Raw genomic sequence first — 115,343 nt, 5'->3', positions numbered from 1 at the left:
TACTGGGGGTCGATGCGTTCTGGACGAAACCAACTGGCCAGTTTTCGAGCGGCATGCTCAAGAAGCTATCCCTTCTTCTGGCACTACTTGGAGCTCCCCAACTAGTGTTACTGGACGAACCCCTAACGACCTTAGACGTAGCTACAGCCGAGAAATTATTCGAGTATATCCGTCAACTCCATACGAACGAGGGAGTGTCGTTTCTGCTGACGTCCCACCAGGATGTCAGCCTAACTGGCTTGCCCATCACCAGTGTTTGGCAGGTAAGCGCCGGGATTATTACACCCACAACTTAATCCTACCATGCTGACCGTTCTCAATCGGGTTTTCATTGGCCCCTTCTACGCCAAAAACGCGGGCACATTTCTGGTAATCATTCTGTTAGCGTTTGGCTTTCTGAGTGCTGTCGAACACAAGGCGTTGATTACAGCCGCCCTTGGCTCACCATTCTTTCTGGCCATTGTGTTCGTTTTGTGGTTCCTGTACCTCCTGAAAACGATTTCATTTATCTGGCAGGAGTTAACGGCTCCAGAACACCTGTTTCTGCAAACATTCTGGCTCATACCAGCACCCAGGCGTTGGGCGTTGTGGCTGACGATTCAAACGGGTTTATTGTTTCCCATTATTGCCTATGCAGGTTGGATGGTGCAGTTAGGTGTTCATTACCAACGCTGGGATTCATTAAGTGCAATTGTTCTCGTAATCCTGATTCTGATTGGTACCGGTGCCGCTCTGGCCGACTATAGACTCCGTCACCCCAGCCCCGATTCGCTCCGGTTACCGCATCTCAACTTTCAGCTCCCGTACGAACTCTTCTTTCCAACTTACTGGCTGCGGCACGAACCACTCTCGCTCGTGCTAACAAAAGCCTTTTCGGGGCTTTTACTGGCTGGCGTTTGCCGACTCTACCCAACCGACGATTACGACCAACGATTGCTCCTCATCGGTTTGTTATTGGCCGTATTAGGCCATTCGCAAGTGGGCGGACAGGTCAGCGCGTTCGAGCAGAAGTATTTGCTTTTTCTGCAAAACCTGCCTCTGTCCTGGCTACAGCGATTCGGTCGGTACGTACTCACCTATGGTCTGATCTGGCTCCCCGAACTCCTGATTTTAGTTCGCAACTGCCCAACCGAAATCCGGCTCGATTACGTCATCTGGCTCTGGCTGACGGGCTGGGGTGCGTTGTTACTCCTGCACAGTCTTGCTTACGGCCGCACGATTGAACCCGACCGCTGGCTGTCGGGCATTTTAGCCACGTTTATTGGTGGCTTGCTGGCGATCATGTTTGGCGTACCCGTTGGCGTGTGGCTGGTATTAGGGTGGCTAGGCGCCGTTGGGGCTTGGTATCGGTCGGTTAGATAGCGCGAACGTCTGCATCGGCGGCCCGGTTCGTTCGCGCTATCTTCCTACTCGCTCTTCAACACCTTGGCGGGATTATTCCGGGCTGCTTTTAACGTTTGGGAGCCAATCATCAAGAAAGCAAGAAGCATTACCAGCCCGATACCGATTACCAATTCACTCAGGCCGATGGGCTGGTGGTAGGCGAAATTGGTTAGAACAACTTTGTCGAAGAAGAAGTAAGTAGCCGGAAGGGCAACTAAGCTAGCGACCAGAAGTAGCCCTAAAAATCCTCTACTCAGCAAAAAAACCAGTCCCCCTTCGGTGGCTCCCAATACTTTACGAATACTGATTTCCTTTAACCGAGTTTCGGTAGTGAATACCACCATCCCAAATAGACCCAGAGAAGCAATGCAGATGGCCAGGAACGCAATGAAGCCGATCACCTTCACCATGACCGAGAACTGGCTATAAGCCTCTTCAATCTGATCATCATAAAATTTAGCCTCCAGCGGGTGAACTTTATCAAGCTTCCGCCATGCCTTGTCGATACTCGCCATGGTAGCAGGCAAATCGGTCGATGCGATCTTGACGTTCAGGTATCCCCAGGGCTCGTCGGCTGAATACCGGAACATGACAGGTTCAATCTTCTTATCCATCGTTCCATAATGAAAATCCTTTAGTACGCCCACGATGGTGAGCTTCTTCCCATCGACAGTCACCACGTTGCCCAGCGCTTTTTCAGGATCTCGTTTGGCAATGTTGAACCGTTTCAGCACCTGTTCATTCACGATGGCTTCGCTTTCTTCTCCTTTCTTCGGGCGTAGGGTAAAGTTTTTACCAGCGACCAGCTTATGGTTATGCACGGGCAAATAATGCTCATCAACCTGGTTGAGCCATACCATTGCCGAGTCGCGGGGATCGGTATATTTCATGTTTGTTCCATGAATACTGCCCAGACTGGTAATCATCATGGATTGAGAAATTTCACGAACAGCCGGAATTTCCGATAGCTCTTTGGCCAATACATCCCCTTTATTCCCCTGCAACCGAATATTTAAAATATTTTCAGTTGTAAAACCTAAGTCGAACAGAACCAGGCCCCGGTATTGATTGTAGCCGATCAGGGTAGTTGCAATAAAAATCAACGAGAGTGTATATTGAATAACAATCAGTGCTTTACGCATACTGATCCGCTGAAATACCTTTACGGTTGACGCATCTTTTATGACTTGGAGTGCGTTGATCCGGGAGAAAAACAGGGCCGGCAAAAAACCGGCAGCAAGACCGACCACCATCGCGAAAACGAGAAAATACAGAATGATTCGGGGTGACAGATCGAGTGTGACCAGATCACCGATGTGGGGATCGAGGGCCAGGAATTGCGTTCGTAAGAACAAAAACAGGCCAAATGAAAACACCAGGGCCATTAGGGCAATGATCACCGATTCGGCCATGAACTGCCCGAGTACATGGCTTTTCATCGCACCGATAATTTTACGGATGCCTACTTCCCGAGAGCGTCGGAGTGAGCGGGCGATGGAGAGATTGGTGTAATTAAAACAGGCAGATAGGATAATAATGAAAGCAAGCCCCCCTAAAATCCAGATAGCAATTGGCCGCATGGTGGGCCCAATCGAATTATCGAGTCGCTTGCTTAATACAACTTCGTTTAACGGCTGAAGCGCCACAGTAAACTTTCTATTTTTTAGCGCAGCATTCTCCTTCGCATTCAGTTTATCGAGCGTCGGTTGTAACGATTCAGGATCACTGGTTGAGGGCAGAACCAGGTAGACATAGTTCTGCCAGACGTTTTCCCAGCCATAAAAATTAGGATCTTTTTTGGCTAGCAACGCATCAGCCGTAGCAAACGAAACAAGGGCATCAAACCGTAAGTGCGACAGCTTGGGAACATCTTTCGCAATGCCCGTAACCGTATAATTCAGCGAATCAAATCGGACGAACTTGCCCAGCGGGTCAACATCACCGAACAGCTTTTTTGCCGTTTTTTCGGTTAACACCAATGAATAAGGCTCTTTGAGAGCCGTAGCCGGATCTCCTTTTAGTAATGGGAATGAAAATACCTTGAAGAATGAATTATCTGCCCAATAGGCATCGAATGGTACAACCGTTTCACCTACATGGGCATCGCCCGAAAACCCATTGCGAAGAATCGTTAGCTCATCTATTCCGGCTACCGTTTTCCGAATTTCCTGCCCAACTTTTACCGAAGTAGACGCTAATTCCACAGCGGGCTCATCCAGGTTCTGATACGACGTAATGACCCGGTATGTTCGGTCTTTTTTTAGTTGAAAGTCATCGTACGAGAGGAAATCGGAGATCAGGGAAATAACGAGCAAACCCACCGACATGCTAACGGCCAGTCCGAAGATGTTGATGAAGGAGAATAATTTGTTGCGCACCAGACTGCGCCGGGAGGTTTTGAGGTAGCTGCCAATCATGATCCAGTGAATAAAAAGGTTGAGGAAATCAGGTTTTCGAATGGTGTATAGTCTGAAAAACTTCAGGGCATCGAGGCAATAAATCCACCGGGCACGTCTAGGCCCTTTGGTTTTCAGGTTGCGCTCAAAATATTCATTCAGATCGCCCTGTAAATCTTCAAGTAAGTCGGGCCGACAATACCACCGAATCAAGCGTTGCGCCCATCGGGGTGGTTGAGCTACCTGTGATTTGTCGCCTGACCGATTGTTCTGGTTATCGAATCGGTTCATATGGAGCCCTCCAGATTAAATCCGGGAATTATACGCCATAGGGACTCCCGTACATCTTTAGCGTTGGTTAACGCCACTTTACCTGCGTGTGTCACTTCGTAATAGCGTTTGCGCTTACCCCCTCGGGTACTGGTCGCTTCCCCCATCCGGCTTTTCACCAACCCCTTCTCTTCCAGTCGATTCAGAACGGCATGCACAACGCCCAGTTTCGCAGCCCGCCCGGTGTGTTTCTCCAGTTCATCGCAAACGGCCACACTATAGGCGTCGTTCACAAGTGCAGCTATCGTTAGCAACACTAATTCTTCAAATTCCCCCAGGTTACTCCCCTTCATGGGATTATGCTTTTGATTTAATTAATTCTCCAAATGTATGTAAAATGGAATTATTAATTCAGCATTTGTATGTAAAATATCTTTGTGACTGTGATTATCCCTAGAAAATGGTGTTAGTCACCTTTTTGCCCAACAACGAGCACTATACAACTTTTCCAATGAAAAATTTGTATCTTCGATGGTATAAATCAAGAAGACGATGGAAACGCAACAGCCAACAACCACTAATCGGGAAGCGTACGAACGGTTCTTAAAGGGTGTCAAGCGCATGGTCGCTGAAAAAGCAGCGAAGAAAAAAGCGTTACCCGAACATTCTCGGAACGACCCGAATTTCTAGAAACGATTACTGAGTTCAGGCAGTATTTACTCAGAATTCGCTCTATTCCTGTATGACCCCGATGGGGTCAAATGTTTATAGTACAGGCTCCATTTGCTATAAATATTTGACCCCATCGGGGTCATACCAGGCAGTAAATAATGTAATCTAGCTTCGCTTAAATTTTCTCAAGTTAGCGCGCCGTAATCTGATCAAGAATAGCATTGGCGCGGGCTCCGGTTTCTCCCGTACTAGGGCATTTTCCTTCGCCCCGAAGTTCGTTCACGATCGACTCAATGAGAGGTTGTTGTATGTTTTCTGGGGCTGGAATGGTGTATTCGACGGTTCCAGCTTCCGTTTCTACCCTGATGAGTTTCATCTCAAAAAAGGAAAAGGAGATTTTCCCTTTTGACCCAATGAACTGCGTTTCTTCGATGCGCTGTTCCTTATTCACTGTGTAGCACCAGGTGCCAGTTCCCAGAACGCCCGATTCGAATTCAAAATTGGCCACAACAATGTCGTCGGCCTGATATAAGCCAGCCTGATTCCGGGCGATTCCACTGGCGGTTTTGATGGGGCCAAGCACATATTCCAGGTAATCGAACTGGTGCGACGCTAGGTCGTGAAAATGCCCGCCCCCCGAAATCTCGGGATCTACGCGCCATCTTGGCTTTGGATTTTCACCCACTTCTTCGTCATAGGGTTGCCAATTCAACTGAACCCGAACATACCGAATGTCGCCAATAACTTTCTCATCGATCAGCTCTTTTATCTTCAGAAAATACGGCAGCGCCCGACGGTAATACGCGACTAACAACGGCATACCGGTTTCCCGGCTCACCTGATTCATGGCTTCGCATTCGGCCGCATTTCGGGCCATCGGTTTTTCTACGTAGACCGGTTTACCAGCGCGCATCGCCCGAATAGCATACTCGGCATGGGTGTCGGGAGGGGTGGCAATATAAACCGCATTGACATTGGGATCATTGATCAGAGCATCGGCATCATCGTACCAGGTAGGCACATTGTGGCGTTTGGCATAATCGGCGGCTTTCTCGGTATCTCTCCGCATAACAGCCACTAAACTCGAATTTGGCACTTTAGTAAAAGCCGGGCCGCTTTTCACTTCGGTCACATTTCCGCAACCAATAATCCCCCATTTCAATTGATCCATAGTCTAACAAGGAGCGCTACTGGCTTGATTGGTTTCTCGTATACGCCCAAAAATAAAAGCAGATTTACGCAGAATCTATTCATCCGCTGCGTAAATCTGCCAGATACACTAAACGTTAAATTAACTCTTCTTCTGCTTACCGGCCAAAGCCTGCTTCTCCGACATCTGGGTGATAGCCGTCACCAGCCGATCAAGGTCTTTTGGTGAATGATACACGTGGGGCGTTACCCGTACACCGTGAATATTCTCCCAATCGATGCCGGTTGTGTGAATCTTGTACTTGTTCAGTAATTGCCCATCCACCTCGCTGGTCTTCATACCGTCGATGGAAAACAGACCAACGGCACCCGCAAATTCAGGTTTGAGCGAGGTGTGGATTTTAACACCGGGTAAGTCCTTAACCCGCTCCATCCAGTAATTTTTAAGGTAATGTGCGCGGGCAAACTTACGGGCAGAGCCGATGCTGTTATGAAAATCAACGGCGGTACCAATGGCCATTTCAGACGCAAAGGAACGCGTACCCAGGCTCTCGAACTTCCGAATATCTGGGCCGTCGGGTTCGTTGTTCGACAGTAAAGCCCACACGTTGCGAATCTTGTTTTGCTTAATGTACAGCATACCACTGCCAAAGGGCGCACAAAGCCACTTATGCAGACTGGTAGCGTAATAATCAGCACCGAGATCGGGAATTTTGAAATCGAAAAGGGCGAATGAGTGGGCACCATCGGCTATTACTTCAATGCCGCGTTTGTGGGCTTCATCGGCTATTTTCCGAACGGGCATTACCTGCCCGATCCAGTTGATCATGTGGGTAATATGCACCACTTTCGTTCGGGGTGTAAATGCCTTGACATATTGTTCTGTCAGGTATTTATCGTCCTCGCTGGGCAACTCTAAATCCAGAAACACGAGCTTGATGCCATCCCGTTTTTCGCGCTGTTTCCAGGCGTTAAGCATGTTGGGATAATCCTGTTTGGTCAGCACTACCTCATCACCCGCTTTTAGATTCAGTCCGAAAATAACCGTATTTAGTCCTTCGGTGGCGTTCCGGTTAATGGCAATTTCGTCGGGCGAACAGCCGCCTAAGTCAGCCAGTTTTTCGCGCAGGGATTCGCGACCCTGATCCAGAATCCGCCACATGTAGTACGATGGCGCTTCGTTACAATATTGGTAAAACCGGATATGCGCATCCTGCACCACTTTGGGCTGCGGACAAACGCCCCCGTTGTTAAGGTTAAGTAACGTAGGCGAAACCGTATATTCCGATTTCACCCACGACCAGAAGTCTTCATCCTGTGCCCATTGGGCCGCTGATTTTAGCCCGGAATCGGCGGTAGAAATAGGGCTGGCAAAGGTTTCAGGCAAAAACTGAGGCAGTGCGAGGGCACCGGTTGCTGCGGCTGCCGTTTGGCGGAAGAAGGTCCTGCGGGTAGACATAACGAGGTATATATCTGAAGATGAACGAGGTACAGTAAACCTACACATTTTTACCCAAAATAGCCCCAGAGAACGCTTATTTGGCATAAAATTCTCCAATAAGTTATGACAGCCAATGATTATATAGGTTTTCCCTCGGTACACAAGACATAAAACTTGTATATTCACAGTGCACGCCTGATCAAACTTTACCGAAAGCGTTCTTGTTGAGGAATAAAAACGCACCGAACTTATGAACACCATCACGATCCCTGAAGACGAGTATCGCCAGATGCAGCAATTAATTGCCGATCTGCAGCGAACCCTTAATCAGTATGCTGTACCAGCCCGAAGTGAATCCTCATCGGTTTCGATCAAACGTGGTTCGGGTCAGGCAGCCATTGGGTTCATCGCCGACGATTTTACGGCCCCTTTGGCTGATTTTGAGGAGTATACCTTGCATGAATATACTTCTTGATACTCACATTCTACTCTGGCACCTGACCGATAACCCTCGCCTGAGCTTAACACAAAGCCAGATTATTGAAGATCCCACCCATATCAAATTTTTCAGTGTGGCCAGACTATAGGAAATGGCTATCAAATCGAGTCTTGGTAAGTTAGACCTTCGGTGTCCGCTCGAAGAACTAGTTCCGACCGAAATTACCGTAATACCCATTCGTCTGGCACATCTGAGTACACTTCAATCGCTGCCGTTTCACCACAAAGACCCGTTCGACTGGCTGCTGATTGCGCAAGAGCAAGTAGAAAACCTTTGGCTGATGACCGACGACGAACATATGCCCAAGTATACGCTTAATCTGCTCTAAGCAGGACAATAAGCGGTTCTTTACGCCTTAGCTCGCTTCCGCTATTTTTTCGTGAGCTTCTTCCAGATCCTCTTCATCGGGCTTGGGAATCTCGACTTCTGCTTCCACAGATTTAGCTACGTATGCTAATGAAATAAACATTGGAAAATGATCCGACCCACAATTGGGCAACCGTCGGATCGCCCGTAGTTGAAAGTGCCCCGAAACAAATACGTGATCCAGGGGCCAGCGAAGAAAGAAATAGCCCGCGTGAAATGTATTAAACAGGCCTCGCCCAACACGAGGATCTAATAATCCACTAATTCGTTGAAACAGTCGGGTGGTGTGCGACCAGGCTACATCATTTAAATCGCCGGCTACAATGACGGGCCCAGACTTTGTTCGCGCTTCTTTACCAACCAGCAAGAGTTCTGCATCCCGCTCAGTAGATCGGTAGTGTTCTGTGGGGCTGGGAGGCATCGGATGAACCCCATAAAAGTGGATTAACTGGCCTGAGGGTAATTCAAGCTGAGCATAAACAGACGGAATATCGTCCTGAATTAGAAAACGGAGTTCATGGTGCCGAATTGGAAAACGAGAGTATAGTAGAAGCCCATAGGTATTTTCTAAAGGATACAGTATTTGGTACGGATGGGTCTCCTGTAAAGGAGCTAGTTCATCCTGCCATTTCTGATTGGCTTCCAGCACAAAAAGTACATCAGGTTTGTATTTGTTGGCCAAGGCCAGCACTTCTGGCATCTTGGTATTTTCCATAAACACGTTTGCCGTTAGCAGCCGTATAGTACTGGACTCAGAAGGCTTACTGCCATCCCGATGTGACAGAGAGAGAACCTGTTTTGGATGGAGCGGGGTAAACGGATAAATTAACCAGCCCTGATAAAAGAGCGTCGCCAGAAGCCCTATAGGCACAATGATCAGATAACCATCCCGATGATGACCCACTAAAAGCCACGCAAGAAGGCCAAGTGCAGCCAGTACAGTAAGTTGTAAATGCGGAAAATCCCACATTCGAATCCACCAGTAATCGAGCCTGATTAAGTTTATAAATGAAGCCGTTAGTATAAAAAGAGAGTAACCAAGCAGAAGAGAATCAAGGGTGAGCATAGGGGTTGCACTAAGAGTAGTTGGGAACCTAACTTAAAAGTGCATGGCGAAGTTTAAGCAACTATACTCTCACTGCTGCTCACTTCCAATGATTCCATACAGCTTGCGCAACCTTAGCAATTACACCTTCTCGCGTAGTCTGATCCGCTTTAGAGTCCGAAACAAACACAGCAATCGCGATATGATGCCCATTGGGTAAGGTTATCAACCCCACGTCGTTGGTGGCGGCCGTTAGTCCATCTATGGTCCAGGATGTACCGGTTTTGTGCGCGACTATGGTTCCTGCTGGTAACAACCCTTTCAGCCGATGAAGGCCCGTTTCTGTTTCCGTCAATAAGCGCAGTAATAGCGTACGACTGGAAGCAGAAAGCCCCTTACCTTCCTGCACAGCACGCAGCAAGATAACAGCTTCGTTGGGTTTGGCCCAGTTGCGGTATTGAACCGCGTTGTCGCTACCAATTTCCTTTTCGGTATTGGCCACGATCATCCCGTTTACACCCAGCTTTTTGAGGTATGTCATTACCACCGGCGGCCCACCCACCAATCGTAACAGCACATCACTGGCCGAACCGTCACTTTCAGATACAGCATAGCGTAGTAATTCCGCAACGCTGACATCCGCACCAGTTGGATATTTGTCCCGGAGTGGGCTATGTTGCCGTTCTGATACATACTCGCTCGGCGTCACATGGACAACTTGCTCCAACGTCAATTTCGTCTGATCGACCTGCTGTAATACAGCCATACCAATCGGCATTTTGTAGACGCTTTGCATCGGGAATTGCTTATCACCGTTCAGGGTTACCGTTTCGCTTGTTTCGAGAACGGTGGCGGTCACCCCTACCCGCCCCTGAGCTGTTCGGGCAATCTGCTCAAGTTGATTACGAAGGCTGTTGATCGACCTCCGCTTCGGTAACGGGTTAGACGTTGACTGGCCCGATAAGTTTATAGTAACGAAAAGAGCAAGTGCAAGCAACGTGAATTTTGTCATGAAACTGGTTGATTGCCCGTGAAATTAGTACAAGCAACTGTAGTTAGTCAGGTGGCTACATTGGTTTTTCTGGCGAGGGTGATAATTCTCGCCAGAAAAACCAAAAGCAACTTTCAGAGTCGCTTTTGGTTCATAATCTAAAAAAATCCGGGTACTTAACCTCCCATTACGGAAACTTCGGAAACTTACTGAAGTCTGGCTTTCGTTTTTCCAGAAAGGCATCTTTTCCTTCTTTCGCTTCTTCGGACAGGTAATAGAGCAGTGTGGCATCACCCGCCAACTGCTGAATACCCGCCTGCCCATCCAGTTCCGCATTGAAGGAGGCTTTGAGCATTCGGAGCGCAATCGGGCTTTTTTCCAGAATTTTATGGCACCAGGCAATTGTTGTTTCTTCCAGTTGCTCGAGAGGAACAACCTTGTTGACCAGTCCCATATCCAGCGCTTCCTGTGCATCGTACTGATCGCACAGGAACCAGATTTCGCGGGCTTTTTTCTGACCCACCACCCGTGCCAGATACGAAGCGCCAAACCCGCCATCGAACGAACCCACTTTAGGCCCAGTTTGCCCGAACCGGGCGTTATCGGCGGCAATGCTCAGGTCACAAACGACATGCAGAACGTGCCCACCACCAATGGCATAACCCGCAACCATAGCGATAACGGGCTTCGGAATACGCCGGATCTGCATTTGCAGATCCAGCACATTCAAGCGGGGCACTTTATCTTCGCCAATATACCCCCCATGCCCACGGATGGACTGATCGCCACCGGAGCAGAACGCTTCACCACCTTCGCCGGTAAGGATAACGACACCAACCCGTTCGTCCTGGCGGGCTAACTCCATCGCTTCCGACATTTCCTTAACCGTCAGCGGAGTAAAGGCGTTTCGTTTGTGAGGACGATTGATACTGATTTTAGCAATTCCGTCGTAATAGCTAAACAGAATTTCCTCGTATTCTTTAATGGTTTCCCAGGGGTAATTGCTTTGCATATGACTTATAGATAATGGATAATGAGTAATGGATAATGGATTATGAATGCTTAGATAGACTCATTGTACATTATGCATTACTCATTATCCATTTTTTCATAATTGGTTTCGTGATACTGTACATCCCAGGTATGATCGGCCATCATACGGACGGTGGCGAGGCAGCGTTCAAACGGAAACTTACGGCCCCATTCGTTTGGACCAATCATTGAGAGCAGATCGGTGCCGTTTTTTCGCTGATAAAAATGATAGGTATGGCCAACCACAGGCTCAAAATTCATTTGAGCCGAGTAAATTCGCTCCGAGATTTCGACACGGTTCCGAATGGCCGTAGCCTGTTCGGCCAGCAACTGCATTTGCTTGTACAGCTGACTAAGCTGCATGTCCGTTTGTTCGCGCATGGCCGCCACCGCCCGTCCAGTAATCTTACCCTTGTCTTCGGGGCGAATAACAGCACTACCGGCTGTGTGTGCATAGTCCAGCAGGCCTGGTGCTTCGGCAACTTTATCCGGCGAAATCGGATTGATGATAACTTTCGCTTCTTCCATAGTTGTTAATTGGGTAACCGCCCTGCAAACGTGTTTGTTCGCTGTCGTTGAATGACAAAAAATAACGCATCTTTACACCGTAAAACGGCACAATGCCACAAAAGTACGCGAAAACCGTTATGGAAACTACCCTTCCTACAATGGATCAGTCAACAATGCATCGGCAGGAGTTTCTGCGGCTAGTCGGCACCAGCATTGGCACCATTCTGCTAACACGCTGTATGGCCGGTTGTTCTGGACAAGGCAATGCGGACCCCACTCCTGATCCAAGCCAGAAAGTCAATTTTACCCTTCGATTGGATGATAAAGCAAACGAAAACCTGCTGGTAAAAGGCGGTTACGTGATCGCGAATGGGGTTATAGTGGCCCAGACGCAAGATGGCCAGTTTGTAGCCGTCTCAGCCGACTGTACCCACGAGGGAACCCAACTCGTCTATAAATCAGCGGATAACATGTTTTACTGTCCGCTTCATCTCTCCCGTTTCGACACGTCTGGCAAAGTAGTTGTTGGTCCCGCCACGCTCCCCCTAACTAAGTATACGACCGAGCCAAATCTTACAGCGGGTACCGTGCGGGTGCATAATTGAATTTTATAATGGATAATGTAAAATGGATAATGAATAATGGGTAATGAATAATGAGTGATAGTCCTCTACCTCATCCATTGTTCATTATCCATTTTACATTATCCATTTCCCATTTCATCATGTTCCTCCCCCCCACCCATTCTGACTCGTGGCCTTTACCGCAAACACCGTATGAAGCGGAGGCTCTGGAATTTTGTCGAGCCTGGTTGAGTGGTCAGCCCGAATTTACGCTTCATACCTCTGGCTCGACCGGAACGCCTAAACCAATTCGGCTCACGCGGGTGCAAATGCAGGCGAGTGCGTATCTGACCGGGCAAACACTTGGTTTACAAGCGGGTGATGCCGCCCTTGTTTGCCTGAACATTCATTATGTAGCGGGTGTCATGATGCTTGTTCGTGGGCTGGAATTGGGCTTACCCATGACCATTATTGAACCAACCAGCAATCCACTGCTTGATTTTTCTACAGAACGGTTTGCATTTACAGCCTTCGTACCCCTGCAGCTTCAGGCTATTTTAGCATCTAGCAGTTCGCCAGATTGGTTAACCAAACTAGCCATACTGAACGGCATGAAGGCCATTTTGGTGGGGGGAGCAGCCACGAGCCCATCTCTGGAAAAAGCGCTACACCTAATAACCGCTCCTGTATATGCCACCTATGGCATGACCGAAACCGTCTCCCACATCGCTCTCCGACGACTCAATGGCCCCAATGCCAGTGACTTGTTTACGGCCCTCAAGGGAGTCGAACTCGGCACTGATGAGCGCGGGTGTCTGCACATCACCTCAGCAGCTACGAACGGGGAGCGGATTCAGACAAACGATGTTGTTGATTTAATTGATCCTACACATTTTCGACTAGTAGGTCGGGCCGACCGGGTTATTAATAGTGGCGGAGTAAAAATACAGCCCGAACAGGTAGAACACGTGATCATGAATCAGCTAGCTAAATTAGACTTAGGTAGCGAAAGCACGAATAGACGCCTTTTTGTAACGGGTTTGCCAGACGAACGGCTGGGGCAACGGGTGGCGGTCGTTTATGAGCGGGGAGCAGGGGGCAGGGAGCAGGGTAATTATAACCTGGATAGCGATACCTGGGTGCTTCTGCAGGAAGCCGTTCGGAAAAAATTAGGCCCCTATGCTGTACCAAAAGAACTCATTGCAGTGGCTCACTTTTCAGAAACACCCACCGGTAAGGTTGATCAAAAAGCGACAGTTGCACAAATACGCTAACTTTGCGACCTGTTAACCGACGTTTTATGTCTTTCAAAAGTCTTCAGATTCGCTTTCAGACCGCCCGGTCCTTACCTGCACCTTATGCGTATTTTTATACCCTGAACCTTGATAAAGTTGCTGGTAACGCTATTCAGGTCAATATCGACATCACCTATCCCGATCGTGATGATATCGACGACGATGAATTAATTGCGGAAGGGTTCACGCGTGATGACGATTATGTATGGTCAGGTCAGCTACCCAAAACCTGGTGGGAGGCCATCGCTAATCTGGTCCGTAAAACGCGTCTGCAACCAATTAACGAAGACGAACTGGACGAAGACGATGATTTCTGGGACATAACGCTTGAGACGGATAACGGAACCAAATCTCAGGGAAAGCCAGCCAAAGCCGATGATTGGCAGTATTTAATGCAGGAACTCATCCAGGCGACTTATGAAGCCGTTGGGCGGGAACGGCCATTTGACTTAGTATATCTGAGTATCGGAGGTCAGCCGGGTGAGCAGGAAATTAGGCTAACCGCTTCCTTTGCCGACCGAACCGTTAAAATAACGACGGTAGAAAACCGACGCGAACAGACCAAAATGCTTCCGTGGTCAACGTTGCAACACGTTATGGGGCAGGTTTATAACAACGACTACGACCCTGATGATGCCCTGCTCAAACGCCCGAAACAGGAAGGCCAATGGCTCAATCTGGGTACGGAAGAATGGTACGACATAAGTGGCCTTAAGAACCTGGTGAAGATGTTCCGGGGACTTTGATGAACTATCTGCTTACTCTCCTACTTTTTGCGGCTACAACTGTACTGGCGCAGACTGCCAGTAAACCCAGAGCCCGTGATTTAGGCATTCCATTCAATGGGACGCCGGGAAAATTTAATGCCATTACGGATGTACCGGGTGTGCTGGTTGGATACAAAACCAGAATTGAAGGGTCAGGCAAATGGGTTCTGGGAAGCGGTCCCATCCGAACCGGCGTAACGGTGGTGATGCCCGTTGGTAAAACTGATAAAAGCTACCCGGCGGGTTATTTCATTTTCAATGGCGACGGTGAAATGACCGGCATTCCGTACATCCATGATTACGGAACGGGTTACGGCCCAATTGGTATCACGAATACCAACAGTGTTGGTGTTGTCAGAGATGCGATTGGTGCCTGGTGCCACCAGAAATTCTCGACCAAAAATCCGCTTGATTTTTCCTTTGGACTACCCATTGTCGGCGAAACCTGGGATGGTGTATTAAACGATATAAATGGCCTCCACATACAGAAGGAGCACGTATTTTCGGCTTTAGAAAGTGCTGGTTCCGGTGCGATTCAGGAAGGTAATGTGGGTGGAGGTACGGGTATGGTTTGCTATGCATTCAAAGGTGGAACCGGTACAGCTTCACGAACCTTTACAATTGGTAATCGAACCTATACCATTGGTGTTTTAGTGCAGGCCAATTTCGGCCGCCGACCCGATTTGTTGGTTGCAGGCATGCCTGTAGGAAAGGAAATTTCGGATCAGATGCCCGTTATCAACGAGAAAGATGGCTCGATCATCGCTATCGTAGGAACGGATGTGCCGCTCGTGTCTTCCCAATTGAACTTAGTCGCCAAACGCGTTACGATGGGGATTGCCCGCACGGGTACGTATGGTACCAACAGCTCGGGCGACATTTTTATGGCCTTTTCGACCAGGCAAGCCGAACAGGACTCCACAACCAAATTAACAACCTACCAATCCGTTGATAAGTCAAGTCTGGACCCGGTGTTTAAGGCAACCGTAGAAGCCACAGAAGAAGCCATCATCAATGCCCTCGTTGCAGCAGAAACAATGGAGGGCATCAATAATCATAAAGTGTATGCTCTCCCCCACGACCGAATGCAGAGCGTTTTGAAGAAATACAATCGACTGCAAAAGGTCGATTAAATGTTGTGGCTTGGGGCACCGGCTACCCGGCCCAACACCACGACATTTAGTTGACCTGCCCCCAAACCTCCGCCGAAACCATCCCGCCTACTTCGGTCTGTCGCTTTTCACAGCGTAAGCCTGCTTCCGAAAGAAGTTTTTGCCAATCGGCCAGGTGCTGAGCCTGGATACCTGCTGTGAGCCGAAAAAAGCGAATCATCACCCATAACAAGGCTTTCTGCCAGTTGGATGGAGGCTTTACAAAATCAGTGGCGAGCCATAACCCACCGGATTTCAAGACGGTACGAAGTTGAGGAATAATAGTAGTCTGTAATGTTTGCGCAGAAAACAGATCCAGCACAAAGGGCGTCAGGATGACATCAAACCGCTCGTCTGGCTTGAGGCTTGACTCATCCCCTACCCGAAACTCAACTGACCCAACCAGCGCTTTCTGAACCATGCGCCGACTGGCACGAGCAACCATCTGTGTCGATGTTTCGAGGTAAACGATTCGTTTAGATTGGCAGCGACGTAATACCTGTTCCAACAACCAGCCCGTTCCTCCACCAACGATCAATACCGAAGCACCCGTCGGAATACGACTCAGGAATACGGCCTGCGCCTGTTGTAGTTTATGACCGAAGACAATGAAAGCAAGGGCATCGTATACCGGAGCAATCCAATTAAAATTTCCTCCTGCGCCAGTGCCCATAGTTAAAAAAGGTTGAGAGACAGAGCTGCATGCAGTTCCGTGTTAACTTCTACTGATCAGCCTGCTCCCCAAATGACAGGAAATCTTTGTACATCGCACACTCCCGAATCATTTCTTTGTGAAAGGCTGTACGCCTGTGGTTTTTAAAGAAGTTAGTATACGCGCTGGCAAATTTAGCCTTACGCAATGCCAGCATAGTCTTCACAAACGTAGAATCCTGTTCGTACACATACCCATTGCGCATCTGCTCGATGGAACGTTGTAAGGAAAATGAATGTGCTTCGCAACGGGCAGCCATGTAGGCAGATCGGTCGGTAATGGCGGGGGTTTTACCTGCTTTCACAGACTGCTCAAAATACCCTTTGGCGTGTGCTGTTGTATAGTAATCCGTATTCATAAGCTGATCGATGCGTTTTTGTTTCGCAACTGGATTGGATGGAAGGTCGTAAACCGGGGGTTCGCCTGCACTCCAGTACGATTTTACCAGCAACCACGCATTACCATACCAGCTCAGGTTCCAGGCTCCACAGCCTAACTGGTAATACAAGTCAGCAGCTTTATCGCCCGAAGCCGCTTTGGCTTGCTGTTCCAGTTCAGCCATACGCTTAGCAAACTGAACAGGTGTATACGGGTTTTCTTTTGCTTCAGCCGGAAAGTTCACACTCCCATCGGCCGTTTTTACCTGAGGCATTTTAATGGCAAATGGATTCTGCTGAAAGTACATCGAGAAGGCCTCATTCGCCCAGGTTTTCGGGTCCACGTTTGCAAATGCATCGGCCGCTTTTGCATACTGGTGCTCCATCATCAACCGACGCCCTAACAACAGGCTCAGGTAATCCCTGGTCAGGCCTGATAAGTTCAGCAATCGTTTGTCAAAATCAGTTTTAGGCTGGCTGGCAAAGGCAATTGTCTGTTCTACAGTAGCAGCCGAAACCGTATCTTCAATCGTATTTGGATCAGTTGTGCTGGCGAAATAGCTATCACTTCCTGTCTGTGTGGTAAGCATTGTCAGCAAATAGGCTTTGGCCTCACTTGGCCCATCAACCGGCTCTGTTTTGGAGCGACTACATCCAGTTAACCAGCCGCTTTTCGGCTCGGTCTTGTTCCGGTAGGTAGTTGCAAACTGCTTACAAACAGACACAAAGGCATTATTCAATCGGAAGTTGCCCGTCGTATCAAATTCTTCCAGATACCCAATCAGTTGATTTTCAGCCTCCGGTGTAATCGTTTCCGTTTGTGCAGCCAGCAGTAACATACGCTGCACGGTGATCTGTTTTTTTAGATTGGCATTGGTCGATGGCACTAGTACAGCTTCATCCAGGTGCGATTGCGCGGCTTTATAGTCTTTCCCGATGTAATCCAGATACGCGGCCGCGGTGTACCAAAATGAAGCATTACCAAGCGCTTGATTCTCCGCTGACTCCAGTGCAAACGACCGCAGTTTATCAAAGTAGGAAGCCGACTCATTCTTTCGATTGATGAACCGCACCGAATCCGGATTCTCGCTCAGACTGTTTCTTACGTACTGCTCATCGGTTGTAAAAAAGTAATACTCATTCCGGTTGATCTCCCGGGCCATGACCAGCTCAATTAGTGGACTTTTCGGAGTTAGTCGCACCATTTCCTTCAGAAACTCCAGCGCATCCTGGCCCGGTTGAATGGCACAGAGGGCGTAAACGGCCGCCCGTTCGTTATCCGTTTTTGCGAATTGCAGTGCCTCCTCCCGAAAGCGGATGCCATACTTACGCAAGCTGGTTTCAGCCGCTTTCCGGCGCGATGGGCACCGGTCGAATACCTGCGCAAATTCATAGATGGCTTGTGCGGTATCGCCCAGTGCCAGCGTAGCCCCCGCCCGACGGCATAAGGCCCAATCACTCATAAACGTATGTTTAGATAGCGGTTTAACCAACTGATCATACAGTTGCTGCGCCTGCTTATACGCTTCGATTTCGCAGGCTAGTTTGACGGCTTGAAAGGCGTATCGCTCCTTCAAAAAAGCATCTGTCGTTGTCCGATAACCCGTTCTGGCATCCTCAAGCAGTTCAGGCAGTTTCGTGCTATCAGCCTGAGTTGGATTTGGCTCCCAGGGATTTCCCTGACCATCATCAGCAGCCCAGGCGAAATCCAGGTACGCTACCGCAGGGGAATTGGTACGTTCCAACTTCGCCTTTAGTGCACTGACGGCCTCAGGCTCTTCGCGGTACAATGCCTTATAGATTTGCGTTTCAGACAGGCTATTTCTCACGTAACTTGCCCATGCCGTTATGTTTTCATCCACTATAATGCTATCGCTATACTGCTCCGCGATTTCGGGATCATTGTAGAACTGCGGGGTAAAAAAATAGCGACTATCCTCTGGTTGACTTGTTGCCGATTCAGGCATAAAAAAGCTCATAAACTCGTTCAGATCGAACGAGGGGCCACAGGCAAAGCCAAGTAAGATAGCCACTAAAAGGGCTGGTCTACGGAAGTTTCGGAGACTGAAGGAGGGTTTGAAGCGTTTCACGCGGATACGAAGATAGAATGGTAGAGTCTAGGTGGTATAAAGCAAATGTAAGCCGTTGGTTGGAAATCTGATTGAGTAAACGGGCTTTTTCCTGAAGTAGCCGATCAGACGGAACCGCTTCGGACCGGAACAAATCACCCCGACGAATAGCAATACCAAATGCCGACGTATCGCGGGTGGCAACAAATCGGGTACTATCCGACTGGGGAGCCAGAAAGTGACTTTTTGCCAGCGTTTGCCGATCAAGGTTAGTTAAAAAGATCAGGAAACGATTGTTGCGATACACGATCGTCCAGCGAAAAAGTGGCATCACCAAATCGAGCGGCAAAGGGTATGTTGATACAAACGACAGGTATTGGTTTGCTACGTCTGGATCGTAAATAGAGTTACGCGTGTCGGCCCGTTTCCAGTCATCCACATTATAGAGCATCAGCATACCACGTGTAACGGGTGGAATACCGGTCTGGTCGGTGTATTTAATCTGGTGCAGCCGAATCGTTGCCGATAGTGGGCAGTTGAGCCGGTTTTTAAGTAGCGTCAATAACCGAAAGTATCGGTCGCGGGTGCTTGTACTCCAGTCACAGTCAACCTGTACTTCACTGAAATCCAATCCACTTTTCTGGCTGATCCTTTTTATGGCCTGGGTAATATGGGTTGCCAGTTCAGGAAGTCCGTTTGGCGACACATTCATCAGGGTTCGGTTCGTAATAAACACGACCGGCACGATGGTGCCAACGGGCTTTTGCTGAAATTGAACAAAGGCTTTAGGTACAGGCTGGCGAGTGCGGGCATCCCAGTCTACATCGAAGAAGTGAACATACAGCTTATTGACAGTCAATCGTTTAAGTTCTCTTACTTCTGGACGGGTTGGATTATAAGTGACTTTCCAATGGTAGAAGGCAGAGGTGATTTGTTTCTCCAAGTCATCCGTATGGCTGCTCGATGATTTACAGGCGATGTTATTCAGGCATAGCAGTATAAAGACAACTACATACAAACGCACGTCATTTAGTTTTCCCATCCGACACAATTTACGCGGGCAAAATAGCCGTTTACCCCTTATACCGGTACAGTTCCGATGGGTTTTCAAGGCTATTTATCCATGTTTCTACTTCTGGTATCGTACCAGTAAAACTACCAGCCTCCCCACTAACCTGGCCCTGATTTAGTGCTACATCCAATGTTAGATCACAGGCTAGTAAACCAGGATATAGCCGCAGGTACATGGTAACCGTTGAGTCATTCACCCATTGAATTCCCGACCCAGACCAGAGATGCTCCAGTTCAAATAAAGTCTTGTTATCGCTAACCCGAACAAGATAGGGCTGATCAATCCAATGGCTCATGCGAATTTCCGTACTGCAAATGCTAACCATGTATTGATGATCAGGAGAATAAAACTCGCCCATGTGAATTCAGTTTGTTTAGTGAAGCAAAAGTAACCCGATGGGTATCCATCAACCAGAACTAGTTAGTAACTGGCGGATGCGCGTAAATAATTGGCCCCAACCGACGAACAAACGCCACTATAAAAAAAGCCCGAATGATGGTGAATCATTCGGGGCATAAGCTCTTGTATACTGGTACCTCATCGACCCAGATTCAATCCATACGCGAAATTGAAGGAGAAGGCTCCACTACCTTCGCCAAAACTGGTAACGAAACTGGTTCCTATATCAACGTAGTTCTGATTTGGCAAGCGAATAGCATAACCAAAAGCTGGTTCGAACCGGAAGGCGGTAGCCGCAATCCGGCTTACGCCAATATCGACCCCCAGGTTCAAACCAGCATGCAGGCCATCGATGATATAAAAACGGGGACCAACCGTTATAGGAATCGAGATACCAGAGGCCGATCCATAATAGTAGCGAAAATCGTCTCTGTAGCGTCCCTTTACCAGAAAGAACTCCATACCCGTTTTGCCCGTGATAGTGAAGTTGGCGCCTAACGGTTGCTGGTAGCGAATGTCGAGACCTGTTGTAAAGCCAGTTGCATTATAACGGCCTACACCAACAGCCATCGGTGTTCCTATAAATAAAATCTGGTTGCGTCCCTGCGCCTGAACCTTGATTTGCGTGCTACTAAAAACCAGCAGCAGACTAACGAAAATGCGTGTGTATGTTTTCATGGCTGGCTTATTTAGTAGCGTTAAACTTCAGTTCCAGCGATTCGCCCGTTTGGGCATCGGTTTCCGATACATTGAAGATGATGTTATTGCCATCCGCATCGGCCACGAGTTCCCCATCCAGGTATAGGCCGTAGGCTTCACTGGTTTTCCGGACCTCGATATTATCAATATCTATAGTTGAGTTTTGCTGACCCGTAATCTTTAGCGTGAGTGTTAGCGAGACAGTCTCCTCCGAAGTTGAGGTTAGTTGTACCGTGCCCGAAATGGTTTGTCCGCTTTGCGTATACGGCATTTTGGGAAGGTTAATGGCATCAGAGCCAGATGCATAGCGGAACGAGGTCAATGTATAGGTGCCCGCCACCGCATCGGCTGGCTTTTTCGGCGCAATGTCGTTTTCACCTTTTTTACAGGCGCTGAACGCCAAAAGGATACAGAAGAAAAGAATGAGCTTTTTCATGGCATTTGATTGTTTTACTTCAGCGATTACCGTCAATCACCGAGGCAAAACTATCGGCTCATCCAAGGGCCTACAATACCACATTTGTATGATTTTTAACGGGCAAGGGAGTAAAAAAAATGAAGAGTGAAGAATAAAGGGCTGGCGCTAGCTATTCTTCACTCTTCATTTTTCACTCTTCACATCCTAATTACCTATTTTCTCCCCAGATACTTATTGACAGCCTCAACTTTGGAGTGGACCTGGAGTTTCTCGTAGATATTAAAGATGTGTTTACGAACCGTAGTAGGGCTCACAAACAGTTCATTTGCTACTTCTTTGTGGCTATGACCTTTTGCTAATCGGTCCAGAATTTCCCGCTCACGGGGAGTCAGTACATCGAGCTCGCTGGGCGTGGAGGTGTTGACATGGAACGAACCGGCTATTTTACGGGCTATGGTGCTGCTCATAGGTGCTCCCCCTTCGTGGAGTTCTGTGATGGCTTCGAGGAGCTTATGGGGTGGGCTACGCTTCAGAATATAGGAATTGGCACCTGCTTTAAGGGCTTCAAACACAGTTTCGTCTTCGTCGTACATGGTACACATCATGAATTGTGTATCAGGGCAACGGGTCTTTAAATGCCGTACACAATCGATACCGTTCATGCCGGGCAAGTCGATGTCCATTAGCACCACATCCACGCAATGGCCTGGCAAATACTCAAGGGCCGCTTCAGCCGTTTCGAAGGTGGCCTGGCACGAGAAACCATCCGCCCCATCGACCAGAATGGCCAGCGACTGCCGGATGGGCTCTTTATCTTCAACGATAGCAACCGTAATGGAGGTTTTCATCCGGCAATATTGAGCGATTTTTTAGTTCTATGCTATACTACGTTTGTAGTATTTTCTCTGCTGGGACAATTGGGTACGGGTAACAGATTTTCACGCAGGTGCCCGTTTCTGAAGGCACAATTTCGCAACGCCCACCCGATTCAGCCATTCGATTCTGCATATTACTTAACCCATTCCGCAAATTCGATTTCGCGTTGGGGGTAAAACCCTGTCCGTTGTCACATACTTCGATCAACAGCTGTTTATCGTCTGGTTGCATTCGGAGGATAACCCGGCTCGCCTGTGCGTGTTTGACTACATTATTCAGGGCTTCCTTTACGGTCAGAAATACATTTCGACGGTCGATACCCCGCATCGTAATTTCACTGGGCGACTCTTCCACCTCAGTTTGTAACATGAGATCAGTATTTTCGATAAATTCACTAGCGTAGGCACGGGTGTACGCGATCAGCCCATTCAGGCTATCATTTTTGGTATTAAGCGACCAGATGATCTCGTTCATCGTTGTGACCATATCAGCCGAAATACTCGAGATCTTTTCCACTTCGGGTGTTGTATTAGGCCCCATGCGGGTTTTCACCACCTCACTTAGCAATCCAATAGCTGTGAGTGATGCCCCCAGATCGTCGTGCATTTCTTTTGAGATACGGAGCCGTTCTTTCTGCTGGCCCTGTAATTCAGATTGTACCAATGCCAACTCGCGTTCACGCTCAGCAGCCAGTAAGGCATTTTCGGCGGATCGTTGACGCTGCTGGTAGTAGAGATATCCAAAAATACCCCCCCCAACAATACTAATAATCAGCAAACCTGCCAGCAACAGCCAGAAGTTCTGTTGCTGACGGGCCAACTCCAGCTGATCAATCTGGCGTTGTTTTTCAGCCAGTTTCTGTCGACCCTCGGCTTGTTTGAGTTGTAGTTCATAGTTTTGAAGGAGTTCTTTCGTTTCCTGATTATTCAGGGAATCGTTGGTTCCAATGTATTTATCGAGCCACTCGGCCGTTGCTTTATACTGGTGAAGCCCCTCGTTCGCAACCGCATACTCCCGGTAAATATTTCTAAATTCGGCTAAACCAACTTCGTTTTTTGTAGCAATCTGATTCGATTTGTTCAGCAGTATTTTAGCCTGAGCAAACTGCTTCATTCGGTTGTGCGTTTGTGCCAGCGACATCAGCATATGCAATTCGTGGCGCGGGTTACCTAACTGCCGACTCATTCGGAGTGCTTCGCCCTGATAATACAAGGCCGAGTCATAGCGTGCCTCCGCACTGTATTGATAGCCTATATTATTGTACAGATTGATCATAAAATCAAGGTCATTCGTCTGCTCGATCCACTGCTTTGCCTTCAGATAATATGCCTGCGATTCCTTTAGTTTATTCTGTTTGCTCAGCAGGTTTGCCATGCTGAAATAGTCGATGGCAATAGACCGTCGATCTTTTTTATCGTTAATATCGAACGACAGCGCCCGTTTATACTGGTCTAATGCCTGGGAATACATTTTTTGCTGTTCATAGATGTAGCCCAGATTTTGATTGATAACCGCTACGTTTTTCAGCTTGCCTATTAGCCGCATATAGTGAGCGGCCTGCTGATAATTGGGGATAGCTTCGCTCAGCTGACCCGAAAACAAAGCGGTATTGGCCAATGCAAAATAGCTTAGTCCCAGGTTCCGTTTCGAGGTATCCTGCTTTGCCTTCTGTAACGCATCCTGCGCAATTTTCCGGGCTTCGTCGTGCCGACCAAGGTTGTTCAGCAAATAAGCCATTAGTCGAACACTTTCGAAATAGCCCTTTGTGTAGTTTATTTTCTTTGAGAATTCGTAGGCTTTCTGATAATTAGTGAGTGCCACTTTACTCTGATTCGTCTCAATAACTTCCCCTTTTTTCAGCAACTCCATCACGTAGCTGGTATCCGTGGGGCTGGGCACCAACTGGCTAAACGTCGGGAGAGTGCACACCGACAGCACGACGATAAAAACCAGCAGCGATTTAATCATCAGTCAAGTTTGGCTTTTCTAACCAAACTATGAATCAGTTCGTATGTTATTGGCAATTCATGAAGAATATAATGCAGTATCTAAAAGACGGCGTTACCATCAGATAGATGACTTACTTCTTAAAGTCTACGGAAGCGATAAAGGTCATCCAGGCTTCTGCCCGGTCACGGTAATGATTAATATCTTTAGGAAGTTGAGTAAACGCAGTTGGGTTTTCAAGTTGAAGTAACTGGATTGGGGCAATTAAAACCGGATTTGGGTCATTCGCGCTCGTGCCATAATTCAAAGCGAGTTTAAACATCACTCGGTTCGGGCGAATGGTGGCGGGAGGTATATTTGGCGATACCTTAATAAGTTTATCAATCTCCGTTGTCTCGCCCGGCGAAATAGGGTCCGTGATGCTTGCTTTACTTAATGTGTAGGTAGATGTTATAAAGGAAGGTTTGTTTATCCGGCGAAAATCGACCGATACATTATAAAACAGTGTTCCTCCAGACGTATTTACTGAACTGCTTAACGCCTTGCTTTGCGGTAATTTAATAGCCTTTTCTGTTTGTGTAATCTTCCCCAGCACCTCCCCATTTTTGCCTATAAACCAAAGCGTCAGGAGGTCAAACTCGCAGGGGTAGGGTTTGGGTTTACCTGTAATCGTTTTACACCCGTTGGTAAGTGGAGCTACGGCCGTTTCAGAAGCAGGAGCCGCTTTCATCGCAAACAAAGCAGGAATCAGGAATAACAACAAGCTGGATTTCATACGGGAAGATGGCTAAAACTAGGATGGAGATGATTCGCTAAAACTAGTACACTTTCTTCCATAAAAATAGTCTCGCCGGTTTAGCAGCGAGACTAGTTAGGTATCGGTAATTAAACTACCCGTTAAAACAAAAACTCATTAAGCGAATGACCAACTGCCTGACAAAAGGATGATTCTTCTCCAGAATCGGGACCATCCAGTTCATACCGATGCCAGATATTCAGTTTATAATCATAGACAAATCCTTCAGGTACATCATAGGTTGTCATCAACTCTTTTAGCTTCTGCGTATCCTTCTTAACACCCTGAGTATGGGTCACCTCAATCAATACCTCGGTCAATTCAGTTTCAGGATTGGCTAACAATAGATCTGGAACAGGGCTTGTTTGGCTCTGATCTATCATTGCTTCAGGGTAGGCAAAAAGCTGTGTCTGCCGATTACGATACAGATTCATTAATCCTGTAACGAGTTGGGCAATTATGGCCTGGTGAATTCGGGGTGCGTTAACGCCCATGTAAACAATATTATCGTTCATGTCCTTTCCCGTTTATGACGTTAAGGTACAAAAATTGGCTATACTTTCAGATTACTGACTTTTATCTCCACCGTTTTCTTCCCCTCTCCTGCCACAGTTACCTCTTTACCATTCAACTTGATGGTGATGGGTTGTGCTGAAGAATTTTGAACCGTTACATCCTGCTGAGTGGTTGTCACCTGCAATAAGGCCCCCCGGAACCGAATCTTGAACGAAAGCGATTGCCAGTTATCAGGACAGTAAGGATCCAAAACAACCTTTTCATTTTCAATACGTAGCCCCCCAAATCCTTTCACAACTGCCAACCAGGTTCCAGCCATCGACGTAATGTGGCAACCATCTTCGGTGTCGTTGTTGTAATCGTCGAGGTCAAGCCGGGCGGTGCGGAGGTACATTTCGTAAGCCTTTTCTTTCATCCCCAGCTTCGACGCCTGAATGGAATGAACGCAGGGCGACAACGATGACTCATGCACTGTCATGGGTTCGTAGAATTCAAAATTTCGCCGGAGTGTATCGGTATCGAACTCATCTTCAAAGAAATAGAGTCCCTGCAATACATCGGCCTGTTTGATAAAACATGACCGCAAAATCCGATCCCATGACCAGTTCTGGTTAATAGGCCGCTGACCTTTCGGGATGTCCGAAACAGGCATCAGGTCTTTATCCAGAAACCCTTCCTGCTGAAGGAAAACCCCCAACTTCTCATCCTGAGGCAGGTACATTCTTTCAATAATCTGCTTAGCGGTAGCCAATTCCCTCTCTTCGCGAAAGTGAATCCGATCGATCAGTTCAGCATATTTATCCCCGTCAAGAGCTTTTACTTTGCCAACAGCCTCTACCGTGTAGCGAAGGGTCCAGGCGGCCAGGTAATTGGTGTACCAGTTGTTGTTAACGTTGTTTTCGTACTCGTTGGGGCCAGTTACGCCCAGCATAACATACTGCTCTTTTGCTTTCGACCAGTTGACCCGCTGACTCCAGAAACGACTAATGGCAATGAGTACTTCCAGACCGTATTCAACCAGATACTGCTCATCACCCGTGTAACGAACGTAATCGTAAATGGCGTAGGCTATGGCCCCATTCCGGTGAATTTCCTCGAAGGTAATTTCCCATTCGTTATGGCACTCTTCGCCGTTCATCGTCACCATCGGGTAAAGCGCAGCACCCGCTCGGAAGCCTAGTTTTTGCGCATTTTCGATGGCTTTACCGAGTTGTTTGTACCGATAAACCAGCAGGTTTTTGGCCACTTTCTGGTCGGCAGTTGACAGGTAGAAGGGCAGGCAGTAGGCTTCTGTATCCCAGTAGGTCGAGCCACCATATTTCTCACCCGTAAAGCCTTTGGGACCAATGTTCAATCGTTCGTCTTCGCCGGTATAGGTTTGATTCAACTGGAAGATATTGAACCGGATACCCTGTTGGGCCGCCACATCCCCGTCGATGATAATGTCGTTGGTTTTCCACTTATCCGCCCAGGCCTGCTTTTGCTCAAACAGCATTTTCTCGAATCCCTTCCGCGTGATCCGCTGGATATATTGATGAGCATCTTTGATGATGGTATCCGAATCGTAATTAAGCGACGATAGGTTGACCGCGTATTTGTAAATAACTGTTTCCTGCCCCTTTCGACAATCGAGGGTCATGCGGTTGGCGACGTACTTTTCGTACTTGATCGGCTGCGACTGAAAATCTACCTTCACGCCATCCTGCTCAATTTCCACACACATACCGGTAGCCACGTGGAAGCCCGTTTTACGGGTACGAAGTTCAATATAGGCTTCGCCATAAGCTGTTTCCTTACGCACTTCATCCCAGAACGTTTCGTCGTAGTTGGCATCCCGGTTACGAATATCGCCATCAATGTAGGGCGTAATGGTGATTTTAGCGTCGAAATTCAGCGGTTTAATGGCATAACGGATTGCCCCCGACTCATCATCGACAATGGAGCAGAACCGTTTGGCATTGATCTGAAGTTCTTTACCGCTTTTGAGAACAGCTACAAAGGATCGTTCAAGATACCCCTCCTGCATGTTCAGCACACGCCGAAAATCACGAACTTCGCATTGATTCAGATCCAGAGATTCGTACTCGATATCAATGTCGATACCAATCCAGTTAGCAGCATTCAACACTTTAGCGAAGTATTCGGGGTAGCCGTTTTTCCACCAGCCCACGCGGGTTTTGTCAGGGTAATAAACGCCGGCCACATAATTACCCTGTAGGGTTTTGCCGGTAAATTTCTCCTCGAAATTTCCTCGCTGCCCTAATCGGCCATTGCCAATAGACATGAGGCTTTCGGTAATCTCATTAAAGTCACGGTAAAACCCTTCTTCAACAATGTTCCAGGGATCTTGAGTAATGTAGTGTTTCATCACAGGTTATTAGTCGTAGTCGCAAAAGTAGCCATTTCCGCTTTTACGCGCATGGCCTGCTTCATGTGTCGTTCGGTGTGGGCCACCAGCATCAGAAAGGCATCACCCAGTCGGATTTTGAGCCAGTTACCAAACAGGGTCATTACCTTATCCTGATTCCAGTCCAGGTAAACAGCTTTATCCAGTAGAGTTCGAAGTAAGGTTTGTAGCTCCACAAACTGGCTCATAACCTCCGTAGGCACCAGGTCGGCGGCTGGCCGTGGGCGAACCATTCCCGGCGCAGGAATTTTCATTTTCACCTGAGGATCAACAGCATACAGCATTGCTTTACCAACCCAATCGCTGTCAAGTACCTGATCGGCTGGATTAGCCTGTAGTAAACCGAGCTTATCCACCTTATGCTGAATGTTTCGAATATAGAATCGTTCAGCCAGGTTCAGGTGCTGCAGGCATTCCAGAATACTCCAGCTGTCAGGTGCGGGTTTCCAGCGCAATTGAGCATCCGTGAGCGGTGAAAACTCGGTTTCTACCGTTGCTAAAACAGCCGAAAGGCGCGTTTGGAGTTCCTGGGCAGTGGTGAGTTTTTGCATGGTTTAGGATTTAACCGCAAAGAACGCAAAGGTTATCGCAAAGAGCGCAAAGCACTAATTTGTCTTAAACTTTGCGCCCTTTGCGGTTAAGAAAATTGTGCTTGTTGAAACAAATCAACGTCTCGCTTTGAGTCGAGGTCGATGGCTCCGGCTTCGAATGGCACTTCGGAGCAGTCGTTACGATGCTTCCCGATGACCCATTTCACACCTTTATCCCCCTGGAGCTGAAGCAGTTCATTTATGTAATCACGATCGAACAGGGCAGGTACGCTGAGTTGCGTATCATAACGGCAGGCAACAATCTTTTTCCCTTCCTCCTTCCGAACATCGAACATATGCAGGAGTAGTCCAAGAGAAACAAGTGGCTGATCGGTATGCAATACCAATACGGCTTCAATATCTTTATGGGTCAAATAAAGTCCTGCCAGCCCTGTCTTCAGGGATGAGGCCTGCCCCGTTGGCCAGCTTGGATTATCGACCAGTGTAATTGGCAAGCCAGCCAGCTCAGGCACAATCCGGGCACGATTGGCACCCAATACCACCACCACTGGCCCTCGTTGCAAGGCCAGCGCATTTTCGGTTACCCGTCGAATCAGCGACTGGCCTTTATAGGTTAATAACTGTTTTGGTTCACCGCCCATACGAGAGGAGTCCCCAGCAGCTAATATGATCGTTCCAATTTTCAAGTGCACTCATTTTTGTTTGTGACAAGATAGCGAAAAAATGAGTGAAGAGTGTAGAACGAAAAGTGAAGAATAAAAAAGGTAGACCGTACTATTCTTCATTTTTCATTCTACACTCTTCACTCATTTTTTCGCTTTTTAAACACCTCTTCAGGATACCCTACTTCCATCAACGACAGCCCTTCGGCAGGAGCTGCCCGGCCGGCACGACGGCGATCCCGGGCCAGAATTATCTGTTCAAATTCGGAACTACTTATCCGCCCCTGCCCTACTGCCAGCAACGTACCGACAATGGCACGAACCATGCCGTGTAAAAACCGATTGGCTTTAATATGAAAAACTAAATCGCCGGTGGGTTTTTCCTCCCAATAAGCCAGTTCAATCTGACAATTGAAGGTCTTCACATCCGTCTTCACCTTGCTGAAACTCTCAAAATCGGCATGATTCAGCAACGTTGCAGCCGCTTCATTCATGGCCTTTACGTCCAGCGGCAAGGTGAACACATAGACTAATCCATCCCGAAATGGGTCTTTTCGTCGGCTAATCTGGTATTGGTAATAACGAGAGGTAGCCGTGAAACGGGCGTGATCGTCTGCTCTCACCGGAAAGCACTCATAAACGGCGATATCGGGTGGAAGCAAACTATTCAGCGACCGAATCAAGTATCCGGTTAAGGGTGCATCGAACTCAAAGTGAGCAAATTGCTGGCCAGCATGAACACCCGAATCGGTTCGACCACTCCCAACGATAGAAATGGGTTGCCGGAGCACGGTTGCTAAAGCTGATTCAAGAACCTCCTGCACACTGATGCCATTCGGCTGTCGCTGCCAGCCGTGATACTTTGTGCCCCGGTAAGCCAGTTGTAGAAAATAACGCATATTGCCAACAAAAGTACGGGTTGTCGGCTTTGCCAGAAACAGTGGAGGCTTTGGTTTCAGGAAAATGATTCCCAAACGCCAAAGCCTCGATTAAAGAGGAAGGAACGAAAAACGATACGGAATCAGCAGGAAAATTAGTCCTGTTTTGATTACCGAATGTCCACGCCGAGTACTGGGATACTTACTTTCAATACAGGTTTTACGCAAACTACCCCCTGCTGCTACATAGCAGAAGAGTTATGACAAACATACAAAAAACATGACCAAAAACCACTAAAATGGCCTTTAATTGACGTTTAAAGACGTTCAACTTCGAATCTCAGTTCATCAACAAGCTGCCGTAGGCGATCCGTATTTGGTGCTGGAGGTGGTAATTGCTGGCTCACGAAAGCGCAGATTTCCCACACTTCCAGCACATCTTTTAACGCTATTTCACGGTTTGGCAAGTCGGCACGGTCGGCAGTGAGTAGTAAAGTGCCTTTAACTTTCACCTGGTTATAGACCCGGCGGCAGCAAATACCAGAACCAGTGGGCGGCTGATGTATAAGCAGGACATATAATTTCCCATCGGCAATATCGAACCAGTTCCGGATAAACTTCCCAACAAGCAACGCCCCAGGAAAGCTAAAGTCGTCGCCAGCCTCAAACGCGCGATAATGGCCTTCGGGCAAGGTTGGTAAGTGCATAGCTGGAAGCCGATGCAGAAAATCGGCCTGCTGATACCGCTGCCCATATTCGGCAAACTGCCGTTGGACAACCACAGGAATGGTAGGCGCAACGGTTTGGGCAGGCGCATTCGAATAGGCAGAAGCTGCCGATCCCTCATATACGTTGTTAAACGTCAGCGATTCCGTTTGCCGGGTAGGTGGTGTTGGACTACTCGGACGAACAGGTTCAGGCCGTGGTTCTGGTTGTGAAGCAAATAGCCGATCAACAGCCTGTTGACCGGACCGATCAGATTGCCTGACATCAGGCTGGGGTTGAAAGGACGATGGCTGGGGACGATCGTTTCCTACGCCGGGACGCACGGGTGACGTGATTACGGGAGGAACTGGTGGATCTTGTGACCGACGTGGCTCTTCCTGCGTTTTGTAGTATTTATTCAACACCGACGATAGCGGCTGTGGTTCGGGTGTCGGGGGCGAAGGCTGCGAAAATATATCGGGGAAGTCGGGGTGCTGAAACGGATCATCATCGTCGGCTAATTTACCATCCGATCGAATGGCGGAACCTGTTTCATTCGTGCGCCGATCATCCCGATGCGCATACACATCCGTTGTTTTTTGCCCTAGTGGAATACTGAGGTTCGGTGTTTCGCGAAGTTTACGCAAATCCTGTCGCGTTAGTAGTTCAACCGTTGTATTGAAAGCTTTGGCAATTAACTGTATATTTTGCTGATTCGGGTTGGCACGACCCTCCTCATAAGCCCCTAACAACGAGCGCTTTATATTTATTTTTCGAGAGAATTGCTCCTGCGTTAAGCCGTTTAGTTTACGTAGGTAGCGGATGTTGTCACTGACGAGCGTCATCCAGTTTGGGGTGGCTAAAGTTTCAGCTAAGATAAACGATTCATGTTTTAAATCCATATCCTCCGCTTTTTTGTATTTTTAGCATAAAAAGTAGGCAGTAACCTTTCGATTTAGGGTGGACCTACGCCAACGTCTCTTGGGCACCAGCCCACCGTAAACCGAACACAGAAAACTCAATGCCATGACCACTGTACCCAGCGAAACCGATTTACACGAAAACATTCAGATCGCCTTTGATCGGCAACGTCGGCATGCACCCCAGATGGCGCTGACAACTGCCGAACAACGGATTGAACGAATCAGGCGGATTCAAACCTGGGTAAACGCTCATGAGACCGATATTCAGCAGGTTATGTACAATGACTTTCGGAAGCCTTCGGCGGAGGTCATGCTGGGTGAGTTAATGGCGCTTCATGCCGAGATAACGCATACGCTACGGCAGTTGAACCGATGGATGAAACCACAGTCGTTGCCTACGCCGATGGCCCTAATTGGCACAAAAAGCCATATCCGTCATGAGCCCAAAGGAAACGTCCTCATTATTTCGCCCTGGAATTACCCGTTTGTCCTTTGTATCAGACCGTTGGTATCCGCTATTGGTGCAGGCAATGTAGTGATGCTGAAACCCTCAGAACTGACGCCACATACCTCCAGCCTGATCAGAAAGATGATTTCTGAACTGTTTCCGCCCGAGGAAGTGATTGTTTGGGAAGGTGATGCTCATGTATCACAAGCCTTGCTGGAACTGCCCTTTAACCATATTTTCTTTACTGGAAGTCCTACTGTCGGGAAGGTTGTAATGACCGCTGCGGCAAAGCATTTGGCGTCTGTTACGCTGGAACTAGGCGGAAAATCGCCAGCCATTGTTGATGAGTCGGCCGATGTAAAACAGGCGGCTGGCCAGTTGGCCTGGGGTAAATGCCTCAACAATGGCCAAACCTGTATTGCGCCTGACTACCTGCTTGTCCATGAGTCTATTAAACAACCCTTCATGCAGGCGTTTCGCGACTCGATAACGGCCATGTATAGCCCCGACGGCAAACTCGTAGAAGCCTCCGAGAGCTACGCCCGCATTGTTAACAAACGGCATTTTGATCGTATTCGCACTCTGGTTGACGATGCGGTTGCCAAAGGGGCTACCGTTACGCTGGGAGGCAAGATGAATCCTGACCAGAATTTCATTGAGCCAACGGTTCTGGAAAACGTAACCAACGATATGGACGTGATGAAAGAGGAGATTTTCGGCCCGGTGCTACCCCTACTTACATATACCAATCTGGACGATGCGCTTCGTATGGTAACCCAGCAGGAAAAACCGCTCGCTCTGTACATTCACAGCCGAAATCGAAAAACGACGCAGTATATTCTGGACAGAACGTCGGCGGGCGACACGGTTGTAAACGATACATTGATCCAATTCGGCAATGTGGAATTACCTTTTGGCGGGGTGAATAACAGTGGATTGGGTAAATCGAACGGTTTCTTTAGCTTCCAGGAATTTTCCAATCAGCGAGGGGTTATGCAACGCGATTTTGGAACGATGAAATTCATTTATCCGCCCTACACCGAGAAGGTGAAAAAGTTGATCAATTTTATAGTAAAGTACCTGTAGGATTCAACACCATCAGCACACAGATCATTTTTTCGTTAAAAATCCGTATCATTGATACTGATGTTTCAACGACGATTCCTGACGGCCCTGCTTCTGTTTAGTACACTTACAGTCTCGGCCCAAACCCTACCGATTCTCGATCAAAACCCTACCAGCCTGCGCTGGTATAGGATTAACACGCCCCATTTTCGCGTTTTATACCCCAGGGGTCTCGATTCCACCGCTCAGCGAACAGCCAGTCGACTGGAAAGCCTGTACGAACCAACCAGTGCTTCGCTCGACAAACAACCCCGACCAATTTCAGTTTTGCTGCAGAATCAGAACACAGTAAGCAACGGCTTTGTAACGCTGTTTCCACGTCGGTCGGAGTTCATTGCCGTAGCCCCACAAGATCCTGCGCTGATGGGTACGTACAATTGGCTCGATTTGTTGGCGGTCCATGAATATCGACATGTTGTACAGTATGAAAAATCGCTACAGGGCTATGGACGTGTACTCCATACCTTGTTGGGCAGTACAGGTCAGTTTCTTCCCACCTTAACGGTCCCCGACTGGTTTGCCGAAGGGGATGCCGTTAGTAACGAAACCCTGCTAAGTAACAGCGGTCGTGGCCGGATTCCCAACTTCGATCTGGGTATGCGCGCCAACCTGCTCGCCGGAAAGCCTTTCGATTACCCCAAAGCGGTGGCTGGTTCGTACCGCGATAATGTACCAAACCATTACGTACTGGGTTATTTTCTGACAACCTATCTCAAACGCACCTACGGCCCGGATGTCTGGAGTCGGGTGCTTGACCGCAACTACCGTCGGTTTCCGTGGCCCTTTGCCTTCTCGGCCAGTATTAAAGAAGAAACCAAGTTGCGAACGGAAGATATGTACCGCAAAACGATGGACGATCTAACCGAAATCTGGCAAAAACAGCAGGAAGGGTTAACGATCACCCCCTCAACAGGTTTCCCCGTTAGCGCCGAAAAACAAAACTCGACCAGGCCGACTCCACGGCGGCCGAGTCCACGGCGGCCGAATCCACGGCGGCCGATCTTTACTAATTATCAGCATCCGCAGTTCCTGAACGACTCGACTGTTGTATGCGTAAAAAGCGGCCTTGGTGATACGCCCCGACTGGTAATTTTATCAAAGAACAAGCCTGAAAAAACGATTCATGTGCAGGGTTTCCCGAATGACCCCGATCTGCTTTCGGCCACGCCCACTAAAGTATGCTGGATTGAATTAGGATTCGACCCACGCTGGGGTCAGCGTGTTTACTCCAACATTCGTCTGCTCGATCTAAGGACCGGAAAGCTTACCCGCCTGACGCACCGCACCCGTTATACCACGGTTGCTCTTTCACCCGACAATACGAAACTGATTGTTGTTGACAATACAGATCGGTACAAAATCAACTTGCTGGTGCTTGACGCGAAGTCCGGCAAGGTAATAAAGCAATTACCCAACCCCGACAATGAGTTTTACCAGCATCCGCGCTGGCAGGATGACAATCGTACCGTTATAACGGTTGTCCTGAAAGATGGGCAGAAAACCATTCAGGCTATTGACACTGACGGCAATACAAAAACTGACCTACTGCCCCGCGCAAATGAGAATATCAGCCACCCACAGCCCTGGGGTAAGTATGTACTATACAACTCACCCCGATCAGGAATCGACAATGTGTTTGCCGTAGATATCAATTCGAAGCAGGTATTCCAGGTCACCTCTCGCCCATTGTCGGCTTATCATGCAACCATATCGCCATCAGGTAAGCGGCTCGCGTTCGAAGATTTTGCCGCAACGGGCTATCGGATTGCTGACATGCCCCTTGCTCCTGCCAACTGGAAACCCATTAGCGCGCCAGCACAGGAGCAACCCATTCGCTACTTTGGTTCATTGCCCCAACAGGAACCGGGTGCCGCCCTGGGGCGTCGTATTTTGGCAGATTCGGCAACAACAGCAACCCGTTACCAGCCGACGCGCTTTCGGCGGCTGGCCCATGCCCTTAATGTGTACAGTTGGGGGCCAACTATAGCCAGCACCGGGCAAGCCCTGACGGTTGGGCTGAGTTCGCAGGATTTGCTGAGTACAACGCAGATTGGCGTGGGTTATACCTATAACCAGACCGAACAGGCTGGCAACCTCTATGCCCTGCTCAGTTATCAGGGACTTTTCCCGATCATTGATGTAAGCTTTCAACGCGGCACACGCAGTACTTCTCTCTTCATCGACCGGATAGAACCCGCCGACAGCCTGCGCTCGGATCGCTGGCAGTACAATCAGTTGACAGCCGGGTTTCGGTTGCCTCTTCAATTCACCAATTCGAAGTACATTCAGGGAATAAATCTGTCAGCTTACTTCAACTACCTTCAGGTAACGGGCTACGACCTCCCTTATCGCTATCCAACGGAGGTCGGCTCTTCAGGGTCGATCAGCGCCTTAACGTATGGATTTAGCTACTCTCACCTGTTACGGCAAAGCAAACGGGATGTTGCTCCCCGTTGGGGTCAATCGCTGTCGGTCAACTACCGCACAACCCCCTTCGGCGGGAAACTCACTGCCGAACAATTAGGGGTTCAAGGCAATTTATTTTTCCCAGGCTTAGCCAAGCACCATTCGCTACGCTTACGGGCAGGCTATCAACTACAGGCACAGGGAACGTACCAGTTTGGCGCACTCGTATTTTATCCGAGAGGACAATCCTATATTGGCTTCGACCAGATCAAAGCAGGCAGCGTTGAATACCGATTTCCGCTGGCTGATACCCACTGGTCGCTGGGGCGATGGCTGTATGTGCAACGGATTAAAGCAGGCGGCTTTTATGATCTTGCCAAAGGGCAGAGTAATGTGGAAGTGCGCGATGTGTTTGGTCGCCTTCGTGGTTACGAAACGCAGTACCGTGATTTTCAGACAACCGGGCTCGACGTCTCCTTTGTCTTCAACACCCTTCGTTTACGCAACTCCTTCGAAGCCGGTTTCCGAACCATTTACAACGTAACCACCCGCCAATGGCTGATTCAACCACTAGTGATTGATATTGGGTTTTAAAAGAGGAGAAAAGGGAGGAGGGGGAGGAAAGGGAAGAGAGGTATTGCTTTCGCATCAATTCCTTCGTCCTTTCCTCCCCCTCCTCCCTTTTCTCCTCTTTTACCCTTTATAAAACACCCATTTCGCCAATTCGCGGAAGGAGGTTTTCTTACCGTACATGAGAATACCCACGCGATAGATTCGGGCGGCTATCCAGGTCGTGCCGATGAACCCAATGACCAGCAACAGCATAGACAGGATAAGCTCCCAGGCCGGTACGCCAAACGGAATCCGAACCATCATGACGACAGGCGAGGTGAACGGAATGATGGATGTCCAGAAGGCCAGCGGTCCATCGGGGTCCCGCACGGCAATCTGTGCAAAAGCAATGGCCGCAATAATGGGCATCATGATCGGAAACATGAACTGCTGGGTCTCCGTCTCGCTATCAACGGCAGCTCCAACCGCGCCAAACAAGGCGCTGTACAAAAGGTATCCACCTAAGAAATAGAACAGAAAACAAGCTATAATCATCGGAAGATTCAGGGTTTCAATAGCCGCCATAACGTCGGCAACCGGGTTTTTAGCCGTCGACATTTTGTGTTGAACATCCTGCCCGCCTGGCATACCATTCATACGAGATGTCATTGCCGATTTGGCGGTTTCTTTCTGTCCCATAACACTAGAACCCAAGGTGATCAGCCCTACGGTCAAAATAATCCAGAGCATAAACTGGGTTAAACCCACCAGTGCCACGCCAATTATTTTACCCAGCATCAGTTGAAATGGTTTCACCGACGAGATGATAACCTCTACGATTCGGCTGGTTTTTTCTTCCATCACCCCACGCATGACCTGCGTTCCGTAAATGAGAACCGAAATGTAGATAAGCAAGGCACAAAACCCACTGATAATGGTGGTTGCAATCCCGTTGCTGCTTTTTTCACCCGCATCGCTTAGGCTTATGGTCTGCGCATCTACGTTCACCTTGGCGTCTTCAATGATCTTCTGGGTAATGCCAGCCTGCTCCAGTTTTAAGGTTTCTATCTCCTTGCCGATAGCCCGTTCAATAGTACTCTGCAATGACAGACTAACGCTTTTTTCGGCAAAAATCTGTACGGTTTTGGGTTGCTCGATAACGTCTTTCGGGATGAAAACCAGTGCATCGTACCCATCCTTCACAAACGTTTTTTTAGACGCTGCCAGCGATTGCTTCGGATAGGAAAAACTTGTTTCATCATCGTTTTTAAACTTATTGACAAAACGACCACTCTCATCGACCACCGCAATTTTTTTCTGGTTGATGGAGCTAACAGCCGCCCAGCCAATGATGGCATAAAAGCCAAAAATCAGTACCGGTCCCAAAATCGTCATAATAATGAACGACTTTTTGCGCACCCGTACCATGTATTCGCGCTTGATAATCAGGAAAATTGTGTTCATATTAGTAATGAGTGAAAGAGCGAATGAAGTGAAGAATGAAGAGTGTAGAATGATGAATAGTTTGATTGCATCAGTTTTTTATTCATCACTCTACACTCTTCATTCTTCATTTCATTTAATCATTGGTTTCGCCAACAGTCTGGATGAAAATATCATTTATACTGGGTATGTTCTCGCCAAAAGACCGTACGGTGACGCGATCGAGCAAGTGCCGAATCAGTTCATTAACAGCGGCATCGGGAGGAATTTTAATATCGGTCCTCAGAAATCCGTCATCCGTTTGGCGGGTAGTCAACACGTCAAATGCCGTTGGGAGATTCTCCAGTACGCCCTGGTATTCCACATGATAGGTATGGGTTTTAAATTGCTCCTTGATAGCTCGCTTGGGGCCGTCGAGCACTTTATGCGACCGGTTGATGAGTGCAATATAATCGCAGAGTTCTTCCACTGATTCCATGCGGTGAGTCGAGAAAATTATTGTTTTCCCTTTATCACGCAGTTCCAGAATTTCATCTTTAATCAGGTTGGCGTTGATGGGGTCGAAACCGGAAAAAGGTTCATCCAGAATAATCAGGTCAGGCTCGTGCATAACAGTGGCCACAAACTGTACTTTCTGCTGCATCCCTTTCGATAAGTCCTGCACCTGTTTATCCCACCAGGTTTTGATATCGAACTTGATAAACCAGGTTTTTAACTTGTCCATTGCCTGCTTTTCGGTCAGCCCTTTAAGCTGAGCCAAGTATAGCAGTTGCTCACCAACCTTCATCTTTTTATAGAGCCCCCGCTCCTCGGGCAGATACCCGATCCGTTTAATGTGGCTTGGATTCAGGCGTTCGCCATCCAGAATGACCTCACCTGAATCGGGAGCTGTAATCTGGTTAATGATTCGAATCAGCGAGGTTTTACCCGCACCATTAGGTCCGAGAAGGCCAAAAATGCTGCCTTTAGGCACAGCTAAACTGACGTCATCCAACGCCCGATGCTCGGCATACTGTTTTACAATGTGGTGGGTTTCGAGAATATTCATTTAGTTTAGGGAAGAACCGTTGGTTGCAATTCGTGGGCTCAAGCTACGAACTTTGCTTGATCAACAGCAATCAAATTACGGATGAACTGCCAATCAGCTATACAGACGGTCATAAAAAAGGCCACAACCGTGTGGGTTGTGGCCTTGTCAAGTACTATCAGATGAAATTAGACCTTTACAACAATAGTTTTAGCCCATTTATCGCCAAACCGTTTCCCTTCATCGCTGAATACCATTAGCGCATCTACGAACCCGAAAAAAGGGATCATCAGCGATACCTGTCGGGTAATAGCAGTTCCATAATCACCAACCAGACTAGCACCCGTATCTTCTTTGATGGCTTTGATACCCATCAGTTTTTTACCAATACTCTGCCCACCCAGAAAGCCTCCTGTTTCAGGCAGTGCATCCTTGGTAAGCATATAGGCAATCGCAATGGCATACCCCACCATTCCGAGACTGTAGGATACCATAATCAAGATCCAACAGGGTATGTAAGCAATAATACCGTCAATGAATGCGGCAACGAAACGCTGTACCGGGGTAGCTTTAACGTGGGTACTAACAGGAGTGTAAGAGGGTTGCACGAGCTTAGGGGTTTAGGTAAAACAACTAAAAAGTAATTACATCCCCAACCTACGAAATCAGCCGGGAATACCCATACAATAGCCCCTAAACTTTTCTCGATTTATCAAGCGGTAACTTCATCAGTTTCAATGGGCTGCCTCCTGAACTCCCCTTCCCACTTGGAAATTACACAGGTGGCTACAGCATTACCCGCAACACTGGTAGCCGAGCGTCCCATATCAAGCACCTGGTCGATTCCCAGCAACAGCGCCAGCCCTTCGATCGGCAAATTGAATAACGACATGGTGCCGGCAATAACAACCAAAGAAGCTCTGGGGACACCCGCAATTCCTTTGGAGGTAATCATTAACGTAAGCATCATGGTAATTTGCTGTTCGAGGCTCAGGGGCACATGATATGCCTGCGCAATGAAGGCCGTAGCAAACGTCATATACAGCATCGACCCATCGAGATTAAACGAATAGCCCAGTGGCAGTACAAACGAAATAATCCGCTCGGAACAGCCAAATCGACGTAACGCTTCAATCGTTTGCGGAAACGATGCCTCTGAACTGGCCGTACTAAAGGATAGAATAACGGCGGAGCGAATTTCTTTCAGCAAAGCGAAATACGGGATTCCTACCACCAAACATATAACCGCCAAAACCACGAAAATGAAGAACAGCAGCCCGCCGAAAAAGCATAAAATCAGATACACATATCCTCCCAGAATACCCAGACCCTGTTGGGCTACAATAGCTGCAATAGCCCCAAGTACACCAAAAGGTGCAAAAGCCATTACATAGCTGGTAATTTTGAACATAATGTGCGAGAGCGCATCCAGCGCTTTTATCATGATTTTGCCCTGTGCCCCTACAGCGCCTACAGCAATACCGAAAAAGATACTGAACACCACAATCTGAAGAATTTCATTCGTCGCCAGTGCCTCAATAAAGCTGGTTGGCACAATGTGCTCAATAAATGTATTGAACGACATTTTCTGTACTGCTACACCAACATCAGTCCCTTTAGCAGGTAACTGGGGAATATTCATCACTTCGCCAGGTCTCATTATGTTGACCACCAGCAAGCCAACAACCAATGAAAGAATAGTAGCAAAATAAAAATACGCAAGGGTTTTTAGTCCAATTCGTCCAACGGTCCCAAAATCGCCAAGTTTAGCGATTCCCACAACCAGTGTAGCGAATACAAGGGGCCCAATAATCATCTTGATAAGCCTCAGGAAAATCTTGGACAGGATATTCAGGTCACTACCCGAAAAACCAGAGCCTGTATCCGGGAAAAAATAACCAATAGCAATACCGAGCACCATGCCCAGAAAAATTCGTGTAGTTAAGTTGGGAAGTTTCATGCAGTGAGATTAAAAGACACTAGTATACAAAGTTAACGTAGTCCATGCAGTTCCGAAAATACGGCTGCATTGGTTACAAAGCCAGAATTATACCGTTTTTTCAAATCGATTAATAAACAGTTAAGCCAAAAACGCCTTTTTTTTGCATGTTTAGCTTCCATGACGTATTATGCGACTAAATCAGTGGACTAAATCAACAAAACCATTGAATCAGAATCAATTGAAGACCCGCCGGTAAATTGGCTTTCGGTATGCAAATTGTAACCAAAGGACCGGATAAAATAGATAATTGGTCAATAAAAATGGGGTTTTAAATGTGATATCGTCGATTATAATGGTTTGTTCACTGCCCGTCTGGAGGTCAACGGAACGGCGAAGACCATGGCGATGTTTCCAATGGGAAAGGAAAAAGGGGAGTTGGGTGCCCTGATCAATAAAATAAATTTCCTCCTGACCTGTTTGCTGATCAACAATCAGACTGATCCAGTCCTGCTGGAAGAACAGAAAATTTAGCTGTAGATGAACCACATCACCCCGTAGGCACCCATCAAAGCGAACGACTTTCACCGGTGGAAACGCTGGCGTAAGCCTTTCGAACAGGGCACGCGTAAAGCCAGCCCAAACAGCAAGCAAGGGTTGGTTAACCCTGGTTTTAAGAACAATATGCATAACAGGTGCAGGAATTGTGGAGCGGAAAGCAAAAGAATACAGTTACCTTTCACGAAATAAGACTCTTTTCGAGTTGCCGAAAGCGACTAAAGGTAGATATTTGTTCGTTCATATTTCGCTTTATCCAAGCCCATCTGGGCATACTCATGATCAGTTTATGCACCGACTTACTCGCCGGTTAGTTTGTTGGCTGATTATTGGACTGCTCGGTTTAGTAAGGCAGGTGAGTGCCGCTGCCCCTGAACCAGAATACCTAACCGTACGAAATGGCTTACCGCAGGGATTCGTTAACTCGATTATTCAGGATCGGGGCGGATTTATCTGGCTGGCAACGCGCGATGGGCTCTGCCGATACGATGGCATTCGGTTTCGCATTTATACCCACGATCCTCAGCAGGCCCAATCATTATCCTTCAGCAGCATTTACGAGATTCAGGAAGATCGTAGGGGCAAACTCTGGATTCGAACCGAAAATAACCAAATTGACTGCTTTGACCCGGTTACAGAGCGATCAACTCGAATTTCTAACTCGCCTGCCTTTAAACAGGCATTAGGTCGCGACCAACTCGTTGGCATAAAGCCCGATCAGGCGGGTAACGTTTGGGTGGCTACCTATACGAATGGCTTTTTCCGACTCAATGCCAATGGAACGGTCTCGCACCGGCACTGGGTTGCGCAGGGGGATACGAATTATCACCTGATCCACTCACTCGTAGTTGACCGAACAAACCGCCCCTGGTTGGCAACCCAGGATGGGCTAGTTCGATATAATCCTGCGTCAGCACAACTCGATCTCTTTCAGGAAGCACAGGGCTTACCCCAAAATGAGGTTTACAGAGTACATGAACGAAAAAACGGCGAATTACTTCTGGGCTTTCCGGGCCAGTTTGCCCGCTTCGATCCCGTAAGTGGCCGTGTTCGACAACTGATTACCCTTCCTGATGAACCCGGCCTACCGTTGTTCGCAACGGACCAGAGGGGAATCGACTACATTAATCAAAACCGCTATACCGATCAGAATGGCCTGGTTCCGTTATGGCCCGATCGGACGCTGGAGTCGCCTAAGCTAGCCCGCTTCTCGGCATTGTCACTATTAATAGACCGCTCAAATGTGCTCTGGATGGGTCTTAACGGTGACGGAGTGATAAAATATGATCTGAATAAACGTCCGTTCCAAACCTGGCCATATACCAGCAATTTCCAGACCGACTGGTTAAGTCAGCAGTGGGATGTTCCAAGAGATGCGATTCCTGCCGACATTCGCCAGCAATCGCCTGCGGGTATTCGATACCAGTTCGACCGGCGTAAAACGCTCTGGATTAGCAGTCAGCAAACCATTCCCTATCGTTTTGATGCCTCCAGTAGGGCATTTGTTCCGGTGCTACCAACTGGCATTGAAACCCGCTGGCTCCCGAACGGCGAGTTCCGTCTAACCACGCTGGCAGCCGGGGCACAAGGTGAGCTCTGGGGCTTACTTGGCCCTACGAATCAGGTGATCGTACGTCATAATCCCGATCTGGCAACCTTTACCGCCTTTCCGCTACCCCTCCCCCCTAACCATCCTTACGAGATTACAGCGATGGTAGTTGATGGGGGGCGGATTTACCTGGCTACCGAAAATCATGGGCTACTCCGGGCCGACCTATCGCAAAAACGACTTATTCACTGGAACAATATAATGGGCAATCCGAAATCCTTACCCGGAAACGCTCTATTATGCCTGGCCCAGGATCCGCTTCAGTATAAGTATCTCTGGATAGGAACATTTGGCGAAGGGCTCTGCCGACTTAATAAAATGACTGGCCAGATTCAGCGGTTTACGGTTGGGCAAGGCTTATCGAATAATGTCATTTACGCAATCAGACCCGATAGTAATGGACACCTATGGCTAAGTACCAATAGAGGCCTTTGCCGCTTTGATGCCCGCTCCAACGAAGTGCGGAATTATATGACCGACGATGGGCTCCCAAGCGAAGAATTTAAGCAGTACTATGATGTAACCCTACCAGATGGCAGGCTCATTTTTGGTGGTATTGGCGGTTACACGGCCTTCGACCCGCGCCAAATCAGCGAGGACCCGATGAAGCCCACTGTGGCGCTCACGGCACTACGTATCAATAACCTGCTGGTAAGCGCAACTACACCAGATTCCCCTATTCAGAAGGACATCAACGAGACAACGGAGATCGTTTTAACAAACCGTCAAAACTTCCTATCCATTGATTTTGCCGCTCTTGAATTTAATCAAACCCATAAAAATCAGTACCGGTATAAATTAATTGGGCTCGATAAAGACTGGGTCTATAGTGGTAATCAGGCCACGGCAACTTACACAAACCTCCCCCCAAACACTTACACATTTGTTGTTAATGCCTCGAATACGTCTGGCGTATGGAGCCCCAACATACATTCATTGCGATTGATTATAGAGCCGCCGATTTGGGCAACGTGGTGGGCCTACACGCTCTATGGACTGCTGCTGATTGGCGCGTTAGTTCTCTATCTCCGAGTCCGAATCCGTCGTATTCAGCAGAAAAGTCAGATGGAGCTTCGCGAGCAGGAGTCGATTCAGTTAAAACACCTGGATGCCGTTAAAACACGGTTCTTTGCCAATATCACCCACGAGTTCCGAACTCCCCTTACCTTAATTCTAACACCGTTAGAACAGGTATTAAATGATACGACTAACTCACCTTATCACAGTCGGCTTACGCTTATTTACCGGAATGCCAACCGGCTCCTGCGACTGATCAATGAGCTGCTCGATCTGGCAAAACTCGATGCAGGAAACCTGACTATTACCCCAACTCCTGCCGATTTGCCCGAGTTTATCCGACGAATTGTGACGGTCTTTACAGAAGAAGCACAACGGAAACACATTCTATTGCAGTTAACTGACCAATTCAAACAGCCCTACTATTGGTTCGACCCGGATAAAATCGAAAAAATTCTAAGTAATCTTTTATCGAATGCGTTAAAATTCACGGAGGAAAACGGCTCCGTGAATGTGTTGATTCACGTTGAACCTATTGATCCAACCGTAGCCAGTTCCGCGAAAACGGATTTAGTTCGCTTAACGGTTCATAATACTGGATCGAAGATTCCTGACCAGAAATTACCCCGTATTTTCGACCGATTTTATCAGGCAGATCCTCTCGAAGGAGCTATGGGTGGATCAGGTATTGGCCTGGCTTTGGTAAAAGAGTTAGTTGAGATGATGCAGGGTACGGTTAAGGTAACGAGTCTGCCGGATAAGGGCACTAGCTTCACAGTTGAGCTACCCTGCCGTCAGGCACGTGCTGAACTTGTTGTACAAACTCCTCCCAATGAGCCCTCATCAACAACGGCCCCTGGGCAAGCTCCGGTTAGTCCAGACTCTACAGATGATAAACTACATCGGATATTATTGGTAGAAGATAACGACGAACTAGCCGAATACATAGCCTCCACGCTGAATACCGAATGGCGGGTTAAGCGGGTCAGTAATGGCCAGTTAGGGGTTACAACCGCCATTGCTGAAGGTCCTGATTTAATCATAAGCGATGTGCTGATGCCCGAAATGGATGGCTATGAACTCTGCCGACAACTGAAGGCCAATCCGGTTACAAGCCATATCCCTATCATTTTACTCACGGCTAAAGTATCTGTAGAAAGCCGATTGGAAGGATTAACCGCCGGTGCAGATGATTATTTAGCAAAACCTTTTCAGGTTGATGAGTTACGCGGGCGGGTTAGAAACCGGCTGGATCAGCAATCGCGCACCCGTCAGCATTTCCGGTCGCAGTTGTTACGGGAAGGCAACCTGCCTACAACTAGCCTGGACCCTCAGGATGAGTTCATGAATCGGGTCTATAGCATCCTGGAAGAACGGCTGGATGACTCCACATTCGGTGTTGAACCACTGGCTACAGCCATTGGCATGAGCCGTATGCATCTGAACCGGAAAGTTAAAGCAATGACTGGCCTATCGCCGAATGAACTAATCCGAATTGTACGACTGAAACGGGCAGCGGAGTTGTTACTAACGGGCGTATCTGTATCGGAAGTGGCCGACCGGGTAGGCTTCGATACACCTGCTTATTTCTCCAAAGTTTTTAAAGATCAGTACCACCTGACCCCCTCTGAATACGTCGATCAAAACCGGCACGAAATTGCCTGACGTCACGCTCATTCTAGAGATACGTTGCTTTTTTCGCACTTTAGGCACCTCCTGGCCTTCTTTGAGTAGCATTTGTTCCCTTATTAACAAGTGATCATACCTGATGTTACAAATTTTATAGTCCTTGTTACGAAAGAGCAAGACAAGGGAAGTCATTGGGTTTAGTATTGCGTAAGTATTCTTTCATCATTACTCTGAAAAGTAATACACGCCTATGTCAATGTCTGTCTTTTCTTTATCCAATCGATCCATGCCAACGGATTGGCCTCCGCTAAAACTCTACCTTCGTGAAACGGGTCGCCAGTTTTTTTCTGTATCGGACTTAGTGTATCTACAGGCAGTTGCTAACTATAGCTGGTTAAACTGGGCAGATGGTCGCCGAATGTTAATGCCCCGAACGCTGAAATATTATTCGCCCCAGCTTCCTACCGAATTGTTTATCCGGCTTCATCGAAACTGTGTTGTTAACCGTCAGTTTGTGGAGCGCCTGGAGCGTACAGAAACCGGCGGATTAGTTCACTTAAGTACGGGTGATGTACTCCCTGTGTCACGTCGGCGCTGGAGTCTGGTTCGGCGTCAACTGGCAAGCCATCGGTCTTACCTAAGTTAATTAGTTATTACCTCTTATAAAGAGACCTTTCTCTTGAATTTTCTGGCTCACAGTAGCTGGTACAATTCAGGAGAAAGGTCTTTTTTGTTTGCCTTTTCTGGCGCAGGTCGATTTAGTGTTCCAGTTGCTATAAACAGTTGACCCCATCGGGGTCAAGTCCATTGAGTGAAGCTACTTCGTACATAGCTTGTCAAAGATAATTGTCCACAGAGGCACAGAGAACACAGAGAAATAAGCGTCTGATTACCTCTGTGTTCTCTATGCCTCCGTGTTCAATAAAAATAATTTGAATCAATTTGTAATGTTTCCCCGGCCCAATCGTCTATGTGATTGATATGGATTTACAACTGTTCAAACAACGCATACTTCCGGTTCAGGGCCGCCTATTTCGGCTGGCTCAGTTGTTTCTTCGTAACCGCGAAGAAGCAGAGGATGCCTTACAGGATGTGTTGCTCCGGCTTTGGACAAATCGGCAACAGTTAGATGCCTATCATAGTGTAGAGGCTCTGGCGGTTCAGATGACAAAAAACCTGTGTCTGGATCGACTAAAGTCACACGCTAAACAAAAGACGACCGATGACACAGCTTTGCTGGGACTGGCAGGAGAAGAAATCTCGCCTTACCGACAAGTAGAATTAGCCGATAGTGCCGAGTTGATCCGGCTGTTAATAGATGAGCTGCCCGATCAGCAAAAGCTCGTCTTGCATCTGCGGGATGTAGAAGAATATTCCTTTGAGGAAATCGAACAGGTTACCGGCCTGAGTGTCAATAATATTCGAGTGATTTTGTCACGGGCCCGTCAGCGCCTGCGCGAAAATTACCTAAAAGCCAACGACTATGAATCAGGACATTGAAAAGCTACTGGAGAAATACTACGAGGGGGAGACTAGCCTGCAGGAAGAAAAACAGCTGCGGCAGTTTTTTCAGCAGGAAGCTGTACCGGCTCATTTGCAAAGTCATGCTGCTCAGTTTAGCTATTTCGCAAACGCCCGAAATTCGCACCCTTCGCTTGCCTTTACAACTCAGCTAGCCACGAAATTAAGTGCGCCGGAGCCGGGTCGGGTTATAAGTCTGACAAGCTGGAGCCTTCGATTAGCCGCCAGTGTGGCCTTGCTTATCTTTGGATTCAGCGCTGGCTTGTTTTATGCGCAACGCCGGTTCAGCTCAACGGATTTGGCCGCATCTGCAACCGATGCACCCTCAGCTATGGCAATGAAAAAGGTGCTTAGGTTTGAGCAACTAACAAAGACATCGGCTAGTGAACGTATTCAGGCGGTCAATCAAAGTTACGACCTCAAGCAGGCCGATCAGGAGATTACGCAACTACTCATCAATACGCTGAACTTCGATGCGAATGTGAACGTACGGCTGGCGGCATGTCAGGCACTGATTCGCTTCGAAAACGAGCCCGATGTGCGAGAAGCACTGATTCAGTCACTCAAAATCCAGACAGATCCCAATATTCAGATTACCCTGATCGACGCGCTGGTAGCCATTAAAGAGAAACGGGCCGTCAACGAAATTCAGCGATTAGTTCAGGATCAGAAAGTGCTGGATGTGGTGCGCCAGAAAGCCGAAGAAGGCATTAACCAGTTAACCCACGAAGCAACTACACCCTCCTAAAAACTTGATAACAAAATGATTCTATTAATTCCAGGCTTCCATAGAATCAATAGAATTTAAAGCCCTCCAATCAGTAAACAAACACAAGTCAATTACCTTAAACAACCGCCCTGGCGGACTAGTATGAAAAAGCTCCTAATGTTGAGTGCAGGATTCCTATGCCTTTTAATGAACGCGCAGGCTCAGGAATACAAAACCAAATTGACGAATTCCAAAGACCACAAAGTGACACTTGAGATCGACGCGGGCGACATCAAGATTGAAGGACACAACAGCGATGACGTCATTATTGTAGCATCGTCAGGCTACGAAGCACCGCCCGAACGCGCAAAAGGGCTGAAACCTCTCTACTACCAGGCGGTTGATAACTCAGGCATTGGCTTGGCGGTAACCCCTGAAAATGGCGGGTTGAAAATTGAAAAAGCCACTCGGAAAGCAATTAAATACACTATTAAGCTGCCCCGTAAAGTGGCCATTCTGTATCAGCAAACCAACTGGCAGAGTGCTGGCGTTGCCATCAGCAACATGGATGGCGATCTGGAAGTACGCACCAACAATGGGTCGATCGACCTTATAAATGTAACGGGTCCTATCGTAGCCAACACCACAAACGGCGAAGTAAAAGTTGTGTATTCAAGTCTGAGCCAGGAAAAGCCGACGGCCATCTCAACCATTAACGGCCCTATCGACATTACCATGCCTGCCAATTCTAAAGCCAATCTCAAACTCCGGTCGATTCAGGGCGAAATGTACACCGATTTCGACCTTGGTATGAAAGCCTCCAAAGAAGGTATGCCAAGAGTTGGAGGAGGTAATAACATCGACGGTAGCACCAACGGTGGCGGGGTTGAGGTCCAGCTCAAGACTATCAACAGCAATATCTACGTACGTAAGCAAAAGTAAGCCACCTTTATTTCCTCTACTCGTATGAAAAATCCCTTAATCCTGTTTTTACTTGGGCTGCTGAGTTTGCTGGTTCAGCCAATCTTCGGGCAAAAAATCATTGAAAAAACCTTGCCCGTAACCGCTGACCAAACGGTAAACCTCAATCTGAAATTTGCCGATAGCATCAAAGTCCGCTACTGGGACAAGCCAACGGTAACCGTTCGCATTGAGGTAACCATTAACGGAGGCAGGCTTAACGATGCGCTGCTGGTAACTACCGGATCTACTTCTCAGGAGGTCAGTATTAAAACGGATTTCGACAAGGAGATGATCAAGCAGGGTAAGGCAGAAGACTGCCCCGACCAGCGTCACTCCTGGAGTTCTGATCAGGATGGTAAACGGTATTACGTATGTAGTACGCTCAACTATGAGGTATTTGTACCGCGCCAAGCCCAGTTGAAGCTAGAAACCATCAATGGCAATATCGATATTCAGGGCGCAACGGGACCCGTATTTGCCAAAACCATCAGTGGGTTCGTAGATATGAGCTGGCCCAAATCCAAAGGAGCAAACGTGGCCATGAAAACCATTACCGGAGAAGTCTATTCGGATATGGACATCAGCTTCAAAAACAAGAAGGAAAAAAATCCAATTGTGGGCTACCAGTTAGAGGGAAGCGTTAACGGTGGCGGGCCAAAAGTGCAGCTGGAGTCGATCAGCAACAATATTTATCTACGTAGAAAAGATTGAGTTCGTCATTATTAGTGAGATTATGATAGTATAAGGCTACTGCCGTTCACCAACTGGTGGAAACATTCTCGAGCAGGCTGGGTTCAAACAGGTACACATTCGTAGCCGTTTAACCCAGCCTGTTTTGTATGCAGCCCAGTTCCAGTTTAGCCCATAAAACACAAGACGCCCATGAGCGACTGAATGAGGTATATGACATGCAGGAAATACATGGGTATTCAGATCCGATGCATGAGCTAATTGGCACTATTTTGTCGCACCGCACGACGCATGCGAATGAAGTATTGGCTTATCGCACAATGCGGGAACGATTTCCAAGCTGGGAACAGGTTCGGGATGCCCCCCTCCCCGACCTGATTAACGCCATACAGTCAGCGAATTACCCCGAAATCAAAGCGCCTTATATACAAAATCTGCTGACACATCTTTTTCGGGAAACGGGCGCGGCCAACGTTGATTTTCTGGGTGATTTGTCAACAGAAGAAGCCATGACCTGGCTAACGAGTCTTCCTGGAATTGGATTAAAGACCGCAACGATTCTGCTTCTCTTCAAATTCCACAAACCTGTACTGCCCGTTGATACGCATGTTCATCGGGTTACGCAACGGCTAGGATTAATTGGCCCCAAGGTGAGTGCTGAAAAAGCGCATGCGATTTTACTGGCCTACCTGCCACAGGATCCACTGGTATTGTTTAATTTTCACAAGCATTTTTACTGGCATGGCCAGCGGGTATGCACCTGGTATTATCCAAAATGCAGCGACTGTGTTTTACAGTCGATATGCGATTTTTATCAATCAGGGGGAACTGCGTTACTGAGTAGCACGCCCATTCGGAAGCAGAAGTTAGCCAATCCATGACCACCTCGTTATCTACCACAAGGGCCTGTCCATACGCATGGACAGGCCCTTGTGGAACTGGTTAACGCAGGAACCTTAGCGTTTGCTACCGTATTTCCGGTCGTAAAACTCTTTCGATTGTTCGACCCAGTTGTCGCGCTCAATGCGGCCGGGGAAGAATTCGATGATTTCATTGACCTTGTCAATATCTTCTTTCGTAAAATTAGCGACCTGCCGAAATGTGTAGATGCCCAGACTATGGAGTTTACGTTCCAGAAATGGCCCAATGCCTACAATATCCTTTAGGTCGTCTGCCTCAGAGGCTGCAGCCCGCCCAATTCGATCGAAATTTATCTCACTCGCACGCGATGCAATCCGATTCAATACGGCAGCCTCTGAATTACCAGTTGTTACCGTAGCCTCAAGAGGCATTGGCGAACCAACTGGGGATAACTCCGGAGACGGTACAACCACAGGCGGCACCACAACCACCGGCACATCAACCGAGGCACTACCGACTAGTGGCGCTTCCACTACATCAATTGGATCGGGCGTATCATCGAAACTAATGGCGGGTAGTAACGGATCAGCATGGACAAAGGCAGGTGGTGTTTCTACAACAGGTACCGAACGAACTGGCGGTACTACAGTTGCCTTCCCAGCTACTTTTGACCGGCGGCATTCTTCCAGCTCACTCTCTTTATCCGCTATCGATGCCCGTAGCGAACGGATACGGCCCGCGGGTATCAATCGGCCCAACAACCAACCAATAAAGGCGGCAAGTGAGAGTAAAAGTAGTATTTCGGTGATGGCCACCGGACGACTAAAGGGATCTAATCCAAACATGACGGGATTGAAGTTTAAAGGGGGTTATAGCTTTGAGGTTTACAGTATTCGGTTTACGGCCCAATGAAACTAGAAATGCGGTAGCCACCGTAAACTGAAAACCGTAAACTGATCATTCATTACTTTTTTGCCAGTTCAGTTGCCTGACCAACCCAATTGTCTCGCTCGATACGTCCCGGAAAGAACTCGATAATATCGTTAACTTTCTCAATGTCCTCCTGATTGAAATTGGCAATCTGCCGGAACGTATAGATACCGATGGCATGTAATTTCTTTTCCAGAAATGGCCCAACGCCAACAATGATTTTCAAATCATCGGCATTAGCAGCCGAGGCCAGACCAATCCGGGCAAAGTTGACTTCATTAGCCCGGGCGCGAATCCGATTCAGCACGATCGTTTCGCCATCTGCTACTGGACCGGCAGCAACTGGAGCCCGCAGGCAGTCATCAACGGCACGCTCGGTGCTGGCCAGTTCACCTTCCAGTTCCCGGATGGTTCGCTGCCGGGAAATATAGCCAATTATAAACCCCAGCACGGCCGACACGATCAGCATAATTCCTAGCTGCAGTTGGGCATCGGGCAGGTTTAATGGATTCATAGTAAACATAATTCTTGCCTGTTTATGGTTATTCGTTTCTGGTTTGATGATTCTATTGCCAAGTTTTAGCAGATCTACTGGGCGGAACATGTACCATCAAACCGGAACCAAGTTTAGTTTTATTGAACGACTACCGTTACACGCCGATTGGCCTTACGGCCCGATATTGTACTGTTATCAGCCTTAGGCTCCGTTTCGCCTTTAGCCTTCACATTAATCTGATCCGAGTCGATACCGGCTTTTCGTAATTTCGACTTCACATCATTGGCCCGATCGAGGGATAAGCGCCTATTCACTTCATCAGGACCGGAATTGTCGGTATGGCCAGTTAGCAGGAGCTTTTTGTCTTTGTGAGCAGCCAGGTATTTAGTGGCCTCCTCGAAGAATTTTTTTGTTTCTCCCGTTTTAATGTAGTTAGCCTCACCCAGTGGGAAGTAGAGATCGATAGGCTTAAATACAGACGTAAATTTTTCGGCTTCAGCTAACGCTTTCTCTGTCGTTGGCTCCGTAATCTTGATTGGTTCGGCTGGTTTTTCAGCAGGCTTTTCCGTCACGGCGGGTTCATCAGCAGGTTTTACTTCGTTAGCCTCTCCCCCAAAACCAAAATAAAGTCCACCCCTAAGTGAGTCACCTTTGGCTGTAAATGGCAGATTGCGTTCCTCCCCTTTGGTTGTAATTGACCCAGCAGGAATACCCTGTTGTACTAAATATTGCTTGATTCCTTCAGCCCGAGCCAGACCCAGATTTGGGAAACTGGTTGTGTTGGTTTCGCCCGGTGCGTAGTAACCTGTCAGTTCGAGCGTTCGGCCGGGATTCTCTTTCAGGTAGGTAATAAGCGTTTCCAGCGACCCTCCCAGGCTATTCATATTAGCATTGGCTCCCGATTTAGCAAAGTCAAAATTGCCGGGAAGATCCAACCGAAAGCGTGTACCATCGGCAATCGTAAAGGCATCGGCGCCAGGGGGCGTCGTCTCTATGGTTGTTTCGGTTGAGGCTGCCGAGGGATTGATATCGTCACCGCATAGCTGCTTAATTTTGCAGACATGCCACCAGGTCGAGCCGATCATCCACAGAACGAGAAGGACGATCCAGGGAGCTTTGTTTGTTAGCATAATAAAGGTAGGGGGTTTACAGACACCGAATTTTCGGATTCCTGATTGAGACGGAATTGAACGAAAAGGTTGCTCAAAAATACATGCAAGTGCTATAAATGCAAGACTATCAACGTTTTTGACAGTATTTACAGCAAACTTCAGTTCTAAACAGATTTAAGCTGTCCACTCAGGGTTTCAAGTTGGCGCTTAATTTATCAACTTTAGGGCTTTAAACTGCATCAACCTGATTCTTGAATTCTTAAAATGCTAATTGATCTTCGTAGCGATACGGTTACACAACCTACGCCCGCCATGCGCGAGGCTATGTTTACAGCGCCCCTTGGGGATGATGTGCTTGGCGATGACCCAACAGTAAATGCCCTGGAAGCCAAAGCAGCTTCGCTCTTTGGTATGGAAGCCGCTCTCTTCTGTGCATCGGGCACCATGACCAACCAACTCGCCATTCGTACCCACACACGGCCCGGTGATGATGTTATCTGCGATTACCTGTCGCACGTGTATCAGTACGAAGGTGGAGGCATTTCAGTGAATTCATTAGCCTCCACCAGTCTGGCGCATGGCGAACGGGGCAAGCTCACTCCTGAGCTGATCCGTGAGCATATCTATAGCCCTACCGATTCACACAAACCGCTTTCCCGACTGGTTGTCCTGGAAAACACGGTCAATAAAGGGGGCGGCTGTTATTATACCATCCCCGAAATTGCCGCGATCAAACAACTCTGCACCGAACAGGGTTTGATTCTGCATTTAGATGGTGCCCGACTTTTCAATGCACTTGTCGAAACCGGTGAACCTACCACAGCCTACGGACAGTTATTTGACTCTATCAGTATTTGCCTGTCGAAAGGTCTGGGTTGTCCGGTGGGGTCGCTCCTGCTCGGAAAAGCAGATGTCATTAAACAGGCTCGCCGTTTCCGTAAACTAATGGGCGGAGGCTGGCGGCAGGCAGGTTTTCTGGCCGCAGCGGGCATCTACGCACTCGATCACCACATTGACCGATTGAAACTGGATCATTCGCGCGCCCGTAAAATTGGGGCCATTCTCGAACAACTCCCCGAAGTACTGGAAATCCTGCCCATTGATACCAATATCGTCATTTTCAGACTTCCAGAAACCATCTTAGCCGCCGATTACGTTCAACAATTAGAGACAAAAGGTATCCGTGGTATCCCCTTTGGTAAACATTTGGTGCGCTTTGTAACGCATCTGGATTTCACCGATAAACATCTTGAGCATTTAGCGACGGTATTAACGCCTTCAACAATTGGGAACACCATCTAATCCAATAAAAAAGCCCCTGCCTATCTTACCGTGGGGTTATTTTTTTTATTTCTGGTGTCTCCATGAAAAGTAGGGTCGCGTTTACGGGTGTCGGAGCGGCTTTCCTTTATCTTTATTACAGACAGTCCAAGAAAGTAAAAGAGCAGTAATGCATATACAAACCAGAACATTACAGAAATCGGACTACCACGACCTCAAAGAAACAATGATTGAGGTATATAGTGGTATTGGCGGGGATTATTGGCCTAAAAGCTCAATTAACAAACTACTCACTATTTTTCCAGAGGGTCAGTTTTGTGTAGAAGTAGATGGCAAGGCAGTAGCCATTGCGCTGGCGATCCGGGTAAAATATGGCGATTTCGGAGATAACCACACCTACTTCCAGATTACGGGTGGCTATACCTTCAAAACTCATAATGATGAAGGCGATTACCTGTACGGTATCGAGGTTTTCGTGCATCCTGACTACCGGGATTTGCGCTTGGGTCGGCGGTTATACGATGCCCGTAAGGAACTCTGCGAGCAGTTGAATCTCAAAGGGATTCTGGCCGGAGGACGCATTCCCAACTATAATAAATTTTCGGACGAGCTGACCCCCCGCGAGTACATTGCCAAAGTGAAACAGAAGGAGATCTATGATCCTACCCTAACGTTTCAGCTTTCCAATGATTTCCACGTAAGAAAGGTGTTGCGGGGGTATCTGCCCGGCGATTCGGAGTCGAAAGAGTATGCAACCTTGTTAGAGTGGATCAACATTTACTATGTGATCGAAAAAGACAAACGGCCGCATACCGATTCCATTATTCGGCTGGGTGTGATTCAGTGGCAAATGCGTTTGTTCAAAAACCTGAACGCTTTTCTGGAACAGGTTGAATTTTTCGTCAATGCCGTCAGCGATTACCGGGCCGATTTTATGGTGTTGCCCGAGTTTTTCAATACTCCGCTCATGGCCGATTTCAACGACCTTCCCGAGCCGGTAGCCATTCGAAAACTAGCCGACTTTACGGTGCCCGTTCGCGAAAAACTTTGCGAGCTGGCCATTTCGTACAATGTCAACATTGTGGGAGGCAGTATGCCACTGGTTGACGACGATGGTAAGCTGTACAACGTAGCCTACCTCTGTCGGCGTGATGGTTCATTTGAAGAATACCGGAAGATTCACATCACGCCCAACGAAGTGAAGCATTATGGTATGGTGGGTGGCTACGAGATTCGGGCGTTCGACACCGACTGTGGAAAAATCGGGATGCTGATCTGTTACGATGTGGAATTCCCTGAGCTGGGCCGCATATTAGCTCAGCAGGGCATGCAAATCCTGTTCATCCCATTTCTAACCGATACCCAGAATGGCTATTCACGGGTACGGCATTGTGCACAGGCGAGGGCTATCGAAAACGAATGTTACGTAGCAATTTCGGGCTGTGTGGGAAACCTGCCGCGTGTACAGAATATGGACATCAACTACGCCCAGTCGGCGGTGTTTACCCCCTCCGATTTCCAGTTTCCAACCAACGCCGTGAAAGCCGAAGCGACTGCCAACACCGAAATGGTACTCATTGCCGACGTTGACCTGAGCTTGTTGAAAGAGTTACACGAACATGGTTCCGTGCAGGTGTTGAAAGACCGCCGGACGGATTTATACGAAGTCACGTTGAAGAAAGCAGCTAAAAAAGCACTAATCAAACAAAAGAAAGCATCGGCCGACAACGACCCGGAACAGGTTGCTCCGGTGATCGTTGTGGCCGATTAGCGTTTCGCCTTCACCAGTTAAAATGCCGTAGTGTTGAGACTACGGCATTTTTTATTTAGTAGGGCAGGCGGAAGCCCGTGTTACTAATTCCAACCCTTTTTCCGTCAATGGTGTCTAGTCATGCATACACACGCCCGGCTATGTTTATCAACCGTTTTGTCGTTATACTTTTCCTGATCGGGGTTTGCAGTTGCCAGCACCAATCAACCCAACCAGCTCCTATTGTACTTAAGGATGCCCCGTGCGATTGTCCGTTTATAAGCGATCAACCAAGCTATACCGTTAACCAGACGCCTGATTCACTAACTCAGTATTACCTGGCCATCTGGAAACGTAAGTTTATTCAGCGCAACGGTCTCGACGACGCCCGTTTTAATGCGGCCATTAAGTACGTCAGCGGGACACTCTTCAATTGGCAGTTAGGGGTTTCCTTTCGGGTCGATTTTATGTATCAACTGGATTGGTTAAGCATCCGTCATCATGAACAGTTTATGGTCTATTATGATCCGGGAACTACCAAAGACTTTGCCATTAGTTTACCCCGTGGCGTCTACCTAACCGAAGCGCAAATTCCTTCGCGTGGACTCTGGGATGATTACCAGCCTATTCAGATTGGCGCCAAGCTGGCGTTTGGTTCCTGTGCAGCAGCCTGCCAGGCCTTGAAAACTAAAACTGGCTTCCCGGTACTTAAACCGAATGGCGTTTCATTTTACCCCTCACTTCAGCTTCCCGCCCTCCCCACTGGCGAACCCTATTTATTTAGTGCGGGAACGATTGATTCAACGATGAACAGATGTGTTTCTGGTCGAATTAATCTGGTAACCGGGTCAGCACAGGCAGAAGAAGGCCCCTGCCGGATTGAATAGCCCTATTAGTTTACCGAAGTAGCTCTGCCACAAGTATACCAAGGTAAGTACCAATGGCATTACCAAGCGTTCCCACCAATACTGCCGGAAGCTGTAAATCAGGCCGATTGAGGCTACGCGCCAATGCCAGCGCGGATGTAGCCCCGCCAATGTTTGCCTGGGAAGCAATACCCAATATATCCCAATCCAGCCGAAAGAACGCGCCGATACCAAATACAATACTAGCGTGAATGAGTACAAGCAACAGAATCATCCCGAACAATACAATGGCCAGTTTTCCATCGTGGAGCAGAGCAGCAATATCACAATACGCGCCAATCACGGCCAGAAAAATATAAATCCCAAAAAGGCCAATTAGCCGACTTCCACGCAGTTTATTGACGACTCGAAACTGAGCTAACACCAGAGCAAACGTAGTCAGGACCAGCACGAACGGAATGACAGGTACTACATCAGCAATTTGTTTAGAAAGAAAAATAGAACCAAACCCCAATGCCAGTAAGATAGCCAGATCATTCGGCGTCATTGTTTCTGAATCCGAGAATGGATCATCATCCACCAATGTTTCCGAATGGGAAGCTTTGCTTGTATCTAGTTGATGGGCCAACTGCTGACGCGGGTAACGTCGTTGAAAAAAACGCGGAAGAGCCAGTGTTGCAATCATCCAGAGTGCCGTCATGATATTATCGGCAGCGGTAGCGGCTACGAACAAATTCCCGGCTTTCGATACGCCGTAATGAAGGGCTACGGCATGGAAATTAATGCCTCCTCCAATGTACGTTCCGGTAAACATTCCCGCCAGTGCAAAGAATAGTTTCCCAACGGTTTGTGGTGCCGCAAAGGCCCAAACACTCACAAAAACGCCGATAATCGTGCCCGCGGAACCGACCAGAAACATCGTTAGCATCGGCAATCCAGCCTGACGAAGGTCTTTCAGGTTTACACTCAACAGTAACAGGAATAATGAAAACGGGGCTATGTAGCTAAAAATGCTTTCGTAAACTGGCGTTTCGGTCGTTGGTATGAGACCCAGATTGGCCTCGATAGCCGTCAGAATAATCACCAGCAAAGCCGTTCCAATATGACGGAAACCGGGCTTTTTATTCAGCCATTCGCAGATGATAATAGTTAAACAAAGAACGAAGAGAATGAAAATAGAGTCAGTCACAGGATGAAGTGATTAAGACTGTAAACTAATCAATCTTCAGCTAAATCTGTGGTATGTTTCTACTTTTACCCCTATTTAATTCTTTCTTCCTACAAAACAGCCAAACGCTACTAAACAAACATATTCGTTTAGTAGCGTTTGGCTATTGATAAACTATTACCTGGTCTATAGCAGGCGATCAGGGCACAACAACACCATGTGCATTCACGGGCTTACTCAGCGTCCAGTTGTCATTTTCTAGTTGAGTTAAGAAACAGCGGGTTCGGTACACTGTGCCGCGAAGGATAATTTTCTTATTCGTGGCCAGCCATTCGTCTCTTGTTTTTACGTACGCTGTTACCCAGGCCTTTTCGTTTCCTCCTCGGGAAGGAGGTCGCTCCGGGAAGCGCTCTCGTAAAAAAGTAGGCACACCCCCAGAGTGAATAAAACTATCGTAGATAACTAATAGGCTAAGCGGCAAGGTAAAGTCAAAGCCCGTAAAAAAGTTCAGCGCTGGCATGTAATAAAGGATGTCGAAAAATTCATCCTGCGTTGACCGCATAATGGCATCCTCTCTGGCCGATTTTCGTAACAGGTCTTTAAATGTAGCATCATCGACCAGAGGCACAGTTCCTATTTTAGTACGATAAGGAACAAAATCATCCGCAAACTTGCCATCACGGTTGATATATAGTTCGATCAATGTTTTCAGATTGCCCTGCTCCGTTGTCTGGCTACGTCCGTACGTAATTTGGCGGGTATTATCTTTCCCATCTTTAAAGATTACCAGCGCATCGTATTTACCTTCGGCGGTGCCCGTTTCAAATACGTTGACGATCTGCTCAATTTTAGATTTTATAGCAACTGTAATCATGGTGTTAGAAACTAAATGATGTGGTTAAAATCTATTTTTTTCGTTTGCTTAGTTACTCAGTATGGATCACACCAGGCTTTCAATAGAGAATACATCGAGCTTCGATTTCCGGAAATTACGCACTCGTTTTAGTACAGCATTTCCATTGTTAGACCCGCCCTCGTTGGTATTCCCCTCAATGGTTTCAAAAATATCATCATCTACTGCCGAAATAATGCCGGCATGTATCCAGTCATGAGGTGCCTGTTGCAGAAGGAAAATATCGCCTGGTTTCACTAAAGAAGGGTCATTTCGAATCTGTGTGTACCGAGAAAGAATTCCCTTTTGCAAACCCGTCATACCAACCGTATCACAGCTATAGGTCAGCGGCATAAGCTTCTTGAAATTTTTTCCCTGTACAGAAGCGGCCTGATCAAGGATAGCCTGTACAAACCCCATACACCAGAACCATTCCGAGCCTTCGTTCCCATCCATATACGCCCGTACCCATGGACCCGAATTTGGCTGCTGATCAATAATCAACTCAAAGGGGCGGTTAACAAGATGGTTTTCGGCAATAGTTAGGATCAGCTCCCGCAATCCAGTACCCTGACTGGTGCCTAAAAAAGCTGCCCGCATTGGGGCCGATAACAAGTCGAATGTGGTCTGGTCCACTAGACCGGTTTCGGCAACACCCTTTGCTTTCTGGAAATTCTTAACAGCCTGTTCTGTTGCTTTCCCAAAATCGCCATCAATCCCTGTAGCGGTAGCCGAACCTGGATGTGACATGGAGAAAAGCGTAAGCCAGGACTGAATTTTTCGAACTTCTTTTCTGGAGTTGCTGGCTCCATTCCGTTGTTGGGTACTACTAATCGTTAATTCGTTTTGAAAGGAGGTCTTTTGCATGGTCGTGGTTTCGATAAGCGGACAAGAATAAGTAAATCAATTGCTTGATTAATCTTACAAAAGCGATCCATATCAACCGTAAATTTTTGAGTAAACGGTATAGGAAAATAGGATTAGGAGAAATGCACATTAATTTACTATCGCGTTCACTATCAGCCAATAACACGAACAGCTCCCAATTGGGAGCTGTTCGAAAATCCTGTCTGTAAAGGAAATTTTAACTGTATAGGCCATTAACCAGCTATTGCGCTGATCAACGCTGATAACGACCTGGAATTAGGAACGTTTCAGCAACAAAACCGATCAAGACACCCAGGCTATAGCAGAGCATATCGCTCCAAACGAATGTAAAACCCAGCACCAGTCCGCCCAGTCGTGTAGCCCGCAGGCTATCAATCCAGGGGGCGTGATACAACTGGCTACTCTCAATGCTGAATGAGAAGATGAGTGTTGCCAGAGCAATGGCTTTGGTGGGCCATCGGGTAAACAGGAAGGCGAAGCCAAAGAATACCATTAATGCCCACAGCACATCGCCTACATAGGTTTTTACAAATGGGATATCCCCCATGAAACGCCTGGAGGCCAAACCGATGAGCAAAACGATCAGAGTCAGTAATCCGTAGGTAGTTCGGTTTCGATGGAAAGAGGACATTTCATAGACTTCTTATTTGTACAGCATCTTCGCTATTTCCAGCGGCCTGTCGGTCGACATAATATCGGCTCCGTTGTCGGCGAATGTTTTATAGACCTGATCACCTTTGGCCGCGGCCTGTTTATCGAGGTTACCAAGGGTACCCAGGATACAGGCAATGCCTTTCTGATGTAGAAATTTATACAAGTCGGCATCGGGTTCTTTGACGCCCACGAAAGCCACCATCCGGTTATCGGGGATGCCTAATTCACGCAGTCGGTCATATTCAGCCTGGTTTCGGATCGTTACCGAAATCATCAGATTTGGATCGAGTTTAGTTAGTTTGGCCGCATCCTGCGCGTTATAGGTAATCACGGCAGCATAGTCGCCCATGCCCGTTTTGTGAATCATGTCCACCACTTTTGCGAAGGATACATTCCGTTTGACATCGAGGGTAAACGTAACTTTGTTCTTGCCCCAACGCAGTACATCTTCGAGCGTCGGAATTTTATAGGGTGTTACGTTGCCCATATTATCCTCCAACCGATACGGGCTTAGTTCCGCGTATGTTTTGTCAATTAGTTTCCCTGTACCGGTGGTTGTGCGGTCGAGGGTGGCGTCGTGCATCATCACCATGACGCTGTCCTTGGTCAGGTCGATATCGCATTCAATAATGACTGGACGATTTGGCTTCCCTATGGTTTTTGCCATGTAGGCAAACGATTCGATACAGTTTTCAGGATAACCCTTCAGATCGCCCCCACCCCGGTGCACCGAAATCTTTACCTCCTGATTGGGTTTATAACTGAAGAATTCGTAGCCCTTACCAGATGAGATGTTGGTATAAGTCTTTGGGGAACAGGTAATCAGGCCGAAACTAAGGCCTAGAATGATAAATTGTTTTGTGGTCATTCTTGTTGCTGATGATATGATCAGGGCGTGTTCTGGAACCGTTCTGATAAAGTGGATTGTTGAAAGATAGACCGCAGATTGTTATGATTTTTATGATCATTCTGATTTAAGGAAAAATCATAATCAATCATAAAGATCATAACAATATGTGTTCGATAATATGCCGTAAAAATAAGGCAACTAGTTAGAACAACGTCGTATGATTCCCTTTTCAGTTCTGGATTTATCGCCCATTGTGGAAGGCAATACAGCCTCCCAGGCGTTACAAAATACGCTCAGTCTGGCCCAACATGCTGAGCAACTGGGTTATAACCGTTATTGGCTGGCCGAGCACCACAACATGCCGGGTATCGCCAGTGCCGCTACGTCGGTCGTGATTGGTTATGTGGCTGGTGGTACAAAAACTATTCGGGTAGGTTCGGGTGGTATCATGCTGCCCAATCACTCCCCCTTAGTCATTGCCGAACAATTTGGCACGTTAGAATCGCTCTATCCAGGTCGGATTGACCTAGGACTAGGTCGGGCGCCAGGTTCCGATCAGCCAACAGCGCGGGCACTCCGACGCGATGCCACTGGGCCAGATACATTCCCACAGGATGTACTTGAGTTACAGCGTTATTTTCAGCCCGATGATTCCAACCAATTTGTTCAGGCCGTGCCTGGGAATGGTCTGGATGTACCCATATGGATACTAGGCTCTAGCTTGTTTGGCGCACAATTAGCGGCTATTCTTGGGCTTCCTTACGCCTTCGCGTCGCACTTTGCACCCAATGACTTGATGCGGGCTCTGCATGTGTACAGAACGCAGTTTAAACCGTCGGTCCATTTAAAGGAACCGTATGCCATGGTAGCCGCAAATGTAATTGCGGCCGACACCGACCAGGAAGCCGAGCATTTGTTCACCTCTGTGCAACAGCAGTTTCTGTATATCCGCCGGGGAAAAGCCAGAAAAATGCAGCCACCGGTCGACGATCTTTCGGCAATCTGGCCCGACTACGAACTGGCGGGAATTGATTCCTTTTTTCGTTGCTCAGCCATAGGTTCACCAAGAACCATTCAGCGGCAGTTAGCGAATATTATTGAGCAAACACAGGCCAATGAACTGATATTCACGGCTCCTATTTTCGATCATGAAGCCCGAAAGCACTCACTTACGCTCACGGCGCAGGTGCGCGATGCGCTGGCAGCCCAGAAGGAGGAAGTGATTGGGGTTTAGTTTTTTTGTCATTCCGACTTCAGGAGGAATCTCAAGCTTGACTTATAGAGAGGCTTGAGATTCCTCCTGAAGTCGGAATGACAAAAACAAAATTTATATCACCACATTCACAATTCGTTTCGGCACCACCACCACTTTTTTGGGTGATTTGCCTTCCAGCCACTTCTGCACGATTTCGTCGGCCAGCACTTCGCGCTCGATTTCGGTTGGAGCCCGGTCGATGGCGAAACTGATGGTTGTGCGAACCTTGCCGTTGATCTGAATCGGGTATTCGAAGGCGTCCTCAACCAGATAAGCTGGATTGAATACAGGAAACTCCGCCTGCGAGATTGTGCCGGGCTCATTGCCTAACGCTGCCCAGAGCTCCTCCGTAATGTGGGGCGCGTAAGGCGACAAGATCAGTACCAAATCCTGCAAAATTGCCCGTTTGTGGCAATTCAGCGTAGCCAGTTCATTCACACAGATCATAAACTGACTCACCGATGTATTGAACGAGAACGCTTCAATATCATTTCCGGCCTTCTGAATCGTCTTGTGTAAAATCTTCAGTTCAGCCGGTGTTGCGGGTTCGTCTGTTACAATCCAATTGCTACTTCCGTCTGCATTGTCCTTATAAAACAACCGCCAGAATTTACGAATGAAGCGATACACGCCGTCGATACCGTTGGTATTCCAGGGCTTAGCCTGTTCCAGCGGCCCGAGGAACATTTCGTAAAGCCGCAAGACATCAGCGCCATATTTCTCGACAATCGTATCGGGATTAACGACATTCCATTTAGACTTTGACATTTTATCAATCTGCCAACTTGTAATGAAACTGCCGTCTGGTTCCCTATAGGCATCATCAACATTTACCTCAAACATTCTCAAATGATACCTTGCGGCTTCAAGGTCAAGAATATCATTATCAACATAATCAACTGGTACAAGGAAGTGAGACCATTTTATTTCCTTCTTACCATCTTCAATCACATAATTCTCCTCTGCAATTGCATTTTCATATTCACCTCTTGGTAGCACGTCATTCATCCTGTTCCACAGGTCAAGAGATATGATCTTGTTCGATTTATTTAAGCGAATTACTAAACTACTCCGCCCCTGAATCATGCCCTGGTTGATGAGCTTTTTGAACGGCTCTTCCTGCGGCACGTAGCCCCGGTCTTTCATGAACTTGTTCCAGAAACGACTGTACAGCAAGTGGCCCGTGGCGTGTTCGGTACCACCGATGTACAGATCCACATTCTGCCAGTAGTTAATGGCTTCTTTGCTGGCAAATTCGTTGTCGTTGTTTGGGTCCATGTAGCGGTACCAGTACCACGACGAACCCGCCCAACCGGGCATGGTGCTTAATTCGTAGTCGTAACTTGTCAAGTCCCCTTTAGGGGATTTAGGGGTGTACTTCCATCCCTCAGCGCGTCCTAGTGGGGGCTCACCGGTTTCGGTAGGCAGGTATTTATCAACGGCGGGCAATTCCAACGGTAGGTCGCTTTCGTCAATTAAGTATGGAAGTCCGTCCTTGAAATAGACCGGCACCGGTTCACCCCAGTAGCGTTGGCGGCTGAAAACCGCGTCGCGCATCCGGTAGTTGATTTTGCCTTTACCCAAACCTCGTTCTTCAAGCCACGCAATCAGGGTTGCCGTAGCCTCTTTGTAGGTCATGCCATTGATGATACCCGAGTTAATATAATGACCTTCTTTGGTGTTGTCGGCCTGTTGATCAACATCTTTCTGGGCATCCAGAATCGGGATGATGGGCAGATTGAAGTGCCTGGCAAAGTTCCAGTCACGCTGATCGCCCGAGGGAACGGCCATAACCGCACCCGTACCGTAACCCGCCAAGACGTAGTCGGCCAGGAAGATGGGGACTTGCTCGCCGTTGAACGGATTGGTGCAGTAACTACCCGTAAATACGCCCGAAACAACTTTCGTTTCAGCCATCCGGTCGCGCTCCGACCGTAGTTTGGCCGCGTTTACATACGCATCAACGGCTTCCTGCTGCTCAGGCGTCGTCAACTCAGCCGCCAGTTCATGCTCAGGCGCCAGTACCATAAACGTAACACCGTAAATGGTATCAACACGGGTAGTGAAGACTTCGATGAAGGAGGAAGGGGAAGAAAGGGACGAGGGGGAGGAAGGGGATGTTGTCCCTTGTCCATTTTCCCTTTTCTCCCCAAGAGGAAATTTCACACTGGCACCAACCGACTTTCCAATCCAGTTTCGCTGTTGTTCTTTCAGCGATTCAGTCCAGTCAATCGTGTCTAAGCCGGTCAACAAACGGTCGGCGTAGGCAGTGATCCGCATCATCCATTGGCGCATCAGTTTTTGTTCGACAGGATAGCCGCCCCGCTCCGAAACGCCGTCTTTTACTTCGTCGTTGGCCAGAACGGTACCCAGCGCCGGACACCAGTTTACTACCGCATCGGCCAGATACGTCAGGCGATATTTCAGGGTTATTTCATAGGACTCCCGCGTAGACATGGCGTTCCACTCGGCAGCGGTGAATGTGGGCGTGTCATCGGCACATACGGCGTTGACATCCGTCGTACCGTTCATCGCGAACTTATTCGTCAGCGTTTCAATGGGTTCGGCCCGGTCGGTATCTTTGTTATACCACGAACGGAATAACTCCATGAAGATCCACTGCGTCCATTTGTAATAGGATGGATCGGACGTGCGGACTTCGCGGCTCCAGTCGTAGCTGAACCCAATATTTTTCAGTTGCTCAATGTAGCGTTCCCGGTTTTGCTCCGTTGTGATGGCCGGGTGTTGGCCCGTCTGTATCGCGTACTGTTCGGCCGGAAGACCGAAGGAGTCGAAGCCCATTGGGTGCAACACATTAAACCCTTTCAGCCGCTTGTAACGCGACACGATATCGGAGGCAATGTAACCCAGTGGGTGGCCAACGTGCAGCCCCGCTCCCGATGGATACGGAAACATGTCAAGAACGTAGTACTTTGGCTTAGTCGTCTGTTCTGCGGGTTTGTAGGTGTGGTGATCGTCCCAAAACTGCTGCCATTTCTGTTCAGTTTCGCGGTGGTTGTAGTCAGCCATGAGTAATGAAAAATTGATAATGGAAAATGTATAATGGAAACGAAAGTGGAGTCATTATCCTGGTCAATTTTAGGAGATCCATCGGCTAATTGCCCGGAGAATAGTATTCATTTTACATTATACAGTAGTCATTGAGTGGTTCAGGTTGCAAAAATAGCCGATTACAAAGACTTTTGCCTATCGGTCAGTCGATGAATGTATAAACACCTAATGAATCAAGCCTCCACACCTGCTCCTTTACTCAAAACAAATCAAGGTAGAAGCGCAAGCGACAGGTCGTACTGGTTTTGGACCATTGGCTTAGTCCTTCTGACATCGGTGCTGAGCATCTGGATAATAGGCGATTTTCATCATCCTCTCTCCGATGGCAATGACACCGACCAGTTCGAATATGTGGGCTATTTTTTCCAGAAGAATCTCACGTTCTGGCCGTTTCCGCACCTTAATCTGATCAACACGCAAACCTTTTATCCCTACGGCACCAATCAGGTATTTCTGGACTGGGGTTTCGAGCGCGACTACTGGTATACAGTCTGTTATCGTATTTGGGGCGGCCCCGGCCCGTATCTCCAATATTATTATGTGTACAGTCTGGTCGTTGCAGCCGCTGGAACGTTCATGTTGGTAAGCCCTCGCTTTGGCATCGGCAAATCGGTTATTCTTGGTCTGGTTGTCTCGATTTTTAATTTTTATGCGATCTACAAGTTCCCTGTCCACATGAACGTTTGTGTAGGACACTGGACAACCCTTTGTATAGTAGCCACATATCGACTTTTATATGATCTGACGACAGCCAGATCGATCTCGCTCATCTATATACTGGCCTGGATATGGCTTCATGTTCAGGTATTGAGTCAGGAACTGGCCTACGTGGCGGGTTTTGCGTTAACATTTACCACACTGGCCTTTCCGGTCCTACTCGTCATTCTGTATCAGCGCTTCCGTACGAAATCCTGGTTTATGCTGATCCTTAGTTACCTACAGGAACAATGGAGGCAGTATAAAGTGGGCATTGTAGGCTGCTTACTAATCATAGGATTTAGCTTATTTCTGTATCTGCCCCTAACCCTTCAAATTGCCTTTACAGCCTGGCAATTCGACTTTAGCACTGTCCCTGAATTACGCGCCTGGTCGCACCCACTGCGCTTATTGATCCCCCATCTGCCTGGCTTTCATACCTATGATGTTGACTATAACCGGCTCTTCCATGACACGTTTGAGAGTTACGGGCAAGGGAGTCCTGGGCTGTATCTGACGGTAATGGCAGGTATTGGTTGGTGGCAATTCCGCCGATGTATAGCTGTTTGGCTGCCTATTGTATTGATGGTAGGCCTATGCCTGCTCTACCACCCCGTTTTGTTACCAACGCTGAAGTTATTTCCCTGGTTTAGTTTCAACCGGCATGGCGGGCGGGCCAGCCTGATCTATCCGGTACTTTTAGGCCTACTAGCCCTGCCAATTCAATGGCCCCGCCGACTACCCGCGCAACTTATCGGGGTTCTATTACTTGGCCTGATGGGTATGGAGTGGTACACGGGCTATGTTCAACGTATAGTCTATCCGGCAAACGTAGCCTCCGATAGTCTTTTACGCTATTGCGCCCTGGTGCGACAACAACCGGGTACAGCTGTCCTCGATTGGCCATTCTGCACAGTTGGGGGTGATGGAGTGGGCATGAACGAAGGACTTTGTCCTTATTATGCTCAGCAAAACGCGGTCTTTACCTTCCGGCGATTCTATGATAAAAGCGGAGTCGGGCAATATTTCGGGCGACTACATCCCGGCCAGATACAACCGTTTCTGCGCGATGGGTGGCCCCGCCTGCTAACACCGGGGCGGCTATTTACAGCACAGGACTGGCAGTTTCTGGATGCATTTCTACGCCAGAACAACTTCGCGGGTATCAACCTATATCCTGATTTACTGACACCCGAACAGGTCGCCCAGTTTTACCAGCATTATGGCCAGCCCATTGCCGAAACAACGTTTCCGGCTGCAGGTCGAGTGGCTTTTATCGCACTAAAAAGGTAGACTATTTGTTCGTATTGACGAGCGTGCAACGCCCCTGCGGCTTTTGGCGTATACTTTCTTGAACCGACGCATGGCATGACTTTTTACGATTGATATTTATCCAACTATCCAATTCGTACGTACCCATGCAACGTTTTTTATCGTTCGCGACGTTTACCAACGTCGCCCTACTTGGCTTTAGCCTTTTTGGTTGCCAAACCGATAGTAGTGTAGAGCCTACAAGTGTTGACTGTCTGGTTAAGGCCTCGTCTACCAACGGGACGGCCATTGCCGGTTCTTACATTGTTACCTATCGACCCGCGCTATCAACTTCTTCGTCGCCCAACGCCCGCCTTGCCAGCACCGACGCCCAGGTGGAGCAGTTTCTTACCGATGCCCAGGTCACTAATGCACAAGCCGAAGTCCTGGCAACCGGAGATCAAACCAGTTTTCTGGCTCAGTTAACCGAACGCGAGTCCGAAAAGCTAAAGCAGGACCCGTCGGTTTTGCTCATTGAGCCTGATCAGATTATGTCGATGTGTAATTGTGTCGACGTTACAACGACAACCACGTTGCCCTGGAATATTAGTCAAACTGGCTACGGTCGGGGCGATTTACAGACGACAAAAACAGCCTGGATCATCGATACGGGCATAGATCTCGATCACCCCGATCTGAATGTAGACGTCACCCGAAGTAAATCATTCGTTAGTGGTACGACCTCGGCCGACGACGAAAATGGACACGGCACGCACGTAGCGGGTATTATTGGGGCCAAAAACAACAGCATCGGCGTAACCGGCATTGCCTCGGGGGCAACGCTGGTTTCGTTAAGGGTTCTGGATGATGAAGGCGAAGGTCGGCTGTCGGGAATTATTCAGGCTATCAATTACGTCCGACAGAATGGAAAAGCGGGCGATGTGGTCAATTTGAGTCTGGGTGGCGAAAGTACGTCAACAACCCTCGATCAGGCAATCACCCAAGCGGCCAACGCGGGCATTTTATTCGCCATTGCGGCAGGCAACGACAGCAAAAACGCCGATAATTACTCGCCCTCACACGTCAATCACGCCAATGTGTTTACGGTTTCAGCGATGGACAGCAAAAACCAGTTCGCATCATTTTCCAACTTTGGTAGTAGTGTCGATGTCTGTGCGTATGGCGTTCGTATTACATCGACTTACATGGGTGGAAAGTATGCCACCTTGAGCGGTACTTCTATGGCAGCTCCGCATGTAGCCGGTTTATTGTTTATCCGTGGAAACACCTTCCCAACACACGGAACGGTTACCGGCGATACCGACGGAACGCCTGATCCAATGGCAGGTGAGTAAAAGGTTCAGCGCAGTAGATTCTTCTGATTCCTTGCATCTTTCCTGATCCCTAACGTATCTTTGTGGCACGTTCAGGCCAGTCTATACGTTGCTGACCTGAATCCGATTGAAAACATGCGGCACGCTGACGTGCCGTTTTTCATAAATAAAATACTCCATTAACTCGATAGGCATTATACTGTATGAGTCAACAGATAGCCTCTACCGCCAATTCGGCAGACACTTCACTAAGTCTGGCAGAGCCAGGAATCGACCTTAATGGACTGACGATCAGCCTTCAGGGAGACAACGCTGCGAAACAGGCCGATGCGATACGAACCGCATTCCCAACGGCTACTGTGCAAACGGGCTTATCCCGGCCGCTCCTCCGACGCAGGAATCGCACAGAAATAGCCATTTATGTTTTTTCTGCCCTCGCGCTGATGGTTGTTGGGCATCTGTTATTCAGCTATTTCACGCTGGATCGCCTGACGGTTATGGCTAGTTCCATTGACCTAACGCCCCAGATTTTCTACTTCATTCTGGCGGGCTTCGTTGCCCAGATGATCGACGGTGCGCTGGGGATGGCCTATGGCGTAACGGCTACTACGTTCTTGACAAGTGTGGGCATCAGTCCCTTATTCGCAACCGCCAGCGTGCACAGTTCCGAAATTTTCACCTCGGGGGTATCGGGTTACATGCACCTTAAGTTTGGCAATGTTAACAGCCGGTTGTTTAAAATTGTCCTGATTCCTGGCGTTATAGGCGCTGCGTTAGGTGCCTTTCTGATTACAAAATTGGCCGACATGGAAGTTGTGGCTAACTATTTATCACCAGCCATTTCGATTTACACGGCCATTCTGGGTATTTTGATTCTTCGAAAAGCATTAGCAAAGCCGACCAAGAAAAAACCCGTTCGTCAAATTGGCCTCTTAGCTTGGTTCGGAGGTTTTGTCGATGCCATTGGCGGAGGTGGCTGGGGCCCCATTGTGAATTCTACGCTTATTGCTTCGGGCCGTCATCCACGTTACACCATTGGCTCAGTTAACCTGGCCGAGTTCTTTGTCTCGTTTGCCAGCTCCGTTGTGTTTGCCCTCTATGCCGGATTGGATAATTATGGCATGGTGATCCTGGGTCTGATTCTGGGTGGCATGATTGCCGCACCTATTGCTGCCCGGTTGGCACAAAAACTACCCGTCAAGACCATGATGATTTTGGTCGGAATTGTCGTTATTCTCGTAAGTTTGCGGAAGATTATCAAGTTCTTTTAGTGTCTGGGCCAAGTTCCTGCTTGGCCCGTGAAAATTGACAGGCCAGGCAGGAGCTTGGCCCAGACAGCATGCAAAAACAAACCAAAGCCATCCGTACCCAGGCGCAGCAATCGCAAAACCGCGAACACTCTGTTCCCCTGTATCTGACATCCAGTTTTACCTTCGAAAATGCTGAGCAGGGAAAAGCCTTGTTCGAAGAAACAGAAGAGGGTAATATTTATTCACGCTTCTCGAACCCCAACGTAACGGAGTTCGTCGAGAAGGTCTGCATGTTGGAAAATGCCGAAGACGGCATCGCAACAGGAACGGGCATGGCTGCCGTATTTGCCAGCATGGCTGCGTTGCTAAAATCGGGCGATCACCTGGTTGCCTGCCGGGCCTTGTTTGGCTCAGCACACCAGATTATTACGCAGATTCTGAGCAAATGGGGCATTACGCATACCTATGTCGATGCAACCGCCACCGAAGCCGAATGGGAAGCCGCTATGCAGCCCAACACGCGCATGGTCTATCTGGAAACACCTTCCAACCCTGGTTTGGAACTGGTTGATCTGAAAATGCTGGCTCGTCTGAAAGCGAAATATGGCTTCATCCTGAACGTAGACAATTGTTTCGCTACACCGATCTTACAAACTCCAATCGACTTTGGAGCTGATTTATCGGTGCATTCGGCCACGAAGTATATGGATGGACAGGGTCGGGTATTGGGCGGTATCGTAGTCGGTCGTGCCGATTTGATCCAGCCAATCCGGTTCTTTGCCCGTCATACCGGCCCATCGTTGTCGCCGTTCAACGCCTGGATCTTATCGAAAAGCCTGGAAACTCTGGACCTCCGCATGGAGCGCCATTGTCGCAATGCCTTGCAATTGGCCGAAGCGCTGGATGGGCACGCAGACGTTGAGCGTGTATTGTATCCGTTCCTTCCCTCTCATCCACAATATGATCTGGCTAAACGGCAGATGAGTGCGGGCGGTGCCATCGTCACCATTGAACTGGAAGGCGGTTTCGAACGCGTAAAAGCCTTCTTCGATGCACTGACAATTCCTACCCTTTCCTCAAATCTGGGCGATTCCCGTACTATCGTGACCAACCCAAACACAACGACCCATGCCAAATTGAAACCTGATGAGAAAGCCGCATTAGGTATTACGCCAGGCCTGATTCGGATTTCGGTTGGACTGGAAGCCATCGAGGATTTGATTGAGGATTTCACGCAGGCCGTCGAGAAATCAGCAGAAGCCATTAAAGAAAAGGTAGCCTAAGTAACAGCGTTTCACCCAGGCTCATCAATCAGGTAATTGACGAGTCAAACGAGGTCGTTTTGTGTAAGTGGATCTTCGAGTTCACTGGTTTGTTGGGGCAACGCATTTCGCATTCAGAAGTTCTGCTCAGCCCTGGTGCAATGAACTGATTCGGCCCGAGAAGTTTTAGTACAATAAAGCACTAAAGATGTCATGAAAACACTGACGCTCAATGTTCCCGACACATTAGACCCAACCGAAGCTCGTTGGGAAATGGCCCGTGCGCTCTATGAAAAAGGCAGTTTAACCCTGGAACAGGCTGCTTCTGTGGCTGAACTGGCCCCGACGTATTTTAAAAGGCGTCTGGAAGACATAAAGTCAGGGCATTTTTCAGCAACAAACGCTCAATTCGAACGAGGCAATCATCTGTTTAATAAACCATTTGACCAGAATCGATTTAATGCATTGACAAACCAGATGAATATTCAAGAACCACTGGATGAACTTTTAGCAATGCTTACTAAATGACCTATCTGCTGGATACGAATATTCTTTTGTCTTATTTGAATAGATCGACTCTTTCTACCTATATTAATAAGCAGTATCAGCCTTTAAGTAGTGAGAATAAAGTTTGTATATCCGTTGTTACTGTAGGTGAATTAAAGTCTATTTCTATCCAAAGCAACTGGGGAGAAAGGCGCAAAAAGGAGTTAGTCGAATTACTTGATATTTTCACAGTCGTCGATATTAACATCGCTCCTTTACTTGAACTTTATGCCGAAATTGATGCATATAGCCAAAATAAATTAAAGCACCATCCGCTGAATATTTCAGCTCGGAACATGGGCAAAAACGACTTATGGATAGCTGCCACAGCGCCTTATATGGAAGCTACACTCATAACAACTGATAAAGACTTCGATCATCTGCACGGTCAGTATTTAGAAGTCGTCTGGCTTGATCCGAGTACGTATAAATAATACCCCAATGTTCCTACGCCCCGCCTTTTACAGTATCTTACTCTTACTGGCTCACCTGGCCAGTGCACAGAGCCCTAAAAAACCACTTCGGGTGGGTATAGCGGGGATGGCTCATGATCATGTACATGGCATTCTGAATAAAGCGTTCCGGCAAACGGGGCAAACAGACATCGAAATTGTAGGCATCGCCGAACCGAATCGTGCCCTGGCCGAACGACTCGCCAGGCAGCATGGGTTTAGCATGAGCTTAGTTTATCCAACTGTTGCTGAAATGCTCGACAAAACCAAACCCGAAGCCGTAACAGACTTTGGTCCGATTGTCGATCATAAAAAAACGGTAGCTATTTGTGCGCCCCGCGGTATTCATGTCATGGTCGAAAAACCACTGGCTACGACTTTTGCCGATGCAAAACAGATGGCTGCGCTGGCAAAAAAGCATACCATTCAACTCCTGACGAATTACGAAACCACCTGGTATGGCAGCAATCATAAAGCCTATGCGATTACCAATACCGACAAGTCAATTGGTGATGTACGGAAGATTGTTGTGCATGACGGGCACGAAGGGCCCAAAGAAATTGGCGTAAGCAATGAATTCCTGAGTTGGCTCACCGATCCGGTTACCAATGGAGCCGGGGCCTTATTCGATTTTGGCTGCTATGGAGCCAATCTCTCAACCTGGCTTATGCATAATGAGCGGCCGGTTTCGGTAATGGCCGTAACCCAGCAAATCAAGCCTGACATTTATCCAAAAGTGGACGACGAAGGAACAATCATTCTAACGTATCCGAAAACGCAGACCATCATTCAGGGATCGTGGAACTGGCCATTTGGTCGTAAGGATATGGAAGTGTACGGTCAAACGGGGTATGTATTTACGGTAGATGGTTCGCGTATGCGCATACGCCTTAAGGGTGATAAAAGTGAAAAAGCGGCTGAAGCAGCTCAAACCGAGGCTCCTGCTACTGACCCATTTGCCTACTTTGCCAGACTGCTACATGGCGAAACTAAACCCGATGAATTAACGTCATTAGAAAATAATATCATCGTCATGGAGATTCTGGACGCTGCCCGGCAGTCGGCCAAAACCGGCAAGGCGGTAAACTTAAAATAGTCATTTGCTATGCGTCATCCAATGGTCATTCGCTACACGTCATTTGACAATCAATGACTAATGATGACAACTTAATGACAATAAATGACCACCAAAATATGATTGCCGAACCAACTTACACTCTCGAAAGCCTGACCGAACAACTGAACGGTCTGAGTAATGTCGAAGCGCTTCGGACGCTAGCTGAATTATTTCCCGGTGAGGTCGTTTTTTCGACCAGCCTGGGCTACGAAGATCAGGTTATCACCGACTTAATCCTGGCGAATAATATACCAATCAAGATTTTTACACTCGATACGGGTCGGATGTTTTCCGAAACCTATTCGGTCTGGAAAAAAACCAACGATCGGTACGGCGCCAAAATTGAAGCGTATTTCCCTGATGCGCAGGCCGTTGAAAAACTGATGACCACCAAAGGTCCATACAGTTTCTACGATTCCGTGGAGAATCGGAAAGAATGCTGCGGAATCCGAAAAGTAGAACCACTCAATCGGGCATTGAAAGGTCAGAAAATCTGGATCACGGGCATCCGCGCTGAGCAGTCGGCCAATCGCCAGAGCATGCCCCAGCTTGAGCGGGATGACGCTCACGATCTCTTTAAATTTCACCCCTTAATGGACTGGACATTCGAAGAGGTAAAACAGTATATAAAAGACAATCATGTACCCTACAACCCACTCCACGACCGGGGCTTTGTAAGCATTGGTTGCCAGCCCTGCACGCGTGCCATTCAGGAAGGCGAAGATTTCCGGGCCGGGCGCTGGTGGTGGGAAGACAACTCCAAGAAGGAGTGCGGTTTGCATAGCCACGAGGAAGCCTTTAAAGCGTAAATTAGTAGTCATTTACTTCGTGTCATTATTGGTCATTCAGTAATCATTTTTTGTTTTAAAGCTCTATAATAAAATGACTATTGAATGCCAATGAATGGCTGCCAAATGACGATAATAATATGGGACTAAACGATTTGCAGATTTACCAGTTGGCGATGACCCTAGGAGAGCAAGTTTGGTTCATTGTAAATAAGTGGGATTCCTTTGCAAAAGATACTGTTGGAAAACAGGTAGTCCGATCGGCCGACTCCGTAGCTGCCAATATCAGCGAAGGCTTTGGGCGCTATCACTATAAAGAAAATATTAACTTTTGTTACATCGCTCGTGGTTCATTACTTGAAACTCGAACCTGGTTAGATAAAGCAAGAAGGCGGTCGTTAGTTGGTGACGATCAATATAATCAGTTTGACAAAGACATTAATACGTTAGGTGTCAAGCTAAACAATTACCTAAAAACACTAGGTAAAAAAGCTAGCGATTCGGGTTATAAAGCGGAAGAACCCGGCATTTTTTACGAAAATAGTCAGATGAGTATTGATTGGGACAAAGTTTTCCAAACACATAACGACGAAAAATGACCGTCAATGACCATCTAATGACCACTAAATGACTATGAATTATTTAGATCAGCTCGAATCCGAAGCCATCCACATCATGCGGGAGGTTGCCGGTCAATTTGAGCGGCCTGCGCTCCTTTTTTCGGGCGGCAAAGATTCCATTACGCTCGTGCATCTGGCGCTGAAAGCGTTTCGGCCGGGTAAATTTCCGTTTCCCCTCGTGCATATCGACACGGGCCACAACTTTCAGGAAGCGCTTGATTACCGCGATAATCTGGCTGAGCGGATTGGCGAAAAACTCATTGTTCGCTATGTTGAAGATACAATTCGCGAGAAGAAACTGAAGGAGCCAACGGGCCGGAATGCGACCCGGAATGGCCTGCAAACATTCACGTTGCTGGATACGATCGAAGAGTTTGAATTCGATGCCTGTATTGGGGGTGCCCGTCGGGATGAAGAAAAAGCGCGGGCCAAAGAACGCGTATTTTCAGTGCGGGATGAATTCGGTTCCTGGGACCCAAAACGCCAGCGTCCTGAGCTTTGGAATCTCTATAATGGTCGGATTCACAAAGGCGAAAACGTTCGCGTATTCCCCATTTCGAACTGGACCGAACTCGACGTCTGGAATTACATCCGTCGTGAGAAAATAGCACTGCCCAGCATCTATTTTGCCCACGACCGTGAACTACTCATTCGTGATGGCAAGCTGATGGCCACTGCTGGGGGCGTTATCAAACCCGAAGCCGACGATCAGTTGGTAACACGCCGGGTACGGTTCCGTACCGTTGGTGACATTTCCTGCACAGCTGCCTCAGAATCGACCGCCGAAACCCTCGACGCCGTCATTGACGAAATTCAAGCGACACGCATCTCTGAACGGGGCGAGACCCGCATGGACGACCAGCTTAGCGAAGCTGCTATGGAAGACCGCAAGAAGGGCGGGTATTTTTGAGTAATGAATAATGTAAAATGAACAATGAATAATGATTGGATATAATACTATCCATTTTACCGCACGGGCGGCCCCAATCATTCATTATACATTCACTAAATGGATCTCCTTAGATTTATAACAGCCGGTTCGGTTGACGACGGCAAAAGCACGCTCATTGGGCGGCTTCTTTACGATTCCAAATCCATCCTGGCTGATCAGCTCGAAGCCATTGAACGGGCTAGTAAAAGCCGTGACGATGGTGAAATTGATTTGGCCTTATTGACTGATGGTCTCCGTTCCGAACGTGAACAGGGTATCACCATCGACGTAGCCTATCGCTATTTCCAGACGCCAGCTCGTAAGTTCATCATTGTGGATGCGCCCGGCCATATTCAATATACCCGTAATATGGTAACAGGTGCGTCGAACTGTCAATTGGCTATTGTTCTGGTTGATGCACGGCATGGTGTGGCCGAACAAACCCGTCGGCATTCGTTGATTGCGTCGCTTTTGGGAATTCCTCACATTGTGGTGGCCGTTAACAAAATGGACTTGGTTGGCTATTCGCAGGATGTGTTCACGGATATCTGCATTAATTACGCGGACTTAGCCAAAAACCTGAATGTCAAGCATGTAACATACATTCCGATGAGCGCGCTCAATGGCGATAACGTTGTTGATCGGTCGGAATCAATGCCGTGGTATGATGGACAGACTTTACTGGAACATTTGGAAACAGTCGTGATCGACGATGATGTCAATCTAACCCAGGCTCGTTTTCCAGTGCAGTATGTTATTCGGCCGCAAACTGCTGAATTACACGACTATCGGGGGTACGCAGGTAAAATTACCAGTGGCCAGTTCCGTAAGGGCGATGCTATAACGGTATTCCCATCGGGCGAAACCTCGACTATCGACGCCATTGAAATCGCCGAAACGCATCTGGAGGAAGCCACAACGCCCATGTCGGTTGTGCTGCACTTAGCTACGGATGTAGACATTAGCCGGGGCGACCTGATTGTTCGCTCGGACAGCCAGCCGCTTAGCAGTCAAACAGTTGAAGCGATGCTTTGCTGGATGGATTCCAAGGAGTTCAAAGTGGGTAGTAAGTACGTATTACAGATTGGCACCTTCCGCACCCGTTGCTCAGTTCGTGAGATATCGTATCAACTGAACGTAAATACCTACGAACAGATTGAGGGAGTAGAACAATTGCGGCTAAATGATCTGGCCAAAGTCGTTCTACGGACTGCACAGCCAATCAGTTTCGATCCTTATACAACCAATCGTGCGTCGGGTGGTGCGATCCTTATCGACGAAACATCCAACGTAACGGTAGGTGCGTTGATGCTGGTAGGAGAAGCGTAAAGCCGTTTTCCCTCCGTTCTGGCCTAAATTTAATGTAGCCAGAACGGAGGTTAGTTCAAATGCGTTAACTTAAGCAGAGTTTTTCCGCTAACTATTCCAATTGTTATGTACACTGCAATAAATGGAATTTACGAAGACGGCCAGTTTACGCTGACAGAATCCCCGCCGAAGGTTAAGAAATCCAAGGTAGTTATTTTGTTTCTGGAAGATCAGGAAACAGGTTCACCTACAAAACCGCAAAAAGGAGTTAAACTAGGAAGTCTGGAGGGGCAATATCAGATTCCGGAGAACTTTAATGAACCTCTCGATGATCTTAACGAGTACATGTAATGGAGTATTTAGCCGACACGCAGGTTTTGATTTGGAGTATTATTAGTCCCAGCAAAATAAGATCATCGGTTAGAACAATTCTGGAAGAAAATACTATCTGGATAAGTCAGATTAGCCTGTTTGAAATTGCTATCAAGCAGAAAATTGGCAAGCTTCCTGAGTTTATGCTACCTACTGATGCGCTTATAAATCAATTATATCAGGACGGGTTTCAATTGTTATTCCTTAAAAACGTTCACATTACAGCGTACAATTCCATCCCTTTGTTAGCCGACCATCGTGACCCTTTTGATCGACTTATTCTAGCAACTGCTTTTGCCGAGAACCTGACGGTCATTTCTGCCGATGAACGATTCCATCATTATCTTCCTCAGATTCGATTAATTGGAGCCTAATAAGCTTTTACAACACATAGAAATGCCCCAGGGATTGCTCCCTGGGGCATTTCTATGTGTATGAATTGACTTTTACATTTTCTCTAAAACCCGTTCCATCGAAACCTCTTGCCCAATTTTGGCTTTCAGTTCACTGACCGGAATGCGAATTTGCTCGGTTGTGTCGCGGTAACGAATTGTCACGGTATCGTCTTCCAGCGTTTGGTAATCGACCGCAATACAGAAGGGTGTACCAATTAAATCCTGCCGGGTGTAGCGCTTACCAATAGCATCCCGCTCTTCATACACCACCCGGAACTCCGAACGGAGGCTCTTCACGATTTCCTCTGCTTTTTCGGGCAAACCATCTTTACGAACCAGTGGGAACACAGCGGCTTTCACAGGAGCCAGGGCGGGGTGCAGTTTCAAGTATGTGCGCTCTTTCTGTTGATCGCCCTCACCTACTGTTTCTTTCGTAAAGGCATTGCAGAATACGGCCAGAAACAAACGGTCGGCCCCTACAGATGTTTCAACTACATAAGGAATGTAGTTACCGTACGGCTTACCCGTTGCTTCGTCGATGTCGTTGTCGAAGTACTGCTGTTTTTTACGGCTCAGTTCCTGATGGGCTTTCAGATCGAAATCGGTGCGGGAGTGAATACCTTCCATTTCGCGAAAGCCAAACGGAAATTGATACTCGATATCCACAGCGGCATTGGCGTAGTGAGCCAGTTTCTCGTGGATGTGGAATTTGAGTTTTTCGGCGGGTAAACCAACCGCCTGATGGAACTTCATCCGGGCATCACGCCAGGTTTCGTACCACTTCATTTCGGTGCCGGGGCGAACAAAAAACTGCATTTCCATCTGCTCAAACTCGCGCATCCGGAACGTAAACTGACGGGCAACGATCTCGTTCCGGAATGCTTTCCCGATCTGAGCAATTCCAAACGGAATCTTCATCCGGCCCGTTTTCTGCACATTCAGGAAGTTAACGAAAATCCCCTGTGCCGTTTCGGGACGCAGGTAAATCAGGCTAGCGTCTTCAGCTAACGAACCAACTTGCGTCGAAAACATCAGGTTAAACTGACGCACTTCGGTCCAGTTATCCGTACCGGAAACAGGATCTTTAATGCCTTCGGCAATGATTAAATTCCGTACCCCTTCGAGATCGTTTTCGCCGAGCAAACGACCCATTTCCTGCAACAGGGCGGTACTTTTAGCTTCGTTGCCCGCGTTGGCATAGTCTTCGGCTTTCAATTCCAGGAGTTGGTCGGCACGGTAGCGTTTCTTGGAATCCTTGTTGTCGATCATCGGATCGTTGAACGAATCCACGTGACCCGACGCTTTCCACGTCAGTGGGTGCATGAAGATCGACGCATCAATGCCCACAACATTGTCGTGGAGTTGCGTCATGGCCTTCCACCACAGCGTTTTGAGGTTATTTTTGAGTTCAACGCCATTCTGCCCATAGTCATACACAGCCTGTAGGCCATCGTAGATTTCGGAGGATGGGAATACGAAGCCATATTCTTTGGCGTGGGCGATAATGTCTTGTAAAGTAGTAGCCGGGGAAATTTTCTGCTCTGTCATAATCAGTTACTGATACCGCAAAGATAGCGTTTACGCCGAAAATCCCCGAAAATGGCTAACTTTCGGCGATAGGTTTATAGTATAATCAGCAACAAGCATGCACCAATTCACGCGTATTACATTAGACCCAGAGGTTATGGGAGGCAAGCCTTGCATCCGCGGGATGCGGGTTACAGTCGGAACTATCTTGGGTCTTGTTTCGGTCGGGTATTCGACAGCGAAAATTTTAGAAGCCTACCCATACTTAGAAGCCGATGATATACGCGAGGCACTGGCGTTTGCGGCTTAATCATCATCTTTGACAAGCGCACTAATTACGATTGACAAAAATCCCTTCTCGCCCGTATATTACCGATTACATAATTGACTTTGCAGACAAAAACCCATGCTGATTGACTCACTCTCGCTCAAAAACTTCAAGTGCTTCGAAGAACTCGACGTAAAATTCGCGCCGATTACGTTGCTAACAGGTGCGAATAGCAGTGGCAAGAGTTCATTGATCAATGCGATTTTGGCGGTGTTACAGACGGAACAGTTTCCATTTTATCTCTCACCCAATGGGAAGTATGTGAATATGGGAAGCTTTGAGGAGATGGTTCAGTGGGGATCAACAAAAAAAAATATCAATATCAATCTAAACACTACTTGGGATTATGACAACAACGGATTTAATCCTTTTATAGGTGGAGAAGACAAAAGATATACCAAGACAGAGTGGAAAATTAACCCAAACAATTCATTACCAACGCTTGACCATATTTCCCTAAGTGACTTAGTAGGTAATTCTGTCGAAATTCATGATTTAGGAAAAGAAAGTTATAGTTTACAAACATCGCTTTTAACAATCCCCAAGGACGGTATTTATAATACTGAGAATTATAAATATGAATCTTTAGAAGAACTTAGATATGGGTATAATTGGAAAGGAGACATTAATGAGCTTCTAAACAATGAATACTATCAAAAATTTGTGGGTGCCAGCTTTAATTATATTGGCGCTTTTAGAGAAGCTCCTTTAAGAACATATTACCAAAAACCAAAACCAGGCAGGGTATCCACTGAAGGGTCTGGCTACATTGACCAGATCGTGGAATGGGAAGAAGCTAATTCTCAAGAGTTCGATATGTTGGTTGAATCACTTCAAGATTTAGAGCTTCTAAACGCTCTTCAAACTAGTAAATTGAAAGGGGGGCGTTTTGATCTGAATGTTAAGATTAATAAAAATGCCAGCTTTGCTTCATTAACCGATGTTGGTTTCGGAGTAAGTCAATTTTTACCAATCATTGTGGCTGATTTACAATTATCCCAATACTCGTGCCTTGCTATTTCCCAACCTGAAATCCATCTTCACCCTAAAATTCAAGCGCAATTCGGTAATTATTTAGCCAATAAAATAAATCAAACGAAAAAGCAGTACATCGTAGAAACACACAGTGAATATCTACTCAATCGCATTCGTCTTTTATTAGTTACCGGCGAATTGAAACCGGAAGATGTATGTGTACTTTACTTTGAAAATGACGGAATAAAAAGTACCGTACATGACGTAGAGTTTACTACAAAAGGAGCTGTAAAAGGCGCACCGCAGGGCTTTTTCGATACTTATGAAATGGACGTAATGGATATTGCAATGCACGCCATCGGATGATAAAAGATTTATTTGTTGATAATAACGTCGCTAAGAATTTCAAAAATCCTGCCGACCCACAGTACGAAAAACTCATCCAGTGGCTCTATAGTGAAGGGCACTTAGTGCTTTCACAAAAACTACTAAAAGAATACCACGATAGCAATCGAGGTAATTACGGGCAAAGTATTCTGAGTATCATTGCTCGTCTAACAAAAGACGAACGCATTGTCATGATCTCCAATGAACAGTTGAAAGCCCTAAGCTTTCCTAAAAAGCTTGAGCAGAAATGTCTGCGTTTGGATAAAGATTACTGGCACCTAAAAGCCATTTTACTTTCTAACAGGAAGATAGCTATTATCATCGACCAGCGGTTTCGGGATGCGGTTAACATTCACCCAAAATTTGATGGCGTTCAAACTATTGCTGTCGCGCGCCCAGAGGAGGTTGACTATGAGAATTACACGGTATAAGACCTTCATCAATCTCCCTCAGTAAAGAAACTTCAACCCCTTCTCCCATTCTGCCCATTTTTTCCGTACCTTTGCGGGAAATTTGTCTGGCACACAATGGCATCGTTTAATCCAGTTAAGATTTTTTCGGGGAGTCAGTCTACTTACTTAGCTGAAAAAATTGCACATTATTACGGAAAAGACTTAGGCGGGTATACTTGCCGACGGTTTAGCGATGGTGAAATGTCGCCTAGTTTTGAGGAGTCCGTACGGGGTTGTGATGTGTTTTTGATTCAGTCCACTCCCCCACCCGCCGATAATCTGCTGGAACTGTTGCTGATGGTCGATGCCGCCCGTCGAGCATCAGCCCACTACGTTACGGTTGTCATTCCTTATTTCGGGTACGCCCGGCAGGACCGGAAAGACAAACCCCGCGTGTCGATTGCCGCTAAATTAGTAGCGAACATGCTGGCCGCTTCGAAAGCTGATCGTCTGATGACGCTTGACTTGCACGCCGGACAAATTCAGGGCTTTTTCGACTTTCCAGTCGACCACCTGGAAGGTACGTCGGTTTTCGTACCCTATATCAAAAGCCTGAATTTAGATAATCTGGTAATTGCCTCACCGGATGTAGGGGGTGCCAACCGAGCCCGCGTGTTCGCGAAACACTTCAATGCCGATATCGTGCTGTGTGATAAGCACCGTAAACGAGCCAATGAAATTGCCTCTATGCAAGTCATTGGCGATGTTGAAGGCGCCAACGTCGTGCTGGTCGATGATTTGATTGACACGGGGGGCACCATGGCGAAAGCGGCCCAAATTATTATGGACAAAGGCGCTCAATCCGTACGCGCCGTTTGTACGCACCCAATCATGTCGGGTAAAGCGCACGAAAACATTGCGAATTCTGTGTTGGATGAGTTGGTAGTATCTGACACCCTGCCTTTAAAGCAGACCAACGAAAAAATCAGAGTATTGTCGGTGGCGGAGTTATTTGCCAAAGCCATTGGCCGTATTCGAGACCATGAATCTATTAGTTCACTGTTTATAAAATATTGACTGATTGAGTGATTGAGTGATTGAATAGCTGACGCAAGACTATTCAATCACTCAATCAGTCAATCATTTATTCACTAAATAATTTTTGTCATGAAAAAAATCGAGATTGTAGGGTATCAACGAGCGAATCTCGGCCGCACGGAATCACAAGCGATTCGGGCCGAGGGCAATGTTCCGTGTGTGTTATACGGTGGTAATGAGCAGGTGCATTTTTATGCGCCAGCGATTCTATTCCGCGACTTAGTTTACACGCCCAATATTTTTGAAGTAGCGCTTAATATTGAAGGCGCTGAGTACCGGGCTATTCTTCAGGAAACCCAATTCCATCCAGTTAGTGACGTGCTTATGCACGCCGACTTCCTGCTGGTGACGGATAAAAAGCCTGTTAAAATTGCTGTTCCTGTTCGGTTGATTGGTACAGCTCCAGGCGTACAAAAAGGTGGTAAACTGGTAACGCGCGTTCGGAAACTGCGCGTGAAAGGTAATGTCGAAAACATTCCTGATTTCATTGATGTAGATGTATCGGGCCTTGAACTGGGCAAATCTGTTCGGGTTGGTCAGATCTCGGTAAAAAACGTTGAAGTGCTTGAGCAGGCGTCAAACCCAGTAGCTAGCATCGAAATTCCACGTGCACTTCGTGGAACAGTTTCTGCCAAATAGATCCGGCATATTGCCAACTATTTACACTAATAGATTCACAAAAAATGCCCTACCAGATTCTGGTAGGGCATTTTCGTTAATAAGCTTTTTTATGGTCTCGAAACAAAGGGGTGTATTAGGAAATTATATTTAGTTCAGCTATAAGATGATCTGATGCCGACTAAAAGTAACCAGTCAAAGTAAAAAGCGAATTCTGGTAATAGTAGAGGTTTCGATGGAAACCATTTTACCCAAGTAGTAGTGCTTTTACTACACCGCGTTTGACTAGTAGCACCAAGCTCTGCGTTGATTTAGGAAGAGCAATCGAACTGACCAATTCCCTAAATAAGTAGTGTATTAGAAACCACTTTGATTGTTTAGGGTGTAATCGCCAGATACATTCAGATAAAGCTCGTCAACAGCTCTTTGTATGACGGGAGAAACCCCAACCTAAACTTAAAAAGCGGTCAAATAGCGATCACCGCTTAGCCTTAAAAACCAAGCATTCAGCCACTTAGGAAAAAGCTTGTAATGTATCTTGAACAAATAATTAGTTGAAAAGTGGCTTAAGATCAGCACATACCCTCCCCATTGAAGAGAGAAATAGGCTTTGGCACAAATTAATTCTCGATTCTGCAACTGGAAAGCGCCCTCATTTTCACATTGATAATCGCTAAACAGATATCACTGCTAGCGCTGCCAGTGCTTCTGTTGATCCCCAAACAGGCTCTTAAATGCGGTTAATCACCTATACGTTATACGCTTGTCTGGGCTATAACTACCGTTAACTCATTTCGCTAAATTAATATAGGAAATCATTTAATACATATGTTATTTTACACTATTCAATAAATAATATACAAATTAAATTGAACTACTTCACTTTAAGCATTAAACTGTTTTAGTTTAGTGACCTTGCATTTTTATAGGCATTATAAAAAAAGGTGTATTTATAGTGCCGATTTAGAGTGGATTTAACCTAAAACTTAACTTAATAATTCTAAACTATGGCAGAAACAATGTACTTTACTATAGCTGGTGAAATGCCAGAAATAGCACAACCCTCAGACAGTACATGCTGGGCAGCAGTTGGAACGATGATGGTTTCTTGGCGAGATCAAGTATCATATTCGATTGAAACTGCAATAGATAACCTTGGTTGTGATTTTCGATATTTATTTGACAATAATTTATCATTAATGCCAGATAGAAATGAAGATTTTGCAACCGCAACCGGCATGAAATTTAATTGGCCTAGGTGTGAAACACCAGAGAGCATCTTACAATTATTGCAGAATTATGGGCCATTACTAGTCATTGATGATGAAACCCCTGATTCAATAAATTTTCTCAGACATGCGCGTATAATTATAGGTATAGATGGCGAAAGTACGCCATCAAAAATCTATCTATCTATTATTAACCCAGACGGTGGCTTTACGCAAGATGAATTATTTGAAACATTTACAGCCAAATACGAATCGTTGGCTGGTGATAGTCGGTATAAAGTGCAAATGATGCACTATTGATATCTAAATTTTATAAACCCCTAACTAATTACAATTATGGCACTTTTTGATACAGAAAACCTAATGAAAGGAACATTAGGTAAATTAAATGAAATAATTACAGGTGGAGATGAAAACACGCAAGCGAATATCAATAATTTCATTTCATGGTGTACGCCAGGAATTCCATTCACAAGCGAAGATTTTAATTTTCTAACAAAAGGCTTGTCAGGATCAACTGGTGAAGAAACAAGAAGTTTAATTAAAAATGCTGCCCTTTTTTCGATGTTCATAGACTTAGTACCAGATCCAACTGCTATTTATAAAACAGATCAAGGTCAGACTCTTGACAGAAATAGTCAAGAAAGGTTATCCAAAATATATGAAAACATACTACAATTCGCCAAAATATCAAACCTTGAACCGACTGAATCAGAAAGAATAAAGATAGAAAAATTCAGAAACCTTCTGTCTAAAACGATAGAGGTTCCGGATTTAGTAGATGATACAAAGAAAAGCTATCGTATTGAGTATGGGCCGGTTAAACAACTCTATAATCAATACGAAAAAGCCTATAACGACGCATTATATCTGTACAATAATGCTAGAATATCGGCATTGACTGCTGCAAATTCAGAAGCAGTCTTAAATTTCATGTTAAATGGTCCAATTCTATTAGCTAATGTAAATAGTGCAAACGATGAGTGGGAGGCTAATGGATATAAATCAACAGTAAATGATATGGAAACATATATTTCCCAAGTTACTAATCGAAGTATGTCTATTTGGTTTTCTCATTTAAAAGATATCTTTAATATAGCTTCAAATAATTTAGATCCAACAACAGGTCAGAAATTTTGCCCTAGTTTTTTATACCCTTCTAGTTTTGTTAATAACCCAGATTGGCCCGCTTTTAATTTCCATGAATCTGAATGTGAAACGCATTCGAGCAAAAGCTCAAATGCCTGGGGTGGTAGCGCTAGTCTTAATTTAGGATTGTGGAGATTTGGGGCAAATGCGGGTGTTCAAAACGAGAAAGAAAACCAATCTTTTCAATCATCAACCTATAAAATGTCTTTTAAAATTGCCATGGTTAAAATCCTTAGGCCCTGGTTTGGCTCAGAATTATTTTCATGCGGAGGATGGAACTTAGAGCCTGGAACTTGGCAGTTTGGTAGTTGTCAATTGTCAGATGGAGGTAATCCTCCAATTGGCAACTTTATCGCCTATTCGACGCACGCTATTTTCGTAAAAGATTTGGTTGTAGAATTTGACAAGTCTTCGTGGGAAAGTAGTTCATTAAAAAAATCTATTAATGCTGGTGGTAATGTAGGATGGGGGCCTTTTAACTTAGGGGGTTCTTACAAGAAAAATGAAGAGACTCATGATTTTAAAGCCCAAGACACAGGCTCAGGATTTAGCTGTGAAGGCATGCAATTAATTGGGTTTATAAATAGAAAAGTTGGAAAAACCCCTAACCCCTCTCCTAATGCTAAGTTTGATAACTAGTACAATAAACACTACTAAAATTCAGCTCAAATGGAAGAAATTGACAGAACCTTAATCGCTTGTATTTTAGAAACCATTTACCAATCAGATGACACTTTTTTAAGTCATCTGATTGGGCCAACTCCATTTGAAGTATATGACAAAAAGCACATTGCCGATTTAATAAACCCCGCAGCAACTATTGGTACTTTGAATAGAACCTCTGATTTTTCAAGATTAATCCACCAAATACCAACGCGCAAAATATTTGAGATTCATGATAGTTTGATGTGGGAAAATTATAGCTTACTATTCAATAAAGCAATATTAGCTAAAGACAAAGAAGGTGGAAAAAAGGTAGGGGAATGTATGCCTGATAATCTAAAAAAGAAGTATGAGGAATTTTATAAACCTATACGAAATGAACTATATGACCAATTGACAGCCTACAATAAAGCATATAGCGAGAACAAAGATGACAAAATCTGGAAACAAGAGTTCATGCCAAAACTGATTTCAGCTATAGAAGAAACTCAAAGAAAATGGATTAATGAAGGGTTTAAGATCGAAATAGAAGAATTTATTGACACACAAATAGCTGACAATATATTATCATACAGCTCTTTGTGGTCTAAATGGAAAGGCAAATTTAGTGAATTCTTATCGTTAAATGCCGATTTAAAAAGTGCAGGTTCTTGCTTTGCTACTTTCTATGTTGATTTTGATGAGCTCAATCAGGAGGAGAAGTGGCAAAAAAAATCATTTACACATGATTCAATCACTTCAGTCCTATTAAAGAACCCTTTTGATGAGATGATGGAAGACCTAACAAATTATGCCAAGGACGTTGAACTCTTTGAGATCAGTTATATTAGGCTTAATATTGAACGAATATGGCTTATTCCGCAAGTTTTTGAATCTAGATTCTGGAAAATGAGCCCTAACTTTAGCGACGAAATTGTATCTGGCGAAAAGTTTACGGGCACAATCCCTACTTACATAAAAGATGTAATTTTCATCAAAAGATTTTCGAAACAGATTAGAAAATCCTTTATTGAAGATGCTTTAGAAGGTCTTGGAAAACCCTTGGATTGGGTTTTCAACAAATTCTCAAAAAAACAATCAACTAACAAGGTAGATGAAAACTTTTATTTAGCAGCTATGAATTGTAAGTTAATAACTAAATGCCCTAATCCTGATCCTAATTTAAACTGGACTTGATTAAACCCAAAATTAGAATTTATTAATGTAAATAATTCATGCATCCATTTAATTGAATACACTTACATGTCAAGACAAGCACGTTTGGGGGTTTTAATGTTAGGAATAATAATAGCCATTATGAGTACTTTGGTATATTTTTACCTTATACCTAAACCAAAATTAATTATTAAAGCACCAACGGCTGATACCTGTTTCACTGATCAACCAATCATAATTTTCTGGGATTATAGAGGGTATAAAGGGAAAGTTGATTTATTTTTTATTGATGACTCAACTAATGAAGTTTTAAAAAAAATGGGCAGTAAAGAGAATAACTCTCAGGGTGATACACAATTTGAGTGGAAAGCTTCAGACTTTAAAAGTCTTGAAAACAAAACAGGAAAAATAAAGATAATTGGCGGTGTCACTGAAATATCAGAAAATAAATTCTTAATATTTACAAAAAAAATTCAAAAACCAATTACAAAAGAAGCATTATACCTCTTATCTACCTTTGAGAATGATGGCAAAAAATTCAAAATTACAGCATTTGATGAATCCGCTATTCAACCAATTTCGGGTGGCATTGTGTATTTAAATGAAACACCTATTGGTATTGTTGGGGAATCCATTAATACAACTAGTATTAATGTAAGGGCTACGTCAAAAAATCAGAAGACTTGCGATGGAAAAAAAGAAGATGGCAATGACTGCCAGAGAATTGAGTCTTTTACAACATTTATTGGAAATGAGATTAATGTAAGAGTTAAAGGCTATAAAATATCCAAAACAATACCTATTGAGACTTTCTTAAACTCTCCTTTAAATGACGATTGTAAATGTTCAACTGTTGAAAATAAATATAATTTAAAAATTGCTCTAAAGAATATCACAAATTACCATTTAGAAGTGCTTAACAGTGCTCCAGTCCCAGAAATAGTTCAAGAAAAAATAGACAGGAAAGTTCCTGAAAAAGTTTTAAGGATGAATAATAATTTTGAAGTAAATAAGTTTAATAGAGAAATAATTAAGTCAGGTAGGGTTATGCCTCATATTGTCGAATAACTGCCCTGACAGGCTATGCCTATAACCTGGCTACACTAGTTGCGTTCTAAATGGTGGCTTCAAGTGGGCTACCTTAACAATTACCTTTTTTCTTTACAAGGTTAATCTAAAATCAGAGTTTCATACCCCGCAGCCGCAGGCTATTACTTACAACTGATACCGAACTCAATGCCATAGCGGCTCCGGCTATCATCGGATTTAATAAGAATCCAAACGAAGGATACAGTAGGCCAGCAGCAATAGGAATACCGATAATATTGTAGATAAAAGCCCAGAACAAATTCTGCCGAATAACCCGGACGGTTTGTTTCGACAATTGCAGGGCTTTAGGTATACTGTTCAAATCGGATGTAATCAGCGTCATACGGGCTACGTCCATCGCAATGTCTGAACCTTTACCCATGGCAATACTTACATCGGCCTGAGCCATTGCCTGCGAGTCGTTAATGCCATCACCAACCATGGCGACTATCTTTCCTGTAGTTTGTAACTCGTTCACAAAACTGGCTTTATCGGCAGGCATCATGTTGGCATTATAGTGGTCCACTCCTACCTGCTTCGCTATAGAAGCGGCCGTTTGGGCATTATCGCCCGTCAACATATATACGTCAATACCCCGACTTTGTAAGGTATCAATCGCCTTCTTCGAACCAGGCTTAATAGGATCGGCTATTGCAATTGTGGCTAACACTTCTGCTTGCTTCTCATCAACGCTACGCTTTGCAAAAAACACAACCGTTTTAACCTGGCTCTGTAGTTTAGAAGCCTGTTGAATTTGTGTTTCAGACAATTCAATTTGGTTCTCTTCCAGCAGACTCTGATTACCAACAAAATACGTTTCACTTTGGTAGTGGGCCTTCACACCTCGCCCCGTTACACTTTCAAAAGAATCTACTAGTACTGATTTCGTATCGGTCAGCTTCAGTGTGACAGCCTCCGCGAGTGGATGCTCCGACAGTGATTCCAACGTATATAATACGCGCTGAAGCACAGGAAGTTCATCTTCAGAAGCTGTCCAATATAAATCGGTTACGACGGGTTTACCCTCAGTAATGGTACCCGTTTTATCTAAGATAAGGGCATTTACCCGATGGGCGACTTCGAGGCTCTCGGCATCTTTAATCAGGATATTATGTTCAGCTCCCTTGCCAATACCCACCATAATAGCGGTTGGTGTTGCCAATCCCAATGCACAGGGACAGGCGATGACCAGTACCGTTACAGAGGTCAGCAGGGCCGTTGTAAACGGATCGGCTTCAGGAGCCAGGTACTGTCCAAATACCATCCAGACCACAAATGTCAAGAGCGCAATGCCAAGAACTACCGGAACGAAGATGCCTGCAATCCGATCAACCAGCTGTTGCACGGGGGCCTTGCTCCCTTGGGCATCCTGCACCATGCGAATGATTTGCGCCAGGAGCGTGTCGGCACCTACTTTTTCGGCCCGAAACCGGAAACTCCCTTTCTGGTTAATCGTTCCGGCAAAAACGGTTGTACCTGCCAGTTTTTCAACCGGCAGAGGCTCTCCGCTTATCATACTTTCATCGACATACGACTGCCCCAACTCAACCCGACCATCAACCGGAATTTTCTCACCAGGGCGAACGACCAGTAGCTGACCAACCTGCACTGACGAAATTGGCACCTCCCGTTCGGTATCACCCTCAACTAAACGAACCGTTTTGGGTTGCAAACCCATCAGTTTTTTGATGGCTGAAGAAGTCGTTGATTTAGCCCGTTCCTCAAGTACTTTTCCCAACAAAATAAAGGCAACCACTACCGAGGCCGCTTCAAAATACACATGCGGGTGCTGGCCACGGTGATGCCAGAATTCAGGATAAACCGTATTGAATGCACTGAACAAAAACGCAATACCCGTGCTGAGCGCCACTAACGTGTCCATGTTTGCGCGTGCATGAAGAGCCTGCTTCCAGGCATTGACAAAAAATGAACGTCCTAAGCCAAACACTACGGCTGCCGACAGGAACATTATCAGGTAATTGGCGTAAGAAGTCCACTTCACACCGTTGGGCTGATCCATGAAAAACATACCGATCACAACAATTGGCAGCGACAGAACCAAAGCCCAGATTGTCCGTTGCTTTAGCTGTTTATAGTGTCGTTGCTGAGCTTCTGCCTGCACCAGCTGTGGATCGGCCTGGGTCGGGTCTTCCGACTCGATAACGATATCATATCCAATAGCACGAACCGCGTTTTGCAGGTCAACCACGGTAACGGCCTTTGGATCGAACTGTACCCAGGCAGATTGATTGGCGTAGTTTACCCCCGCATCGCTAACCCCTGGCGTACTTTTCAGAATTGATTCGACGCTGACCGCACAGGCGGCACAGCTCATTTCCAGTACCGGAAAGGTTTTCCGAATTTCAGCGTTCCTGACTATGTCGTTTCCTGGGCTTGTCTTAATTGGGTTGGTTGTCATGGTTATAGCTGGCTGTTAGTTCAGCGGCTCTGCTTTATAGCCCGCTTTTTCAATTGCCTGCTTAACAACTGCGGCATTGCTGGCCTCGGCAGTCAGTATTTTATCAGGAGCTTGCGTATCAACCTGCCAGTGTCCTTCGCCAACCGCTTCGTTTAAAAAGGGAGTAACCGCAGCGATGCAGCCGCCACATTTAATATTGGTTTTGAATTTTAAGGTTTCCATTCGTTTAATTGTTCTGAGTTCGTTTTTAGGATAACAGAATTTACCCAACAAAGGTCACATTTATGCCCGTTGGAATGATTATACAATTGCGGGTGGGTCGTATAAAATTAATCCTATTCATGGCCCCATGTTTTAACCCACTTTTAACAACAGATTAAGCCTAATTTAAGTCGCAAAAAGGACTTTTGCCGCTGTACCATTATCTGCGCAGTTCCGCCACCGGCATGAATAAGTTCATAAAGAGTATCTTGTCTTTCTCGCTTAAGAACAAGTTTTTCATTTTTTTCCTGACAGCACTATCTGTTGTAGCGGGTGTCATAAGTTATCAGAATACACCCATAGAAGCCTTTCCTGATGTTACCAATACACAAATTACGCTCATCACCCAATGGCCAGGTCGATCGGCGGAGGAAGTTGAAAAATTTGTCACTATTCCCATTGAGATTGGCCTGAACTCCGTTCAAAAACGAACCGATATTCGTTCGACGTCCCTGTTTGGCCTGTCAGTTATAAAAGTTCTGTTTGATGATGGTGTAGATGATGCTTTTGCCCGCCAGCAGGTTAATAACCTGCTAAGTGGAGTCGAACTACCCGAAGGCATACGACCCGATGTACAGCCTCCTTATGGGCCGACTGGTGAGATTTTCCGATATACGCTTCAATCTCCAACCCGTACAGCCCGCGAACTGAAAACCATTCAGGATTGGGTGATTGACCGCCAGTTGAAAAGTGTACCGGGCGTAGCTGATGTTGTTAGTTTCGGGGGCGAAGTCAAAACCTATGAGATTTCGGTAGATCCTCGCCGATTGATGGACTATAATATCACTCCACTTCAGTTGTACCAGGCGGTAGCCAACTCCAATGTGAACGTAGGGGGTGATGTTATTGAGAAAAACTCTGAGGCTTATGTAGTTCGCGGCATTGGCTTACTACGAAATCAACAGGATATTCAGAATATTACGATCAGGAACATTAAGGGCACTCCCATTATGGTGCGCAACGTAGCGCAGGTTTCCGAATCGGCCTTACCCCGACTTGGACAAGCTGGTCGGGATCGAAAAGATGATGTTGTCGAGTGTATCGTCGTGATGCGTAAGGGAGAAAATCCCAGCGAAGTAATTGAACGGGTAAAAGACAAAATCAACGATCTGAACAACAACATCTTACCGTCTGATGTTCAGATCAACACGTTCTACAACCGCGAAACGCTCATTAATTTCGCAACGCATACGGTCACGCACAACCTGATCGAAGGCATTATTTTCGTAACGGTCATTGTCTTTATTTTTATGGCCGACTGGCGTACCACGGTCACCGTATCTATTGTTATCCCGCTAGCCTTACTGTTTGCCTTTATCTGTCTGCGACTTAAGGGCATGTCGGCTAACCTGCTATCAATGGGTGCTATTGACTTCGGTATCATTGTCGATGGCGCGGTGGTGATGGTGGAGGGAATTTTCGTGACACTCGATGAGATGGCTCATAAAGAAGGGATGGCGAAATTCAATAAGCTGGCCAAATTGGGAATTCTTCGAAAAACGGGAACGGAAATGGGCAAGGCTATTTTCTTCTCCAAACTAATTATCATCACTTGTTTGGTCCCTATATTCTCGTTCCAGAAAGTAGAAGGTAAAATGTTTTCACCCTTAGCCTGGACATTGGGGTTTGCGCTGCTTGGCGCGTTAATTTTCACATTGACACTTGTACCCGTGTTGGCCAGTATTCTGCTCAAGAAGAATGTCCGCGAGAAACACAATCCGTTCGTTAACGTCGTGACCAAATACGCTACCCAGGCATTTGGCTTTACGTTCGCTCACAAAAAAATGAGCTTGCTCGTTACGGCAATTATTGTGGCTGTTGGATTATCAGGATTTAGCTTATTGGGCACGGAGTTTTTACCCGAATTGAACGAAGGGTCAATCTATGTACGGGCCACGATGCCCATGAGTATTTCGTTACCTGAATCGGTAAAGCAAACCGTACAAATGCGTCATATTTTCGATCAGTTTCCCGAAGTGAAAGGGGTTATTTCTCAGACAGGGCGACCGAATGATGGCACTGACCCGACTGGCTTCTACAATATCGAATTCCTGGTGGACATTTACCCACAGGACGATTGGAAAAGTAAACTCACCAAGGAGGAGTTAATTGATAAGATGCAGGAAAAACTAGCCGTTTTTCCTGGCGTGAACTTCAACTTTTCACAACCCATTATGGATAACGTTGAAGAGGCTGTTTCAGGGGTAAAAGGCTCTATTGCCGTTAAAATATACGGCCCTGATCAAACGGTTCTGGAGACTAAAGCGGGGGAGATTCAGAAGCAATTAGCCACCGTACAGGGTATTGAAGACTTGGGTGTTATTCGTACTACGGGCCAACCCGAAATGAGGATCGAATTAGATGAACGAAAACTAGCTTTATACGGCGTCAATAAAGCAGATGCAGAAGCCGTAATTGAAATGGCCATTGGTGGTAAAGCCGCCACGCAGATTTATGAAGGCGAACGGAAGTTCGATCTACGAATTCGTTACGACCAACCCTTTCGATCTAACGAACAACAAATCAGCCAGTTAATGGTTCCAACAGAAACTGGAAGCATGATTCCGATTAAGGAAATCGCGAATGTGTACACCCAAATGGGCCCAGTACTGATTTTCCGTGAAGCCAGCCAGCGTTATGGAGCCGTAAAGTTCTCCGTTCGGGGCCGTGATATGGGGAGTGCTGTTGCCGAAGCCCAACAGAAGGTGCTCGAACACGTAAAACTGCCATCTGGCTATACGGTTAAGTGGGCAGGTGATTTTGAGAACCAGCAGCGGGCTACGGCTCGTTTAGCCCAGGTAGTACCCATTAGTTTACTGGCTATTTTCTTTATTCTGTTTGTCTTGTTTGGCAACGTTAAAGATGCGGGTCTTGTGCTGTTCAACGTACCATTCGCTATTATTGGTGGCATTGCGGCCTTGTTGATTACCCATGTTAACTTCAGCATCTCGGCAGGTATCGGATTCATCGCCCTGTTTGGAATTTGTATTCAAAATGGTGTAATTTTGATCTCGGTTTTTAAGAAGAACCTGCGTAACAGTTTACTGCTCAACGACGCTATCCGGGAAGGGGTTATCTCGCGTATTCGACCTGTAGTGATGACAGCCATGATGGCAGGCATTGGTCTAATTCCAGCAGCCGTTTCGCACGGTATAGGCTCCGAAACGGCCAAGCCATTAGCCATCGTTGTTATTGGTGGATTAATCACGGCGACCTTGCTAACCTTGTTCATTTTCCCGCTAATTTTCTATGCCTTTTACCGGCAGAAATTAGATGATAATTAAGATTTAGCCGTTTTTATATACGTTAGGTAATTTTAGCCGATGATTTTCGTTTTTAATGAAATAAATTTTAACATTTGCAGTATACTCCAGCCCAAATAAAAATTGCTTTTTTGTGCTGTGTGAAAGAAATTGCGTAGTTTCGCATAACAATCCTTTACAAAGGGAAGGTTGAACATCAAGATCCGGCGGCCGCCCGGTTGTCGATCTTGAAATGGTGTGGATAGAAGCGGAAAGCCGCCCCGATTTTCGGAGCGGCTTTTTTGTTTTATTTTTTTGGCCCTCACCAAGTTAGCAACTTGCTTTAACGCTCTTTTAATGCTGTTTTCAATCCCTTTTAATGCCATCGGTCGACCTTGAGCCATCAAGTAGTTGAGCCCATTTGGTACAACGTCCAGAAGGCTTAACTGAGATTAAAAACTTTTAATTTATTCTGCCGTTTTTAAATCAGACAAGAGCTATGTATGTTGCCGATATGAAAATTCTGGTGGTGGAGGACGAGCCCAAATTAGCCTCGTTTGTACGGAAAGGGCTGGAAGAACAATCCTGCGAAGTAGATGTGGCTTTCGACGGTCAAGTTGGGCGAACAATGGCTCTTAATAATCTCTATGATGTGATTATTATGGACATAAACCTGCCTAAGATGAACGGTTTCGATGTGGTACAGGCTATTCGACAGGAGAAGAACCGAACCCCTGTACTTATGCTGACGGCCATGGGCTCCGTTGATGATAAGCTAACTGGTTTTGAAGCGGGTGCCGATGATTATTTAGTTAAACCGTTCGAATTTCGGGAGCTGATGGCTCGGCTACGCGCCCTTACCAAACGAAGTAGCGAAGCCGGTATGCAGGCTAACGTATTAAAAGTAGCCGACCTTGAACTGGATCTTAATGAAAAAATAGCTCGTCGAAGCGATAAACGAATCGAGCTGACAGCCAAAGAATTTGGTTTACTTGAATACCTTATGCGCAACCGGGGCCGCGTTGTGTCACGCGTCGACATTGCGGAGAAGGTTTGGGATATTCACTTCGATACGGGAACCAATGTAATTGATGTATACGTAAATTTCCTTCGAAAAAAAATTGACAAAGATTTCCCCAAAAAACTCATTCACACCGTGATTGGGATGGGGTATATGTTAAAAGAGGAGTAAAGGGAGAATGGAGGAAAGGGAAAAGGAAAAGGGGATATGCAGTTGATCTTCTCTTTTTCCTTTCCTCCATTCTCCCTCTCCTCCCTTTACTCCTTTTTCTATGAATATCCGTACTCGCTTAACACTGCTGTTTGTGTTGCTGGTCGCTTCGATCATGCTGCTCTTTACGGTTTCCGTTTATTACCTGTATGACCAGTTCAGGCAGCAGGAGTTTGAACAGCGACTCGAAGAAAAAGCATTTACAACAGTACGGCTTCGAGAAGATGTAGGCGAAGTCCCCCAGGCCGACCTGCCCATTCTAGTTAATGAACAGGTTACGGTTTATAATGCCAAGGGTATCGTTTTATACAATCAGGGTAATCAACGGCCGCATTTCCCGGTTACACCAAACTTTCTCAGTAAAATCACCCTTCATCAGCCCCAATACAGTCGCCTGGGCGATTTGGAAGCCGTTGGCGTTCGACACCTCAACTCGCGGGGAGAATCGCTGATAATTGTGGCGTCTGGTAATGACCGGTATGGGTTAAGTAAGCTCGATAGGCTCCGAGAGATTCTGTTTTCTGGCTGGCTATTGAGCCTCGTCATCGTTGGCATTGCAGGGTATTTGTTTGCCACAGATGCGCTTAGGCCCGTAGCCGAATTGATTGGTCAGGTAAATGCCATATCCGCCAAGAACATCCACGAGCGGTTACGTGTGGGACGGCAACGGGACGAACTGGCCGATTTAGCGCGCACATTTAATGATCTTCTAAGTCGGCTGGAAGAAGCATTTGTATTGCAAAAGAGCTTCGTTTCCCACGCTTCCCATGAGTTACGTACTCCGTTGACCGTTATGATGGGCCAGATTGAAGTTACCCGCTTGCTGGCTCGCTCAACGGATGAGTATGAATCTGCCTTCGACGCTCTTCTGGACGAAGTAAAAAGTATGATCCGGCTCGTCAATGGTCTTCTTGAGCTGGCTCGAGCCAGTTCCGACGCTGTCATGCTCAACCATCAACCCCTACGAATTGATGAGTTATTATGGCAGGCCCAGAGCCAGATTACGCACACCAAGCCAGAGTATCAGATTGACATTGATTTTGATAATTTGCCCAATCAGGAAGAAGAGCTGGTGATCAATGGTGAGGAATCACTCCTTCAGACGGCGTTTCAGAATCTGATGGAGAATGGTTGTAAATATTCACCAGACGAGAGTGTATCAGTCAGAATTTCGTTTGAGAGTGGGTATGTGCAACTCACCTTTACAGATCAGGGCTATGGGATTCCGGAATCTGATTTACCACATATTTTCGAACCCTTCTACCGTTCCGAAACAACCATGACGGTTAAGGGCCACGGTATTGGCCTGGCCCTCACCAAGCGTATCATCGAACTGCACAAAGGCAATATTAAAGTTGAATCCGTTGTAGGAAAAGGGACTAAGTTCTGGATAACCTTACCTATCCCCTACCGTTCGGAGAAGGTAGCCGAAACCGCGTACCCTCTTGACGAACAGGTTAAAATTGAACCAGCTAATTGATAGTTCTTCCAGGCTTCTGTAAACGGGATCAAGTCCCTGATTCCGTTTGAGCCAATTTCAAACTGATCCATTTTGTTGGTAGGTAACTGCTTACTGCCCTTTGATTTCAATAAGACCGATAGGCCATTTGGTACATCGACTTCTGGTAAGGGCCAAGAAAAATCCGGGCGTAAATTCGCATGATAGCCAGACCATCAATAATGAAACTTAGCGAGGTAAAGAAAGCCAGAACTGCCTGGTTCTCATGGATGTGGGTAAATATCAAATCCTAGCTACTCAGTGCTGGGCATAAGGGGATTTAAATAGGAAAAAGCGAGACTGAGTTGTTGGTTTGTTGTGTGAAGAACTTACCTAAACTCTATGCCTCGCTTTGGACAAAAGTAAGCAACTTGACCCACTTCTGCGTCTAGTGTTGGTCAAAAAGCTAGTTATTGTGGCTTGTGGCATACTCTTAAAGGAGACTGTCAATCTCAATAAAATTAAGAATCATGTTGGCTGTTTGGCGGGTAACGTCCAAACCCTATGGCTCCGATGGCCCGGCTGATTCTCATTACCGCCGATTAACTCGTTGCTTTGCCGAATCAGTGGATAAAAGGCATCTGTGGAAGTGGCTGATGATTTGGCTTATCAATTATATACGCCGATGGGATGGCCGCTCAATGAGCTTATAGCTAACGCTGGACGGGAGCACTTGGGCCTTTGGACAGATGCAAATTCAACTACTGGTGTTGAGCCTGTTCTGTCGGGGCGTGAGTTTGCCACTTTGTTGGGTTGATCTGGGCAAAAAACCGGGCCGCTGGAGCGGGTCATTCCAGCCAACAGGAACGCAAATGCCTATTGCAAATGGCAGCCAAACTCTACCCTTTGCACGGCATGTGTTTGTTGGCAGACCGGGAGTATATTGGGCAGGACTGGTTCGCTTTTTTGGAAACAATAGAGTTCAGGTTTATTATTCGCCTACCCAAAGACGATTACAAAGCCGCTATTAGTCAGGCAGGTAAGAGTGATGGCAGTCTGCTCAAACGGGCCTTGCGAGGGCGGGTGGTGAGTCATTCGTTTCTGTTGGGTGAGCGGGTCTATATGTTCCTGGCGGTTTGCCGTCAAGATGGACCACAAGCCCCAGACCCGCTCGTGTTACTGCTGACCAACGCGAGCTGGAGATGTCTAGTACTAAGCCTTTTTTCTACATTAAGTAATTATCTATCTGTTTGGCAGCTTTTTTGCGTCTTTTTTCATCATTTTAGCATCATGTTTCAAGTCTTTGGCAGCATCCGCTTTCATGTGATCGCCTTCCATTTTAGCTTCCTTCTTTGCCACTTTAGCATCGTGTTTCATTTCTTTCATTTCCATTTTAACTTCCTTCTTTGGCTTATCCTGAGCAAATGAAGCACTAGAGAATAAGTAAGCAGCAGCGACAACCATTAGATTTTTCATAATAATTGATAGTTAAGTGAAACTCTGTGTAGTTACTACTGTGAACTAACTTCCTTCTAAAAAGTTAGGATACAGTTAAAAAATAGCCAACCTGGCATCTAACTACTTATAATAAAATGGAATTTAGCCCCATCATTGACGGTCTTATCTCGTAATTCACTCTCGTTTCTACGTACGGAAAAAGCCTCCTGAGTGCAAGAGGCTTTTTATATACAAGGAACAGTCTAGATGCTAACTTGATTGCTTTTTCATCATTTTGGCATTCTTTTTCATGCTTTTAGCCGAGTCAGCCATCATGTCGTTACCTGACTTTTTAGCGTCATGCTTCATCGCTTTGGCATCATGCTTCATTTTCTTCTGATCCTTTTTCATGTCATCCTGTGCGAAAGCAACACTTGACATCAGCAGCACCGCAACGGCAGCAATCATTAGTTTTTTCATTAGTCTATCTGGTTTTAGTGGTTTAACTGTGCTTTTAGAACCACTCCATTTCCAGAATGTTATTAAAGTTTTATTAAAACACACCTTCCAGTTGCTCCTTAATTGGTGGCTAATTATTGGTTTTGGGAATTCTTTTTTTACCCTTTACTGAAGTAGCCCCCGTCCGGACACTACTGGACGCATCTAGTTTAGTTGGTCCATTTGTCGGGTTTTGCGACGCCTGAGCCTGGTCATTTGTCAGGCCAGTTCCGGCTCCGGTAGAAGCACCATTAGTTCCATCATGTGTATTAGCCGCCGATGGATTTGAGCGTGCAGCATCAGTTGGTGAAACAGTACCAGAAGCTGACTTTGCCCGCGAAGAGCGTTTGGGCTGCTTTTCTTGTGCTACGGCAGTTCCGCCAAGTAACAAAGCCAAAGCAAGGGTTGCGAGTGAGTGTGTCATGCGTATCGTTCGTTTTTTAACGTGAGTAATACACCTACTAACCCACTCACTCGCAATGAGTTTTTTTGAAATGAAGAATTTATGTAAGCGGACGCTCTAGACAGCCACTTTAAATTCAGAGGTGAGGTGAAACTGAATGTCAGGATTGTTCTGCTGGTTCATACGGAGCATCCAGTCCGATTCGGCCAGAAATACAGGGTTCTGGTCTTTGTCGTAGGCAATCTGGTTTCCTTTCAACCGAATGAACTCAGCGAGTTTCACTGGATTTTCGGCCGTTATCCAACAAGCCTTAGTATAGTTCAGCGGCACCCAACGGCATTTGGCACCATATTCATTTTCAAGCCGGTACTGAATTACCTCAAACTGAAGCTCGCCCACCGTACCAACGATTTTCCGATTACCCAGCTCGAGTGTAAATAATTGCGCCACCCCCTCATCGGTCAACTGTTGAATACCCTTGTCAAGCTGTTTCGATTTCATTGGATCGAGGTTGACAAGCTCCTTGAAGATTTCGGGTGAGAAGCTCGGAATACCCTGGAACTGCAAGTCCTCTCCTTCCGTTAGCGTATCCCCAATTTTGAACGTACCGGTATCATATAAGCCAACCACATCACCCGGAAAACCTTCTTCAACAACGCTCTTACTATCGGCCATAAAGCTGAATGGGCTAGCAAAACGTACGTTCTTATCCAGACGGGTATGGTGATAAAACTTATTCCGTTCGAACACCCCTGAGCAAATCCGCAGGAAGGCAATCCGGTCGCGGTGGCGGGGATCAAGGTTCGCGTGAATTTTAAAAACAAAGCCGCTAAAACTTTTCTCATCAGGAAATACTTCCCGCTTATCAGTTGGGCGGGCAATGGGTTCTGGCGAGATGTCGCAGAATCCTTCAAGCAACTCCTTTACACCAAAATTATTCACCGCCGAGCCGAAAAATACGGGAGCTAATTTCCCATCTAAATAGGCTTGCCGATCAAACGAATCGTATACGCCATCAATCAGTTCAACATCTTCGCGAAGTTGAGCGGCATCACGAGCGCCTACTTTTTGATCGAGCAGATCATCGGCCAGGTCAATGGCCAGTACATCTTCTTCGACTTTGGTTTTATTAACCTTAAAGAAATATAACTTTTTCTCGATGAGGCTATATACTCCCTTAAAGTCTGAACCCATGTTAACAGGCCAGGTCATTGGTCGTACCCGGATGTTCAATTTCTCTTCCAGCTCATCGAGCAAGTCGAATGGATTACGCCCTTCGCGGTCAAGTTTGTTGATGAAAATAATAACCGGCGAATCGCGCATGCGGCACACTTCCATCAGTCGCTCAGTCTGTTCCTCTACCCCCTTCACACAGTCGATAACCAGAATTACGCTATCAACGGCTGTAAGCGTCCGGTAGGTATCTTCCGCAAAATCCTTGTGACCGGGTGTATCGAGGATATTAATCTTCAGATTGTCGTACTCGAATGTCATAACCGAGGTAGCTACGGAAATTCCCCGTTGCTTCTCGATTTCCATAAAATCGGACGTTGCCGATTTCTTAATCTTATTCGATTTAACAGCCCCGGCCGTTTGAATAGCTCCACCAAACAGGAGGAGTTTTTCAGTCAGCGTTGTTTTCCCGGCATCCGGGTGACTTATGATGGCGAACGTTCGCCGACGAGCGGTTTCAGCCTGTATACTGGTTTGCATTATTCTTAGAATCAGACAACAAAGTTACACAAAAGGGAGGAAGGAGTAAAGGGACGAGGGGGAGAAAGGCGAATACCTTTTCTCTCCCTCGTCCCTTTACTCCTTCCTCCTTATAAAAATGCCCACAACAGCAGTGCCCAGCCTGCAATCATACCCAGGCCACCCAATGGCGTAATCGCGCCAAGCCAGGTAACACCGGTGAAACATAAAATATATAGTGAGCCAGAGAAAACAATCACGCCACCTAACATCGAATAACCCGACCAGTTAAGCAATTTAACAGTTGTGGCATTACTCCCAACGGTGTGCATTAATAAGCCCACCAGCAACAGAGCCAGCGCATGATAAAACTGGTACTTAACGGCTGTTTCAAATGTGGCAGTCCGCCCTGATGATTCGAGCATGGCCCGTAATGCATGTGCCCCAAACGCGCCTATGGCAACGCCCAATAATCCCAGAACTGCCCCTGCCTGAATAAAGAATTTCATATCTAATTTTTGTCATGCTGACGAAGGAAGCATCTTCGGTAGCTGGTATATATATGGCCTCAGCCGAAGATGCTTCCTTCGTCAGCATGACAAAAAATTAAGATCGGCTTCCAAAAATAGCGCTCCCTACCCGAACCATCGTGCTGCCTTCTTCAAGGGCAATGTGATAATCACCACTCATTCCCATAGACAGTTCCTGAAACTGAATCTGAGGATGCCGAAGTTGAGCTAGTTTATCAAAGAGTTGTTTCAACCCCCGAAACTCCTGCCGAACCTGCGCTTCATCATCCGTATTGGTAGCCAGCCCCATTAAACCAATAAGACGTATATTATGCATATCGTTCAATTCCGGTGCATTGAGCACTAGTTCAGCCTCTGCTGGCGAAAGCCCGAACTTGGTTTCTTCATCGGCAATATAAATCTGCAATAGGCAATCAATGACTCGATTGTGCTTGGCAGCCTGTTTGTTGATCTCCTGCAACAACTTCAAACTATCCACCGAATGGATCAGGGCTACAAAAGGGGCAATGTATTTGACCTTGTTACTCTGCAAATGCCCAATTAAATGCCACTGCACATCATCGGGCAGTTGTGGCTGTTTATCAGCCATTTCCTGCACTTTATTCTCGCCAAATCGCCGACACCCTGCGTTATAAGCCTCACGTAGAAGCTCGACGGGTTTTGTTTTGGTTACGGCAATTAATTTTGCCTTTCCATTTAATGAACGCTCAATCTGGCGAATCGTTTCAGCAATCATCCTTTCCAATATAGTGGTCTTAAGCAACCGTTTAGTATTATTGTGCAAAGATAGGTTTGAGAACTAAGCGGAAACCCGTAGTTTTTGGCCAAAAATCATGGGAAACATCACGAACGCACAATATTCTATTTGCTACGTTGTTTTGCTAACGACTCAATGATTAACCCATTATCGTAATTTATGACACCAATGGAACCTCGACCTCAATCCAATAACAACAGTCGCAGCTACTTATTGGCTGCCTTATTAATACTGGCAGCGCTTAATGTACTCCTTCTATATTTCTATTATCAGGAACGGCAGGACAATAAAACAAAAGACGCAACAATTGCAGCCAAAACGGAAGAGGTACTGATTGCCAAAACAAAGCTCGACTCTATTTCGGCACAGCTTGATGCCAAAATCGCCGAAATTCAACAGTTAGGAGGAAATATCGACTCACTGATGAAAGTGAAAGCTCAGTTGGAAGTTGACAAGCGAGAATTGAAGAATGTCGGCTCGTTCGATAGTAAGAAATATGACCAGAAGATTCGGAATTATCAGGTACTGTTGGCCCAGAAAGATCAGGAAATTGCCCGCCTAAAAGAAGAAAATGGGGTTCTGGCGCAACAAAATGAATCTCTCAATCAGGAAAACAGTGGTCTAAAGGCCGAGCGGCAAACACTCAGCGATTCAGTAGTGGCGGTTTCCACCAAAAATAAGGAACTCGAGGAGAAAGTCACCATAGCCGCTGCGCTTCGAGCTGAAGCCGTGACGGTCAACTCGGTCAACGCCAAAGGCAAAGAAAGCGATGGTGGCGTTTACAAAGCAAAAAAACTGGATAAGATCCATGTGTCTGTCTTGCTCGCCCCTAATGGCCTGGCTAAGCAGGATGAAAAAGTACTCTACATGCGGATTCTGGACCCCAATGGAGCGGTTGTGTCTGATATGGCTACCGGATCAGGCGAGTTTACCTATAATGGCCAGGGCATGATTTACACCGCCATGCAGCGCTTTAACTTCGATAATACCCGCCAGCGGGTCGATTACTTTTATGGACGGGGTGGCCAACGATTCAATGAAGGCAAGTATGCCATTGAAATCTACTGCGAAGGTTTCCGGATTGGAGAAGGCGAGTTTACGATAAAGTAAGAAAAGAAGGATAAAAGGAGGAAAGGGAGGAAGGACGAGAGGGTAAAGACAAGGGGTTGAAAGTTTTTTACCTTTTCTCCTTCGTCCCTTTTCTCCTTTCTCCTTTTTTCGTACCTTTGCGCCCTAATTTCAAACCAATTCAAAAAAAATGTTTCTCAATAACTACGAAACGGTGTTCATTTTAACTCCCGTTTTATCTGATATTCAGATGAAGGACACCGTTGACAAGTTCCGTAAAGTGCTAACCGATAATGGTGCGGAGCTTGTTCACGAAGACAACATGGGCCTGCGTAAACTGGCTTATCCGATTCAGCACAAGAACACGGGTTACTACCAACTCTTCGAGTTTAAGGCCCCCGGCACGATCATCGAGAAGCTCAACACTGAGTATCTCCGTGACGAGCGGATCATCCGTCACCTGACGGTTTCGCTTGACAAGCACGCTGTTGCCTACAACGACCGTAAGCGCAATGGCTTAGTGGGTAAGAAAAAACAAACCGAAAACGCCGGGGAGGCCAAGTAATCATGAGCTTACAAAACGAATCTGTCTCGAAAACCGAGAACCGCAAGAAATACGACCGCTTCAAGAAAGCCGGTATCAAATACATCGACTATAAGGACGGCAACTTCCTGTTGAAACTGCTGAACGAACAGGGTAAAATTCTGCCCCGTCGGCTAACCGGAACGACCCTTAAAAACCAGCGCAAAGTGGCCCAGGCCGTCAAACGCGCTCGTCATTTAGCCATCCTGCCTTACGTAGGCGATTCACTGAAATAAGTTAATCAGTCATTAAGTCAATAAGTCAATAAGTGGCTGACCCATCAATCACTTACTGGCTTACTAACTTATCGACTTACCGACTCTCACAAATGAATATCATTTTAAAAACAGATATTGCCGGCCTGGGCTATAAGAACGACACCGTTGCGGTGAAGCCCGGTTACGGTCGCAATTACCTGATTCCTCAGGGATTTGCAGTAATGGCTACCGATTCTAACAAGAAGATCGTTGCCGAAAACATTCGTCAGGCAGCTCACAAAGCTGAAAAACTGAAAAACGATGCGCAGGCTATTGCAGATGGTATCGGCGATATGACGCTCACGATTCCAGCAAAAGCAGGTGATAGCGGCAAAATCTTTGGCCGTGTGACCAACACACAGGTTGCTGATGCGCTCCGTGCAAAAGGATTCGACATCGACCGGAAGAAAATTACGGTAGAAGATGTGAAGGTTCTTGGCACCTACGAAGCGTCAATTGACCTGCATAAAGATGTGAAGCATAAAGTGAAATTTGAAGTCGTTTCGGCTGAATAAGCTACCCGATTTCAGACCAAATCGACCAGTTCGTTTAGTAACGAAGCTGGTCGATTTTTTTTGTTAAAGTTTACCTTATCAACACAATATAAAAGCCTCCTTTTTCGAACGTATAGGGAGTACATTTACCCCTACTAATCAATCAGTTAACTGCCTTATTTTTTCTTCAAAAACGGACCTAAAAAGCCCGTTTTTTTGTTAGTAAACTATGCAGTTTCATACAGAATTTTCGCCCGAAGCACTCCCCTACCGCATAGGTTTAAACAGCCAGATTGTGACGATTGGCTCTTGTTTTGCCGAGGTTATGGGGCAGCGATTAATCGACAATAAACTAACGGTGCTGAACAACCCGTTCGGTACCCTATTCAACCCAATTTCTATTGCGAAACTGCTAACGATGGCGCTGCGCGGTAACACACCCGACGAGGATCTTTACTGTGAACGGGACGGGATTTGGTTTCACTACGATTTTCATTCATCGCTCTGGGCCACCACCCAGAACGAACTTCGGGATAAATTAGCTGCTTGCTTAGGCCAAACTGCTGACGCTATACGAAAGGCGGATTACCTGTTCCTTACCCTTGGTTCGGCAATGGTATACCGACATATCCAAACCGGTAAGGTTGTCGCGAACTGCCACAAATTGCCAGGGTCCCTATTTGAGAAATATCTATACCAGATCGATCACATCCGTGATGATCTGACGCGGTTATTGAAAACCCTGCATAAGGTTAATGCGAAGTTAAAAGTGGTGCTCACCGTAAGTCCTGTTCGGCACACACGCGATACGTTACCGCTCAACAGTGCCAGTAAGTCTATCCTCCGTGTAGTAACCCATGAATTGGCCGTCTGGAATGACTGGATTACCTATTTCCCGGCTTTTGAGTTCATGATGGATGACCTACGCGACTATCGCTTTTACGAAGCCGACCTGATTCACCCGAACAAGCAGGCACATGACTATATTTTCGGGAAGTTTGCCGAAAGTGCATTTGATCCTGAGCTTCGCAGTTTCGTAACGAAATGGGCGCAAATCAGTAGATCGCTGGCACATCGCCCACTTTATACTGATAATAGCCTGGCTCATCGGCAATTTTTGGTCAACTTAGTAGCCGAATTAGAAACACTATCACCTTGTATCGACGTTTCGACGGAACTGGCGGAGGTACATCGTCGTTTAGAAAAATGCATGATGTACAATGAATAATGGATAATTGGGGCTACCCATTCCGAACAATGTAGCGTGGTTTGAGTAACAGCCATCCTACAGGAGCCATTTTACATTTTACATTATTCATTATTCATTTTCCATCTCCCGAATGTCTGATTACCGATTATCTAAAGAAGCCGTTCTGCGGGCGCTGAGTACCGTTGAAGAACCCGATTTAAAGCGTGACCTGGTTACGCTTAATATGGTGAAAGATATCACGCTAGGTATTGACTCCGTTCGCTTTACTGTCGTGCTTACAACACCCGCCTGTCCCTTGAAAGAGGTCATTCGCAAACGTTGCGAAGATGCTATTCATACGCAGATTGGCGCCAGTATTCAGGTTACCGTTGATATGACCTCGGACGTGACCTCCACACGAGCCAATGCCCCTACCCTGCCAGGTGTGAAAAATATTATTGCTGTTTCGTCGGGTAAAGGTGGTGTTGGTAAATCTACCGTTACCGCCAATCTGGCCATTGCACTCCATAAATCGGGAGCCAAAGTGGGTATTATCGATGCTGACATTTACGGCCCATCCATGCCTACTATGTTTGGCGCAGAGAACATCCAACCGCGTATCTTCCAGGTAGATGGACAAACCCGAATGGAGCCGGTTCAGCAATTTGGGATTAAAATGCTGTCGATGGGCTTGTTAGTAGCACCCGGTCAGGCGATTATCTGGCGTGGCACAATGGCCGGTCGAGCGTTGCAGCAGTTTTTTTCGGATGCAGATTGGGGCGAATTAGATTACCTACTTATTGACTTACCTCCAGGAACGGGTGATATTCATCTTACTTTGGTGCAGACGGTTCCCGTAACAGGAGCCATCATTGTAACTACACCTCAGAAAGTGGCCCTGGCCGATGCAACAAAGGGTTTATCAATGTTCCGTCAGCCACAGATTAATGTGCCTGTTCTGGGTGTTATCGAAAATATGTCCTACTTTACCCCTGCCGAACTTCCTGACCATAAGTATTATATTTTTGGCAAAGGCGGTGGGCAGCTTCTGGCCGATCAGTTTGATGTGCCAATGCTGGGTCAAATACCCCTCATCCAGAGCATTCGTGAAGCGGGCGACGACGGCAGGCCAGCCATAAGCATAGGCGAACCCATTGCGAGCGAAGCCTTCAAATCAGTAGCTGAAGCACTGGCACAGCAGGTTGCTATTCGCAACGCAACCATTGACCGTACTGAGCGCGTACAGGTTGCATAAACAACGTAGAAAGTATAAATTTACCGTAAATCAATTATTCAATGGAAACGGTAGTTACCAACGACCAACTAATTACAAAAATCGAACGGGCACTCGACAGTATGCGACCCTACTTGGCTGCCGATGGTGGTAATGTTAAGGTACTGGAAGTGACTGAGGATAAAACTGTACGGCTCGAATTGATGGGGTCTTGTGGCTCATGTCCTATGTCGGCCATGACGTTTAAAGGAGGCCTGGAAGAAGCCATCCTGAAAGCGGTGCCCGAGATTAATAAAGTAGAAGCGATCAATATTACGCCTGCGTTTTAAGCGAATCGGGTATGTTACCTGATGTTATATCAATAAGTCCAAAGGTGATGGGGGGAACACCCGTGTTTAAGGGAACACGGGTGCCGGTTCAATCCTTATTTGATCATTTGGAACTTGGCATTTCAGTGGATGACTTTTAGATGATTTTCCAACTGTATCCAAAGAACAGATTGTTGCCACGCTAAAAATAGCCGAGCCCCTTGCCATCAGGAGCAACCATTGTAAAGGTTAAGTAAACCTTGCCTGTACTTCTCAAACATTAGAACGCCGATTCAGGCGTTTTTTTGTTTCTTTGCAGTCTTAATATCCCTCAATTCAGTGAAAATAGGCATTTTCTTCGGTGGTCCGGCGCGGGAGCGCGAGGTGTCGTTTGCGGGTGGCCGCACGGCGTTAGCAAATTTGGATAAAGGCTTGTTTGAGCCGGTGCTGGTATTTGTCGATGGGCGTGGGCGATTTAGGCTCGTTACTCCCGACTTTCTACAGTCGCCTTCACTGCGCGAAGCCTTGCCTCAGGATGAGTCCGGTTTCTCGGTCTATGATGAGTCGCTTGCTGCGGATGTCCTCAATGCAACTTTACCCGAATTACGGCCTGAGCAGTTCCGCGATCATTTCGATCTGGCGTTCCTGGCCATGCACGGCCCTGATTGCGAAGACGGTGCCATTCAGGGGTTGTTAGAATGGCATAAAATGCCCTACACGGGGCCTGGTCTTGTCGGATCGGCGGTGGGTATCAATAAAATTCTGCAAAACGAACTGATTGCGCTGGCGAACGGTCAACAGAAAAAAACGGCTACCATCAGCCGCGATGCTTACGAACAGAGTGACAAAGCCCAGTTTTTCAAATCACTCACAGAGCACCTTGGTTTACCGATCGTTATAAAAGCTCCGCATCAGGGCTCCTCTATTGGCGTTGCCATCGTGCGCGAAGCGGACCTTACGCAATTTTGTCGGTCGGTTGAGCAGTGCTTCTTCACAATGAGCATTCAGCCTGACGGCTGGAGCAAGCTAAGTGAATGGGCTGATTTATCACCATCAGACAAGCACGAACTAGCGCAGAAAATGGTCAGCCTGGATTCAGGAATTAGTTTTCCTGTCGTGATTGAACAAACGGGTGAAGTCATTAAGCATCCAAAAGACTTTGTTACCAAACTGGACGCGTTAACAAAACAAGGTGCTGCCCCTATTACGCTGGCATCGCTGAACGCTGAAGATGAAGTACTATTTGAGGAATTTATTAGTGGCCAGGAATTTTCGTGTGGGGTTATTCAGGACGACGACCAGATTGCAATTGCTTTGCCTCCAACCGAAATTTATAACGTAACGAGTTTTGATTTCGAATCGAAGTATAAACTCAATACAACCAAAAAGCGAATTCCAGTCGGCACAACCCTAGAGAACAATCGTAAAATACAATTAGCCGTTGCAGATGTATTCTCTCGGCTTGGCATCAATGTATATGCTCGTATTGACGGCTTCCTGACACCCGCGGGAGATGTTTTACTCCACGACCCAAATACAATTCCGGGCATGTCACCTTCTTCACTGATTTTCAAGCAAATGGCTGAAATTGGTTTGAATCTGGCTAATTCACTTACGTATCTTATTCGCCAGTCACTACGGGAACGCATTCGCACGGGCAAGGATACCTTTCATCTTAAATACCTGCTAGCAGAATTAGATGGCCAATTAGCCAACCGCAAAGCGAATCCATTACCTGAGCGTGTCATCTCGTTCGGAAATAGTGATGAAGAGTTTGTAGCCGCCAAACAGCAGTATAATGAACTGGCCGCTTCTGGTACGGTTCGTCCCTCATTGATGTATATAAAAAGTAAACTGGAATCTCACGAAATTCCGGTAAATCTGCTTTTTAAAGACACTATTGATGAATTGGAAACCGCACTCAGCCAGCCACGCCATCCATTGTTGGTTGAAACAGACGAGCGTGCCCGACACATCACGGAGAGATATGTGTAAGTTGTGAAATAGTGGAGTGAGTGGAGTATGTGCAGTGAGTAAACGTAGTAAGATGCTCTACCAACTTTCTCTCACTACATATACTCCACTATTTCACTAATCACAAAAGCACCGGTTGACCGGTTCGCACAGACTCATCGCAGGCGAAGGCAATTTGCAGGCTATTAACGGCGTCCTGCATGTGGTCTGTCAGGTCAAGGTTTTCCAGAATAGCTTTCTGGAAATAGCGTTGCTCCCGGTTACACAGTTCCTGATGATCAGGTTCATCCTGCATATCGATCCATGTATCCGATTCAACAAACTGATCGTTTGCATCCAGAGCGGCTTTATGCACCCGTAATGATTCCGTTTTTGTGTGCGAATCCACGTTATCCGATTTTCCGGTCCCTCCTGCGTTTTTCGCGACAATGGATACGCATCCATCCGGTCCAATTACGTCTTTCACAAAGAAGGCCGTTTCGCTCATCATCGGCCCCCAACCGGCTTCGTACCAACCCACCGACCCGTCTTCAAACCGGATCTGTAGCTGACCGTAATTATAATTTCCAGCGGGAATATCGTTGGTGAGCCGCGCACCAATTGCGTTGACTTGTAAAGGTTTGGAGCGAGTCATCTGGCACATGACATCAATGTAATGGACGCCACAATCAACAATCGGACTCAGGCTTTTCATTAGATTCCGGTGAACGGTCCACATTGTACCGTGACTTTGCTGATTGAGATTCATCCGCATCACCAGCGGTTTACCTAAGCTCTGAGCCACTTCAACAAACTTTTCCCAGGAGGGGTGGTGCCGTAAAATATACCCTACCGCTAATTTTTTCCCAGCTTTCTGGGCCGCAGCCATAACTCGCTTTGCACCCTCAACCGTATCGGCAATGGGTTTTTCCATAAACACATGGCACCCCTGTTCAAAAGCCATAACGGCAAATGCTTCGTGCGTGTCGGGGTAGGTTGAAATACAAACAGCATCGGGTTGTGTTGCCTTTAATGCTGTTGCATAATCATCGTACAGGGTGTATCCACCACCCAGACGTTCATTTAAAACGACTTTACTGTTACCAGTAGAGACAATGCCACAAATGTCGAATCCGCCGATAGTTTTATAAGCGATGGCGTGGGAAGCGCCCATATTGCCGCATCCGACAACAAGTACCCGAATGGGTTGAGTAGGTATTGACATAATTGTTTTTAGAATCTTACGACTAATTTTCACAAATCAGGCGGAGCAAAAATACTCCGCCTGAGTCAAAGGTCTATCAATTATCAGCGAATTCAGGTTAGCGGTTGGTTATAGGTGCGGCACAATCATACTGTCGGTAGTCTGTTTCCGCTCAATGGCTAGAGTTTTTCACCAAACCTCTAGCCAACAAAATAACGAAACTGGTTTGTGAGAATCTGTCTTGGTGCCGGTTTAGGACAGTAAATAATCACTGTCAGTAAAGAAGATTCTTACGGATATTTACTAACGATGTTATTTTCTAATCCTGATGTAGTTCAGTCGTCATAGGAAATCGCAATAATTTCCATTGTATTCTCACCTTGAAGTGTCTTGAGTACAATCCGTTCACCTACATGTTTACCTAACAGTAGTCGTGCTACTGGAGCAGTAAACGCAATTCGACCATTCGTTGCATCGGCTTCATCAACACCTACAATGGTCAGCTTTCGTTCTATCTGGGTGTTTTTTACCTGATAAGTACGAAAGGTAACAGTGGCCCCAAACCGAATTACTGAGTCCTGCGCTTGATCATGTTTAGCTACAACTTTGGCCGTAGCAATGCGCTGGTTGATTGCCCCAAGACGACCATTCAGTAACGCTAATTCTCGGGTACGTTCTGTTTCATCCCGTTCACTGGTTTGCACCTGTGCGTGTTCTCGTTCCAGATCATCCCGTTCAGCTAGTAGTAGTGCAATACCACGTGGTGTAACATAATTGGTTGACCCTACTGGTAAGGGTGCGCGCGCGGGAATAACGACTGGATCGTCTGCAGATTCGTTTTTAAGAAAAGCCCTGCTCATATCATTGACCTTTTTATGTCAACTACAACAGTCCAGGTTTACCGTTGTTCAGAATTCGGTCAAAGCGAATTCAACACTAGTAAACACCGTGGATAACTATAGCTCCTAAACCAGACTCATCTTCCCTTCAGAATTGAGTTTTGACCAAAACGCATCATTATCCTTTCTTTAATTAGCCTATGATTCCAGCACCTTATACTGAGTACGCAACTGATTCAAGCCGCACGAATAACTTATGTCCGTAAGTGAACGAAGATTGTCCAGTTACGGACATTGCCAAAATAGGCACACGAACACAATTCACTGAATATCAATACTATAATTAGTTGGCACGTCCTTTGGACTACTTTGTACGAACAGTAAACAACCACTTTTTAAAACACTAAACACAATACAGCCATGATTACACTAATGAGCAAAGTAGCAGCTACCCTTCTAATGAGTGCCTCTACGTTAACCAATCCTACTACGCCTAAGGCCCTGTCTTTTGATGCCAGTGCATTTGTAACATCTACCAATCAAATTCGGGTAGCGGTAAAGAAAAATGCAGAATCCACTGTTGTGCTTACACTTAGCAACAAAAGTCATGAAGTTCTATTCAGGAAGAATATCAGCAAAAAAGAGTTAACCTATGCGGTTAAACTAGATGTCAATGATTTGGCTGATGGGACGTATGAAATTGAATTAAGTTCACGCGAAGGTAGCATTATTAAAGAGGTAACGTTACAGACCGCGCCAATCAAGAAAAGCGAACGTATTGTTGCTATGCAGTAAACCATCTTTTCCAGTCATAACAAAGCCCAGGTTTTTAAATCTGGGCTTTGTTATGACTGGAAAAGTAACTGACTTACGCTACCTGCACATTCACTTCATAATAGTCAATTGTAGGTGGCCCCGCGAAATAATCTCCCATTTTTTTAAGGATACCTTGCAGAAAACCACTCGTTTCAGCGGCCTGTCGATGTGCTTCTGATTCCCAGATTGTTACCATCAATCCTTGATTAGTAGATGGGTTAGTCAGCATACGGCTATTTTTAAAACCCTCAAGTTCTTTTAGCGCTGGTCCTACTGACGTTCTGAAATAGTCAACTGCTTCAGATATACTGTCAGGCTTTAATGGAAATTGAATGACACGTGCATACATATGGGTTAGTGGTTAAACATTAACAATAAGCATATTAAACTTAAAGCTCTGTCATTTAAACGCCGAAATCCAAAGGTAATCCGGGACAATACTATACGCTACTCTGGCACAAAATGGACGAAAATTACGAGACGCCTTTGAATTCTTCCTGCTCAATAAATGGCTGGCTCCGTAACCGTTTGCCTGTAGCTTTGTAAATAGCATTAGCAACAGCTGCACCCGCTGGTGGTAAAGACGGCTCGCCTAAACCGGTAGGTTCTAGTTCATTCTGAACGAAATGCACCTCTATTTCGGGTATTTCATTCAGTCGAATAAGTCGATATTCGTTGAAATTCTTCTGTTGCGGAACCCCATCTTTGAATGTCATGCTGCCGTACATGGCGTGGCCAATACCATCAACAATGCACCCACGAACTTGCTGCTGAGAGCCGCTTTGATTGATAACGACACCGCAATCGGCCGCGGAATAGACTTTCTGTACTACAGGTTTACCTTTCTGCATAACGACTTCACCTACCTGTGCAACATAAGATCGGTGTGAGAAGTAAACACTAAAGCCCTGTGCTAGCAGTTTCCCGTCAGCGCCTTTCTTTTTACCCCATCCCGATTTTTCAGCAGCTAATTCGATAACGCCTTTCATTCGATCAATATCGTATTTAATAGCGCCAACCGGTTTCTGTTTAGCTTTGTCCAGTAGCTCCAGCCGGAATTGTACAGGATCTTTACCAGCCGCCTGCGCCACTTCATCAATAAATGCCTGCTCAGCAAATGCGAGGAAGTTAGTAATGGGCGCGCGCCAAGGACCCGTTGTGATGGGTGACTTGTGGTCAACACTGTCTATTAATAGATTGTCAACTGCTCCTGAGGGGAAGTTATCCTCCCGCGTTGCGTTGCCAGCATTGATACTTGCACCGCGCAGTTTGTAGCCAATCATATTCCCTTGCGCATCCAGGGCGGCTTCGAAGCGATAACGAACAGCCGGACGATAGCTACCACCAGTCATATCATCCTCGCGAGACCAGATCAACTTAACCGGAGCATTGACCAATTTTGATACCTGCACAGCTTCGATCACATAGTCGGCCTTGAGCCGTCGACCAAATCCTCCTCCCATACGAGTAAGCTGAACAGAAACTTTGTCAGGAGAAATACCGAGTAGTTTAGCCGTCTCATTTCGCGCCAATTCAGGGGTTTGCGTAGGTCCAACCAATTCGACACCGTCAGGTCTTACATGCGCAAAGAAGTTCATGGGCTCCAACGGATTATGCGGCAGGAACGGGCATTGATATTCGGCTTTAACAACTTTTGCTGCATTCTTAAAAGCCGTGTCAACATCGCCATCTTTCCGTCGAACAGTTGCATTTGAACCGTCGAGCATCTCTTTGAATACCTTGTTATGGTCGGCCGTACTTTCCAGCGCATCGGCTTTCTCCCAGTCAATTTTCAGCGCATCTTTCGCCTTTTTTACCTGCCAGGTCGATTTCCCAACAACAGCCACGTTATTATCGAATGTTACCACATCGATAATACCTGGCATAGCTTTGGCTGCTGACGCATTCAGAGACTTCAACTTATAGCCAAAAGCAGGGCGTTGTATCATGGCAAACAACATACCATCCCGGTAAAAATCGAGTCCAAACAACGGCTTGCCCGTGATGATTTTCGGGTTATCAACGTTCTTTACTGTCGTGCCAATCAGCTTAAAATCTTTAATCTCTTTAAGCTTAACATCAGCAGGAACAGGCAGTTGAGCAGCTTCTGTAGCCAGTTCGCCGTAACCTAACTGACGATTACTAGTCTTGTGCCAAACAATTCCTTTGGCAGTTGTGCATTCAGAAACGGGTACGCTCCAGCGTTTGGCAGCCGCTTCGAGCAACATCTGACGAGCGGTCGCTCCAGCAACACGAAGACGTTTCCATGAATGCGGGATGGACCCACTTCCTCCGGCAACCTGCCGTTCAAATTTCTTCGTATCGAGGGGAGCTTGCTCCACAACTACCTTTGTCCAGTCTGCGTCTAATTCTTCAGCTACTATAATTGGAAAGGCCGTTTTAATACCTTGTCCAACCTCAGGATTTGGCGACAGAATGGTTATTATTCCTTGTGGACTTATGGATAGATAACTATTAAAGTCTGCACCCGCAGGAGCGATTGCTGCTATAGTATCGGGTGATGTTAATGCTTCAGCATCAGTCCAGTTAAAATTTAATACTAGTCCACCTCCGGTAAGAGCAGCTATTTTCAGAAAATTCCTTCGGTTCGTATTGGCTAACGTCTGCATGGCTATTTCGTTTTTGACGTTTTAGAAGGAGTAGACGGAGTTGTGGTCATTTCAGAAGCTACTTTTACGGCCTCACGAATCCGGTGATACGTTCCGCACCGGCAGAGGTTAGCCGTCATGGTATCGTCGATTTCAGATTGAGAAGGCTTTGGGTTTCGCTTGAGTAATGCAGCAGCCGTCATAATCTGACCAGCCTGGCAATAACCGCATTGAGGCACGTCTATTTTGTCCCAGGCAAGTTGAACAGGGTGGGTTCCATTCGCGGATAAACCCTCAATTGTTGTTACCTTAGATTTTCCAACTGCCGATACAGGCAAAACGCAGGAACGAGTGGCTTCACCATTCAGATGCACGGTGCAGGCACCACACTGTGCAATGCCACAGCCATATTTGGTACCAACTAATCCGAGATTATCACGCAGAACCCACAAAAGGGGGGTGTCTGATTCTACATCGGCCTGATAAGCCCGACCGTTAATTTGCAGTTTGAAGATAGCCATTGGTTTATTAAGTTGACTAAGAGTAGCTAAGATAAAGAAAAGGGGTAATTGTTCATGTCTACTCATTTAAAAGTGAGCAAACGCAAAAAGGCCTGTCCATTTGGACAGGCCTTTTACTTATTTCATTCAGGTGGCACCTTCCTACTCTCCCGCTTGTGACAGCAGTACCATCGGCAGTAC

At 46.7% G+C, this 115,343-nt stretch carries 110 protein-coding genes (1 of these 110 running past the window's edge); 58 read left to right on the top strand and 52 right to left on the bottom strand.

Going from position 1 to position 115,343, the window contains the following annotated elements; all coding sequences use genetic code 11:
* Both ACYVGO_RS19395 and ACYVGO_RS19390 read left to right on the top strand, forming a co-directional pair.
* Positions 1-296, top strand: partial view of an ABC transporter ATP-binding protein gene (locus ACYVGO_RS19395; RefSeq protein ID WP_460970730.1) — the 3' end only. It extends 340 nt beyond the left edge of the window; 296 of the gene's 636 nt are visible here — the last part of the coding sequence; the start codon falls outside the window, past its left edge; its stop codon occupies positions 294-296.
* Positions 297-303: 7 nt separating this feature from the next.
* Positions 304-1,362: a hypothetical protein gene (locus ACYVGO_RS19390; RefSeq protein WP_460970646.1), complete on the top strand. Its 1,059-nt coding sequence runs from the start codon at positions 304-306 to the stop codon at positions 1,360-1,362.
* 44 nt (positions 1,363-1,406) lie between these two features.
* Here the strand turns inward: ACYVGO_RS19390 and ACYVGO_RS19385 are convergent, their stop codons facing one another.
* Both ACYVGO_RS19385 and ACYVGO_RS19380 read right to left on the bottom strand, forming a co-directional pair.
* Positions 1,407-4,070 carry an ABC transporter permease gene (locus tag ACYVGO_RS19385; protein ID WP_460970645.1) on the bottom strand — a complete coding sequence of 888 codons (2,664 nt, stop codon included), beginning with the start codon at positions 4,068-4,070 and terminating at the stop codon, positions 1,407-1,409.
* Positions 4,067-4,402, bottom strand: coding sequence for a PadR family transcriptional regulator (locus ACYVGO_RS19380; protein WP_142773385.1), 336 nt, complete (start codon positions 4,400-4,402; stop codon positions 4,067-4,069). The genes ACYVGO_RS19385 and ACYVGO_RS19380 overlap by 4 nt, the downstream gene beginning before the upstream one ends.
* A 199-nt stretch (positions 4,403-4,601) precedes the next feature.
* Here ACYVGO_RS19380 and ACYVGO_RS19375 point away from each other — a divergent pair, with 199 nt between their 5' ends.
* Positions 4,602-4,739 (top strand): hypothetical protein, encoded by a 138-nt coding sequence (locus ACYVGO_RS19375; protein ID WP_460970644.1) that lies wholly within the window; start codon positions 4,602-4,604, stop codon positions 4,737-4,739.
* Between the two features lie 172 nt (positions 4,740-4,911).
* Here ACYVGO_RS19375 and ACYVGO_RS19370 read toward each other — a convergent pair whose 3' ends face one another.
* Together ACYVGO_RS19370 and ACYVGO_RS19365 are read right to left on the bottom strand one after the other, a co-directional pair.
* Complete coding sequence (locus ACYVGO_RS19370; protein WP_460970643.1) at positions 4,912-5,892, bottom strand: Gfo/Idh/MocA family protein; 981 nt, start codon at positions 5,890-5,892, stop codon at positions 4,912-4,914.
* Between the two features lie 120 nt (positions 5,893-6,012).
* Complete coding sequence (locus tag ACYVGO_RS19365; RefSeq protein ID WP_460970642.1) at positions 6,013-7,329, bottom strand: aminotransferase class V-fold PLP-dependent enzyme; 1,317 nt, start codon at positions 7,327-7,329, stop codon at positions 6,013-6,015.
* A gap of 232 nt (positions 7,330-7,561) precedes the next feature.
* Between ACYVGO_RS19365 and ACYVGO_RS19360 the strand changes: the two genes are divergently transcribed.
* On the top strand, positions 7,562-7,786 hold the full coding sequence (locus tag ACYVGO_RS19360; protein WP_460970641.1) for a hypothetical protein: 225 nt from the start codon (positions 7,562-7,564) through the stop codon (positions 7,784-7,786).
* Positions 7,787-7,901: 115 nt separating this feature from the next.
* Positions 7,902-8,138, top strand: coding sequence for a type II toxin-antitoxin system VapC family toxin (locus ACYVGO_RS19355; RefSeq protein WP_460970640.1), 237 nt, complete (start codon positions 7,902-7,904; stop codon positions 8,136-8,138).
* Positions 8,139-8,165: 27 nt separating this feature from the next.
* Here ACYVGO_RS19355 and ACYVGO_RS19350 read toward each other — a convergent pair whose 3' ends face one another.
* From ACYVGO_RS19350 to ACYVGO_RS19335, 4 genes are all read right to left on the bottom strand, one after another.
* Positions 8,166-9,242, bottom strand: coding sequence for an endonuclease/exonuclease/phosphatase family protein (locus tag ACYVGO_RS19350; RefSeq protein WP_460970639.1), 1,077 nt, complete (start codon positions 9,240-9,242; stop codon positions 8,166-8,168).
* 79 nt (positions 9,243-9,321) lie between these two features.
* The gene (gene bla / locus ACYVGO_RS19345) at positions 9,322-10,233 is read right to left on the bottom strand and encodes a class A beta-lactamase, subclass A2 (protein WP_460970638.1); all 912 of its coding nucleotides are present in this window, start codon (positions 10,231-10,233) and stop codon (positions 9,322-9,324) included.
* A gap of 166 nt (positions 10,234-10,399) precedes the next feature.
* Positions 10,400-11,224, bottom strand: a complete 825-nt coding sequence (gene menB / locus ACYVGO_RS19340) for a 1,4-dihydroxy-2-naphthoyl-CoA synthase (protein WP_460970637.1) — start codon at positions 11,222-11,224, stop codon at positions 10,400-10,402.
* 77 nt (positions 11,225-11,301) lie between these two features.
* Positions 11,302-11,772 (bottom strand): DUF2452 domain-containing protein, encoded by a 471-nt coding sequence (locus tag ACYVGO_RS19335; protein ID WP_460970636.1) that lies wholly within the window; start codon positions 11,770-11,772, stop codon positions 11,302-11,304.
* Positions 11,773-11,891: 119 nt separating this feature from the next.
* Between ACYVGO_RS19335 and ACYVGO_RS19330 the strand changes: the two genes are divergently transcribed.
* The 4 genes from ACYVGO_RS19330 to ACYVGO_RS19315 all read left to right on the top strand — a co-directional run bounded on the left by ACYVGO_RS19330 (position 11,892) and on the right by ACYVGO_RS19315 (position 15,512).
* Positions 11,892-12,359 (top strand): QcrA and Rieske domain-containing protein, encoded by a 468-nt coding sequence (locus ACYVGO_RS19330; protein ID WP_460970635.1) that lies wholly within the window; start codon positions 11,892-11,894, stop codon positions 12,357-12,359.
* A 119-nt stretch (positions 12,360-12,478) separates the two neighbouring features.
* Complete coding sequence (locus tag ACYVGO_RS19325; RefSeq protein WP_460970634.1) at positions 12,479-13,591, top strand: AMP-binding protein; 1,113 nt, start codon at positions 12,479-12,481, stop codon at positions 13,589-13,591.
* Positions 13,592-13,617: 26 nt separating this feature from the next.
* A complete protein-coding gene (locus ACYVGO_RS19320; protein ID WP_142773396.1) occupies positions 13,618-14,358 on the top strand; it encodes a hypothetical protein in 741 nt (246 codons plus the stop codon).
* A complete protein-coding gene (locus tag ACYVGO_RS19315) occupies positions 14,358-15,512 on the top strand; it encodes a DmpA family aminopeptidase (RefSeq protein ID WP_460970633.1) in 1,155 nt (384 codons plus the stop codon). Before ACYVGO_RS19320 ends, ACYVGO_RS19315 begins: the two co-directional genes overlap by 1 nt.
* A 46-nt stretch (positions 15,513-15,558) precedes the next feature.
* Here ACYVGO_RS19315 and ACYVGO_RS19310 read toward each other — a convergent pair whose 3' ends face one another.
* The 15 genes from ACYVGO_RS19310 to ACYVGO_RS19240 all read right to left on the bottom strand — a co-directional run bounded on the left by ACYVGO_RS19310 (position 15,559) and on the right by ACYVGO_RS19240 (position 31,516).
* Entirely contained in the window at positions 15,559-16,203 is a 645-nt protein-coding gene (locus ACYVGO_RS19310; RefSeq protein ID WP_460970632.1) for a class I SAM-dependent methyltransferase, read from the bottom strand.
* 49 nt (positions 16,204-16,252) lie between these two features.
* Positions 16,253-18,709, bottom strand: a complete 2,457-nt coding sequence (locus ACYVGO_RS19305) for a hypothetical protein (protein ID WP_460970631.1) — start codon at positions 18,707-18,709, stop codon at positions 16,253-16,255.
* Complete coding sequence (locus tag ACYVGO_RS19300) at positions 18,666-19,730, bottom strand: hypothetical protein (RefSeq protein ID WP_460970630.1); 1,065 nt, start codon at positions 19,728-19,730, stop codon at positions 18,666-18,668. Before ACYVGO_RS19300 ends, ACYVGO_RS19305 begins: the two co-directional genes overlap by 44 nt.
* A 31-nt stretch (positions 19,731-19,761) precedes the next feature.
* Complete coding sequence (locus ACYVGO_RS19295; protein WP_142773401.1) at positions 19,762-20,118, bottom strand: hypothetical protein; 357 nt, start codon at positions 20,116-20,118, stop codon at positions 19,762-19,764.
* A gap of 179 nt (positions 20,119-20,297) precedes the next feature.
* Entirely contained in the window at positions 20,298-20,837 is a 540-nt protein-coding gene (locus ACYVGO_RS19290) for a hypothetical protein (RefSeq protein WP_142773402.1), read from the bottom strand.
* Between the two features lie 7 nt (positions 20,838-20,844).
* Positions 20,845-21,294, bottom strand: a complete 450-nt coding sequence (locus ACYVGO_RS19285; protein WP_460970629.1) for a carbohydrate-binding protein — start codon at positions 21,292-21,294, stop codon at positions 20,845-20,847.
* A 194-nt stretch (positions 21,295-21,488) separates the two neighbouring features.
* Positions 21,489-22,124, bottom strand: coding sequence for a response regulator (locus ACYVGO_RS19280; protein WP_142773404.1), 636 nt, complete (start codon positions 22,122-22,124; stop codon positions 21,489-21,491).
* Positions 22,125-22,161: 37 nt separating this feature from the next.
* Positions 22,162-24,120, bottom strand: coding sequence for a tetratricopeptide repeat-containing sensor histidine kinase (locus ACYVGO_RS19275; RefSeq protein ID WP_460970628.1), 1,959 nt, complete (start codon positions 24,118-24,120; stop codon positions 22,162-22,164).
* 112 nt (positions 24,121-24,232) lie between these two features.
* Entirely contained in the window at positions 24,233-24,874 is a 642-nt protein-coding gene (locus ACYVGO_RS19270; RefSeq protein WP_460970627.1) for a hypothetical protein, read from the bottom strand.
* Positions 24,875-24,996: 122 nt separating this feature from the next.
* The gene (locus tag ACYVGO_RS19265) at positions 24,997-25,410 is read right to left on the bottom strand and encodes a Uma2 family endonuclease (RefSeq protein WP_142773407.1); all 414 of its coding nucleotides are present in this window, start codon (positions 25,408-25,410) and stop codon (positions 24,997-24,999) included.
* 38 nt (positions 25,411-25,448) lie between these two features.
* Positions 25,449-27,779 carry a glycoside hydrolase family 65 protein gene (locus ACYVGO_RS19260; RefSeq protein WP_460970626.1) on the bottom strand — a complete coding sequence of 777 codons (2,331 nt, stop codon included), beginning with the start codon at positions 27,777-27,779 and terminating at the stop codon, positions 25,449-25,451.
* Positions 27,779-28,369, bottom strand: coding sequence for a DinB family protein (locus ACYVGO_RS19255; protein WP_460970625.1), 591 nt, complete (start codon positions 28,367-28,369; stop codon positions 27,779-27,781). The genes ACYVGO_RS19260 and ACYVGO_RS19255 overlap by 1 nt, the downstream gene beginning before the upstream one ends.
* Before the next feature lie 86 nt (positions 28,370-28,455).
* Complete coding sequence (locus ACYVGO_RS19250) at positions 28,456-29,055, bottom strand: nucleotidyltransferase family protein (protein ID WP_460970729.1); 600 nt, start codon at positions 29,053-29,055, stop codon at positions 28,456-28,458.
* A gap of 116 nt (positions 29,056-29,171) precedes the next feature.
* Positions 29,172-29,930 carry a tRNA pseudouridine(38-40) synthase TruA gene (gene truA, locus ACYVGO_RS19245; RefSeq protein ID WP_460970728.1) on the bottom strand — a complete coding sequence of 253 codons (759 nt, stop codon included), beginning with the start codon at positions 29,928-29,930 and terminating at the stop codon, positions 29,172-29,174.
* A gap of 296 nt (positions 29,931-30,226) precedes the next feature.
* On the bottom strand, positions 30,227-31,516 hold the full coding sequence (locus ACYVGO_RS19240; RefSeq protein ID WP_460970624.1) for a helix-turn-helix domain-containing protein: 1,290 nt from the start codon (positions 31,514-31,516) through the stop codon (positions 30,227-30,229).
* A 124-nt stretch (positions 31,517-31,640) separates the two neighbouring features.
* Between ACYVGO_RS19240 and ACYVGO_RS19235 the strand changes: the two genes are divergently transcribed.
* Positions 31,641-33,071, top strand: coding sequence for an aldehyde dehydrogenase family protein (locus tag ACYVGO_RS19235; RefSeq protein ID WP_460970623.1), 1,431 nt, complete (start codon positions 31,641-31,643; stop codon positions 33,069-33,071).
* 60 nt (positions 33,072-33,131) lie between these two features.
* Complete coding sequence (locus ACYVGO_RS19230) at positions 33,132-36,110, top strand: TolB family protein (RefSeq protein ID WP_460970622.1); 2,979 nt, start codon at positions 33,132-33,134, stop codon at positions 36,108-36,110.
* A 99-nt stretch (positions 36,111-36,209) separates the two neighbouring features.
* On the opposite strand, the gene ACYVGO_RS19225 is transcribed toward ACYVGO_RS19230, so the two are convergent.
* From ACYVGO_RS19225 to ACYVGO_RS19205, 5 genes are all read right to left on the bottom strand, one after another.
* Positions 36,210-37,532, bottom strand: coding sequence for an ABC transporter permease (locus tag ACYVGO_RS19225; protein ID WP_460970621.1), 1,323 nt, complete (start codon positions 37,530-37,532; stop codon positions 36,210-36,212).
* 115 nt (positions 37,533-37,647) lie between these two features.
* Complete coding sequence (locus tag ACYVGO_RS19220) at positions 37,648-38,559, bottom strand: ABC transporter ATP-binding protein (protein ID WP_142773415.1); 912 nt, start codon at positions 38,557-38,559, stop codon at positions 37,648-37,650.
* Positions 38,560-38,726: 167 nt separating this feature from the next.
* Positions 38,727-39,146: an RDD family protein gene (locus ACYVGO_RS19215; RefSeq protein ID WP_142773416.1), complete on the bottom strand. Its 420-nt coding sequence runs from the start codon at positions 39,144-39,146 to the stop codon at positions 38,727-38,729.
* A 104-nt stretch (positions 39,147-39,250) separates the two neighbouring features.
* A complete protein-coding gene (locus tag ACYVGO_RS19210; RefSeq protein WP_460970620.1) occupies positions 39,251-40,498 on the bottom strand; it encodes a dicarboxylate/amino acid:cation symporter in 1,248 nt (415 codons plus the stop codon).
* A 216-nt stretch (positions 40,499-40,714) separates the two neighbouring features.
* Positions 40,715-41,167, bottom strand: coding sequence for an SRPBCC family protein (locus tag ACYVGO_RS19205; RefSeq protein WP_460970619.1), 453 nt, complete (start codon positions 41,165-41,167; stop codon positions 40,715-40,717).
* 157 nt (positions 41,168-41,324) lie between these two features.
* Between ACYVGO_RS19205 and ACYVGO_RS19200 the strand changes: the two genes are divergently transcribed.
* From ACYVGO_RS19200 to ACYVGO_RS19170, 7 genes are all read left to right on the top strand, one after another.
* Positions 41,325-45,326: a hybrid sensor histidine kinase/response regulator gene (locus ACYVGO_RS19200; RefSeq protein ID WP_460970618.1), complete on the top strand. Its 4,002-nt coding sequence runs from the start codon at positions 41,325-41,327 to the stop codon at positions 45,324-45,326.
* Positions 45,327-45,546: 220 nt separating this feature from the next.
* Positions 45,547-45,936 carry a LytR/AlgR family response regulator transcription factor gene (locus ACYVGO_RS19195; RefSeq protein WP_142773420.1) on the top strand — a complete coding sequence of 130 codons (390 nt, stop codon included), beginning with the start codon at positions 45,547-45,549 and terminating at the stop codon, positions 45,934-45,936.
* A 335-nt stretch (positions 45,937-46,271) separates the two neighbouring features.
* Positions 46,272-46,790, top strand: a complete 519-nt coding sequence (locus tag ACYVGO_RS19190; protein WP_460970617.1) for an RNA polymerase sigma factor — start codon at positions 46,272-46,274, stop codon at positions 46,788-46,790.
* A complete protein-coding gene (locus ACYVGO_RS19185) occupies positions 46,774-47,559 on the top strand; it encodes a HEAT repeat domain-containing protein (RefSeq protein WP_460970616.1) in 786 nt (261 codons plus the stop codon). The genes ACYVGO_RS19190 and ACYVGO_RS19185 overlap by 17 nt, the downstream gene beginning before the upstream one ends.
* A 123-nt stretch (positions 47,560-47,682) precedes the next feature.
* Entirely contained in the window at positions 47,683-48,462 is a 780-nt protein-coding gene (locus tag ACYVGO_RS19180) for a DUF4097 family beta strand repeat-containing protein (protein ID WP_142773423.1), read from the top strand.
* A 24-nt stretch (positions 48,463-48,486) separates the two neighbouring features.
* Entirely contained in the window at positions 48,487-49,194 is a 708-nt protein-coding gene (locus ACYVGO_RS19175; RefSeq protein WP_142773424.1) for a DUF4097 family beta strand repeat-containing protein, read from the top strand.
* Between the two features lie 128 nt (positions 49,195-49,322).
* Complete coding sequence (locus ACYVGO_RS19170) at positions 49,323-50,054, top strand: endonuclease III domain-containing protein (protein ID WP_460970615.1); 732 nt, start codon at positions 49,323-49,325, stop codon at positions 50,052-50,054.
* A 75-nt stretch (positions 50,055-50,129) separates the two neighbouring features.
* Here ACYVGO_RS19170 and ACYVGO_RS19165 read toward each other — a convergent pair whose 3' ends face one another.
* From ACYVGO_RS19165 to ACYVGO_RS19155, 3 genes are all read right to left on the bottom strand, one after another.
* On the bottom strand, positions 50,130-50,879 hold the full coding sequence (locus ACYVGO_RS19165; protein ID WP_460970614.1) for a hypothetical protein: 750 nt from the start codon (positions 50,877-50,879) through the stop codon (positions 50,130-50,132).
* A 119-nt stretch (positions 50,880-50,998) separates the two neighbouring features.
* Positions 50,999-51,487 carry a hypothetical protein gene (locus ACYVGO_RS19160; protein WP_460970613.1) on the bottom strand — a complete coding sequence of 163 codons (489 nt, stop codon included), beginning with the start codon at positions 51,485-51,487 and terminating at the stop codon, positions 50,999-51,001.
* Between the two features lie 110 nt (positions 51,488-51,597).
* The gene (locus ACYVGO_RS19155; RefSeq protein WP_142773428.1) at positions 51,598-52,590 is read right to left on the bottom strand and encodes an OmpA family protein; all 993 of its coding nucleotides are present in this window, start codon (positions 52,588-52,590) and stop codon (positions 51,598-51,600) included.
* A gap of 246 nt (positions 52,591-52,836) precedes the next feature.
* Here ACYVGO_RS19155 and ACYVGO_RS19150 point away from each other — a divergent pair, with 246 nt between their 5' ends.
* The 3 genes from ACYVGO_RS19150 (at position 52,837) to ACYVGO_RS19140 (ending at position 56,490) form a co-directional block, all read left to right on the top strand.
* On the top strand, positions 52,837-53,874 hold the full coding sequence (locus ACYVGO_RS19150) for a threonine aldolase family protein (protein ID WP_142773429.1): 1,038 nt from the start codon (positions 52,837-52,839) through the stop codon (positions 53,872-53,874).
* Positions 53,875-54,022: 148 nt separating this feature from the next.
* Entirely contained in the window at positions 54,023-55,624 is a 1,602-nt protein-coding gene (locus ACYVGO_RS19145; RefSeq protein ID WP_142773430.1) for a carbon-nitrogen hydrolase family protein, read from the top strand.
* Between the two features lie 140 nt (positions 55,625-55,764).
* The gene (locus ACYVGO_RS19140; RefSeq protein ID WP_460970612.1) at positions 55,765-56,490 is read left to right on the top strand and encodes a hypothetical protein; all 726 of its coding nucleotides are present in this window, start codon (positions 55,765-55,767) and stop codon (positions 56,488-56,490) included.
* A 10-nt stretch (positions 56,491-56,500) separates the two neighbouring features.
* On the opposite strand, the gene ACYVGO_RS19135 is transcribed toward ACYVGO_RS19140, so the two are convergent.
* The 5 genes from ACYVGO_RS19135 to ACYVGO_RS19115 form a co-directional block, all read right to left on the bottom strand.
* Entirely contained in the window at positions 56,501-57,658 is a 1,158-nt protein-coding gene (locus ACYVGO_RS19135; protein ID WP_142773432.1) for a DUF819 family protein, read from the bottom strand.
* Positions 57,659-57,836: 178 nt separating this feature from the next.
* Entirely contained in the window at positions 57,837-58,511 is a 675-nt protein-coding gene (locus tag ACYVGO_RS19130; RefSeq protein ID WP_142773433.1) for a chitosanase, read from the bottom strand.
* Positions 58,512-58,577: 66 nt separating this feature from the next.
* Entirely contained in the window at positions 58,578-59,396 is an 819-nt protein-coding gene (locus ACYVGO_RS19125) for a peptidoglycan-binding domain-containing protein (RefSeq protein ID WP_460970611.1), read from the bottom strand.
* Between the two features lie 253 nt (positions 59,397-59,649).
* The gene (locus tag ACYVGO_RS19120; protein WP_460970610.1) at positions 59,650-60,048 is read right to left on the bottom strand and encodes a ribosomal maturation YjgA family protein; all 399 of its coding nucleotides are present in this window, start codon (positions 60,046-60,048) and stop codon (positions 59,650-59,652) included.
* Between the two features lie 12 nt (positions 60,049-60,060).
* The gene (locus tag ACYVGO_RS19115; RefSeq protein WP_460970609.1) at positions 60,061-60,939 is read right to left on the bottom strand and encodes a glycerophosphodiester phosphodiesterase family protein; all 879 of its coding nucleotides are present in this window, start codon (positions 60,937-60,939) and stop codon (positions 60,061-60,063) included.
* Positions 60,940-61,138: 199 nt separating this feature from the next.
* Here ACYVGO_RS19115 and ACYVGO_RS19110 point away from each other — a divergent pair, with 199 nt between their 5' ends.
* Complete coding sequence (locus ACYVGO_RS19110; RefSeq protein ID WP_460970608.1) at positions 61,139-62,155, top strand: LLM class flavin-dependent oxidoreductase; 1,017 nt, start codon at positions 61,139-61,141, stop codon at positions 62,153-62,155.
* Between the two features lie 93 nt (positions 62,156-62,248).
* On the opposite strand, the gene ACYVGO_RS19105 is transcribed toward ACYVGO_RS19110, so the two are convergent.
* Positions 62,249-65,206, bottom strand: coding sequence for a leucine--tRNA ligase (locus ACYVGO_RS19105; protein WP_460970607.1), 2,958 nt, complete (start codon positions 65,204-65,206; stop codon positions 62,249-62,251).
* Positions 65,207-65,416: 210 nt separating this feature from the next.
* On the opposite strand from ACYVGO_RS19105, the gene ACYVGO_RS19100 reads away from it, so the two are divergent.
* The 13 genes from ACYVGO_RS19100 (at position 65,417) to ACYVGO_RS19040 (ending at position 77,549) form a co-directional block, all read left to right on the top strand.
* Positions 65,417-67,237: a hypothetical protein gene (locus tag ACYVGO_RS19100; protein WP_460970606.1), complete on the top strand. Its 1,821-nt coding sequence runs from the start codon at positions 65,417-65,419 to the stop codon at positions 67,235-67,237.
* Positions 67,238-67,362: 125 nt separating this feature from the next.
* Complete coding sequence (locus tag ACYVGO_RS19095; RefSeq protein WP_460970605.1) at positions 67,363-68,550, top strand: S8 family peptidase; 1,188 nt, start codon at positions 67,363-67,365, stop codon at positions 68,548-68,550.
* 182 nt (positions 68,551-68,732) lie between these two features.
* A complete protein-coding gene (locus ACYVGO_RS19090; RefSeq protein WP_460970604.1) occupies positions 68,733-69,800 on the top strand; it encodes a sulfite exporter TauE/SafE family protein in 1,068 nt (355 codons plus the stop codon).
* A gap of 68 nt (positions 69,801-69,868) precedes the next feature.
* Entirely contained in the window at positions 69,869-71,062 is a 1,194-nt protein-coding gene (locus tag ACYVGO_RS19085; RefSeq protein ID WP_142773444.1) for a trans-sulfuration enzyme family protein, read from the top strand.
* 192 nt (positions 71,063-71,254) lie between these two features.
* Positions 71,255-71,569, top strand: a complete 315-nt coding sequence (locus ACYVGO_RS19080) for a hypothetical protein (protein WP_460970603.1) — start codon at positions 71,255-71,257, stop codon at positions 71,567-71,569.
* Positions 71,566-72,021, top strand: coding sequence for a PIN domain-containing protein (locus tag ACYVGO_RS19075; protein WP_460970602.1), 456 nt, complete (start codon positions 71,566-71,568; stop codon positions 72,019-72,021). The genes ACYVGO_RS19080 and ACYVGO_RS19075 overlap by 4 nt, the downstream gene beginning before the upstream one ends.
* Positions 72,022-72,028: 7 nt before the next feature.
* Complete coding sequence (locus tag ACYVGO_RS19070; protein WP_460970601.1) at positions 72,029-73,135, top strand: Gfo/Idh/MocA family protein; 1,107 nt, start codon at positions 72,029-72,031, stop codon at positions 73,133-73,135.
* Positions 73,136-73,233: 98 nt separating this feature from the next.
* Positions 73,234-73,965, top strand: a complete 732-nt coding sequence (locus tag ACYVGO_RS19065; RefSeq protein ID WP_460970727.1) for a phosphoadenylyl-sulfate reductase — start codon at positions 73,234-73,236, stop codon at positions 73,963-73,965.
* 80 nt (positions 73,966-74,045) lie between these two features.
* The gene (locus ACYVGO_RS19060; RefSeq protein WP_460970600.1) at positions 74,046-74,543 is read left to right on the top strand and encodes a four helix bundle protein; all 498 of its coding nucleotides are present in this window, start codon (positions 74,046-74,048) and stop codon (positions 74,541-74,543) included.
* 34 nt (positions 74,544-74,577) lie between these two features.
* Entirely contained in the window at positions 74,578-75,474 is an 897-nt protein-coding gene (gene cysD, locus ACYVGO_RS19055) for a sulfate adenylyltransferase subunit CysD (protein ID WP_168207817.1), read from the top strand.
* Positions 75,475-75,573: 99 nt separating this feature from the next.
* Positions 75,574-76,824: a sulfate adenylyltransferase subunit 1 gene (locus ACYVGO_RS19050; protein ID WP_460970599.1), complete on the top strand. Its 1,251-nt coding sequence runs from the start codon at positions 75,574-75,576 to the stop codon at positions 76,822-76,824.
* A gap of 105 nt (positions 76,825-76,929) precedes the next feature.
* Complete coding sequence (locus tag ACYVGO_RS19045) at positions 76,930-77,154, top strand: hypothetical protein (protein ID WP_460970598.1); 225 nt, start codon at positions 76,930-76,932, stop codon at positions 77,152-77,154.
* On the top strand, positions 77,154-77,549 hold the full coding sequence (locus tag ACYVGO_RS19040; protein ID WP_460970597.1) for a type II toxin-antitoxin system VapC family toxin: 396 nt from the start codon (positions 77,154-77,156) through the stop codon (positions 77,547-77,549). Before ACYVGO_RS19045 ends, ACYVGO_RS19040 begins: the two co-directional genes overlap by 1 nt.
* Before the next feature lie 72 nt (positions 77,550-77,621).
* Here ACYVGO_RS19040 and ACYVGO_RS19035 read toward each other — a convergent pair whose 3' ends face one another.
* Entirely contained in the window at positions 77,622-79,118 is a 1,497-nt protein-coding gene (locus tag ACYVGO_RS19035) for a glycine--tRNA ligase (protein ID WP_460970596.1), read from the bottom strand.
* A gap of 97 nt (positions 79,119-79,215) precedes the next feature.
* Here ACYVGO_RS19035 and ACYVGO_RS19030 point away from each other — a divergent pair, with 97 nt between their 5' ends.
* The 9 genes from ACYVGO_RS19030 to ACYVGO_RS18990 all read left to right on the top strand — a co-directional run bounded on the left by ACYVGO_RS19030 (position 79,216) and on the right by ACYVGO_RS18990 (position 88,159).
* Complete coding sequence (locus ACYVGO_RS19030; protein ID WP_460970595.1) at positions 79,216-79,407, top strand: DUF433 domain-containing protein; 192 nt, start codon at positions 79,216-79,218, stop codon at positions 79,405-79,407.
* 96 nt (positions 79,408-79,503) lie between these two features.
* Positions 79,504-80,766, top strand: coding sequence for an AAA family ATPase (locus ACYVGO_RS19025; protein WP_460970594.1), 1,263 nt, complete (start codon positions 79,504-79,506; stop codon positions 80,764-80,766).
* Complete coding sequence (locus ACYVGO_RS19020; protein WP_460970593.1) at positions 80,763-81,218, top strand: hypothetical protein; 456 nt, start codon at positions 80,763-80,765, stop codon at positions 81,216-81,218. Before ACYVGO_RS19025 ends, ACYVGO_RS19020 begins: the two co-directional genes overlap by 4 nt.
* Before the next feature lie 96 nt (positions 81,219-81,314).
* Positions 81,315-82,256 carry a ribose-phosphate pyrophosphokinase gene (locus ACYVGO_RS19015; RefSeq protein WP_142773451.1) on the top strand — a complete coding sequence of 314 codons (942 nt, stop codon included), beginning with the start codon at positions 81,315-81,317 and terminating at the stop codon, positions 82,254-82,256.
* A 90-nt stretch (positions 82,257-82,346) separates the two neighbouring features.
* Positions 82,347-82,916 carry a 50S ribosomal protein L25/general stress protein Ctc gene (locus tag ACYVGO_RS19010; RefSeq protein ID WP_460970592.1) on the top strand — a complete coding sequence of 190 codons (570 nt, stop codon included), beginning with the start codon at positions 82,347-82,349 and terminating at the stop codon, positions 82,914-82,916.
* Between the two features lie 986 nt (positions 82,917-83,902).
* The gene (locus ACYVGO_RS19005; RefSeq protein ID WP_460970591.1) at positions 83,903-84,424 is read left to right on the top strand and encodes a papain-like cysteine protease family protein; all 522 of its coding nucleotides are present in this window, start codon (positions 83,903-83,905) and stop codon (positions 84,422-84,424) included.
* A 36-nt stretch (positions 84,425-84,460) separates the two neighbouring features.
* Positions 84,461-85,912: a hypothetical protein gene (locus ACYVGO_RS19000; RefSeq protein ID WP_460970590.1), complete on the top strand. Its 1,452-nt coding sequence runs from the start codon at positions 84,461-84,463 to the stop codon at positions 85,910-85,912.
* 30 nt (positions 85,913-85,942) lie between these two features.
* Positions 85,943-87,112 carry a hypothetical protein gene (locus tag ACYVGO_RS18995; RefSeq protein WP_460970589.1) on the top strand — a complete coding sequence of 390 codons (1,170 nt, stop codon included), beginning with the start codon at positions 85,943-85,945 and terminating at the stop codon, positions 87,110-87,112.
* Between the two features lie 66 nt (positions 87,113-87,178).
* Positions 87,179-88,159 (top strand): hypothetical protein, encoded by a 981-nt coding sequence (locus ACYVGO_RS18990; protein WP_460970588.1) that lies wholly within the window; start codon positions 87,179-87,181, stop codon positions 88,157-88,159.
* Between the two features lie 112 nt (positions 88,160-88,271).
* On the opposite strand, the gene ACYVGO_RS18985 is transcribed toward ACYVGO_RS18990, so the two are convergent.
* Together ACYVGO_RS18985 and ACYVGO_RS18980 are read right to left on the bottom strand one after the other, a co-directional pair.
* Entirely contained in the window at positions 88,272-90,599 is a 2,328-nt protein-coding gene (locus tag ACYVGO_RS18985) for a heavy metal translocating P-type ATPase (protein ID WP_460970587.1), read from the bottom strand.
* Between the two features lie 15 nt (positions 90,600-90,614).
* Positions 90,615-90,821, bottom strand: coding sequence for a heavy-metal-associated domain-containing protein (locus ACYVGO_RS18980; RefSeq protein ID WP_142773458.1), 207 nt, complete (start codon positions 90,819-90,821; stop codon positions 90,615-90,617).
* A gap of 224 nt (positions 90,822-91,045) precedes the next feature.
* Here ACYVGO_RS18980 and ACYVGO_RS18975 point away from each other — a divergent pair, with 224 nt between their 5' ends.
* Positions 91,046-94,144 (top strand): efflux RND transporter permease subunit, encoded by a 3,099-nt coding sequence (locus ACYVGO_RS18975; RefSeq protein WP_142773459.1) that lies wholly within the window; start codon positions 91,046-91,048, stop codon positions 94,142-94,144.
* Between the two features lie 32 nt (positions 94,145-94,176).
* On the opposite strand, the gene ACYVGO_RS18970 is transcribed toward ACYVGO_RS18975, so the two are convergent.
* A complete protein-coding gene (locus tag ACYVGO_RS18970) occupies positions 94,177-94,506 on the bottom strand; it encodes a hypothetical protein (protein WP_460970586.1) in 330 nt (109 codons plus the stop codon).
* A 110-nt stretch (positions 94,507-94,616) separates the two neighbouring features.
* On the opposite strand from ACYVGO_RS18970, the gene ACYVGO_RS18965 reads away from it, so the two are divergent.
* The 3 genes from ACYVGO_RS18965 (at position 94,617) to ACYVGO_RS18955 (ending at position 97,802) form a co-directional block, all read left to right on the top strand.
* Positions 94,617-95,294 carry a response regulator gene (locus ACYVGO_RS18965; protein WP_198174813.1) on the top strand — a complete coding sequence of 226 codons (678 nt, stop codon included), beginning with the start codon at positions 94,617-94,619 and terminating at the stop codon, positions 95,292-95,294.
* 100 nt (positions 95,295-95,394) lie between these two features.
* The gene (locus ACYVGO_RS18960) at positions 95,395-96,813 is read left to right on the top strand and encodes a sensor histidine kinase (RefSeq protein ID WP_460970585.1); all 1,419 of its coding nucleotides are present in this window, start codon (positions 95,395-95,397) and stop codon (positions 96,811-96,813) included.
* Between the two features lie 707 nt (positions 96,814-97,520).
* Positions 97,521-97,802 (top strand): hypothetical protein, encoded by a 282-nt coding sequence (locus tag ACYVGO_RS18955; protein WP_460970584.1) that lies wholly within the window; start codon positions 97,521-97,523, stop codon positions 97,800-97,802.
* Between the two features lie 211 nt (positions 97,803-98,013).
* Here ACYVGO_RS18955 and ACYVGO_RS18950 read toward each other — a convergent pair whose 3' ends face one another.
* The 6 genes from ACYVGO_RS18950 to ACYVGO_RS18925 all read right to left on the bottom strand — a co-directional run bounded on the left by ACYVGO_RS18950 (position 98,014) and on the right by ACYVGO_RS18925 (position 102,067).
* Positions 98,014-98,247, bottom strand: coding sequence for a hypothetical protein (locus ACYVGO_RS18950; RefSeq protein WP_460970583.1), 234 nt, complete (start codon positions 98,245-98,247; stop codon positions 98,014-98,016).
* Positions 98,248-98,478: 231 nt separating this feature from the next.
* Positions 98,479-98,688: a hypothetical protein gene (locus tag ACYVGO_RS18945; RefSeq protein WP_460970582.1), complete on the bottom strand. Its 210-nt coding sequence runs from the start codon at positions 98,686-98,688 to the stop codon at positions 98,479-98,481.
* A gap of 109 nt (positions 98,689-98,797) precedes the next feature.
* A complete protein-coding gene (locus tag ACYVGO_RS18940; protein WP_460970581.1) occupies positions 98,798-99,130 on the bottom strand; it encodes a hypothetical protein in 333 nt (110 codons plus the stop codon).
* A gap of 96 nt (positions 99,131-99,226) precedes the next feature.
* Positions 99,227-100,822: a peptide chain release factor 3 gene (locus tag ACYVGO_RS18935; protein WP_460970580.1), complete on the bottom strand. Its 1,596-nt coding sequence runs from the start codon at positions 100,820-100,822 to the stop codon at positions 99,227-99,229.
* A 110-nt stretch (positions 100,823-100,932) separates the two neighbouring features.
* The gene (locus ACYVGO_RS18930; RefSeq protein ID WP_460970579.1) at positions 100,933-101,310 is read right to left on the bottom strand and encodes a DUF423 domain-containing protein; all 378 of its coding nucleotides are present in this window, start codon (positions 101,308-101,310) and stop codon (positions 100,933-100,935) included.
* A gap of 97 nt (positions 101,311-101,407) precedes the next feature.
* On the bottom strand, positions 101,408-102,067 hold the full coding sequence (locus ACYVGO_RS18925; protein WP_460970578.1) for a YggS family pyridoxal phosphate-dependent enzyme: 660 nt from the start codon (positions 102,065-102,067) through the stop codon (positions 101,408-101,410).
* A 189-nt stretch (positions 102,068-102,256) separates the two neighbouring features.
* Here ACYVGO_RS18925 and ACYVGO_RS18920 point away from each other — a divergent pair, with 189 nt between their 5' ends.
* The 9 genes from ACYVGO_RS18920 to ACYVGO_RS18880 all read left to right on the top strand — a co-directional run bounded on the left by ACYVGO_RS18920 (position 102,257) and on the right by ACYVGO_RS18880 (position 109,216).
* On the top strand, positions 102,257-103,198 hold the full coding sequence (locus tag ACYVGO_RS18920; RefSeq protein ID WP_142772934.1) for a hypothetical protein: 942 nt from the start codon (positions 102,257-102,259) through the stop codon (positions 103,196-103,198).
* A 148-nt stretch (positions 103,199-103,346) separates the two neighbouring features.
* Complete coding sequence (rpsF, locus tag ACYVGO_RS18915; protein ID WP_142772933.1) at positions 103,347-103,721, top strand: 30S ribosomal protein S6; 375 nt, start codon at positions 103,347-103,349, stop codon at positions 103,719-103,721.
* 2 nt (positions 103,722-103,723) lie between these two features.
* Positions 103,724-103,975, top strand: coding sequence for a 30S ribosomal protein S18 (gene rpsR / locus ACYVGO_RS18910; RefSeq protein WP_018620831.1), 252 nt, complete (start codon positions 103,724-103,726; stop codon positions 103,973-103,975).
* Between the two features lie 92 nt (positions 103,976-104,067).
* Entirely contained in the window at positions 104,068-104,511 is a 444-nt protein-coding gene (gene rplI / locus ACYVGO_RS18905) for a 50S ribosomal protein L9 (RefSeq protein WP_142772932.1), read from the top strand.
* A 208-nt stretch (positions 104,512-104,719) separates the two neighbouring features.
* Positions 104,720-105,718 (top strand): GSCFA domain-containing protein, encoded by a 999-nt coding sequence (locus tag ACYVGO_RS18900; RefSeq protein ID WP_460970577.1) that lies wholly within the window; start codon positions 104,720-104,722, stop codon positions 105,716-105,718.
* Positions 105,719-105,830: 112 nt separating this feature from the next.
* Positions 105,831-106,934 (top strand): Mrp/NBP35 family ATP-binding protein, encoded by a 1,104-nt coding sequence (locus ACYVGO_RS18895; protein WP_142772930.1) that lies wholly within the window; start codon positions 105,831-105,833, stop codon positions 106,932-106,934.
* Positions 106,935-106,975: 41 nt separating this feature from the next.
* Positions 106,976-107,242 (top strand): NifU family protein, encoded by a 267-nt coding sequence (locus ACYVGO_RS18890; RefSeq protein ID WP_142772929.1) that lies wholly within the window; start codon positions 106,976-106,978, stop codon positions 107,240-107,242.
* 11 nt (positions 107,243-107,253) lie between these two features.
* Entirely contained in the window at positions 107,254-107,382 is a 129-nt protein-coding gene (locus ACYVGO_RS18885) for a DUF433 domain-containing protein (protein ID WP_460970576.1), read from the top strand.
* Between the two features lie 178 nt (positions 107,383-107,560).
* Positions 107,561-109,216, top strand: a complete 1,656-nt coding sequence (locus ACYVGO_RS18880; protein ID WP_460970575.1) for a D-alanine--D-alanine ligase family protein — start codon at positions 107,561-107,563, stop codon at positions 109,214-109,216.
* Between the two features lie 100 nt (positions 109,217-109,316).
* On the opposite strand, the gene ACYVGO_RS18875 is transcribed toward ACYVGO_RS18880, so the two are convergent.
* Together ACYVGO_RS18875 and ACYVGO_RS18870 are read right to left on the bottom strand one after the other, a co-directional pair.
* Positions 109,317-110,399, bottom strand: a complete 1,083-nt coding sequence (locus tag ACYVGO_RS18875) for a Gfo/Idh/MocA family oxidoreductase (protein WP_460970574.1) — start codon at positions 110,397-110,399, stop codon at positions 109,317-109,319.
* A 314-nt stretch (positions 110,400-110,713) separates the two neighbouring features.
* Entirely contained in the window at positions 110,714-111,238 is a 525-nt protein-coding gene (locus tag ACYVGO_RS18870; RefSeq protein ID WP_460970573.1) for a GreA/GreB family elongation factor, read from the bottom strand.
* A gap of 399 nt (positions 111,239-111,637) precedes the next feature.
* On the opposite strand from ACYVGO_RS18870, the gene ACYVGO_RS18865 reads away from it, so the two are divergent.
* Entirely contained in the window at positions 111,638-112,012 is a 375-nt protein-coding gene (locus tag ACYVGO_RS18865; RefSeq protein ID WP_246859566.1) for a hypothetical protein, read from the top strand.
* A gap of 73 nt (positions 112,013-112,085) precedes the next feature.
* Here the strand turns inward: ACYVGO_RS18865 and ACYVGO_RS18860 are convergent, their stop codons facing one another.
* From ACYVGO_RS18860 to ACYVGO_RS18850, 3 genes are all read right to left on the bottom strand, one after another.
* Positions 112,086-112,382, bottom strand: a complete 297-nt coding sequence (locus ACYVGO_RS18860) for an antibiotic biosynthesis monooxygenase family protein (RefSeq protein WP_460970572.1) — start codon at positions 112,380-112,382, stop codon at positions 112,086-112,088.
* 124 nt (positions 112,383-112,506) lie between these two features.
* Positions 112,507-114,663, bottom strand: a complete 2,157-nt coding sequence (locus ACYVGO_RS18855; protein ID WP_460970571.1) for a xanthine dehydrogenase family protein molybdopterin-binding subunit — start codon at positions 114,661-114,663, stop codon at positions 112,507-112,509.
* 2 nt (positions 114,664-114,665) lie between these two features.
* Positions 114,666-115,163 carry a (2Fe-2S)-binding protein gene (locus tag ACYVGO_RS18850; RefSeq protein ID WP_460970570.1) on the bottom strand — a complete coding sequence of 166 codons (498 nt, stop codon included), beginning with the start codon at positions 115,161-115,163 and terminating at the stop codon, positions 114,666-114,668.
* Positions 115,164-115,343: the final 180 nt, after the last annotated feature.

Source organism: Spirosoma migulaei (assembly GCF_054776855.1).
This window is presented reverse-complemented; position numbering and strand designations above follow the sequence as displayed.

Coding starts and splice junctions, on each gene's coding strand:
- ACYVGO_RS19290 (WP_142773402.1), bottom strand. CDS start 20,837: ATGAAAACATACACACGCATTTTCGTTAGTCTGCTGCTGGTTTTTAGT.
- ACYVGO_RS19210 (WP_460970620.1), bottom strand. CDS start 40,498: ATGAAACTTCCCAACTTAACTACACGAATTTTTCTGGGCATGGTGCTC.
- ACYVGO_RS19030 (WP_460970595.1), top strand. CDS start 79,216: ATGCACCAATTCACGCGTATTACATTAGACCCAGAGGTTATGGGAGGC.
- ACYVGO_RS18965 (WP_198174813.1), top strand. CDS start 94,617: ATGAAAATTCTGGTGGTGGAGGACGAGCCCAAATTAGCCTCGTTTGTA.
- ACYVGO_RS19110 (WP_460970608.1), top strand. CDS start 61,139: ATGATTCCCTTTTCAGTTCTGGATTTATCGCCCATTGTGGAAGGCAAT.
- ACYVGO_RS19370 (WP_460970643.1), bottom strand. CDS start 5,892: ATGGATCAATTGAAATGGGGGATTATTGGTTGCGGAAATGTGACCGAA.
- ACYVGO_RS18935 (WP_460970580.1), bottom strand. CDS start 100,822: ATGCAAACCAGTATACAGGCTGAAACCGCTCGTCGGCGAACGTTCGCC.
- ACYVGO_RS19125 (WP_460970611.1), bottom strand. CDS start 59,396: ATGCAAAAGACCTCCTTTCAAAACGAATTAACGATTAGTAGTACCCAA.
- ACYVGO_RS19225 (WP_460970621.1), bottom strand. CDS start 37,532: ATGAACACAATTTTCCTGATTATCAAGCGCGAATACATGGTACGGGTG.
- ACYVGO_RS19325 (WP_460970634.1), top strand. CDS start 12,479: ATGTTCCTCCCCCCCACCCATTCTGACTCGTGGCCTTTACCGCAAACA.
- ACYVGO_RS19115 (WP_460970609.1), bottom strand. CDS start 60,939: ATGACCACAAAACAATTTATCATTCTAGGCCTTAGTTTCGGCCTGATT.
- ACYVGO_RS19310 (WP_460970632.1), bottom strand. CDS start 16,203: ATGGGCACTGGCGCAGGAGGAAATTTTAATTGGATTGCTCCGGTATAC.
- ACYVGO_RS19270 (WP_460970627.1), bottom strand. CDS start 24,874: ATGAAATCCAGCTTGTTGTTATTCCTGATTCCTGCTTTGTTTGCGATG.
- bla (WP_460970638.1), bottom strand. CDS start 10,233: ATGACAAAATTCACGTTGCTTGCACTTGCTCTTTTCGTTACTATAAAC.
- ACYVGO_RS19230 (WP_460970622.1), top strand. CDS start 33,132: ATGTTTCAACGACGATTCCTGACGGCCCTGCTTCTGTTTAGTACACTT.
- ACYVGO_RS19175 (WP_142773424.1), top strand. CDS start 48,487: ATGAAAAATCCCTTAATCCTGTTTTTACTTGGGCTGCTGAGTTTGCTG.
- ACYVGO_RS19095 (WP_460970605.1), top strand. CDS start 67,363: ATGCAACGTTTTTTATCGTTCGCGACGTTTACCAACGTCGCCCTACTT.
- ACYVGO_RS19000 (WP_460970590.1), top strand. CDS start 84,461: ATGGCACTTTTTGATACAGAAAACCTAATGAAAGGAACATTAGGTAAA.
- ACYVGO_RS19295 (WP_142773401.1), bottom strand. CDS start 20,118: ATGGGCGAGTTTTATTCTCCTGATCATCAATACATGGTTAGCATTTGC.
- ACYVGO_RS18920 (WP_142772934.1), top strand. CDS start 102,257: ATGGAACCTCGACCTCAATCCAATAACAACAGTCGCAGCTACTTATTG.
- ACYVGO_RS19330 (WP_460970635.1), top strand. CDS start 11,892: ATGGAAACTACCCTTCCTACAATGGATCAGTCAACAATGCATCGGCAG.
- ACYVGO_RS19025 (WP_460970594.1), top strand. CDS start 79,504: ATGCTGATTGACTCACTCTCGCTCAAAAACTTCAAGTGCTTCGAAGAA.
- ACYVGO_RS19005 (WP_460970591.1), top strand. CDS start 83,903: ATGGCAGAAACAATGTACTTTACTATAGCTGGTGAAATGCCAGAAATA.
- ACYVGO_RS19140 (WP_460970612.1), top strand. CDS start 55,765: ATGTTTATCAACCGTTTTGTCGTTATACTTTTCCTGATCGGGGTTTGC.
- ACYVGO_RS19235 (WP_460970623.1), top strand. CDS start 31,641: ATGACCACTGTACCCAGCGAAACCGATTTACACGAAAACATTCAGATC.
- ACYVGO_RS19070 (WP_460970601.1), top strand. CDS start 72,029: ATGTTCCTACGCCCCGCCTTTTACAGTATCTTACTCTTACTGGCTCAC.
- ACYVGO_RS19240 (WP_460970624.1), bottom strand. CDS start 31,516: ATGGATTTAAAACATGAATCGTTTATCTTAGCTGAAACTTTAGCCACC.
- ACYVGO_RS19145 (WP_142773430.1), top strand. CDS start 54,023: ATGCATATACAAACCAGAACATTACAGAAATCGGACTACCACGACCTC.
- ACYVGO_RS19035 (WP_460970596.1), bottom strand. CDS start 79,118: ATGACAGAGCAGAAAATTTCCCCGGCTACTACTTTACAAGACATTATC.
- ACYVGO_RS19380 (WP_142773385.1), bottom strand. CDS start 4,402: ATGAAGGGGAGTAACCTGGGGGAATTTGAAGAATTAGTGTTGCTAACG.
- ACYVGO_RS19010 (WP_460970592.1), top strand. CDS start 82,347: ATGAAAAAAATCGAGATTGTAGGGTATCAACGAGCGAATCTCGGCCGC.
- ACYVGO_RS19170 (WP_460970615.1), top strand. CDS start 49,323: ATGCAGCCCAGTTCCAGTTTAGCCCATAAAACACAAGACGCCCATGAG.
- rpsF (WP_142772933.1), top strand. CDS start 103,347: ATGTTTCTCAATAACTACGAAACGGTGTTCATTTTAACTCCCGTTTTA.
- ACYVGO_RS19040 (WP_460970597.1), top strand. CDS start 77,154: ATGGAGTATTTAGCCGACACGCAGGTTTTGATTTGGAGTATTATTAGT.
- ACYVGO_RS18960 (WP_460970585.1), top strand. CDS start 95,395: ATGAATATCCGTACTCGCTTAACACTGCTGTTTGTGTTGCTGGTCGCT.
- truA (WP_460970728.1), bottom strand. CDS start 29,930: ATGCGTTATTTTCTACAACTGGCTTACCGGGGCACAAAGTATCACGGC.
- ACYVGO_RS19255 (WP_460970625.1), bottom strand. CDS start 28,369: ATGCAAAAACTCACCACTGCCCAGGAACTCCAAACGCGCCTTTCGGCT.
- ACYVGO_RS19355 (WP_460970640.1), top strand. CDS start 7,902: ATGGCTATCAAATCGAGTCTTGGTAAGTTAGACCTTCGGTGTCCGCTC.
- ACYVGO_RS18975 (WP_142773459.1), top strand. CDS start 91,046: ATGAATAAGTTCATAAAGAGTATCTTGTCTTTCTCGCTTAAGAACAAG.
- ACYVGO_RS19120 (WP_460970610.1), bottom strand. CDS start 60,048: ATGTCCTCTTTCCATCGAAACCGAACTACCTACGGATTACTGACTCTG.
- ACYVGO_RS18970 (WP_460970586.1), bottom strand. CDS start 94,506: ATGGCTCAAGGTCGACCGATGGCATTAAAAGGGATTGAAAACAGCATT.
- ACYVGO_RS19045 (WP_460970598.1), top strand. CDS start 76,930: ATGTACACTGCAATAAATGGAATTTACGAAGACGGCCAGTTTACGCTG.
- ACYVGO_RS19185 (WP_460970616.1), top strand. CDS start 46,774: ATGAATCAGGACATTGAAAAGCTACTGGAGAAATACTACGAGGGGGAG.
- ACYVGO_RS19160 (WP_460970613.1), bottom strand. CDS start 51,487: ATGTTTACTATGAATCCATTAAACCTGCCCGATGCCCAACTGCAGCTA.
- menB (WP_460970637.1), bottom strand. CDS start 11,224: ATGCAAAGCAATTACCCCTGGGAAACCATTAAAGAATACGAGGAAATT.
- ACYVGO_RS18855 (WP_460970571.1), bottom strand. CDS start 114,663: ATGCAGACGTTAGCCAATACGAACCGAAGGAATTTTCTGAAAATAGCT.
- ACYVGO_RS19375 (WP_460970644.1), top strand. CDS start 4,602: ATGGAAACGCAACAGCCAACAACCACTAATCGGGAAGCGTACGAACGG.
- ACYVGO_RS19365 (WP_460970642.1), bottom strand. CDS start 7,329: ATGTCTACCCGCAGGACCTTCTTCCGCCAAACGGCAGCCGCAGCAACC.
- ACYVGO_RS19130 (WP_142773433.1), bottom strand. CDS start 58,511: ATGATTACAGTTGCTATAAAATCTAAAATTGAGCAGATCGTCAACGTA.
- ACYVGO_RS19320 (WP_142773396.1), top strand. CDS start 13,618: ATGTCTTTCAAAAGTCTTCAGATTCGCTTTCAGACCGCCCGGTCCTTA.
- ACYVGO_RS19085 (WP_142773444.1), top strand. CDS start 69,869: ATGCAAAAACAAACCAAAGCCATCCGTACCCAGGCGCAGCAATCGCAA.
- ACYVGO_RS19190 (WP_460970617.1), top strand. CDS start 46,272: ATGGATTTACAACTGTTCAAACAACGCATACTTCCGGTTCAGGGCCGC.
- ACYVGO_RS19390 (WP_460970646.1), top strand. CDS start 304: ATGCTGACCGTTCTCAATCGGGTTTTCATTGGCCCCTTCTACGCCAAA.
- ACYVGO_RS19015 (WP_142773451.1), top strand. CDS start 81,315: ATGGCATCGTTTAATCCAGTTAAGATTTTTTCGGGGAGTCAGTCTACT.
- ACYVGO_RS19275 (WP_460970628.1), bottom strand. CDS start 24,120: ATGATTAAATCGCTGCTGGTTTTTATCGTCGTGCTGTCGGTGTGCACT.
- ACYVGO_RS18925 (WP_460970578.1), bottom strand. CDS start 102,067: ATGATTGCTGAAACGATTCGCCAGATTGAGCGTTCATTAAATGGAAAG.
- ACYVGO_RS19150 (WP_142773429.1), top strand. CDS start 52,837: ATGCTAATTGATCTTCGTAGCGATACGGTTACACAACCTACGCCCGCC.
- ACYVGO_RS19195 (WP_142773420.1), top strand. CDS start 45,547: ATGTCTGTCTTTTCTTTATCCAATCGATCCATGCCAACGGATTGGCCT.
- ACYVGO_RS19205 (WP_460970619.1), bottom strand. CDS start 41,167: ATGCATATTGTTCTTAAAACCAGGGTTAACCAACCCTTGCTTGCTGTT.
- ACYVGO_RS18895 (WP_142772930.1), top strand. CDS start 105,831: ATGTCTGATTACCGATTATCTAAAGAAGCCGTTCTGCGGGCGCTGAGT.
- rpsR (WP_018620831.1), top strand. CDS start 103,724: ATGAGCTTACAAAACGAATCTGTCTCGAAAACCGAGAACCGCAAGAAA.
- cysD (WP_168207817.1), top strand. CDS start 74,578: ATGAATTATTTAGATCAGCTCGAATCCGAAGCCATCCACATCATGCGG.
- ACYVGO_RS19285 (WP_460970629.1), bottom strand. CDS start 21,294: ATGAAAAAGCTCATTCTTTTCTTCTGTATCCTTTTGGCGTTCAGCGCC.
- ACYVGO_RS18900 (WP_460970577.1), top strand. CDS start 104,720: ATGCAGTTTCATACAGAATTTTCGCCCGAAGCACTCCCCTACCGCATA.
- ACYVGO_RS18995 (WP_460970589.1), top strand. CDS start 85,943: ATGGAAGAAATTGACAGAACCTTAATCGCTTGTATTTTAGAAACCATT.
- ACYVGO_RS19335 (WP_460970636.1), bottom strand. CDS start 11,772: ATGGAAGAAGCGAAAGTTATCATCAATCCGATTTCGCCGGATAAAGTT.
- ACYVGO_RS18940 (WP_460970581.1), bottom strand. CDS start 99,130: ATGACACACTCACTCGCAACCCTTGCTTTGGCTTTGTTACTTGGCGGA.
- ACYVGO_RS18990 (WP_460970588.1), top strand. CDS start 87,179: ATGTCAAGACAAGCACGTTTGGGGGTTTTAATGTTAGGAATAATAATA.
- ACYVGO_RS19165 (WP_460970614.1), bottom strand. CDS start 50,879: ATGTTTGGATTAGATCCCTTTAGTCGTCCGGTGGCCATCACCGAAATA.
- ACYVGO_RS18955 (WP_460970584.1), top strand. CDS start 97,521: ATGCAAATTCAACTACTGGTGTTGAGCCTGTTCTGTCGGGGCGTGAGT.
- ACYVGO_RS19220 (WP_142773415.1), bottom strand. CDS start 38,559: ATGAATATTCTCGAAACCCACCACATTGTAAAACAGTATGCCGAGCAT.
- ACYVGO_RS19090 (WP_460970604.1), top strand. CDS start 68,733: ATGAGTCAACAGATAGCCTCTACCGCCAATTCGGCAGACACTTCACTA.
- ACYVGO_RS19105 (WP_460970607.1), bottom strand. CDS start 65,206: ATGGCTGACTACAACCACCGCGAAACTGAACAGAAATGGCAGCAGTTT.
- ACYVGO_RS18950 (WP_460970583.1), bottom strand. CDS start 98,247: ATGAAAAATCTAATGGTTGTCGCTGCTGCTTACTTATTCTCTAGTGCT.
- ACYVGO_RS18945 (WP_460970582.1), bottom strand. CDS start 98,688: ATGAAAAAACTAATGATTGCTGCCGTTGCGGTGCTGCTGATGTCAAGT.
- ACYVGO_RS19050 (WP_460970599.1), top strand. CDS start 75,574: ATGGATCTCCTTAGATTTATAACAGCCGGTTCGGTTGACGACGGCAAA.
- ACYVGO_RS18890 (WP_142772929.1), top strand. CDS start 106,976: ATGGAAACGGTAGTTACCAACGACCAACTAATTACAAAAATCGAACGG.
- ACYVGO_RS18930 (WP_460970579.1), bottom strand. CDS start 101,310: ATGAAATTCTTTATTCAGGCAGGGGCAGTTCTGGGATTATTGGGCGTT.
- ACYVGO_RS18850 (WP_460970570.1), bottom strand. CDS start 115,163: ATGGCTATCTTCAAACTGCAAATTAACGGTCGGGCTTATCAGGCCGAT.
- ACYVGO_RS18865 (WP_246859566.1), top strand. CDS start 111,638: ATGATTACACTAATGAGCAAAGTAGCAGCTACCCTTCTAATGAGTGCC.
- ACYVGO_RS18885 (WP_460970576.1), top strand. CDS start 107,254: ATGTTACCTGATGTTATATCAATAAGTCCAAAGGTGATGGGGGGAACA.
- ACYVGO_RS19280 (WP_142773404.1), bottom strand. CDS start 22,124: ATGAAAACCTCCATTACGGTTGCTATCGTTGAAGATAAAGAGCCCATC.
- ACYVGO_RS19180 (WP_142773423.1), top strand. CDS start 47,683: ATGAAAAAGCTCCTAATGTTGAGTGCAGGATTCCTATGCCTTTTAATG.
- ACYVGO_RS19020 (WP_460970593.1), top strand. CDS start 80,763: ATGATAAAAGATTTATTTGTTGATAATAACGTCGCTAAGAATTTCAAA.
- ACYVGO_RS18870 (WP_460970573.1), bottom strand. CDS start 111,238: ATGAGCAGGGCTTTTCTTAAAAACGAATCTGCAGACGATCCAGTCGTT.
- ACYVGO_RS19080 (WP_460970603.1), top strand. CDS start 71,255: ATGAAAACACTGACGCTCAATGTTCCCGACACATTAGACCCAACCGAA.
- ACYVGO_RS19260 (WP_460970626.1), bottom strand. CDS start 27,779: ATGAAACACTACATTACTCAAGATCCCTGGAACATTGTTGAAGAAGGG.
- ACYVGO_RS19300 (WP_460970630.1), bottom strand. CDS start 19,730: ATGGGAAAACTAAATGACGTGCGTTTGTATGTAGTTGTCTTTATACTG.
- ACYVGO_RS19360 (WP_460970641.1), top strand. CDS start 7,562: ATGAACACCATCACGATCCCTGAAGACGAGTATCGCCAGATGCAGCAA.
- ACYVGO_RS19155 (WP_142773428.1), bottom strand. CDS start 52,590: ATGCTAACAAACAAAGCTCCCTGGATCGTCCTTCTCGTTCTGTGGATG.
- ACYVGO_RS18985 (WP_460970587.1), bottom strand. CDS start 90,599: ATGACAACCAACCCAATTAAGACAAGCCCAGGAAACGACATAGTCAGG.
- rplI (WP_142772932.1), top strand. CDS start 104,068: ATGAATATCATTTTAAAAACAGATATTGCCGGCCTGGGCTATAAGAAC.
- ACYVGO_RS19200 (WP_460970618.1), top strand. CDS start 41,325: ATGCACCGACTTACTCGCCGGTTAGTTTGTTGGCTGATTATTGGACTG.
- ACYVGO_RS18860 (WP_460970572.1), bottom strand. CDS start 112,382: ATGTATGCACGTGTCATTCAATTTCCATTAAAGCCTGACAGTATATCT.
- ACYVGO_RS18980 (WP_142773458.1), bottom strand. CDS start 90,821: ATGGAAACCTTAAAATTCAAAACCAATATTAAATGTGGCGGCTGCATC.
- ACYVGO_RS19385 (WP_460970645.1), bottom strand. CDS start 4,070: ATGAACCGATTCGATAACCAGAACAATCGGTCAGGCGACAAATCACAG.
- ACYVGO_RS19100 (WP_460970606.1), top strand. CDS start 65,417: ATGAATCAAGCCTCCACACCTGCTCCTTTACTCAAAACAAATCAAGGT.
- ACYVGO_RS19265 (WP_142773407.1), bottom strand. CDS start 25,410: ATGAACGATAATATTGTTTACATGGGCGTTAACGCACCCCGAATTCAC.
- ACYVGO_RS19315 (WP_460970633.1), top strand. CDS start 14,358: ATGAACTATCTGCTTACTCTCCTACTTTTTGCGGCTACAACTGTACTG.
- ACYVGO_RS19065 (WP_460970727.1), top strand. CDS start 73,234: ATGATTGCCGAACCAACTTACACTCTCGAAAGCCTGACCGAACAACTG.
- ACYVGO_RS18875 (WP_460970574.1), bottom strand. CDS start 110,399: ATGTCAATACCTACTCAACCCATTCGGGTACTTGTTGTCGGATGCGGC.
- ACYVGO_RS19075 (WP_460970602.1), top strand. CDS start 71,566: ATGACCTATCTGCTGGATACGAATATTCTTTTGTCTTATTTGAATAGA.
- ACYVGO_RS19350 (WP_460970639.1), bottom strand. CDS start 9,242: ATGCTCACCCTTGATTCTCTTCTGCTTGGTTACTCTCTTTTTATACTA.